This window comes from Methylacidimicrobium sp. B4 (assembly GCF_017310545.1).
Lineage (GTDB): Bacteria > Verrucomicrobiota > Verrucomicrobiia > Methylacidiphilales > Methylacidiphilaceae > Methylacidimicrobium.
Window position 1 is genome coordinate 450,173 of sequence record NZ_CP066203.1, and the last position, 108,496, is coordinate 558,668.

Consider the following 108,496-nt stretch of genomic DNA (forward strand, 5'->3'; position numbering starts at 1 on the left):
TCGTAGATCGACATCACGGCACCATCGGGCAGGTGACGGGTGACTCCGCCTTCCACCCCCGGCACGAGCTGGTTGCGTAACCGGACGTTCGCGAAGGTGCCGCGTACCATTACCCGATCGTTGCCGCGGCGGCTGCCGTAGCTATTGAACTCTTCACGGCCCACCCCCAGTTCCTTCAAATATCGGCCCGCCGGTCCGTCCGCCTTGATCGCCCCCGCGGGCGAGATGTGATCGGTCGTCACCGAGTCCCCCAGGACGCAGAGGGCGCGTGCGCTCACGCAAGGTCGGCGAGCGGGTGCCTCCAAGGAAAACCCTTCCAGAAACGGCGGCTCTTGAATGTAGGTGTTGTTCGCATCCCAGGCATAGATTGCGCCGCCCGGAGCCTCGATCTCCTGCCATTGAGGATTGAGCTCGGCGAAATTGCGGTAGAGCCGGCCAAATGCGTCCGGATCATTCGCCAAATCGAGCAGATCGCTCACCTCCTCTCCGCTCGGCCAGATGTCGCGCAGGAATACCGGCCGACCGTTCTCGTCTCGGCCCAGGGGATCTGATTCCGGATCCCAGTCAACGCGCCCCGCCAGAGCAAAGGCGACGACCAGCGGCGGAGACATGAGGAAATTGGCTCGGACCGCCGCATGGATCCGCGCCTCGAAATTGCGATTTCCGGAGAGCACCGCCGCAACAATCAAGCGGTGCGAGCCGATCGCCTCCTCAAGCGGCGCGGACAAAGGTCCGCTGTTGCCGATGCAGGTCGTGCAGCCATAGCCGACCACTTGGAAACCGAGTCGATCCAAGGAATCCTGTAGCCCGGCGCGCGCCAGATAGTCCGAGACGACGCGGGAGCCGGGCGCCAAGGAAGTCTTCACGTGCGGAGGCACCGTCAATCCGCGCTCGACGGCCTTCTTCGCCAGAAGGCCGGCGGCGAGCATGACACTTGGATTGGAGGTATTCGTGCAGCTGGTGATGGCCGCGATGACGACGCTCCCGTGTCCGATCTCTTCCGGGAAACCATTGGATACTACTTCGATGGGATCGGGCGTGGGGCGAAGATCCCGCAGCTCACTTTCGCTCGGAGAGCCCGGTTCCGGGCCGTTGGGATCGGGCGGACGGGCCCTTCCGGCAGCCTGTGGCTGGACGTGGGTTCGAGCCGCGAGATCCTCCGGGCTTTTCCCATACCCCCCCCGATCCACAGGAAGGGTGAGCCACTGCTGAAAGGCTCCCTTCAGAGACTTGAGCCCGATGCGATCCTGCGGACGGCGCGGGCCGGCGACGGCCGGCTCCACCTCCTCAAGCGGCAGCTCCACGATCTCGGTGTAGTCGACCTCGCCCACTTCCTGGGGTATTTGGAGCATCCCTTGGCTCAAGTAGTATCGTTCCACCAGCTCGAGCAGATCCCGCGGACGGCCGCTCCGCCGCAAATAGGCGAGCGATTCCCGGTCGAACGGAAAATACCCCATCGTGGCTCCGTACTCCGGCGCCATGTTGCTGAGGGTAGCTCGATCCGGCACGCGGAGCGACGAGGCGCCCGGACCAAAGAACTCCACGATCTTATTGACCACCCCGACCTGGCGGAGCTTCTCGGTGATCCGCAGCACAAGGTCGGTTGCCGTGACTCCGGGAGCCAAGGCACCGGTGAGGTGGACACCGACCACATCGGGCGTGAGCAGATAGTAGGGTTCCCCCAGCATCGCCGCCTCGGCCTCGATCCCGCCGACACCCCATCCGACCACGCCCAGCCCGTTGATCATGGTCGTGTGCGAATCGGTTCCCAAGACGGTATCGGGGTAGAGCACCCTTCCCTCCCTTCCCTCCTGAACGAAGACCCCCTTGGCGAGATATTCCAGGTTCACCTGATGACAGATCCCGATCCCGGGCGGGACGATCCGCAGCTTCCGGAAAGCCCCTTCCCCCCACTTCAAGAAGGCATACCGGTCCCGGTTCCGCGCAAACTCCCATCCCAGGTTTTTCGCCAGCGCGTCCGACCTTCCGAAGAGATCGACCTGAACGGAGTGATCGATGACCAGGTCGACCGGGATCTCCGGCTCCACCCCGCTCACGACTCGGCCGATCCGGGCCAGCGCACTGCGCATCGCCGCCAGATCGACGAGAAGAGGCACACCTGTGAAGTCCTGCAGGAGAATGCGAGCCACGCGAAGAGGAATTTCCCGCCGCGCCGGATTCTTCGCCTCCCAGCGAGCCAGCGCCTCCACGTCCCTTTCGTCGACCCCCGCCGTTCCACAAAAGCGCGCAAGCGACTCGAGAAAAATCCGCAAGCTGATCGGAAGCCGGCGAACCGGCCCCAAGCCGGCTTCCTCCAAAGCGGGAAGCGAAAAGAAGAAAAACTCTCCCGCTCCCGGAACTGCTAAGCTTCGTCTCCACTCTGCGTTTACTAACTTTGCCTTCATCGCGGACTTGGCATTCTCAAAAAAAAGAGTAGGCTCCAAAAAAATCGATGGCAACCGGATTCCTTTGGTTGGGAATAGAGAAGCCGATTGGCACACTTCCCGCTTCCCTACCGAGGGGAAAGCCGATTCGCAAAGAAACAGGAAGGAGGTATGGGATGCGTTTAACCCAAGATCCGTTCGATTCTTGCCTGAAGTCGAAGACCCTGTTCCGTCTGCCTGGTCACAAGCAGGAAAAGATCCTTGCTCGTCGCTACGAGCGTCGAAAGGCCCGGCAGCACCTCCATCGCCGTGGATACCCGGAGGAAAGCTAAGCCGCTCTCTTCCGCTCTCGTCCAGTGATGCCTGCCAGCGCTTCGGGCCGACCGGATGCAGAGAAGCTTGAGCGGCGCCTCTGGGAAGCGCCGCTCAAGCTCTCCTAACTCCTCGCCCGAGCGCTACGGTTTAGTACCGCTGGCCGGGAGGCTTCTGGGCGGCGTAGGGGCGGGTGGTGTAGCGGATCTGTCGATCCGCGGCCTCCATCCGGTCGAGGAAAAAGCCGGGCTCCTCCTTCGGCCGCTGCACCAGAAAGGAGAGCATCGTGCTCTGATACCCCTGCTGCCGGTTGTAGCCGCTAAGCCGGATGTAGTCCTGAGGACGCGCCTTCCGGCACTCCGCCAGCTCGTGCATCACCCCCGCCGGATCCTTCAGGTCGAACATCGGCAGCCCCCACATCTCCCAGTAGACATTCCGCGGATGCGGATCATCGGTAAACTCGATGCTCACCGCCCATCCGTTGCGCAAGCAGTACTCCACCTGCGCCCGAATCTCCTCCTCGGTCAAATCCGGCAGATACGAAAACGTCCCTTGCGTCAGTCTCATTCGCTTGCCTCCTTCCTTAGACGAGCTCCGGAGTCGCCACCGCATCCGGCACGTCGGTCGACTCAAACTCAAAGCTCACATCCTTCCAAATCTCCAGGGCCTTCCGAAGCGAAGGCGAATGCCGCGCAGCCTTCTCCAGGATCTCCGGCCCTTCGTGCAGGTAGTCCCGCCCTTCGTTGCGCGCCTGAATCATCGCCTCCAGCGCCACCCGGTTCGCCGTCGCCCCAGCCGCAATCCCGTCCGGATGCCCGATGGTCCCCCCGCCAAACTGCAAGATGCAATCCTCCCCCAAGTAGTGGAGCAACAGATGCATCTGCCCCGCGTGGATCCCGCCCGAGGCCACCGGCATCACCGCCGCCATCGACGCCCAGTCCTGCTCGAAGTAGAGCCCCAAGGAGGGCTCCGCCTCGGTCCGGTTGCACCGCAAGGTCCGGTAGTAGCCCTGCACCGAGTGGACATCCCCCTCGAGCTTCCCCACCACCGTCCCCGCATGAATGTGGTCCACCCCCGCCAGCCGCATCCACTTGGCAATCACCCGGAAGTTGACCCCGTGGCTCTTCTGCCTCGTGTAGGTGCTATGACCCGCCCGATGCAAATGAAGAAGCAACCCATGGCGCCGAGCCCACTTCGCCATCGACTGAATCGCCGTAAAGCCCGCCGTCAGGTCGACCATCACCACGACACTCCCCAGCTCCTTCGCAAAGTCGGCCCGCTCGTACATCTCCTCCATCGTCGCCGCCGTCACGTTGAGATAATGCCCCTTGACCTCCCCCGTGTCCGCCTGCGCCCGGTTGACCGCCTCCATCGCAAAAAGCCACCGGTCCCGCCACCGCATGAAGGGCTGGCTGTTGATGTTCTCGTCGTCCTTCGTAAAGTCCAACCCCCCACGCAACGCCTCGTAGACCACCCGCCCGTAGTTCCGAGCCGAAAGCCCCAGCTTCGGCTTCACCGTCGCCCCAAGCAGCGGACGCCCATACTTGTTCAGATACTCCCGCTCCATCATGATCCCATGCGCCGGCCCCTGAAAGGTCTTGGTGTAGTGCGGCGGAATCCGCATATCCTCCAACCGCACCGACTTGAGCGCCTTGAACCCAAAGACGTTCCCAATGATCGAAGAGGAGAGGTTCGCAATCGAACCCTCCTCAAATAGATCCAGGTCATAGGCGATATAGGCGATGTACTGGTCGCTCCCCGGCACCGGATCGACCCGATAACACTTCCCCTGATAGTGCTCGTAGGCCGTCAACCGGTCGGTCCATACCACCGTCCAGGTCGCCGTCGAGCTCTCCCCGGCCACCGCCGCCCCCGCCTCCACCGGATCCATCCCCGGCTGCGGCACCAGCCGAAACGCCGCAATGATGTCGGTCTCCTTCGGCTTGTAGCCCGCGTTGTAGTACCCCATCTCCGCATACGGACTCACCCCGGCCGACCACCGGCTCTTCTTCTGCCCCTGCCCATCGTGCCTCACCATCGCCATCGCTCTTTCTCCTTTCTCGCTTCCCGGCTCGAGGCCTCCTCCCGCCCCCACCGGCTCCTTCGCTTATACCCCGCCACCATGAATAATACTATTTGATTGTTTTTATTTAGCTCATAAGTTGAATAAATGGATGTAACCCTGCAGCAACTGCGCGTCTTTGAGGCAATCGCTCATCACCGGAGCTTTACCAAGGCGGCAGAGGCCGTTCACTTGACGCAGCCAGCCGTATCGATCGCGATCAAGCGCTTCGAGGAGGCGGTCGGCCTCCCGCTCTTCGAGCGCATCGGCAAAAAGATCTATCTCACTCGCGCAGGGGAGACCCTGGCGGAGCAGATTCGCGCCATTCGCCGCGAGGTCGATGCTCTGGGAAACCTCGTGCATTCGCTCCAAGGGGGAGTCCAGGGCGCGCTGCACATCGCGGGAGTCACGACCTGCAAATATTTCATGCCCCATCTGCTGGGAGCCTTCGTCCGCTCCTATCCCGGAGTCCGTCCGAGCCTGACGGTCACCAACCGGGCGCGAGTGCTCCAACGGCTTGCGGAAAACCAGGACGACCTGGTCGTAATGGGTCAGGTACCCGAAGGTCTCCCGGTGGAGACCTTTCCCTTTTTGGACAACTCGCTGGTCGTCGTGGGCTGGGCGGGTCACCCACTCGCCGGGAGGCGGAGCATCCCGCTGCGGGAGCTGCTCCAGGAGCGGTTCTTGAGTCGCGAGCCCGGCTCCGGAACGCGCGCGGCCGTCGATCAGGCCTTTCGACACGAAAGGATGGCCGTCGAGCCCTACATGGAGCTCGGGAGCAGCGAGGCCATCAAGCAGGCCGTGATCGCTGGCCTGGGCATTTCGGTGCTTTCCGCGCGCAATATCCGTCCCGAGGTGGAGCAGGGACGTCTTTGCATCCTCGATGTTGCCGGCTTTCCTCTGCAGCGGCACTGGTATGCCGTTCATCCCAGGGGGAAGCATCTCTCCCGTGCCGCGGAAACCTTCCTCGCCTTTCTCCGCACGGAAGGCGCCGCCATCCTGGAAGACGAGCCAGACGGAGCCGCTTTGACTCCGGCTAAGGGGCAACCGGAGAGGCGTCCGAATGGACGGAGCGATCCCGACGATAATCGAGGGCGGGAGCCAGCCGCCAATACCGCTGGATCTCGCAGAGCAGATAGAAGAGCTTCACCCGGAGCCAGAGAGACAGGTTGAGGTCGTTATTTCCGGCCAGAAGATGAATGACGGCCTTCTTCATGGATCGGGGCGGACGCGGCGTCATGAAGACCTCGAAGGCGCGATCGTCGTAGAACATCCGGATCATCTCCTCGAATCGGCGCGCGAGCGCATGGATCCGCCGGGTATATTCGCGTTGCTGCCGAGAGGAGAATCCAGCCGATCCGTCCGGTTGACCCAGGATCCTCTCGGCCGCCGCTACCCCGCCCTCCAAGGCGACCGTCACACCCGAGGAAAAGACCGGATCCAGGAACCCGGCCGCATCCCCCGCGACCAGCCACCGGGCACCCGCCAGATGCTCCAAGCGATAGGTATAGTCCGCCGTGGTTCGGAAGGGAGAGATCGCTTCCGCCTTTTCCATCCGTGACCGCAACTCTCTGCTCTCCTGCACCGACGCCTCGAAGAGCTCCCGAGGACCGTTCTTCCCACCCTGAAAGGCCGCAAGCGGTCGCACCATGCCCACCGATGTCTTTTCCTCATCGAGGGGAATCAGCCAGAACCAGCCACCAGCGAGGCGGACCACCGTGATATTTCCCGCAGCCTTGCCCGGGCTGCGCCGTACATTCCGGAAATGGGCGTAGACCGCCATCTTCTTTGGGATACCCAGGTCGGTTCTGGGCAGGCGCAGGACCTTGCTCAAGAAGGGTTCCCGTCCCGTCGCATCGATGAGCCATCGCCCTTGGGCCCGTTCGGCCTTCCCGCCAAGCTCATACTCCACCTCGACCCCATCCGGCCCCTCCCGGAAGCTCCGCGCCGAGGCTCCGACCCGAATCGTCGCTCCCGACTCCCTGGCATGATCGAGGAGAAGCGCGTCAAACTTTGCCCGCTCTACCTGAAAGGTCTTGTCGTAGGGCTCGGCCAGGCTCTCTCCGAACCAGAAGCGCCGAAAGGCGCTCCCGTCGCTCAAGACAAACTCGGCTCCGGGCTTGATCATGAAACCCGCCTTTTGCACCTTTTCCCAGACCCCGATCTTCACGAGCTCCCGATTGCAAAAGGGCAAGAGCGATTCCCCGATATGAAAACGAGGAAAGGTCTCTTTCTCGAGCAGCAGGACCCGCTTTCCGCTCCGGGCCAGGAGGCTTGCAGCGGCGCATCCCGCCGGACCGCTTCCCACGATAATGACGGAGTCCTTCATCTCTCCTCACCGACCTGCTGTTCCCGGAGCCAGCTTCGCAGCGTCGTCAAGTTCTCCAACACCTTGCGCGCCATGTCCGGGTCTTGCAGCGTGACGCCATATCTCCGCTCGAGCTCCGCGGTCAACTGTAGGGCATCGATCGAATCGAGCCCGATGCCGTTCGGACCGAAAAAAGGAGTCTCCTCTCCGATACGTTCGACCGGGATACGAAGCAGGCAACATTCCACCAAAAGAGCGCGTAGATCGTCGTAGGTTACAGATTGGGCGGCCATCCAGAGGTAAGGTCTGGTGTATATAGAAAAAACGCCGTGGCGAAGTCGACTCGAAACTTTTCCTCCCACCCGCTCTTTCTCCCGGAAGAACCCACGGTCTCCTTTTCCCGGATCGTCCCTTCGCTCCTCCTCGAGTATGATGCACAGCATGGCCTCGCAGCAGGGAGCAAGACCCATGGTCACGGTAACCGGAATCGGGATGGTCACGGCCCTCGGCGGGGATGTCGTCTCTTCCTGGGCCCAGATGCTCGAAGGGAAGGACGGCGCCCGACCGGTCGATCTCTTTTCCACCGAGGGGTGCCGCTGCCGCTCGGCCGCCCAGGCGGCTCTACCACCGCTTCCCTTGCTCTCTCCCGGAGAGCTCCGCAGGCTCCCTCGCGCCTCGCGGCTAGCGATTCCCGCCGCGCGGGAAGCCCTCGCCCAGGCAGGGCTCCTGGCCGCCGGAGGGCAGGCGAGGCTTCCGCAGATCCCTCTCTGCCTTGCGACCACCGAAGGAGGGATGGAGCTCGGAGAACGATTCCTCGAGGAACTTCTCGCGGGCCGGAAAGGGCATCTCCAATGGGTGGGCCGCTACCAGCCCCAGCAGCAGGCCATCGATCTTCAGCGAGCCTTCGGCCTGCGCGGCCGCGTGCTCGTGATCGCCAACTCCTGCTCCAGCGGGGCCGATGCCATCGGTTCTGCGGCCCAGATGATCTGGTCCGGGGAAGCCGACTGCGTCCTGACAGGAGGGTTTGAGGCTCTTGCGGAAACGGTCTTCGTCGGATTCGACTCGCTGCGGATCCTCACGACCGATCGCTGCGCCCCATTCGACCAAGGGCGAACCGGGCTCCTCCTCGGGGAAGGAGCCGCCTTCCTCGTGCTCGAGAGCCTGGAACACGCATCGGGCCGCCAGGCACGGCCGCTCTGCCAGATCACCGGATATGGCCAAGCGACCGACCGCCATCATCTCACCCAGCCCGCACCCGACGGGAGCGCGCTCTGCCGAGCCATCGAGTCGGCTCTCGCTCAGGCCGAGGTGGCGCCCGAAGCGATCGGCTACCTGAACGCGCACGGAACCGGCACTTCCTTGAATGACGAATCGGAGGCCAACGCCTATTCCCGGTTCTTCGGGATCGGCTGGCGAACTCCGCGGATGAGCAGCGTCAAGGCGATGATCGGCCACACGCTGGGCGCCGCCGGAGCGATCGAAGCGGTCTTTTCCATCCTCGCCCTGCAGACGGGCCGGCTTCCTCCCCAGTGGAACTCCGTCGCTCCCCTTCCTGAGGTCGAGGAAGCGCTGGTCCGTCCTGGGGAACCCCTCCAGACACTCAACCACGTGATGAGCGCAAACGTCGGGTTCGGCGGCTCCAACGCAGCTTTGGTCTTTTCCCGACATGATTGATCGCCTCCTTCTCCATGCGAGCGCGGTCGGCGTCGTTTCTCCCGCCGGCTTCGGGGCCGAAAGCCTTACCCAGCCGACCCCGCCCGAGGAGCGTGCGATGCAACTCGCTTCTTCCCCGTCGCGGAGCTTCCCCTTCTTCGCGGTCGATCGATCCCATCCCCGGTGGCGCGCATGGGCCGAAGAGCCGCGGCTTCGCCGCTCGGGCGGCCTAGCGCAATTCCTTCTCGAGGCGATCCGGCAGGCGCTGGCGGGAATCGATGAGCCATCCCGCAGACGCATGGGCCTCATTGCGGCCTTCAATAACGGGAGCATCGCCCATATCGCGCGCTTCTTTGCTGGCTATCGAACCCAGGGTCGTCGATTCGCCAGCCCCCTCCTCTTTCCCGAAACCGTTTACAACGCGGCAACCAGCCACGCGGCGGCCGTACTCGGGCTCGGCGGTCCCAGCTGCTCGATCGTCGGCGATGAATCCGCCTGGGTCGAAGGCCTCCGCATGGCTAGGGTCTGGATCGAGCTCGGACACGCAGCCACGGTTCTTCTCGCCGCATCCGAAGAGGTCACTCCCGTGACCCTCGACGCCTTCCGGTGCGCCGGCTGGCTTCGGCGCTCTCGTCCCTTTCGACCCGCCGAGGGTGCCGTCGCGGTCCTTCTGACCGCCCATCCGGAAAGCGCGCTCTTTGCTCTCGAAGCGGCACCGGAGAGCCTCCCGTATACGAGCCGAAAGGAGCTGCTTCCGGTTGCCGCCCGACTCGCCCGAAAGATGCCGTCCCATCTTCCGGTCTACTCGACGGCCCAAGGCTCTTGGCTCGGGGCGCTCGAAAAAGCCCTGCTCGGTTCCCGCCCCGTAGCGGAATCCTACCCATACCTCGGAGAAGCCTTCCCGGTTTCCGCCGGATGGCAGACGATCCGCGCCGCTACCCTCCTCTCCGAAGCGCGCCCGGAAATCCTGGTTCCGGTTTGGGGTAGCAGCCACCAGCTTTCGTGGCTCCACCTCCGCTTCGTCCGGCACGGCGCGCTCCCGATCCCGCGGCCGCGTCGACCCGAAGCATGATCACGGCCGAAAGTGCTCTTCTTCACGACGCCATCGCTCTGCCGCACTCCGAAGAGCGGAGCGAGGAAGAGACGGTGATCCAGCTTTCCCGGCTCGGCTCACAGCCCGCCTCCTCGATCGCTCGCAAGACCCGCTCCTCCGTCATGATCCAGCGGCCCGGGCGATAGAGAGGGTAATCGTCCCTCCATTCGCTCGGAGTCAGATTGATGGTCGCCAAGTTCGCTCCCGCCCGGAGCGCCCGCACATACCCGGCCGCGTGGCAGAGGTTCAAGGCGCTCACAGCCGGGATCACCCAGTGGGGCGAGGAGAGCCGGAGGACGGCGACCGCGTTGAGCGTCCGATCCAGATCCGCGGCCGGCATCCCGAAGAGAGGGGTCCCTTCTCCGGGGATAAACGGGCTCACGCTGCAACCGGCGAGCGGCAGGGAGCAGAGCAGGTCGAGCGTCTCTGCCGCTCGATCGTGGGTCTCCATCGGCAGTCCTTGGATCCAGCCCGAAGAGACGCTCCAACCCGTTCGCGCAAGATACCGGATCGCCTCGAGCCGCTGCTCGAGCGTGCCCGGGCACTGCAGCAGCCGATAGTGCGCGGCATCCCCCGTTTCGAGCTTCAGGATATAACCCCGCGCCCCCGCCTGCTTGAGCTCGTCGTAGCGGCGAAGATCGAAGGTGCCGAGGCAAACGCTGATGCCCAGACGGCCCTCCTTCGCCAGCTCTTCGATCACAGGCAGCACGACCTCCCGCAGGACGACGGGATCCTCTCCGGCCTGAAAATTGAGATCGGTGACCGACGCCGGCAGACCCTCCCCAATCACCCGCCGAACGGCGTCTCGCGCCAGGCGGAATCGGCGAAGAGCCCCATTGTCCCGACGCATTCCACAATAGGCGCAATTCTGCCGGCAGAAGTTGCCGACCTCGATCACCCCACGAACAAACACCCGTCTCCCGAAGACCGCCTTGCGAGTCGATTCCGCCCGATCCCAGAGCGCTCGTTGCGCGTCCGATCGCGCCTCCAGCGCGACTCCTCTCCAACCCGGCTCTCCCGTTTTCATGCCACGCAGGATCAGACGCCGCTTGCTATCGTCCGCGACCCCTTAATACACACACAGGAGTTACAAACTTTTTCTTGATCCAAGGAATTGGCACCATCAGGCTTCTGCCATGCGATCCAGAGTTGCCGTGGCTTCCCGCTCGCTCGTTCTGATCGGAGCGATCGGCGCAGGCTGGCTCGCAACAGCGGAACTCCTTCCGTCTCGTGTCCTGGCCAGCAGCGCCTCCTCCACCGACCCCTCCCCCGAATGGACTACCACGCATTCCGACGAGCCAAGCGCCACTCCTACGCCAAAAGCGCCAGCCAAGCCCCCGCAGAAGAATGGAACCGCCACCAGCCCCCAGACAAGCCGGAAACGTCCGGCCGCGCAAGCCAAGGGGAGCGGCTCCGCAGCGACCCAACCCTCCCGTAAAAGCGACCAAGCAGAGAAAGTCGCCAAGCCTGAGCCGATCGGAATTCAACTCGAGAAGCTCTTCCGCGGGATTGGTGCCGACCTCGAGGAGTTCTTCGTAGGCACGCGCACCGTCGACAAGGATGACTGAGCCTTCCTGGCTGCCGATTTTCTCGCCGCGAGAAAAAGCCGGAACTTTTCGGCTCCACGGTTCTGATTCGATTGGCAAGCCGCAGGCGATCCGCTTTTGCCGAAGGAAGCAGACCTGCTAACGCTTAGCACCGCTCCATTCTTGAGCGGGGCGCTCGCCGCCAAAGCCAAAGTCAGCGGAGCCGCGAAGCAAGCTTCCGTCACGAGTGGCTCACAATCAAAAAAGCCGAACAAGCCTAGATCGTTCAGGAGCACGGGGGGCAAAGAACTTCCTCGGGGTCGAAGCAGACCTGGAAGCGTTCTTCACGGGACAGCGGAGCGCAGACAAGCCGGATTCTCCACGAGGTGATCCCGTCCTCATCAGAAGATCGGCAGCGCCCCGCTCGGACAGGGGAGTGTCAAAAGAGCGATGTCGTCCGCGCGGGCATGGCCGAGCGCGGATTCGGCTTGACCGATGCCACCCGACTCCCGCGCTGAACCGGCCGGCTTTGGCTCACCGTCCGGACGGGCGTCGCTCGCGGCGCACTCTGGGCCGGCGGCACCGAATAGGCTACCGGAGCAGGAGAAGCTCGACCAACAAATCGATAGTGCTGGATTCGAGCATACTCCTTGGGCCAGACATTCCAGAGCGAACCGGGTTGACGGAAGTCGGAGTACCAGTTTCCCCGATAGAACACCTCGATATGGCCGCAGTGGCTCCTCTTTCTCGGAAGAAGGATTCGCACGTCGTAGTTCCTCGGTTGGACCCTGGCCGAGCTCTTCACATAGCAGCCGGTCTTCAACAGCGGCTCCCCATATTCCTTGGCGTAGTCCCGCCGCTCCAGCTTCTTGCCGGTCAGCTCCTCCACTGCCACGCGCACCGCCCGCGCGCACATCCCGTGGGAGTGTTTCTGCTTCGGCAGGGCTCGCTCGAACGCCTTGGGATTGGGAGTCGCCGGGACAGTGGAAACGGCCCCACCGCGCTGGCCATAGCCCGCTGCAGCCGCCGAAAAGACGATTACGCCACTGAGGAAAATCTTGGAAAAACCCATTGGGTACAGGCTTATGCCGAAAAGCAGGCTTCTGAGCAAGATTTTTCTCTTTCCTTCGCAGTTAGGCCGCAGATGGCTCTGTTCCTCCAATCGATTGGTCTCGCCCCCATAGGCTGCGAATGCTAAGGAAGCTTGTGTCCGCGGTCCCGCAGTTTTCAGGATCGAGACGCGACGAAGCGGAATCAGGTGAACCGGCAGCCCCACGCTCGATCGGGAGGGAGAGCCTCCTCCCATTCCTCGCGCTTCCTGGGAAGCGGGGCTCCTGCGGTCCGGATCCCGTTCCCGGACGCAACGGCCTTGTGGAGAGCATGGAAACGCACCGCATCTCGATTTGCGGATGAGCCGGCCCTCCTCCCCTTGGAGTCTGAAGCGTGGATCTCCTTTCGCGAGATTCACTCGGCGGCGCAACGCCTTGCGCGAGACTATCTATCTGGCCTCCGAAACTCCTGGATCGCCTTCTCCTTGCCCGCCGGCCCGGAATGGATCGAGACCTTTCTCGCTTGCCAGGCGGCGGGTGCGGCGGCGATGCCACTCGACGCCGGGATCCCCTCGGAGCAACTTCCCTCGGCGGCTTGTCGGCTGGGTGCCTCGTTCCTTTGGGCCTCGAACGGCTTGCAGCGGCTCGTTCCCCGCTGTCGACGTCGCGGGACCCGCCAGACGGCACTCGTCAAGATCACTTCCGGAAGCCGGGGAGAAGCCGCTTCCCTTCCCTTCTCCGCCGAAGCCATGATCGAGGATGGGCGAAATACCTCCGCCGCCATGGGCACGAGCGAAACGGACCGCGCCCTGGCTCTCCTCCCCTTTGGCCACTCTTATGCGCTTGGGAGCTTGGTCCTGCCCTTCCTGCTTCGGGGCATGCGCCTCGTCTCGGCCAAGGAGTTTCTGGTGAGCCAGATCCCAGCCTGGATCCGCAAGCACGAAATCACCTTCTTCCCCTCGGTCCCCGACATCTGGCGCGCCTTGGGGCAGCTCCCGGGCCCGGTCTCCCTTCCCTCCCTCCGGATCGCCGTTTCCGCCGGTGCGGTCCTGCCGGCCGAAACGGCGCGGCGCATCCAGGAACGCTTTTCCGTAAAGATCCACAGCCTTTACGGCTCCTCCGAAACCGGGACCATCAGCTACGACAGGCCGGGAGACGCCACCCTCGAGGGTCGCTCCGTCGGAACGGCTCTTCCGCGCGTCTGGGTGACGATCACGCGCGCTCGACGAGTCTCCGTTTCCAGCCGGGCCCTTTACGGCCGGCGCCAGCGCGTCACCCTCCCCGATCTCGCGCAATGGACCGAGATCGGGGAGATTCGCTTGCTCGGTCGAGCTGATCGGATCGTGACGATGGGCGGCCGCAACATCCATCCGGCAGAGGTCGAGGCCCTTTTGCGCCAACTCCCCTCGGTAACCGACGCCCATGTCCGCGCCGTGCGCAGCCGATCCCGGAACTACCTGGTTGCCGCCGTGGAAAGCTCGAAGAGCTCAAGCGAGCTCCTGCGGCTGCTTGCGGCTGTCGCCCCGGAATGGAAGATCCCGCGCCTCCTCCTCTGCTTTCCCGAGCTTCCGCGCAATGCGCGAGGAAAAGTGGAGGAACAATCGCTCCAGGCGCTCTTCCGGGATGCCTATCGACCGTTCGCGTCAGCCAAGGCGAGCAAGATTCGACCTCCGGCAACCGGCTCGTCCGATTCCCGGATCGAGACGGAGAACTCCGCCAGCCGGCCGTAAAGGCGTTCCCGCTTGACCTCGACGATGAGCGTCTGGCCGGGCAGGGCGGCCCGCTTGAATTGGAATCCAAGGATCTGCGCGAGCAGGAGAGGTTGCGGCTCTCTTAGGCCGAGAAGCTCCGACCAGAGGCAGCCTGCGGCCTGCGCCCCGCATTCGACCAGAAGGACTCCGGGAAAGAGCGCCCTGCCGGGAAAATGATCGGCAAAGACCGGCAGGGACGGGTCGAGCACTGTCTTCGCACGGGCGCACGCTCCCTCCCGATCGATCTCGACCTCGTGGATCCAGGTAAATCCGGGGCCATGCGGCAGCTCCGGCGCGCTCATGAGGGGTCGTCGAGAGATGAGGTGGGCGAGCCGCTTCGTCCTGCGATCGGCCCGCGGGCCTTCGGGAGGAGCATCCCGCTCGCCGAACGAAGAACCAAGACCGTGAAGCGCTCCCCGTGGAGAGTAACGCCGACGTCATCGCCGCGAATCCAGCTGGCGGGAAGATGCCTGGGTGCCAGCACCGCAATCGCATCTCCTCCCCGCCGGTGCGCTTCCTGGGCAAGGCGATAGAATGGATGATGAGAAAGCCCTACCGTCTCGAAGGAACGAAGCACTCCCAGGACGCGATAGGGCCTTCGCGGCATGCGGGACCAGACCGGCACATCCTTTCCTCCGATCTGGTAGACGGCCAGAATCCGGGCCCCCGCCTCCGGGGCAGGAGGTTCTCCCCGCCAAGGGACGTAGGAGATATCTCGAGCATGGAGAGCGGCGGCGGAAAGGAGCAGGCAACCTGCCAGGAGATATCCGGCGCCAAGCGACTTTCCAAGGGTCCTCATCGATGCATGCTCCGTCTTTGTTCCTTCCGGGCTCGCTCGGGTCTCCCGGGCCTCAAGCCCGCACCCGTTTGTGTCTGTTCAGTGGGCAAGCAACTCACATGCCGGGAAATGCCAATCACTTCTTACTTGTCAATGGGCGGCAGCAAGGTAGCCTGAAGTAGATCGTAACGCCACAACTAATTCGAGGAGAATCCCTATGAAGACTCGCCCGTTCTGGTCCGCCTGGTCGCTTCTCTTTTGCGTCGGCTGCCTTCTGACCGCGCCACGAAGCTTCGCTTCCTGGAATCTGCAGGAGACCGTCGGGGAGGCGGCCGCCGTCATTCATCAATTCAAGCAGGAAGGGAAGATCCCGAAGTCGGTGTTCGAAAAGGCCAAGGGAGTCGCTTTTCTGCGGATGACCAAGGGCGGGCTCGTCATCAGTGGAGAGTATGGTCATGGGCTTGTCGTCCAGCGCTTGGCCAACGGCGGTTGGTCCGGACCCTCGGCGATCTCGAGCAGTGCGGTGGGGATCGGCGCCCAGATTGGCGGTAGCGAAACCAACTACGTCTTCATCCTGAATAGCGATCATGCTGTCCGCCGCTTTGCCCACGGCGGCAAGGTGCACATGACTGGGGAGATGAGCGGCGTCGCGGGCCCCGAGAGCGAGCATGACGTCTTCCTGAAGCCCAAGAGGGCGGTCTATGTCTACCGTTCCACCGAAGGACTCTTCGGAGGCATCGCCTTCACTGGATCCGATCTGCGAGAGGCGCCCGATACCAACGAGCGGTATTACCATCGCGCGGTTACGGCAAGCGAGATCCTCTCGGGACAGGTGGCGCCACCCCATCGGGCCCAAACCCTGATCGACGCGCTCAACGCCCCCTATCCCAGATAGCCAATCCCATGGCCCAATCGCGCCGGCTTCCTCTAGGCTGCGGGGTGCGTTGCGGGCGGATGGGATGGGAGCATTCTTGCTGGCTTACGTCTTCTCCAGCGAGGCGATGGCCATCGCGGCCATCCCTTCGCCCCGTCCAGGAAACCCCATTCCCTCGTTGGTCGTCGCTTTGATTCCGATTCGCGCGGGCTCGATGCGCAGGGCCGCTCCGACCGCCGCGCGCATCGCCTCCCGATAGGGACCAATCTTTGGCGCCTCGGCGATCAGCGACGCATCGAGGTTCTCGATCCTCCATCCCTTTTTCTGGAGGAGCTCCCGAATCCGCTCCAGGAAAATCAGGCTCGAAGCTCCCTTCCATTGCGGATCCGAGTTGGGAAAGAGATGCCCGATATCGCACTCCCCCGCCGCTCCGAGGATCGCGTCCGCGATGGCATGGAGCAGCACATCTCCATCCGAGTGACCAAGCAGCCCCTTCTCCGAAGGAATCTCCACCCCGCCCAAAACGAGCTTCCTTCCCGCTACCAATCGGTGAGCGTCATAACCGATCCCGACTCGTCCCATCCCATTCCTTCCGGTTCGCTCCAGTCCTACCCCTTGCGTTCCCTCCCCGACGATTCTGTCGGGGAGCACGCTCTTTACCGAAGCCTCGGTCCGGTCTATATCGAGAGTCGATGCTTCCGACAAGCTTGGCCGTGGTGGGGACGGGTCTTTTGGGTCAGGGCGTCGCGCGGCGCTTCCTCGCCCGCGGGCTTCCCGTGGCGGTCTACAACCGGACGCGAGCCAAGGCCGAGGACCTCGCTGCGGCCGGAGCTCGGCTCTATGCCACCCCGGAAGGCGTGGTCGAAGGCTCGGATCTCCTCTTTCTCTGCCTCTCGGACGCATCGGCCATCCGGCGGACGGCTTTTTCCGAATCCTCTCGCCCGCACCTGCCGGGGAGAACCCTCTGCCAAATGGGAACCATCGGCCCGGACGAGAGCCGGGAGCTGGCCGCGCTCGCCGCCGGCCTCGGGGCCCGCTATCTCGAAGCCCCGGTCCTCGGAAACGGTAAGGACGCGGAGGAAGGGCGAGCACAAGTGATGATCGGAGCCGGCCCCGAAGACTGGGAACGGTGGCGGGATCTCCTCGGCCTCTTGGGACGCTGCTTCTGGATCGGGCCCGTCGGCAAGGCAGCGGCGCTCAAGCTCGCCTTGAACCAGCTCATCGCTGCGGAAACGACCGCTTTCGCCCTCAGCCTGGGATTCATCCGCCGTTCCGGTGTCCCGGTCGAGCCCTTCCTCGAGATCCTCCGCCAGAGCTCCCTCTACTGCCCGACCTTCGACAAGAAGCTCGCCCGGATGCGGGAGCGGAACTTTGCCTCGCCCAACTTCTCCGTCCGCCTGCTCCTCAAGGATATCGACCTCTTCCTCGCCGAAGCCACTCGTCTCGGGTTACGACCCGACGCCCTGGAAGGAGCGCGGACGATCGTCCGGGATGCGATGGAATCGGGCCGGGCCGCCCTGGACTATTCGGCACTCATCGACGTGGTCGATCCTCAGCCGAAGAGTGAGCTTGCCAAGGACACGCGGCCGATTTAGTTGTCTTGCGGAAAAGTTCTGGCGGCCCCATCATCTAGCTGGTTAGGATACGGCCCTCTCAAGGCCGGTGCACGGGTTCGAATCCCGTTGGGGCTACCATCTTCGGGCTCATGGGCACGCCGCCGAAACACGCAGACGAATCCCGCCCTCGGCTACGAGCAGAACTGGAGATCCGGACCGCGCACCGGGACGAGCTTGTCAACGTCACCGCCCGCATCCAGGAGACCGCTCGCCGCTGTGGCTGGAACGACGGCATCCTCACCGCCTTCGTTCCCCATACGACGGCGGGAATCACGATCCAGGAGGGAGCCGATCCCGATGTCGTCCACGACATCCTGGGCTGGCTCGACCGGACAGTACCCTGGCAACATTCCGCCTACCGGCATGGCGAAGGGAATACGGCGTCCCACATCAAGGCCTCCCTCGTCGGCTCCTCGATCTGCTGCTTGCTCGAAGAGGGCAGCCTGCGCCTCGGAACCTGGCAGGCGGTCTTCTTCTGCGAGTTCGACGGGCCCCGGACCCGCACCCTCTGGCTCTCCTTTGCCCCATCCTCCCCGCCCGAAACCTAGCCGCCTCTCCCTCCCTCTCCCCAAGGACGACAGGCTCTTCTTCCTCAAGGCGGGGCGAGCGGGAAGAGAAGCGAAAGGTGGCTTCCTTTCCCGGGCGCCGAATCGACCTCCACCTTTCCCCGGTGATCCTCCATGATCTTCCGCACGATCGCCATCCCGATTCCGGTGCCCTGCGCCTTGCGGGTGAGGAAGGGGACGAAGAGGTTTTCCACCTCCTCCTGGGTCATTCCGGGCCCGCTGTCCCGGACGCCGAGGGCGAGATAGGCGATCCCGTCTCGCTCCACCACAGAGGTGTTCAGGCCTAAGACCCCGCCTCTGGGCATCGCCTCCGCCGCGTTCAAGATCAGATTGAGCAGTGCTTGCTCGATCTGCCCGCGGTCTCCTTGCAGCGGAGGGATCTCCGCCGGAATCTCCTTTTCCACCTGAATCCCTTGCGCGGAAAGCTTGTGGCGGACCAAGAGGAGGATCTCGTCGAGCATCCGTTCGACCGAAATCGGCTCCACCAGGGGCTGAGCCGAACGCCCCAGGGTGAGGACCTGCTCGGTGATCCGATTCATCTGACACAGCTTCGCCGCGATCACGGCTACGTCCTTTTGCACCCCCGGATCGTCGGGGAAACGGTCCGCCAGCGTATAGAAAAGCATCTGAATGACCGTGAGGGGATTCCGAATCTCATGGGCAACCTCCGTAGCGAGCAGCCCCAAGGCGGAAAGCCGTTCCGACTGCCGCAGCCCTTCCTCGATCTTCATCACCTGCTGGAGGAGCCGCGCCTTTTGAATGGCGACCGTCGAAAGATCCGCCAGGGTCTGCAGCAGCTCGATCTCGCTATTGGCGAAGCGGTGGCGTTGCGCCATGCAGACGCAGAGCACCCCCACGCGTTCCACGAACGAGAGAGGCACGGCCAGGACCGAACGGAGCTCCTGCCCCCCGATCTGGAGCTCTGGACAATGCACATAGGGCTCTTCCGCCAGGTCCAAGACCAAAAGCGGCTTCCCCTTTTTCACCACGACGGAGAAGACCGATTCGTCCACCGGGATCGCAAACTCCCGCGGGAGGCCAGGGTCATCGCTGAACGCAGCCCGCAGGAGCAGGTGCGTCTTGTCTTCGGTGAGCAGAAAGAGAAAGGAGCGGGCTCCACCCATCAAGCGGGCCGCATTGCGCACGACTCCGTCGAAGAGCGGATTCAAGTCGGGCTGCGAAACGAGCGTCTGCGCGATCTCCACCAGGGTTCCCAGCTGCCGCGCCTTCTGGCGAAATCCTTCGATCTCCCATCCGATCGCCAGCCACTGGGCCGCCTGCGCCGCCAACTGGGAGAGAGCCTGCTCGTGGGTCCGGGTGAAATGGCCCACCCGATGGCTATCGACATTGAGCACTCCGATCACCGTCGACCCCACCTCGACGGGGACGGCGAGCTCGGCGCGGATCCGGGGATCGATCGGCACGTAGCGCCACTCCCGCCGGACGTCGGAGATCCGCATCGGCCTGCCGGTGGTCGCCACCCACCCAGTCACGCCCTCGTCGGCCCGGAGCTTGGTGCGGACGGCTCCCTTCCGAAGGCCGACCGAAGCCTCGATGTCGAGAAATCCCGTGCTCGGGTTGAGCAGGACAAAAGAGCCGCTGTCCGCTTCCGTCCGGGTCAAGGCGAGACGGAGGAAGTGACGGATGACTCCTCGAGGATTGAGAAGGGTTTGGATTTCCTCGGGTCGAGCCCGTTCGATGATCGACCTTGCCTCGCGCATGTTACACGCCCATGGCTTTGCGGAGCCGTCGGGTGAGCTTTTCGATCTCTTTCTCTTCCTTGATCTTGCCCCCACCGATCTTCCCCAGATAGAAGGTGTCGAGAGCGGCCCCCTTCTCCGTGGCAATCCGGGCGGAAGCCACGTCGATTCCGCCGGCCGCCAAGGCAGAGGCAATCCGGTAGAGAAGTCCGGGCCGGTCCGGCGTCTCGAGATCAAGAATGGTAAAGAGCTTGCTGCTCGTCGTGTCAAAATGGATCCGCGTCGGGAACTCCGCCTGCCGGATCCACTCGGGCAGGCGGTCGAGCTGTTTCTCGACCAGGGGAGCAAAGTCGAACTCCTCGACCGAAAAGGCCTGCTCCAGAAGCCGGGAAAAGGGGGCGAGGTACCGGTCCGCGTCGGCAACCGAGCCTTCGGGCAGGCAGACCCAGAAGGTGTCGATCGCAATGCCGTCGCCTCGCGAGTAGACGTCGGCGCTCAAGATCGAGATGCCCAGTGCGGCGAAGCTCCCACAGATTCGCGCAAAGACCCGGGCGCGATCCCAGGTCACCACGACCACTTCGGAATAGCCCTGGGCGGATGCATCCGCCCAGTCGACCACCGGGCAGAGCGTCGGTTCCACCGCGACGACCTGCTGGTAGAGGAACCGGTGGACCACCACCAGATGCCGTCGAATCCTCTCCTCTGGGCAGCGATGAAAATAGCCTGCCGGCAGGTTCTCAAAGTGGGCGTGGATCTCCTCGGCGGAAACCTCCGAGGAGAGCCGCTCTTTCATCCGCTCCGCAACCTCTGCCTTGGATCGTTTCGGCTCTCCCTCCCGCGAGGAAGAGCGGCCGAAATGGCTGCTGGCGGCGTGGTAGAGACGCCAAAGAAGGAGATCCTTCCAGCTCGACCAGGAATCGGTCCCTGCGGTTCCCTCCCCGTCGACGAAAGTGAGCACCATGAGGAGATCGAGGCGTTCCTGGGTCTGCACGAGCTGGCAGAACTCCTCGATCGTCTCTTCCTCCTCGAGATCTCGCCGGAGCGCCGTCTCCCACATGAGAAGATGGTTGCTGACCAGAAACACGGCCGTCGACAGCTCCCGTGGGGGAAGCCGGAGCCGCTTGGCGACTCGCATCGTATGGGTCGCACTTTCTTCGGCGTGGTGCCTCCGGTTCATCGCCCGCCCGGTGTCATGGAGGAGGATCGCCAGCGAAAGAAGATAGGGGCGCTCTACATTCTCGAGAAGCGGGCGGTAGGCGGAAAACGGCGGATCCGGATCGACCCAGATCCGGTCGAGCATCTCCAGGCAGCGCAGGGTGTGTTCGTCCGCCGTGTAGCGATGGTAAAACTCATGCTGCACCAGGCACGTCAAGGGAGCAAACTCTGGAACGAGTCGACCGAGCAGTCCCAGTTCGTGCATCTGTCGCAGAACTCGGCCCACCCGTCCCTTGCTCGAAAGGAGCGAGAGCAGCATCTCCCGCACTTCTTTCCTCTGCAGGAGCGGTCCCCGCAGCAGCGGTAACGTCCGGGTGATCTCGATCGCCAGGCCCGGCCCGATCCCGACGTCGTGCATCGCGCAGACCGCGAAGGCCCGAACAATCTCCAGGGGATTCTCGCGAAGCCGGCGACGGGAGGGGGATTCGAGATTGCCATCGACCAAGGGAAATTCCTCGATCGATCCGCGATCGGGCTCCGTCAGGGCTGGGCGGGGGCGCCTGGACTTTGCGAGGCTGTCGAAAACCAGGTTGGCCAGCTGGTAGATGACGTGCGCGCGCCGGTAGTAGTCGCGCATGCACTCCTCGATCCGCCGCAACAGGTTCGGCCCCGGATAGCGGAGGCTGCCCGCAACCTTCGCCTGCAGCCCGAGCGTCAAGAGATCGCTCGCCCGTTTTTCGAGGTAGTGCATCTCCGCTCGCACGCGGAGCAGAAAATCGTAGGCCTCGTCGAGGCGCTTCCCTTCCTTCGCCTCCAGGCGCCCGCTTTTGACCAAATGATCGGTCGTGCCGATCCCCTCCTGCACGCGAAGGACCCAAAAGAGGTTCTGGTAGTCGCGCAAGCTGCCGCAGCCATTCTTGACGTGGGGCTCTTGCACGAGCACGGTACCCCCATACTTGGCATGGCGCGTCCTCTGATCCCCCATCCGCCATGCGACGTACTCCTCCTCTCTTCCTCGGAGACATCCCTGCTCGAAGAGCGCTTGAAATTCCTTCCAGAGAGATGACGGGCCGGCGATGAGCCGGGCCTCCAAAAGTGCGGTCTTGGTCAGCAGGTCTTGATTGGCGTAGTCCACGGTCTCTTCGATCTGCCGCGTCGAGTGACCGACCTGGAGGCCGATGTCCCAGAGCGTGTAGAGCACCTCCTGCACGATCTCCGCGATACGCTCTTCCTCCTCCCGCGAGCAGGGTCCGGAGAGGAAGAGGATGTCGACATCGCTGTAGGGACAGAGCTCTCCCCTTCCGAATCCGCCAACGGCGGCGAGCAAGAGAGGAGGCACGTCCTCGGCCGCACGAAAGATCCGTTCCACGGTTGACCCCCAGAGATGTCGCAGCAAGGCCGTCAGCAGCGCCGCCTGGCGCCGGGCCCTGGTCCTCCCTCCTTCTCCGAGCGAGTGCTCCACGCGCAAGGCGTGAAGCTCCTTCTGGAGGAATTTCCGGTAGAAGGCGGCTCGATCCGCGATCCTCTTCTCCCCCGACGCAAGCTCTCTCTCCGCCTCGCGGAGCGCCTTCTCGAGCGGCCTCAGGAACGGTGCGGTCGGATCCGGCAGAATTTCCTTGTCAGGATTTCCCATGACCATGCAAAGACTCCCTATGGCGAGCTTGGGCGTAAATATCGATCACGTAGCGACCTTGCGACAAGCCCGGTATCGGGCAGATCCCTTTTCGGTGCTGGCGGAGCCCGACCCGCTGGAAGCCGCCCGGCTCGCCGAGGATGCGGGAGCGGCCGTCATCACCGCCCATCTTCGCGAGGACAAGCGCCACATCCAGCCCGAGGACATCCTTCGCATTCGCCGCGTCATCCGGCGCCTCAACCTGGAAATGGCATTTCTCCCGGAGATGATCGCCTTTGCCTGCGAGCTCCGCCCGGATGAGGTCTGCCTCGTACCCGAGCGCCGTGAGGAAGTGACAACCGAAGGGGGCTTGAATCTCCTCGGCGGCGAGGAACGCTTCGGCCCCGGCATCGCCCGTCTCCGCTCTGCCGGAATTCTTGTCACCGCGTTCATCGACCCCGTCGAGGGGCAGGTCCGGGCGGCACAGGCGGGGGGAGCCGACTGCGTCGAGCTCCATACCGGCGGCTACGCCAACGCGATCCGGCCGGAAGCGCAGGAACACGAGCTTTCCAAGCAAGCGGCCGCAGCCGAGCTGGCCCGTTCGCTCGGGCTGGAGGTTCATGCTGGTCATGGCCTCACCTACCGCAACGTTCGCCGCTATGTCGCGCGGATCCCGCATGTACGCACCCTTAACATTGGCCATTCCATCGTCTCTCGTGCCCTTTGGGTCGGGTGGGAAAGAGCGATCCGGGAGATGGTCGCTCTGGCCGCAGGGGAATGATCCGCGCCGCTACCGTGCCAGCCGTGCCGGATTGGGATAGACACAAGGGCAACAACCCATCACCTGGCAAAACGCCTTGCTGAAATGGCTCAGGCTCGAATAGCCGACGGCCATGCCCGCCTCGGTGACATTATGGTCCCCCGCCCGGAGGAGCTCGGCGGCCTTTTCCACGCGTAGACGGCGGAGATAGGCAGGGAGGGTTTCCCCCACTTGATCCGAAAAGATCCGGCTCAGGTAAAACGGGCTGCAGCCCACCTCCCGAGCGAGGGTCTTCAAGCAGAGCGGCTCCGCCAGGTGCGCCCGAAGATATTCCTGCGCTCGCTCGGTCCATCGTCGCGCGTTCCAGTGGCGACGCTGCTCCGCCTTCTTTTCGCCATCCTCGAAGAGAATCGCCCCCGCCAGCTCGAGCGCCCGGCCCCAAAACCAGAGAGAGAGCGCCCGCCCGGGTACGTCGGGAGCCACCCAGTGGACCCAGGAGTGGCCCCAGTACTCTGGGAGCGGACGTGTCCCGCCGATCAGGGGAAGCTGGCTCCGCCCGGCCAGCCACTTCCCCACCTCGGCCCGCAGATTGTCCTCCAGGCCTTCGATCTCCTTCGCAAGGCGGGGACGCGACCATTCAAAGGTCAAGAATCGGTTCGCCTCGCCGCTCGAGCGGGTCGCCTCCAATCCGTCTCGATACTGAGCGTAATAGCCGAAGAACCCCGGATGGAAAACCAGGCTCCGATTCCGGGAACGTACCAACCCATGTCCAGCAAAATTAACACAAATTTCCAGGCTGTCCGGGTGGAAGCTCTTCGCCCAGTTCACCGACTCCTTGGAGGAAAACTCGAGGGCTTCGACGCTCCAGCCGAGGCCGAAGATATCCCCTTCGAGCTGTTTCCACCCACCGACCGCCTCCCAGACACGGGCTTCCATCGGCTTCTTTGGGATGGCAGACATTCCGGGAAAGCTGCCACCGACCCGACCCGGGAGCAACCCGATTTTCGATCTAGTCGAGCAGCGCGAGGCGATACCCGACGCCCGACTCGGTCAGGAGAAGGAGCGGGCGAGCGGGATCGGCCTCGATCTTGTCGCGCAGGCGGCCAATGTAGACCCGCAGGTAGTGGATCTGCTCGACCGCCTTGGGACCCCAGACCTCTTGAAGAATCTGGCGGTGGGTGAGCACCTTGCCCGCATGACGGACGAAAAGGCGGAGGAGAGCATACTCCGTTGCGGTCAGATGGAGCTCCTCCCCTTTTGCCCAGACGCGGCGGGCGCTCAGGTCGATCTCCAGGCCGCCACTCGAAAAATGGGGGCTCTCGGCGGGGCGGAGCGCCCGGCGCAGCATGACCCGGATCCGGGCGAGCAGCTCCTCGACCCCGAACGGCTTGGTCAGATAGTCGTCCGCGCCCGCATCGAGGGCGCTCACCTTTTCCCTCTCCTGCCCGAGAGCGGAGAGCACCAGGATCGGGACCTCGCTCCACTCCCGGATGCGCCGGATCACTTCCACGCCGCTGCAATCGGGCAGCAGAAGATCGAGCACGACCGCTTCCGGTCGGCTTTGCGCGACCGCCAAAACGCCCTCCTGGCCGCTCGCCGCCTCCACGGCCTCGTAGCCGTGGCTTTCCAGCGCCAGACGGAGCAGGCGCCGGATTTGCGGTTCGTCGTCGATCACGACGAGCCGGGGCGGATGCTCCGGTGAGGTTGCCATTACCGTGGCCATCATGCCCTGAGAGAGACGGCGGCTTCTGGAACCCTTTCCAAGGGAAGAGAAAGGGAAAAGACCGCCCCCCCTCCCGGCCGATTCGCCGCTTCGATCTTGCCCCCATGCGCCTCGACCACTCCTTTTACGATCGAGAGCCCGAGCCCGGTTCCTCCCGGAGGAGCCCCGCTCCCGCGATAGAACTTGTCAAAGAGGTGGCCTCCGCCATCCGGTCCCAGCCCCGGCCCCCGATCGGCAACCCGAACCACCATCCACTCCCGATCCGCGTCCGTCTCGACCGTCAGCTCGACGGGAGTGCCAGCGGGGGTGTGCATGGCGGCATTGAGCAGAAGATTGGTAAGCGCCTGCTGCACCAGGGGGAAGTCGATGCGCACCAGGGGGAGCTCGCTCGGGACGTTGAGCTGGAGCTCACGCCCTTTCAAATCCTTCTCGGTGTCGCGGAGAGCGGCGTCCACCAGATCTTTCACATCACACCACTCCCTTTTCAGCTTGAAATGGCCAGAGCTGAGCCGAGCCATATCGAGCAGATTTTCGACGAGCCGGTTCATCCGGTTCGAGGCGGAAGCGATCTCCTCCAGGTAGATTGCCTCGGTTCCCAGCTTTTTCCGTGACTCTTCTGGAAGGCTCGAGACGGCTGCCGTAATCACGGCCAGAGGGGTGCGCATCTCGTGGGAGATCGAATTGAGCAAGGTCTGACTCAGGCGCTCGGACTCGGCGGCCAGCCGGGAGTGCTCGGCCACCTCGCAGAGATTCTGTCGATCGACCACGAGCGCAATCTGATTGGCGCAGGCCTGCAGGAGTGTCTTTTGATCGAAGGTCAGGGTGCTTTCCTCCAGAAGCCGCACCCCGAGCACTCCGACCGCCTTTCCCGAGCTGACGAGCGGCACGTAATGCCCCTGGGAAAGGGGAAGATTGTCGGTGAAACGCCCCGAGGGCCGCACGTTCTCGAACGCCCACGCGGCGACGGCCACCTCGCGCTCGCTCACTCGAAAGGTGCTTGCCCAGTGCGGCACCGAGTAGAGGATCTTCTCCATCGGATTGGCCAAAAAGAAGGCGACCTCCGCGTGAAAGGTCCTTCCGATGTGTTGCACGACGCGCGAGACGATGTCGTCCATGGTCGTGGCGGAAGAGAGCTCTTGAGTCAGGAGGTAGAGTGCCGTCACCCTCTGCTCGCGCCTCCGCTCTGCCTTCTCCTGCGCGCGATTCCGGGCGATGAACTGCCCCAAGACCAGGGCGACCACGAGATAGGTGCTCACCATGATCCCGTTCTCGAGCTCGAATACGCCCAGGGTGAAGCGCGGAGAGAGAAAGAAGAAATCCCAGAGCACCGCGCTCAGGAAGGCGGCAAAGAGAACCGGTCCCCTTCCGACGAAGAGGGCCAGAAAGACGATCGCAAGCAAGTAGATCAGGCCGATCGACCGGCTGCCCAGCCAGTGATGGAGGGCGAGATTGAGTAAGCTCAAGCCCGCGACGACAGCGGCCGCGATCCCATAGGAAGAACCCGGAGATTCCACCCCGTGCCACTGGCGCGGGGCGCGTGCCGGTTTCGCCTCTTCGTCCACTCGCACGATATGCAGATCGATCTCCCCGCTCTCTCGAGCCAGACGGTGGAGCAGCGACCGGCTCCGGAACCAGTCGAGAAATCCGCTGCCTCCCGGCTTGCCGAAGACGATCTGGGTCACATTGTGCTGCCGGGCGACGCGAACGAGCCCTCGCACGAGGTCGTCGTCGGTCGCCGTGGCGACCTCTCCTCCCAGCCGGCGAACCAGTTCGAGGTGATTGCCCAGGCGGGCTTCCTCCGCAGCGGAGAGAGGACGCGTCGGCTCGATGTAGGCGGCGACCCAGGGGCTGCCCAAGCTATCGGCCAATCGACGGGTCCACCGGATGAGCGGCTCCGAGAAGGGGCTCGCGCTCACCGCGACCATCAGCCGATGACCGGTCTTCCATGGTCCCAGGATGTGCATGAGCTGCATGTACTCGTGCACGTCCTTGCCCGCCTTTTCCGCCGCCAGCCGCAGGACGATCTCCCGCAGGGCCCGCAGGTTCCCCTCCCGGAAAAAGTGGAGTGCTGCGGCCCGGGCCCGGTCGGGAATGTAGACCTTCCCCTCGGAGAGCCGCTTGAGCAGATCCTCAGCCGAGAGATCGATCACCTCGATCTCGGCCAAATCGACGAACTGATCCGGGACGGTCTCCTGGACGGGCGCTCCGGTGATCTGCTGGACGGTGTCCGTTCGGCTCTCAATGTGCTGTACGTTGAGGGTCGTGAAGACGTCGATGCCCGCCTCGAGCAGCTCTTCCACATCCTGATAGCGCTTCGGATGTCGGCTGCCCGGGGCGTTGCTGTGCGCCAGCTCATCGACGACAGCCAGATGCGGCCGCCGTTCCAGCAAGGCGTCGAGATCCATCTCCTCGAGCCGGAGCCCTCGGTACTCCACCACGCGCCGGGGAATCTTCGGCAGCCCTTCGACAAGGGCCTCCGTCTCCTTCCGCCCGTGGGTCTCGACGTATCCGATCACGACGTCCCGGCCGTTGCTCTGCTCCACCCGAGCGGCCTGGAGCATGGCGAAGGTCTTCCCAACCCCCGGACACATGCCCAGAAAGATCTTGAGATTTCCTCGGCGCTTCTCCGCCTCCTCCTTCGCAACGACAGCCAGCAGCGAATCAGGATTCGGACGCTCATCTGACTGCGCGGGCATGCTCTTTCCCAAAGCCTACCATCCTCCCTCCCCCGCTTCGAGAAAAACGAGGAGGTGGCACTCCGGGGAGGCATTCACGAGCTCGGGATCCAGGGAGCGCAGAAAAGAAAATTGTCGTGCACGGCTTCTCCCTTTATGCTAAGCGCTCCATTTTCAACCGAATCGGAGGTTCAGGCATGGCGCGTACAGTATCGCTCAAGGCTCAACAGCGCTCGGCTGTCGGAAGGCACCGGGTGCGACGGCTGCGGGCGGAAGGAAAGATCCCGGCGGTCCTCTACGGGAGAAAAGGCCACGTGGCGCTGGAAATCAGCGCCCTGGAGCTCGTCGAGGCCTTTCACGGGAGGGGGACGGAAAAGGTCCTGATCGACCTGCAAGTCGAGGGAGGCGAAGGTTCGCAGCAGAAGCTCGCGTTCTTGCAAGCCATTCAGGAGCATCCGCTGACCGACCGGATCCTCCATGTCGATCTTCACGAGCTCTCCGCCGAGGAGAAGATCCACACCGAGGTCGAAGTGCACCCGGTCGGGGATCCGGTCGGCGTCCGGACGGGCGGAGGGCTGCTGCAGGCGCCGATCCGCCATTTGCGCATCAGCTGCCTGCCCCACGATCTTCCCGAGTCGATCTCGGTCGACGTCGAAGCGCTCGGCGTGGGTGAGACGATCCATGTGGGAGACGTCGCTCCTCCGGCCGGAGTCGAATTCCTCAACCCGAAGGAACAGGTCCTCTTCACGGTCACCGCTCCGCAAGCCGAAGAGGCTCCGACAGTGCAGGAAGCAAAGGAGCCCGAGCTGGTGCGGGAGCGGAAGGAAGCCGAGGAAGAGAAGGAAGGATCCTAGGCGCTGTCCCGCCCCGCGGGAGAGGAGCCGAGCGGGCCCCGAGCCCGAGCCGTTGCGCCCTCGTCCTTGCCGCGAGCCGAACCGAGAACACGAGACGGTGTTTTCTCTGATTTTCGGATTGGGCAACCCTGGACCGGAGTATGTCGGCACACGGCACAACGTCGGCCTCATGGTGCTCGAGGCGATCGCCCGACGCTGGAAGCTTTCCTGGCGTCCCGAACGCTGGGGACCGGCCTTCGTCGCCCATGGCAAGCGGGAGCTTTTGATCTCTCCCCTCCGGTATATGAACGAAAGTGGGGTAGTCGTGCGTAACTTCCTACAAAGGCTAGGGAAGAAGCCCGAGGAGATCTTCGTGGTCGTTGACGACATCACCCTCCCGCTCGGCAAGCTACGCCTGCGCCCCGGCGGCTCATCCGGCGGGCATCGTGGCCTGCTCTCGGTGGCGTCTTCCCTCGGGACAGAGGGCTTCGGGAGGCTACGTTGCGGCATCGGCCCCCTGCCCCCCGGCATCGACCTGGCGGATTTTGTGCTCGCCCGCTTCCGGGACGAGGAGCTCTCCGGGCTCGAAGCGATGGTCGAGCAGGCCGTTGATGCATTTGAGTGTTGTCAGGAGTACGGCATTGAGGTAGCGATGAGCCGGTTCAACGCGTAACCCACCACAACGTCTTCGAAGAAAGGCGATCGGAACGATCATGAAAGCGATTTACGACGGATTGTATATCTTGAATGTGCAAGGGAAGGACGAAAACGTGAAGGAAGCGATCGAAGCCCTCGAATCAACGCTTCGTTCCGAGGAAGGCGAGCTGCTTGGCTGCCAGAAGATGGACCGGCGGCGCTTCGAGCGCGTCGCCCAGCGGATCGAGTCCGGCTATTACGTCAACCTGATCTTCTCGCTCGAGCCGAGCCGCATCGACGCCCTTGCCGAGGCACAAAAGAGTCACCCCTTCCTGCTTCGTCAATTCTACCTTCGGAGGAAGCAGGCTCCCGAGACAGCCGCTTCGGCGGCCTAGAGAGAGGACCTCCCATGGCCGACCTCAATCGCGTCTTTCTGATCGGGAATCTGACCCGGGATCCAGAGGTGCGCTACACCCCCAAGGGTACCGCCGTCGGAGATCTATCCCTGGCGGTCAACACAGCGATTCGTGGCCAGGATGGACAGGTAAAGGAGGAGACCTGCTTCGTCGACGTCGTCGCCTGGGGACGCCAGGCGGAGACGGCCAAGGAGTACCTGCAGCGTGGCTCGCCAGTCTTCGTCGAGGGCCGGCTCCAGTTCGACCAGTGGGAAACCAAGGAAGGGGAGAAGCGAAACCGCATCCGGGTCCGCGCCGAGCGGGTTCAATTTCTCGGACGCGGCAAGTCCACCGGGAACCACCCTTCCGGAGAAGAGCCGGGACGTCCCCGCGAGGCGGGAGAAGCAGCCCGGCCATCCGAAGAGAGCGCTGGCGAACCGGACGACGTCCCTTTTTGAGCCTGGGCGGCACGCGTTCCAATTTCAGAAACCAACCAAGGGAGAAAGAGCAATGCTGGTAGAAGTGCTTCTGCACACGAGAATCAACGGCCTGGGAGCGGAAGGCGACCTGGTCAAGGTCAAAAGCGGTTATGCGCGCAATTTTTTGCTGCCCAAGCATATGGCAACCATCGCGACCATGGCGACCAAGCACCACATTGAGCTCTTGCGCAAGCGGCGGGCCGAGAGAGAAGCGGCCGAGTTCCAGGCGGCTCAGGAGCTGGCATCCCGCCTGCAAAAGCTCAAGCTGCTCTTTACCCTGGCCTCAGGCACGGAGGAGCAAGAGAAGGTCTTCGGTGCGGTCACCGCTCAGAATGTCGCCGATCGCCTAAAGGAAGAGGGGATCGAAATTGACCGGAAAAAGATCCGCATGGAGCGCCCGCTGAAGGAGTTGCGGGTCTACAACCTTTCGGTCGATCTCCATCCGGATGTCACCGCGCAGCTCCATGTGGAGCTAGTGCCTCCGACGGACAAAGCCAAGGGAAAGGAGACGAAGACCAAGGCCGAGACGCGCAAGAAGCCGGCGACGAAGAAGACCAAGTCTTCGCCCGCTTCGGAGGAGGAAGAGCGCGCTTCCTCCGCCTCTGAGTAAGAGGCGCGTCCTGGGCACGAGGGGACCGGGAGGAGAGTTCGTCCGACCAAGCCACACCCGCGCGTGAAGCGAGCAATCCGGTTCCCGCCCTGGTGGCCGCTCGGTCGGTCCTCCTTCCTGACGTCCTTCCTCCTGACCCTCGCCTTCTGGCTGGGGGGACAGGAAGCCCATCCCCAAACCAGCGCATCGGAGGGCGGCGAGGCAAGCCCTTCGACCTCTCAAGACGGTCCGGCGATGGGGAGCCAGCCGCTCCTTCCTCTGGAAACCGCTCCCAAGGGATCTCCGGCTCTCCTTGACCAGCCACCGGCACCCGCCGCTGCCGTGCCGAGCCAGACGCAGCCAGCGGCCCCCGCGCCCGCAGAAACGCAGCCGGTGGAACCCGTCGTGCCCACCGCTCCCCGGCTCGCTCCGCCTCCTCTTCCCTCCGAAGAACCCTCCCCACCGGTTGCCCAGCCGGTCGCACCCTCCGAAGAGCAGCCACCGGCACCCGCTGCTCCTGCGCCAAGGCAGCGGACGAAGAAGGTCATCGCCCCGCCGAGCGCATCCGGAGCGCAGGCATCCGGGCCGCCCGTGAAGGAGATCGAGGTCGTCTACGTGGGGCCGAAGTCGGTCAACCGGAGCATGATCCTCTCCAACATGCATACCACGGTCGGCCAGCCGTATGTCGCCACCACGGTCGAGGAAGATGTGCGCAACCTCTACGCCACCGGCCTCTTCACCAACTTGCGGATCACGAGCGAGCCCTTGGGAGACGGGGTCAAGGTCCTCGTGGTTGTCCAGCCCAAGCCGCTCATCAAGGAGATCGTGATCAAGGGTTCTGCCGGAATCAAGACCGAGACGATCCGGCACCAGATGAAAGCCAAGGTCGGCGACCCCTTGAGTGAGTTCCAGATTTCGGCCGACGCGGAAAAGATCAAGGAATACTACCAGAACCACGGCTACGGCGATGCGCAGGTCAACTACAAGATCGACGTGAACGAGGAGTTCGGGCGTGCCGTGGTCACCATGCTGATCGCGGAAGGGGAGAAGCGCTTCATCACCCTGATGAACTTCGTCGGCAACAATAGCTTTCCCGCGAAGGAGCTGCAGAAGCAGTTCAAGACCAAGAAAAAGAACTTGCTCTCCTTCTTCAACAAGTCGGGTCTCCTCAAGGAGGAGCAGTTCCAGGAGGATCTGCGGAAGCTCAAGGAGTTCTACCAGAACCACGGCTACATCGACATGAGCATCCGCGACGTCAAGATCGAGCATCCCACCAAGGACCAGACGACCATCACGATCGCGATCCACGAAGGGGTCCAATATCACGTGGGCACGATCCAGCTTTCGGGCAACCAGATCTATTCCAACGGCGACATCCTCTCGTCGATCAAGATGGCCGAAGGCTCGATCTTTTCCCCGAAGGGACTCGACGACGACATCAAGGACCTGCGCGACTATTATGGCCAGCGGGGCTACATCGACGCCGAGATCCGGCCCGAGCGGCTGCCCAACGTGGAAAGCGGCAAGATCGACCTGCTCTTCAAGATCGCCGAGGGGAGCCAGGCCTATGTAGACAAGATCGTCATCCAGGGCAATACGGTCACCAAGGACAAGGTGATCCGGCGCGAGCTCGCCGTCCAGCCAGGGGACGTCTACAACAGCGTCCAGGTCGATGCGAGCCGCAAGCGGCTCGAAAACCTGGGCTATTTCGAGAAGGTCGAGATCAACCCTCAGGACACCAACGTTCCCAACCGGAAGAACATGGTGATCACCCTCCAGGAAAAGCATACCGGCAACCTGAGCTTCGGGCTTGGCTACAGCACGATCGAAAGCCTCATGGGATTCGTCGAGCTCAACCAGGGCAACTTCGACATCGCCAATCCGCCTTCCTTCACTGGAGCAGGGCAGAAGTTCCGCGTCCGCGCCCAGCTGGGCATCTTCATGGAGACCTTCCTCATGTCGTTTACCGAGCCCTGGTTCATGGACAAGCCGATCGCCGTCGGCGGCGACCTTTTCTTCAACCAGTACAGCTACATGCAGTTCTACCAGGGCTTCAACATGACCAACATGGGCTTCGACCTGCGCGCGGCCAAGCGGCTCAACCAATGGGTCACCCTCTCGACCCGCTACGATCTGACCGACTACACCCTCTGGGGCATGCTGCCGCAGATTGCGCAGGTTCCCGTCTATGCGCAAAACAATGGTTCGCGCAGCCAGAGCGACGTCTCGATCGACTTGATCTATGATAGCCGGGACAGCGTGACCATTACCCGCCACGGCACGATGATCGACTTCAACGTCCTGGGCGCCGGAGGGCCGCTCCTTGGGCAAACCGACATCTACAAGGCGCAGATCAACATCTCCCACTACGAGAGCCTCCCCTTCGACGTCATCTTCTGGTCCCACCTCAACGCGGGAATGGTGCAGCAGTACGGCAGCAGCACCTTCGTCCCACTCTACGACAGCTACTTCCTGGGCGGCCCCCGGAGCCTCCGGGGCTTCGACTATGCGCTCGTCGGCCCGAACTATCTCCCGTACGACTTCCCGATCGGCGGCCAGACGATGGCCTTCACCAACCTCGAGCTTACGATTCCCCTGGTCGACCGCGTGCGCCTGGCGACCTTTACCGACATCGGCTTCAACGCGGGTTCGCTGATCGGCCCCAACCCGACACCGAACGTCCCCGGCATCATCGCCGGGGAAGGAATCAACGTCGTCGCTGATGCAGGCTTGGGTCTCCGCCTCTACCTGCCGATCGGTCCCCTGCGCCTCGACTACGCGATTCCCTACATTTACACATCCTGGCTCAACCAGACCGGACGATTTTACTTTGACGTCGGTTACTCGTTTTAACTACTTTGCAGGACGCAACATGAAACCAGGATTGCTCTTCTTATCGGCTCTGCTTCTTTCCGCATCGCTTGCCGGTGCGCAACAACTCAAGATTGCTACCTTCGACTTCCAAAAAGCCTTTAGCGAATACTACAAGACGAAGGACGCGGAGGCGGAGCTCCAAGCCCGCGTAGCCACGTTCAAGAAGGAAGACCAAGAGCGGACCAACGACTACCGGAAGATTGCCGAAGAGGCCCAGAAGCTCCAGGACGGCGCCCAGGACAAGACCCTTTCCGAGGCGGCACGCCAGGAGAGGCTGAAGGCCTTCCAGGCCAAGGTGCAGGAGGTGCAAAACCTGCAGCGGGCGATTCAGGAGTTTCGCACCACCCGCGGCCGCGAGCTCGAAGAGCGTTCGCAGCGCATCCGGCAGGGGCTCATCGACGAAATTACCAAGATCGTCGTCGATGTCGGAGCCAAGGACAAGTATACCCTGGTGATCGACAAGACCGGCCGGAGCCTCAATGGCACTCCGGTACTCCTCTATTCCCAGGATCTTCCTGACATCACCGAGGAGGTCGTTCGGGCGATCAACGCGACCAAGGGGGCGGCCCCCAAGGCGGCCTCCGCCCATCCATGACCGAGGCTCGGAGTGGCATCTTTCCTGCTGGGAGAATTGGCCGACCTGGTTGACGGCGAAGTCCACGGGGAAAGAAAGACGGCCATCCGGGGAGTCGCCTCCCTGGAGTCGGCGGAAGAGGGCGAGATCTCCTTCTACGCAAACCCCAGGTACGAGAAGGCGGCACGCCAGACCAAGGCATCGGCGCTCCTGGTGAAGCGGGATCTTTCCGGAGACTTCCCGTGCGCCTTGGTTCGCGTCGAGTCACCCTCCCTGGCCTTTTCCAAGGTGGTCGCGCTCTTCGCTCCCCCTCCGATTCCGTATCCGCCGGGCGTCCATCCGACGGCGGTGGTCGCACCTGAAGCCTGGCTCGGGCCGGGGGTCCACGTCGGCCCCCAAGCCGTCCTCGAAGCCGGTGTGCATGCGGGTGCGGGCACCATCATCGGCGCCGGTTGCTTTATCGGTGCCGAGACCGTCCTGGGAGAGCAGTGCTTCCTCCACCCCCGCGTCGTCGTCCGCGAGCGGTGCAGGATTGGCAAGCGCGTGATCCTCCATTGTGGTGCCGTGATCGGCTCCGACGGCTTTGGCTACGAATTTTCCGGCGGCCGCCATCGGAAGATTCCGCAGATCGGAACGGTTCAGCTCGACGACGACGTCGAGGTCGGGGCGAATGCCACGATTGACCGGGGACGCTTCGGCAAGACCTGGATCCAGGAAGGCTGCAAGATCGACAATCTCGTCCAGGTCGCCCATAACGTCGTCCTGGGACCTCACTGCCTGATTGTTGCCCAGACGGGCATTTCCGGCAGCACGACCCTCGGATCGCGCGTCACGCTCGCCGGCCAAGTCGGCCTCGCGGGCCATCTCCATATCGGCGACGGTGCGGTCATCACCGCCCAATCGGGCATCACCAAGGACGTGCCCCCCGGAGCGGTTCTCTCGGGCCGCCATGGGCGGCCTGCGAACGACGCCCTCCGGCTGGAAGCCCTCTATCTCCGACTCCCCGAAATCTGGCATCGGCTCCGGGAGCTGGAAAAGCGGATCGGGACAGGAGCCGACGGCTTCGAACCTCTCTCCCATTCAGGCCGCCCATGAATGCGCTGCGGATCGGCCTGGTCGGACTGGGGACAGTCGGAACCAGCGTCTGGAAAAATCTTCGCTCTCAGGAAGAGCTCCTCTTCCGGCGCTGCGGGAAAGCGCTCCGCATCGAAAAGGTAGCGGAGAAGGACCGCGAACGGGCTCGAACAGCCGGCGTTCCCGATTCCCAGTGGACCAGCGACTGGCGGGATCTGGCGCTCGACCCTTCCTTGGACGTCGTGGTCGAGCTCATCGGGGGGACCGGGATCGCCGCCGAAGTCATCCGGGAAAGCCTCTCCCACGGAAAGGATGTGGTCACCGCAAACAAGGCACTCCTGGCGGAACGGGGAAAGGAGCTCACCACCCTCGCCGCCGAACGGGGCAGGCGCCTTCTCTTCGAGGCGAGCGTCGCTGGCGGCATCCCTCTGCTCTTGGCACTGAGGGAGGGATTGATCGCCAATGAGATCCTTTCCCTTCACGGCATCATCAACGGGACCTGCAATTACCTCCTTTCCGCCATGGCCTCCCGCGGTCTTCCGTACCGGGAAGCGCTTCGGGAGGCGAAGGAGCTCGGCTACGCGGAAGCCGACGAGAGCCTCGACGTCGCCGGTCATGACACCGCCCACAAAGCGGTCCTGCTCTCGGCTCTTGCCTACGGCTTCTGGCCGCGGCTCGAAGAGGTTCATACCGAAGGGATCCAGCACATCGACCCGCTCGACCTCCATTTTGCTCAGGAGCTCGGATACAGCCTGAAGCTCCTTGCGATCCTCCGCAGTCACGCGACGAGCGGCGAGATCGAGGTGCGCGTTCATCCGACCCTCCTCCGAAAAGGCCACCTCCTGAGCTCGGTGAGCGGCGTCTTCAACGCGGTTGCCGTCTGGGGAGACGTGGTCGGCGAAACCCTCTTCTACGGCCGCGGAGCGGGCGGGGACCCCACGTCGAGCGCTGTCCTGAGTGATCTTGCATCCCTCGCCTCGGGGGAGGCCACCGTCCGGGAGGTTGCCGCTTCCTCGGTCTGGCAGGCTGCACTCTCGCTGCGACCGATGGCGCGGATCTTTTCCCGTTACTACGTTCGCTTTCTTGTGGAAGATCGGCCTGGCGTCCTGGCTGAGATCGCTCGCGTCTTCGCCGCGGAGAAGATCAGCATCTCCTCGGTCATCCAGCCCGAAGGGCATCGAGGAGAAACCGTCCCGCTCATCGTCCTGCTCCATCGCTCCCGGGAAGCCGACGTGCAGCGGGCCTGCCGGATCATCGAAACCCTTCCCACCGTGAAAGAGCCGGCGATTCTCCTGCGCGTGGAAGATCTCGACCCGGAAGAGGAACAAGCCTCATGAGGCCATGGGCGGGTGTGATCGCAGCGTATCGGGATCGCCTTGCGCTCCCGGAGGGAACCCCCGATTGTACCCTCCTGGAGGGCAATACCCCGCTCGTCCCTTCCGTGGCGCTGCAGAGGAGCCTGCCGGGAAACCTCGCCATCTTCTTCAAGTACGAAGGCCTCAACCCGACCGGCTCGTTCAAGGACCGCGGCATGGTCGTGGCGTTCGCCCGGGCCCTGGCGCGGAAGGCTCGCGTCTGCCTCTGTGCCAGCACCGGCAACACGGCGGCGTCGGCGGCCGCCTATGCGGCCCGCTCCGGTCTCCGCTGCATCGTCCTCCTTCCCGAGGGGAGCATCGCCCGTGGGAAGCTCGCACAGGCCGCGATGCACGGAGCCACGATCGTTTCGATTTCCGGCCCCTTCGACAATGCGATGCGGATGGCGCAGGAGCTCGTGCGGCAGCGGCCTGAGATCGAGCTCGTCAACTCAGTCAACCCCTTCCGGATCGAAGGCCAGAAGACGGCCGCCTTCGAAATCTCCGACACCCTGGGTGACGCTCCCGACTTCCACTTCCTGCCCGTCGGCAACGCGGGCAACATCACGGCCTACTGGAAGGGCTACCGGGAGTACGCGGATGCGGGGAGAATTGCACGGTTGCCGCGGATGGTCGGCTTTCAGGCGGCGGGAGCGGCTCCGATCGTGGAGGGACGAGTCATCCCCGATCCGCAGACCGTCGCTTCGGCGATCCGCATTGGCAACCCTGCGAGCTGGAAGGGAGCCCTCGCCGCGGCAAGCGACTCGGGCGGATGGTTCGGCTCGGTCACCGACGACGAGATCCTCGATGCCTATCAATTCCTCGCCCGGGAGGAGGGCCTCTTCGTCGAACCCGCTTCCGCGGCGGGAGTGGCGGGACTTCGCAAGGTGGCCGCGCAGGGGCGCATCCCCCCCGGGAGCCACATCGTCATCACCTTGACCGGCCACGGACTCAAGGATCCGGACATGGCCGCGCGTGTCGCCGCTCCCAAGCCGATCTCGATCGGACCGACGCTCGCCGAGCTTGTGCACGCGATCGAGGGATGAGGCATTCTCGTCTCATTCCCTTCTTTGACAAGGGGTGGGACGAGCGAGTAGAGTAGCCCACTCGACCATGACCCTCACCGAACAACTTCTCGCCCGAGCCAGCGGAAAAAGGACGGTTTCTCCTGGAGACAACATCTGGGTGAGCGTCGACCTGCTCCTTACCCATGACATCTGTGGCCCGGGAACCATCGGCGTCTTTCGGCGGGAATTCGGCAAATCGGCTCGGGTCTGGGACCCGCGCAAGGTCGTCATCATCCCCGATCATTACATCTTCACTTCCGATTCCCAGTCGAACCGCAACGTCGACCTCCTGCGCGAATTCGCCCGCGAGCAGCAGCTGCCCTACTTCTACGACGTGATCGATGACGCGACCGGGCACTGGCAGTTCGACCCCTCTCGAGGCCCTCTGGCCCGCCAGTACGGCGATCGCTACGGAGGCGTCTGCCATGCCGCCGCTCCCGAGCGCGGCCACGTCCGGCCGGGGGAGATCTTCCTGGGCACCGACAGCCACACCTGCACCGCCGGGGCCTTCAACCTTTTTGCCACCGGCATCGGGAACACTGATGCCGGCTTCGTCCTGGGTACGGGGAAACTGCTCCTCAAGGTCCCCCCCACCCTGCGCTTCCGCCTGGAAGGCGCGCTTCCCAAGGGAGTCATGGCGAAGGACGTGATTCTTGAGATCATCGGGCGGATGGGATTCGATGGGGCGACTTACTGCGCCATGGAGTTCGACGGCCCCGGGGTCGCCAGCCTTTCGATCGAGGACCGGATGACCATCGCGAACATGGCGATCGAGGCGGGGGGCAAGAACGGCATCTTTCCCGCCGACGAGAAGACCCTCGATTTCGTGCGGCAAAGCTGCACACGCAACGGCACCTATCCGACATTCGCACCGGTGGAACCCGATCCGGGAGCACGTGTTCTCTCCGAGCAGACCATCGATCTTTCTACCCTTGAGCCGACCGTCGCCCAACCGCCCAACCCCGGCAACCGGGAGCTCGCGGAGCGTCTCTCCTCGGTGCGGATCGACCGCGCCTACCTCGGCTCCTGCACGGGCGGAAAGCTCTCCGACTTTCTCGCCTTTGCACAGATCCTCGAGGGCAGGCAGGTGGCGGTGGAGACCTTCGCCGTCCCCGCCACGCCGAATGTCGCGGCCGCGCTCCACCAGCAACAGATCGGTGGGAAGAGCGTCTGGGAGATCCTGAGCTCCGCCGGCGTCCGCCTCACCGAGAACGCCTCGTGCGCCGCCTGCCTGGGCGGACCCATGGACACCTTCGGGCGGCTCGACCGGCCGATGGTCTGCATTTCGGCGACCAACCGGAACTTTCCGGGACGGATGGGCCACAAGGAATCCAAGGTCTACCTGGCTTCCCCCTACACCGTCGCCGCCTCCGCGCTGACCGGACGAATCACCGATCCACGGGAATACCTGCCTTCGTGAACCTTTCCTTCGCTCGCTTTCTACCGCGCGCTTTCGCCTTTTTCGCCTTTGGTAGCTTGGCCTGCGCCCTCCTCCTGAGCCTTTCGGGATGCGCAACGGTCATCGGGGGCTACGACCTCGTCACCCGGAACGACGCCCCGCTCTATTACCAGGGCCCAGGTCAGGAAGTGCCCGACACCTACCTCGATAAGGGAACCCGGGTAAAGATCCTTCAATCGGCGGGCGCCTATGCTCGCGTCGAAACGACCCGGGGAGTCCGCGGCTTTATCCGTCTCTCCGACCTGGAAAAGGGGCCGGAGCAAGCCGGAACGGGGGCCTACGGCGGTGCCTCGATGGGCAGCGGCGGAATGTATTGACGAGCTCCGACCCCTCTCAAAATCTCCTTGCCATGGGTCGATCGCCGCAGTTCTCTCGTTTGTTCCCCTGAGGACAGGTGCCAGAGCGGTTGATTGGGCACGCCTGGAAAGCGTGTGGCCGTCAAAAACGGCCCGAGGGTTCGAATCCCTCCCTGTCCGCCACTTCAGTCCCTGAGTGGGCACTACGTTTACCCCGCTTTTCGCCACGAGCGTCGGGAGCAGCGCCTGCACGGTGTCGAAGGTCTCGCGGTCGATGATCGGCGGGCCCGGAACCGTGACGATCTCGCTGACCGGCTTCAACTTTTTGGCCTTGGATCGCTTGTTGAACTCGTGCTCGCCCATATAGGTGCGGCGCGTCAGGATGCGGTGAACCTGACCGGGTGTGCGACAAGCCCCGTCCTTCCGGGCGGGGAAGGATAGCGCGGTCGTCCTTGGCTTTGGCTGGGTGTCTGTTGCTGGATGGACTCGTCACTGGACATTCCACGGAGACCAGGGAACGTTTGCATCCATCATGATACACCCGTATGATTGAGCGCATGCGGCGGCTGCAAGCCTTCAGGTTTCAACTGCGGCCAGACGGCCAGCAAGAGCGGCAAATGCGCCGCTTCGCTGGCTCGTGTCGGGTTGTGTTCAACGAGGCGTTGAACTTGCAGATGGCGCGTTACGATGCCGGAGAGAAGAGGCTCGGTTACGCCGGGCTGTGCAAGGAGCTTACGAAATGGCGTAACGGCGATCCCATGCCTTCCGGGCGTGTCGCGCCTTGGCTGGCCGATGCGCCCGTTCATCCCTTGCCACAGGCGCTCAAGGACTTGGAGCGGGCCTACAGTAACTTTTTTGCCAAGCGGGCCGACTTCCCGCGCTTCAAGAGGAAGGGCCAGTCGGATCGCTTCCGTTACCCCGACCCGAAGCAGATCAAGCTCGACCAGGCGAATGGCCGCCTGTTCCTGCCCAAGCTCGGCTGGCTGCGCTATCGCCTCAGCCGGGACGTGTTGGGAGAAGTGAGGAGCGTCACCGTCAGCCAGTCCTGCGGCAAGTGGCACGCGAGCATCCTGGCCGAGCGCGAAGTCGAGCAACCCATCCCGAAGGGCGGCGCGGTCGGCATCGACATGGGCGTGGCGCGGTTCGCCACGCTTTCGGATGGCACGTTCTATGCGCCGCTCAACAGCTTCAAGCGGCATGAAACCGCCCTGCGCAAGGCGCAGCAGGCCATGAGCCGCAAGGTCAAGTTCAGCAACAACTGGAAGAAGGCCAAGGCCCGAATCCAGAAGATTCATTCCCGCATCGGCAATGCCCGCCGCGACTCCCTGCACAAAGTCACGACCACGATCAGCAAAAACCACGCGATGGCGTGCATTGAGGAGTTGCAGGTGCGGAACATGTCCCAGTCGGCTTCGGGCACGGCGGATGCACCGGGAAGAAACGTTCGGGCCAAGTCTGGACTGAACAAGTCCATCCTCGACCAAGGCTGGTTCGAGTTCCGGCGGCAGCTGGAGTACAAGATGGAGTGGAGAGGCGGCCGCCTTCTGGTCGTGCCGCCGCGGAACACGAGCCGGGCTTGTCCGTGTTGCGGCCATGGGTCGGCGGACAACCGTCGGACGCAAGCCCGGTTCGAGTGCGTGGAGTGCGGTTTTGAGGAAAACGCCGATTTGGTCGGCGCGATCCATGTTTTAAGGGCGGGACACGCCCGGATCGCCTGTGAAGTGAGCGGCATCGAGCCGCCAGCAGCAGGAACCCACCGAAGCGGCTCATTCCGGTTTAAGCCCGGATTGAGCGCCGTAGGAATCTCCGGAATTTAGGCCGGGGAGGATGTCAACGATGCCCCAGCGCCCGCCGTCACGGGTGAAGATGCGGCGGCTGTTGAGGTAGCCGACGATGTTCTTCACGCCCATCTGGCCAAGCGCGTCATCGCCTTCCAGCGCGAGGCGATCGATCAGCCGCACGGTGCCGCCGTGCAACAGGTCGATCTCCAGCTTCTTCTTGGTCTTGGCCCCGCGCTGCTCGGCCGCGACGGCGCGATAGCCGATGGGGGGAAGCGAGCCGTTCCGGAAGCCTTGCCGGGCGTTTTCCTTCAAGGCCCGCATGACGTGCTTGGCGTTCTCCTTCGACTGATATTCATCGAAGAGCGCCATGATCTGCCGCATCATGACGTGCATGGGGTCGTCGCCCATCTCCTGAGTAATGGAGACGAGCTTGACGCCAATCTTCGCCAGCTTGCGGACGTAGAACTCCAGTTCGAAATGGTCGCGAAAAAAGTGTGAGAAGCTGTGGACCACCACCACGTCGAACGGCGCGGGCTTGGATGTGCCCGCCTCGATCATGCGTTGGAACTCGGGTCTGCGGTCGTTCGTGGCCGATGCGCCCGGCTCCACATAGGTCTCAACGCGTTGATAGCCGCGCGAGGCGCAATAGGCTTCGCCCGGGCGCTTCTGGTCGGGGATCGACACGTCATGCTCGGCCTGCCGCGCCGTCGAGACGCGCAGATAGAGGGCGGCGCGTAGCGGCACGGTCATGGGCGATCTCTCCTTCTCGAATCATGGCCCCGGCCCGCACCATCGGGCCGCATGGTCCCGCTCAGGCAGCCTTCTTCACGGGGCGCGCGCGCTCGACCCTTGCGCGCTCCTTGGGTGTGTTCATCACCTCCCAAAGATCGTTGCGTCGCTGCACGTTGAGCCAGAAGTCGGGGCTATTGCCGAACACACGGGCCAGGATCAGCGCCGTCGCGGCCGTCACGTTCCTGCGGTTGCTGCACAATTCGTTGACGTGTTTGCGCTGGACGCCCATCGCCTCGGCGAGCGCTCCCTGCGTCAGCCCCATCGGCTCCATGAACTCTTCAGTCAGTATCTCGCCGACGCTCGCCGGCTTGCGCTTGGTGGTCAGCATGATTTGCCTCGCTCTCATCGGTAGCTGTGATCGTCCAGATAGATGCCGTCGGCCTCGCCGCGTTCACCATCCGAGCGAAAGACCAGCCGGTATTGCTTGCTGACGCGGATCGAGTGGAGGCCTGCCAGATTGCCTTTCAGCTTCTCGAAATGGTTGCTGGGCGGCACACGCAAGTCGTGATCGGTCGTGGCGTCGTCGATCATCTGGAGCTTGCGGAACAACCTGGCTTCCAGGTCGGATGGGATGTTGCGGGATTGGGCGTCGTCCACGAAGAAGGCCCGCAACCATTCATCCCGAAAGCCAACGATCAACCCGCCTCTCTACTTATGAGTATATGTACCGCACTATAACTCATATTGCAATCCCGGGGCGGTTCACCGTGATCGATCTTGCCTCTTCGCTGTTTCCAGTGGGCACGGCCGAAAGATCCGCGCCGCAACGTTCCGGCCTTGAGGAACGCGGCAATTCTCAGGTGGCGGAAGCTCCGACAGCCTCTGGCCATCCTTTGGGCAAGCTGGATCCGCCGGTGGGTCGCTTCGCGGGTTCCGTTGGTGATCTGATTCGGAAGAAGGGAGAGGATTCCTCGAGGTCTTCCTGCATCGTTTTAGGGAATCTTGGAAGGGAGCAAGCCGCCTGAGGTGGACCCACCGGAGCCACCAGCGAAGCTCGTGGGGATCCTCGTGACCTCGCTCCCCGCTTCTTGCCGGTAGCCCTTTTCCCCGTAATGCCCCACGACGCGCCAGAGCCGGGGATCCTGCTCCTCGAGCCTCTCGGCCATTGCGGAAACCGATATCTCCCGGGAAAGCATCCCAATGACCGCCTCCCTCGGGAGGGTAACCCCCCCCGCTCTCGCGCCAGGGAAGCTCCACCGGCCGAACCCCGTGCCCCAAACAGGCTTCTTGCCATCCCCCAACCTCGATTCTGTCCCATCGAATGGGCCGTCCTGCACGATGACCACAGGGAGCGGCTTGCCCGCATCATCCTTGTCGCCGGAAACGGTACAGACCTCTCCCCGCCTCATTCATCGTCCTCGTCAGACGCTGCGTCGATGAACGCCTGGTCCTCGGCCGCATGGGCGCCCGCCGCCACGGCAGGCGACTGCCGGTGCGCCTCCACCCGGAAGGACGATGCCCGCACGTCCGGCACCCAAACCTGGATCGGCCGCCGTCCCTGAGCGCGCAGCCGGTTGCGATGCTCACGAAGCTTCACCCGGGGGGGCTTCTCCCCTCTCTCCTGCTTCATGACCGGATCCTCCCAATGGCGCTCCCGCAACCTATCGCATCCGAGTCGAGCGTTGACGTTGCGTTGCCGGCCAAAGGCACCAAAAAGCCCAAACTCCTCTCTGGCATTCGAAGCGCGCACGGGGTAAACTTTTTTGCTGTATGGAAAATGCGGGTCCGCGGGGAGACGGCATGGTTCGGTACTACTGGCGGCGGAGAATCACGGCCGACCTGATCGATGCCTTCGGTGCCTACTTCGTGGCCCTCGTGCTCTTTCAGCTCGAAGGCTTCGCTGCGACCTTCTACCTCTCCCACCATCATGAGGCGATCGCTACCTTCCGGGCGATCGGCATGCCGGCGGCCTTTATCCTCGGCCCCTGGGCCTATTTCGCTCTCTTGGAGCGGAGCTCGCATGGCGCCACGCAGGGAAAGACCTGGCTCAACCTTCGCGTCTATACCGCCGAGGGAGAACCGGTGACCTTGGTGCGTGCCACCCTCCGCCACCTCTGCCGGATCGCAGGGGCAATCCTGACGCTCTGGCCGCTCTTTCTTTCGGGAGCCAAGCTTCCGTCGCTCCTTCACTGGGGTCTTTTGCTGCTGAGCATCCCGTCAGCCCTTTGGATCTACTACCGGTTCGTCGATCGCCTCTCCGGGACTCACGTCGTCCCTAGCGAATACCCTCCCCCACCGTCGCAAGGGTAATCGGGGAAGGGGAAAGGAGATCGGAAAGCCGCGTGGCCGGTCGCGGTTCTGCTTATCCCGGCTTCACGACGACAAGGATCGCAATCGCGAGCACCGACAGGGCAATCAGCCCGGGCAACCAGCGCACGAACCCGGCAATCCGCGCCTCGGGATGGGACGACGCGCGGCGAAGCATCCCGGCCTGCATCCCATGCAGGCCCGAGAGGACAATCACGAAGACGAGCTTGGCCGAAAGCCACCCCGTCCGAAAGCTTCCGCTGAGGACGCCCAGCACGATCCCGAGCACCCAGGTCAGGATCAGTGCGGGCAGGACCACCCGACCGTCCCACGAGCGGATCGAGGCGACCAGCGCGCGGGAAGAGGAATCCAGGCCCGTCCGTGCTGCGGCAGCGAGCACGATCGACTGCGTGAAGAGGCCGCCGACCCAGACGAGGACCGACGCAACGTGCAGGGCCTTGAGCCAGAGGTAGGTCAACGGCCCTCCCCCCTCGGTTCGCTGACGGTCACGACCAGCTCCTTCTGCTTGAGCAGAGGAGCGTTGAGAAAGACGCCGAAGGGGATGAAGGCCCCGATGAAGATGCGCACAAGCTCACCGCGAGACCAGCCTCCAGCGGAAGCAGCCGCAATCAGGCTCCAGAGAAAGAAGAGGAAAAAGAGGCCATGAACCGAGCCGACAACCCGGACGGCCATTGGATGGCCGAAAAGGTGCTTGGCGGGAACGGCCACGAAGAGGAGCAAAAGCAAGGTGAAGCCCTCGAGCAGCGAGGCGAGGCGCAGCCTCCGGATGAGCGTGCGATCAGGCATGGCAACTCCTTCCCAAGCGTGTTCCCTTCTTTCCGGGTGCGGTTGATCAGTCAGCCCGCAAGCCCGCCGCGCACTAGATAAACCACGATCCCGGGCGACCGCCAGCCAAATAGTCTTCCCAGCCATTTGCTCCGGAGCTCACCCCTCCTCCTCGAACTCCCCGGGCTTGGCAATCTCGCGCTCGCCCTCCTTTCCCCCGGGGCCGACCCGCGGGAAGAGCCGGCTCGCCCCGATCACCGGGATCAGGGTGCTCAGGAGAATGGAGATCGTCACCTCCGAGTAGAGCCTCCTCCCCAAGATGCCGTTTGCCACGCCGTAGTGAGCGGCGATAAGGCCAAAGGTGAGCCCGCCGCTGGTCAGCAAGGAGCCGAAACAAGCCTCCTGCCGCGAGAACCGGAATGCCAGGAGCGTTGGCCAGACCGCGGTCATCTTGCTCAGGATTTTCACGCCGAAGAGCAGGCCGATGGGGAGCGCGCCGTAGAGAAGCGCATGGAGCGAAATGTGGAAGCCCGCCTTCATGAAAAAAAAAGGCGTGAGCAGCCCATACGCAAGCGAGCGCATCCGATAGACCAGTTGCCGATCGATGGCAAAGGATTTCGCGACGAGGACGCCGGCGATGTAGGCGGGCAGCACGGGCTCGGTCTGCGCGACCGAAGCGAGCGCTCCGAGAAGGGCGAGCATAAAGAAGAGGAACTTGATTTCCGGTTCGCTGACCGGACTTTGCCGCAGCCAGCGGAGCAGGGGTCCGAGCGAAAGCGGCAGCGCCAGAAGCAGGAGAAGAGCGACGAGGAGCAGAAGCAGCGAATGGGTCGACCAGTGCGTGAAGAAGAGGCCCAGGGCCAAGACCGAAGCAAAGTCGGTTACGAAGCAGCTCGTCAGGAGCAGCTGACCGAAGCGGCTCGACTCCATCCCCTTTTCGACCACGGTCGTATAGACGATCGCGACCGATGTGGTCGCCAGGGCGATCCCGGCGATGATCGACTGCGCGGAGCTCCAGCCGAGAACGGAGTGCGCCAGCAGATAGATGAGGCCGAAGGGCAAGAGAAAGGAGAGGAAGCCGATGATGAGGCTGGAGGCCGCGTGGTGCCGGAACGAGCGGGGGTCGATCTCCGTCCCGGCAAGAAAGGCGAGCGTCACGCTTCCCATCCTCGCCAGAAAGACCATCCACTCGGTCGGTTGCTCCATTCCGAGGAAATGGCTCAGCCCGATTCCGACCAGAACCTCCATCAACGCAACCGAGACCCGAAGCTGGAGCGCGAGTACGGCTGCAAGAAAGGCCGCTCCCATCCAGATCGCAAGGAAGACCCAGGGGTTGTCGAGTGGCATGCGGTCCTTTGCTGACCTTGCGGGAACCTTCGAATCGAAGAGGAGGTCGGCTTGCGGGTAGTGCTCAGGTTACGCAAATGTTTTATGAAGACATAGAGAAATCGCCTTTTTGAGGAGGCAGAAGCGGGCGAGCGGGCTCGATCGACCTTTTGGTCTTTTCCCGAGCCGCCGAATCCGATAGAAGAGTTCGACTCATCGCGACGATGCGTATTTTTGGGCGTGGTTGGCTCGTTTTCGGTCTTGCCCTGTCGCTGCCGGCTCTCGCGCTCTTCCTCCCCGGTCCTTCCGCCTGGGCTCGGAAGACCCACTCGCGTTCCCGGAGCGCCGCCGCCCACCATCGGCTCCATCCGTCCGCTGCTCCCGAGCGGATCGTCAAGGTCTCTCTGGAAAATCGGGTCGTCTACGTGATGGAAGGCAACCGTCCGCTCCTGGTCGCCCCGACCTGCTCGGGCAAGCCCGGATATGCCACGCCCACGGGCCAATTTCGTGTCAGGGGCAAGGCCACGCGGCGCCGCTCGGGCAAGTATGGATTCTGGGTCAAGGAGAACCAGGCGGTCGAAGGGACAAAAGCCGGGGGACCTCCCGACAAGAACCCCGGGTGGAAGTATGTCGGCTACCCGATGCCCTTCTGGGTGGGGTTCCTGCCCGGCTACGGCTTTCACGAAGGATTCCTCTGGTCCTCTCCCGGAACACACGGCTGCCTCCACCTGACCGGCAGAGACGCCGAGCGCTTCTACGAGTTGATCGGCAGGGGGACGCGCATTTGCATTGCAAAGAGCCAGCCGGAGGATCAGACCCTCGGGAAAGGGCTTCGCCATCCCCAGGATGAAAAGGCGGCCGACCCTCCTTCGTCTTTCTTCCTCTCGGACAAGAGCTTCACCACTCCTTGGGAAGATCTCCTCAAGCCGGCCAACGGACTCGGAGCAGAGGAGCCGGACGCTACGACTCGTAAGGGGCAAGGACCGGATAAGAACCCAGGGACCGGCACCGGCTCGCCCGCCCCTCGGCCTTCCTGAGCGCCCTCTCCATCGGACCTTCTTGGTCGCTGCCCTCCAAGCTGGCGAAGAAGACGTAGGTGTTCGGCTGCCCCGGCACGGGTCGGGAAACGATCCGCTTCAGGTTGATCCCTTCGGCGCGAAACGCTTCCAGGAACGAACAGAGGCTTCCCGGCTCCTGTGGCAGGGAGAAAACGAGGCTCGTCTCTCGGCCCCCGGGAGCGGGCTTGCTCCTGCCCAAGAGGACAAACTGGGTCAGATTGACGATCCCTTCTTCCACCGGGTAGTGGAGCACGGCAAGCCCGGCTGCCGCTGCCGCCTCGCGCGTGGCCAGCGCGGCAGCTCCGGGCGTCTTCGCCGAAAGGCGGGCGGCCTCGGAGGTGCTTCCGGCAACCCGCAGCTCGGCCCGAGGAAACCGGCGTTCGATCCAATGTCGGCAATGACCCAGGGGCGCCCAGTGCGAATAGACGATGCGGGGCTGCTCCCCGGAACGTCCGATCAGGGCCAGCCGGACGTGGAGAGAGAGCTCTTCCTGAATGAAGAGCGGCTGGGCTTCGTCCAGAAGGAGATCGACTGTCTCCAGGATCATCCCGCCCGAGGAGTTTTCGATCGGGACGAGGCCCAGATGATCTTCCTCCGCCTGCGCGAAGGCGACCACCTCGGCGATCGAGACGCAGGGCAGAAGCGGGCCATCCGGGAACCTCTTCCGAGCGACCAGATGGGAAAAGGTATGCTCGGGACCGAGATAGGCGATCGTGGGCAATGGTCGATTCTCCTTTCCCGCAGGGGGGTATAGCCCTCTATCCTTGGGAAGAATTCCTGGCGGCGCAAGATCGTTTGCTTGTCCATCCGATCTGCCTGCTCGGGCAAGGCGGGAGACGACGTTTGACAGAAGAGGAACGATAGGGTACCCGTTGCGTGCGTGCCTCTCGCCCCTGAACGACTAGATCTGCTTCTGACCCGTTTCCGCAGCTTGCGGGCCCTGGTGATTGGAGACCTCATGCTCGATGAGTTCCTTTGGGGGCGCGTCCGCCGGCTCTCTCCGGAGGCCCCGGTCCCTGTGGTCGAGGTGCAGCGCTCCTCGCGCTTTCCGGGGGGTGCGGCCAACGTCGCCCGAAACCTCCTGGAATTTACCCCCAAGGTCACCCTGTGCGGGATCGTCGGGGACGATCTCCCGGGGGAGGAGCTGATCGGATCCTTGAAGCGGACGGGTTGCGACGTCGGCGGGATCTGGCGCATTCCCGGCCGGCCGACGACCGTCAAGACCCGGGTCTTTGGAAGGCAGCAGCAGATCGTCCGGGTCGATCGCGAAACCCGCGACGCCTTGCCCTTTCCGGCCCGGGGAGAGCTGCTCGATTTCCTTCGGCAGGCGATCCCCGCATGCGACTTGATCCTGGTCGAAGACTACGCGAAGGGGCTGCTCGATCAGGAGGTCGTCGACCTCATCCTGGAAGAGGGAGTTCGGTCTGGAAAGCTCACGGCGGCGGATCCGCATACCCACAACCGCCTTTCCTGGAAGGGGGTGAGCGTGCTCAAGCCGAACCGTTCGGAAGCACTCGCGCTGAGCAGCACCGAAGATCCCGACGAGAACCTCGCCTCGGTCGAGAAGGCTGCCCGGCTGCTGCAAGAGCGCTGGGGATGCCTCCACCTGCTCGTCACGCTCGGGGAGGAAGGCATGCTCCTGCTCGACGAGCAGAGCCGCAGCCAGCGGATCCCCACTGCGGCGCGCGAGGTCTTCGATGTCTCCGGGGCCGGAGACACCTCCCTCTGCCTTTTCTCGCTGGCGCTCGCCGCTGGCTCGGAGGCGCTCGAGGCCGCCAAGCTGGCGAATCTCGGGGCGGGCATCGTGGTCGGGAAGCTCGGGACCGCAACGGTCTCTCCAGAAGAGCTGCGAGCACACCTCGCGAAGCTCCCATGAGAAGGAGGGCGGTCTTTTTCGATCGGGACGACACCCTGATCGAAAACATCCCCTACCTGGGGGACCCGGAGAAGGTCGTCCTCGCCGAGGGAGCAAGGGAGAGCCTCGCCCGCCTCAAGGCTGCCGGCTTCCTGCTCTTTCTGGTGAGCAATCAGTCAGGGGTCGGCCGTGGCTGGATCCGCCGGGAAGAGGTCGAAGCGGTGAACCGGGCGATCCAGAGTCGGCTGGAGGTGCCGTTTTTCTCGAAGATCTATCTCTCCTTCGCCTCTCCCGACAACGACCCCCTGGGGGATCGGAAGCCCTCCCCGCTCTTCCTTTGGCGTGCGGCGCACGAGTTCGACATCGAGCTGGGCCGGTCCTATTTCGTCGGTGACCGGATCGCCGACGTCCTCTGCGGGCGCAACGCGGGCTGCCGCACCATCCTGCTGGCGGCCAAGGAGCCGAAGAGAGAGGCCGCGCGCGCGCGGGACTGGGCACGAAACCTCGCCGACCGGGTCGTCCCTTCCCTGTCGGAGGCAGCCGATTGGATTTTGGCCTCGCCGCCTCCGGCATAGGGCTGGCCCAGAAGGATTCCCATGGGCGAAGAGGCGGTTCTGGTCATCCCCGCGCGCTGGGCTTCGAGCCGCTTTCCGGGCAAGCCGCTGGCTCTGGTGGCCGGAAAGCCGCTGCTCCAGTGGGTCTGGGAGGCGGCCGTCGGCTGCCGCAGGGTGCGCGAGGTGGTGGTGGCGACCGACGACCACCGGATCCTCGAGGCGGCCCGCGGATTCGGGGCCCGGGTCGAGATGACCCGCTCCGACCACAGGTCCGGCACCGATCGGATGGCGGAGGTCGCTGGGCGGCTTCCCGCGGATCGCTACGTCAATCTTCAGGGAGATGAGCCGGCCATCGACCCCGGAGAAATCGACCGGCTGATTGCGGAAATGGGCTCGGCTCCCATCGCCACCTTTCGACGGAAGCTGACACCGGAGGAAGCGGAAAACCCGAATGTGACAAAAGTGGTTTGCGACCGGCGGGGTTACGCGCTTTACTTCTCCCGAGCGGCCATTCCCTTTGTCCGCAGCGGGGGGCGGGGTGCTCCCCGATGGGCGCACGTGGGAATTTATGCGTTCCAGGCGGAAGCTCTCCGGCGCTTCGTCGGTTTCCCGCCGGGCGAGCTGGAGCAGGCAGAGAGACTCGAGCAGCTGCGCGCTTTGGAAAACGGCATGCCGGTGATCACCGTACCCACCGCCATGCGCTCGTTCGGTGTCGACGTTCCGGAGGACATCGGGCGCATCGAGCGGCTCTTGCAAAAAAACTGAACCAAAGATGAAATACGTGTTTGTCACGGGTGGGGTAGTGAGCTCCCTCGGGAAAGGCTTGACCGCCGCTGCCTTGGGCACGATCCTCGAACATCGGGGACTCAAGATTTCCCTGCAGAAGCTCGACCCCTACCTCAACGTCGATCCCGGCACGATGAACCCCTACCAGCATGGAGAGGTTTACGTGCTCGAGGACGGAGCCGAAACCGATCTCGACCTCGGCCACTACGAGCGGTTCACCTCGGTCAAGCTCACCCGGAAGAACAATGCGACCACCGGTCAGATCTACGAATCGGTCATCCACAAGGAAAGGCGCGGCGACTATCTTGGGAAGACCGTCCAGGTCATCCCCCATGTCACCGACGAAATCAAGGAGCGGATCCGGGCGGCAGCGACCACGGGTGACTACGATTTGCTCATCACCGAAATTGGTGGAACGACCGGAGACATCGAAGGCCTTCCTTTCCTGGAGGCCGTCCGCCAGCTGGCCCTCGAGGTCGGCCCTGGCAATGCTCTCTTCCTCCACGTCACCCTGGTTCCCTACCTGCGCGCGGCCGGGGAGCTCAAGAGCAAGCCGACCCAGCAGAGTGTCGCCAAGCTCCGGGAGATCGGCATCCAACCCAACATCCTCGTCTGCCGCACCGAGCGTTCGCTCACCCCCGACGTGCGGAGCAAGCTGGCACTCTACTGCAGCGTCCCGCTCGAAGCGGTCGTCGAGGAGATCGACTTGGAACACTCGATCTACGAGCTCCCTCTCCTTCTCCAAAAGGAACGCCTCGACGAGCTGGTCGTCCGATCGCTCCGCCTGGCGCTGCCACCCGCGGACCTGCGGGAATGGGAAAAGTTCCTCCAGCAGATCCTCGCTCCCAAGTACCGGGTCCGGATCGCCATGGTCGGCAAGTACATCGAGCATCACGATGCCTACAAGAGCGTCTCCGAGGCCCTGGTCCATGCGGGGGCCTCCCTCCAGGCCAGCGTCGACCTGCTCCCCGTCGATGCGGAAGAGGTGGAGCGGCGAGGACCGGAGGAGCTGCTCGGCAAGGCACAGGGAATCATCGTGCCGGGAGGCTTCGGCCACCGGGGCGTTCAGGGCAAGATCGAGGCCGCTCGCTTTGCCCGGGAACGAAAGATCCCCTATCTGGGCCTCTGCCTGGGCATGCAGATCGCAGCCGTCGAGTTTGCCCGGAACGTGCTCGGCCTGCCGGAAGCCCATAGCACCGAGTTCCGACCGACGACACCCGATCCGGTCATCTGCCTGCTCGAAGAACAGCGCCATGCAGCGCAAAAGGGGGGTTCGATGCGGCTAGGCGCTTCCCTCTGCCAGCTCGTTCCTGGAACCAAGAGCCAGGCCGCCTATCAGACCCTTTCGATTCGGGAGCGCCACCGCCACCGCTACGAGTTCAACAACGCCTATCGCGAAGCCTTCGAACGTTCGGGCTTCGCCATCGCGGGAACCACCGAGGATACGATGCTCGTCGAGCTTTTGGAGCTCACCGACCACCCCTGGTTCATCGGTTGCCAGTTCCATCCGGAGTTTCATTCGCGCCCCAACTCCCCCCATCCTCTCTTTGCGGGCTTTCTGCGGGAAGCGCTCCACGTCTCGGCCGGATAGTCTCATGTTCACGGAGAGCCGATCCTTTTTCCTGGTTGCCGGGCCTTGCGTCCTCGAGTCCGAGACCCTGGCCTTCCGGATTGCCGCGAGCCTGCAGGAAGCCACCTCTCGACTCGGGATCCCGTTCTGCTTCAAGGCATCCTTCGACAAGGCCAACCGGTCTTCCATCGACTCCTACCGCGGCCCGGGATTGGCAGCGGGCCTGGAGGTGCTGGGACGAATCCGGGAAAAGCTGGGCGTTCCCGTCACCACAGACGTCCACGAGAGCGCTCAGGCAGCACCCGTCGCGTCGGTCGTCGATCTGCTGCAGATCCCGGCGTTTCTCTCCCGGCAGACCGACCTCCTCTTGGCCGCCGCCCAGACCGGGAAGCCCATCAACGTAAAGAAGGGACAATTTCTCGCCGCCTCGGACATGGATCGCATCGCGGAAAAGCTCCGCTCGGCCGGCTGCCCCAGCTTCTTTTTTACCGAAAGAGGCACCTCGTTCGGCTATCATGACCTCGTCGTCGACATGCGCAACCTGGTCCAGATGCGGAGCCGCGGACATCGCGTCATCTTCGACGCCACCCACTCGGTCCAGCGGCCGAGCGCACTCGGCTCCTCGTCCGGAGGCGATCGAGATCTCGCCTACCCCCTGGCCCGAGCCGCCGTGGCGGTAGGAATCGACGGACTCTTCCTGGAAACGCATCCGACACCCGAGCAATCCCCCTCGGACGGGGCGACCATGATCCCCCTGAGGCAGATCCCCTCGGTTCTCGAAAGGCTCTTGAAGATTCATGAAGCGGCCAAAGACGGCGATCCCGCGTAGGAATGGCCACACCCTGCCCGCGCGATGGACGATCCGCTCCGGGAGGGCTCTCCTTCTCCTCGCCTTCTGCGCGACGACGGCCCTCGTTTTCTCCGAACGATTGGAGGCCGATTCCGCTTCCATCCCGCTCGGATCGGTGGTCAAGGAGTTCCGTCTCCCCCAACGGAACTCCCAGGGAGAGCTTGACGGCGTCATTACCGGGCGCGAAGCGCGGGCGATCAGCGTCAATCGCACGGAAATCATCGACATGAAGATCGATCTCTACGACCAAGGCAAGGTGGGCACCACGATTCTCTCCCCCCGCTGCGACCTCTGGAAGCTTGAGAATCGGCTGAGCACACAATCCGGGGCGGTCATCGAGCGGCCCGATCTGAGGCTCACGAGCCAGATCATGGACTGGGAGGTCGGAGAGCATCGAGGCGTCTTCCGGCAAAATGTCCGTGTGGTCCTCTTCCATCTCCCGCTGGCCAAGCCCACCAAGCAAGAGAGCAGCGGAAGCAGCGCCCCCGCCTTGCGGCAGGGCGGAGCCCCTGCCCTGAAACCGTTGGAATCCTCCCCATGAAGTCCCTCCTGCCGCTCGTCGCCTGCCTGGTCCTCATCGCCACATCCGCCGCCGAGCTTCGCGCACAATTCCCCGAGGCGAAGCCCCCAGAGCTGCAGACGCACCCGGACGCGACGGTCGTCACCTCCAACACTTTCCGGCTGGACATGAACATCCATCAAGGCTTCTTTAACGGAAATGTCATCATGATCACCAACAACATGCGGCTGAGGTCCAACGAAATGACCGTCTTCTTCGATGAGACCGGCAGCCAGGTGAAACGGTTGATCGCCCGGGGCGATGCCCTCCTCGAGCAGCCCAATCGGACGGGTAAGTCGCACCAGATGGAATACATCGTCGCTGAGAACAAGCTCATCATGACCGGCAATCCCGAGGTAATCGACAGCCAGAATCATGTTACGGGAACGGTCATCACCCTCTTTCGGGACACCGATCAGATGCAGGTGGACGGCCATAGCAAGGTCGTCCTCTACCAAGGGGTGAATCAGCCGCAGGCGCCGCAACCCGCATCGAATCGATAACCGAGCGCACGCGCTATGTTTCGTCGACGAGTTCTTATCCTTTCCACGAGCGCCGGCACGGGGCATCTGCGCGCCGCCGAGGCGCTCGGCAAGGTCTTCCGCCATCAACCGGAAACCGACGAGGTCCTGACCGTCGATGCCCTCAAGTTTACCAACAAGATCTTCCGCGACTTCTATTCGAGCCTCTACATCCAGCTCGTGGAGAAGGCGCCCGCCTTCCTCGGCTGGTGGTACAAGATGACCGACGAGCCCTGGAAGACCGACCGGATGCGCCTCATGCTCGATCGGCTCAATACGGGTCCCCTGGTCGAGTTCATTGAAAGCTATGCGCCGGACATTACCGTCTGCACCCACTTCCTTCCCGCGGAGCTGATCTCCCACTTGATCTCCCAGGCTGGCTTGCGCACGCGCCTGTCGATCGTCGTGACCGACTTCCACTTCCATGCCATGTGGCTCTGCCGCCTTTTCCACCGCTATTTCGTGGCCACCGAGGAGACGCGCGTCCATTTGAGCCGCCTGGGCCTGCCGGAAGAGCGGATCACCGTGAGCGGGATCCCGATCGACCCGGTCTTTTCCCAGCCCCTCGGCCGTTCGGAGGCGCGCCGCGCCTTGGGGCTCGCCCCCGACCTCCCGCTTCTCCTGGTCTCCGCCGGAGCCCTTGGCGTCGGACCGGCCGAGGTGGTGGTCGAATCCCTGCGAGGCCTCTCCACACCCGCGCAGATCGTCGTGATCTGCGGCAAGAATCCACCTCTTCACGAACGCCTCGCACAGACGAGAGCCGATAGGGGCAGCTCCCCTCCCTTGAGAGTGCTCGGCTTCACCCACGAGATGCACCGGTGGATGGCCGCCGCCGACCTTTTGATCGGCAAGCCCGGAGGGCTCACCGCCTCCGAATCGATGGCCAGGGGGCTACCGATGGTCGTGGTGGCTCCGATCCCGGGTCAGGAAGAGCTCAACAGCGATTATCTCCTCGAACAGGGGGCGGCCATCAAATGCCACGAGTTCACGACCCTCGCCTACAAGGTCGACTCCCTCCTTTGCGATCCCTCTCGCTTGCAGGCGATGCGGACGGCAGCTCGGAACGCGGCCCGCCCGAATGCGGCGCAGATCATCGTCCGCCGCCTCCTCGAGGATGAAGCCAAGGAGCCAGAACCCGTTTGGATCAGTCGCAAGCAAAAGCAGCAGATTGCCCAGGTAGCCAAGGGAGTCAAGCTCTAGCGAAGAGCCTTGGGCTTCCGGGAATGCCTTCCCGGGCCTCCCTCCCGCCCGCCGCCACACCCTTGCCCCAATTCCTTTGGGGAGTCGCGACCTCCGGCTACCAGCACGAGGGAGGCATCAACGGGCGGGGAGAACCCCTCAACAATTGGGCTTGGGCCGAGCGGGACCGGCTGGTCGAGGCTTCCGGCCGTGCAAGCAACTTCTGGGAGCTCGCCGAAGCCGACGTGGAGCGGGCGGCCCGGCTGGGACTCAACGCCTTTCGCCTCGAGCTCTCCTGGAGCCGGATCCAGCCGGTCCGCGCCCTTCCCGACCCGGATGCGGGCGCTCCGCCGCCCCCCTTCGATTCCGAGGCTCTCGAGCGGTACGCCGCGATCCTGGCCCACTGCCGCCTCCACGGGCTCGAGCCGATCGTCACCCTCCACCATTTCACCCATCCCGCCTGGCTGGGCCTGGACGCCTGGCTGCGCACCGAGACGATCGACCACTACATCGCCTACGTCCGCGAAACCGTCCGAGCCCTCCTCGCGCTGCTTGCGCAAAGGCACGGGGTTCTCCCGCCCCGCGTCTACCTCACGACCAACGAGCCCAACATGCTGGCCGCCTGCCACTACCTCTACGGCTATTTTCCCACGGGCCCGACGCGGGGAATCCATCCGACGGCCAAGGTGCTGATGCATCTGCTGGAGGCCCACATCCGCGCCTACCGCGTCATCCACGACCTCTACCAAGACACCCCGGTCCGCCCGCTGGTCGGATTCAACAACTACGCCAATAACCTCTACTGGCTCGATCAGGCATGGCTCGACCTCCTCCACTGCCGCCACCGCGGGATTCCCAAGCAGAAGATCTTTTCTCACCTCTGGGAAAACGCCCGCCGTCTCGACGAGGAGTTTGGACGCGCCCGCTTCCCCACCCTATCTCTCGGGCGGAGAGTCCTCGGCAGTGCCATCAAGACGGTGCAGCACTTCCTCGCATACGCCTACTCCCTGGGGGATACCTGGGACCGGCTGATCGAAGCCATCTACTCCGCCCCGACCCGGCCTCTGGATTACGTCGCCTTCGACTACTACGACCCCTTCGTCGAGCACGCCTTTCGCTGGCCCCACTGGCGCGACGAGCTCCCGCGCCAGAACAAGGCGTTCCACGAATGGGTCTTGGAAGGCTTCACGAGCAAATGGTGGGACTGGCACATGCTTCCCGAGGGGCTCGCCTTCGTGATCCAACAGCTTCGCCGCTTCGGGCTTCCCTTGCTCATCGCCGAAAACGGGATCGCCTACCGGGGCAACGCCTCTGGCACCCTGGAAGACCGGGCGGATGCGGTTAGGCGGACCGACTACATTCGCGCCCACGTCCAGATGGTGACGCGCCTCTGGGAAGAGGGAGCGCCCCTCTTCGGCTACCTCTACTGGTCCCTCGTCGACAACTACGAGTGGGGCAGCTATGCTCCACGCTTCGGCCTCTACTCGACGGGCGCCCCGGACTCCTGGGAGCGCAAGGAGAGCGGACTCGCCGGGGAAGCTCCCGCGCAGACCTATGCCGAAGAAGTGGCCCGCGCCCGTGAGCGCATGAGCCGAAGAGCCCACGCATGAATCCCGATCTTCAAACCTTTACCGGCGGCCCCCTCCAGACCAATGCCTACCTCTTTCCCGGCGAGGACGGCTGGATCTGCGTCGACGCGCCACAAGGCATCGCTGCCTTTCTGCGCGATAAGAAGCTCCGCGTCGAAACCCTCCTCCTGACCCATGGCCACTTCGACCATGTCTGGGATGCGGCCGAGCTCGTTTCCGAATTCGGAGCCGTCGCCTATGCCCATCCGGCCGACTTCCCCCTCCTCTACCATCCCATCCGGCCGCGAAACTATGGCATCTCGGGAGAGCATGCCCCTCTCCGGCAGGTAACCCCGCTCCCCCTCTCCCCGCATGGCTCCATCCGCTGGGGCTGCAGCGGACGCGAGTTCGTCCTCTTTCACATTCCCGGCCACTGCCCCGGGAGCGTCGCCTACTACGAGCCCCGCGCCTCGCGCACCTTTGGCGGCGACATCCTCTTCGCCGGCGGCGTCGGCCGATGGGATCTGCCCGGCGGCTCCCGCAGAGAGCTGATCGAGGGCATCCGCCGCTACCTCCTCCCCCTCCCCGCGGAAACCATGGTCTATCCCGGCCATGGCCGCCCGACCACCATCGGTGCCGAGCGCGCGACCAATCCCTTCCTGCAAGGAGAAGCAGAGTGAATAGGAGGAGCCGGGCGAGCGACGAAGTCCCCATCCCGGGCGTCTTGAACAACCGCCCTCGCAATCGGATGATGTGGGTGAGGTCGAGAACAAGAGGATGACGCGATGACCCGCGGCCTGTTCACGGAAGAGGAGCGCGAAGCAAAGCGGGACAAGATCGGCGATGCGCGGGGCGGTCCGATGGTCGCCGCCAGCATCGTGCTGGTTCCGAAGCAGCCGTTGATCAAGGATGGGAAGGTCGTCGTTCCGCAGGAGGCCACACCCGCCGGCTGCTCGCTCTCCACGGGGTATCATGCACGATAGGCTTCCATTGTTGACCTTTCCCGATGCGGCAGCCTTCGAGGCCTGGCTGACCGGTCAGTCTGACGATGCGGTCGGGGCTTGGCTCAGGTTCGCCAAGAAAGGCGCGCCGGAACGGACCCTCAGCAAATCCGACGCCATCGATTGCGCCCTTTGCCATGGATGGGTGGATGGCCAGCTCGGTCGAGTTGACACCTACTACTTCAAGGCACGCTTCACGCCGCGACGGCCCAACAGCCCCTGGTCGCAGAGGAACTGCGAACGCGTCGAGCGGCTTCTGGCCGCCGGCCGCATGAAACCCAAAGGCCAAGCGGAGATCCATCGGGCGAAGGCCGATGGGCGATGGGCCGCCGCATACCCGCCCCAATCACGGGCCGCGACGGACGACGATCTGAAGGCCGCCCTCGATGCCGAGCCGCGCGCCCGCGCGTTGTTCGACGCGCTGGACCGAGCCAATCGGTATTCCATACTCTATCGCGTGCATCAAGCGAAGACCTCGGAAAAACGCGCCGCAAAAATTGCTGAACTGGTCGCAAAGCTCGCTCGCGGAGAAACCGTTCCTCCCCGGCGAGGGTCAACCCCATGACCAGCTACGTTGCCTTGCTGCGGGCGGTGAATGTCGGAGGCACGGGCAAGGTGCCGATGACCGAGTTGCGCGCCATCTGCGAGAACTGCGGTTTCCAGGACGTCCGCACCTATATCGCCAGCGGCAATGTGCTCTTCAAGGCCGACCTGGGCGAGACGGTGGTCCAGGCTAAGCTGGAAGCTCAGTTGCGCGGCTATGCCGGCAAGCCCGTGGGGGTCGCTGTCCGAACCGGCCCCGAGATGGCGGCCGTTCTCGCGGCCAATCCGTTCCGTGAGGCCGCGCCTAACCGGGTCGTGGCTATATTCCTGAAGGAACCGCCGCCTGCGGACCTGCTCGACAAGGTGAGAGGTCTTGCCTGCGAGGAAATCGCCATCGGCGTGCGAGAGGTTTACGTTCATTATCCCGGCGGCCAGGCGGACACGAGGCTCAAGATACCCGCCGCAAGTTCCGGGACCGCGCGTAACATGAACACCGTAGCCAAACTTGTCGAACGGATGTCGGCGCCAACATCGGGATGACCACGCTCTCGACCGCATCCATGCGGTCGCTCTCGACCGCCCTGATTTGCAGGACCATGCCCTCTCCTCTGGAACCACCACAAAAGAACGTGACTTTTGGGGAAGCGCGGGCTTCTGTGAATAGGATGAACAAGGGATTCCTCGAAGGAAAAACCGCCCTCGTCTTCGGGGTCGCCAACAAGCGCAGCCTCGCCTGGGCGATCGCGCAAGCCTGGAGCTCCGAGGGAGCCTCGCTCGTCCTCGGCTATCAAGGCGAACGGCTGCGGGAAAATGCCGAAGAGCTCGCCCGGTCTCTGCCCAAGCCGGGGAAGGCGATCGGCTGCGATGTCGGCGAGGATGCAGAGCTCGATACTTTTTTTGCCGAGGTCGCCCGCGAGGCGCCCGTGGTCGACCTGGTCCTCCACAGCGTCGCCTTTGCCCCGAAGGAGGCGCTCGACCACGAGCTTTCCGAGGTCAAGCGGGACGATTTCCTCGTGAGCTTCGACATCAGCGTCTATTCGTTCCTGGCGATCGCCCGGCGCGCCAAGCCGCTGATGACCCGGGGCGGGCTTCTTCTGACCCTCACCTACTACGGCTCGGAAAAGGTGACCCCGCAATACCACATCATGGGAACCGCCAAGGCGGCTTTGGAAGCCTCGGTCCGCTACCTGGCCTTCGAGCTCGGCCCCCGGGGGATCCGGGTCAACGCGCTGAGCCCGGGGCCGGTCAATACCCTCGCCGCCCGCGGCATCCCCGGCTTCGTCCAGATGCTCAAGCATCACCAGGAGAAGGCCCCCTTGCGGAAGCTCGTCGAGCCGGCGGAAGTGGGTGCGGCGGCCGCCTTTCTCGCCAGCGAGGGCGGCTCCGCCATCACGGGGCAGACGATCTATCTCGACGGCGGCTATTCGATCCTGGGTGCATAGCCAGCAGGTAGGCCGCGGAAGATGACCCCCCATCGCATCATTCTTTGGGATATCGACGGCACCCTCCTCCACAGCGGCGGCGCTGGGGAAGCCGCGATCATCCGCACAGTCCGGGCCCTCTACGGAAAGGAGCTCGCCCTGCCGGAGATCGACTACAGGGGACGGACCGACTTGCTGATCGTCCGGCAGATCTTTACGCGGTTCGGGATCTCCTGGTCCGAAGAGAGCGTCGCCCGGTTCCGCAACACCTATCTCGACTATCTGAGAGAGGAGATCTCGCACGCCTCCGGCCATCTCTTTCCCGGGGTGGAGCGGATGCTCTCGTCGATCGCGGAGATTGCCGGATGGCAGCAGGGGCTGCTGACGGGAAACTTCGAGCGCGGAGCCAGGATCAAGCTCGATCACTTCGGGCTGGGGCGCTTCTTTGGCTTCGGCGCCTTCGGCGACCGGTGGGAGTGCCGGAATGAAGTAGCGCGCGCAGCCTTCGACCTTGTCCGGGAGCGTTGGGGGGAGAGCCTCTCGGCCCAACAGATCTTCCTGATCGGCGACACTCCGCACGACGTGCTGTGCGCCCAGGCGATCGGCGCCTGTTCCATCGCTGTGGCCACCGGGGGCTATTCCCTCTCCGAGCTCGCCGGCTACCGCCCTACCCTGCTCTTGCCAGACCTGGAGCAGTTCGGACCAGTTCTCTCCCTCGTGAAAGGCCACGGCTGAACGGATCCCGCATCGGGGCGCAACGGACGCAGCGGAGGAGCCGCAGAAGAGAAAGTGGTGAGAGGAACAGATGGAGCCGCTCTTTGACGTCGCCGTAATCGGCGGGGGGAGTGCTGGGTTTGCCGCGGCGAGGACGGCGGCGGCCTTCGGAGCGCGCACGGCGCTCATCGATGGTTCGGAGCGGCTGGGCGGGCTTTGCATCCTGGCGGGCTGCATGCCGACCAAGGCTCTGCTGGAAGCCAGCCGACGCTGGCACGCCATCGGGGAGGCCGGGCTATTCGGCCTGGAGGCGCAGCCCATCCGAGCCGACTTTCCTGCGATCCTGGCCCGGACCCAGCGGCTCGTCTCGGAGTTTGCGGCCGACCGGCAGAAGGAGCTCACCGAAGGAAAGTTCCAGCTCATCCGCGCTCACGCCTCCTTCCTCAACCCCCATCAGGTCGAGCTCACCTACCACGATGGGCAAAAGAGCATTCTGCGCGCCAAGGCCTTCGTGGTTGCGACGGGATCGCGGATCAGCCATCCTCCCCTGCCCGAGCTCCGGGAGATCGGCTTCTGGGACAGCAACACCGTCCTCGAACAAAAAGAGCTCCCGGAAAGCCTGATCGTCCTGGGCGGAGGGCCGGTTGCGGTTGAGTATGCGCAGTTTTTTGCGAGGCTCGGCGTCGGCGTCCGTCTCGTGCAACGGGGAGCCCACCTGCTGAAACGGTTTGACTCCGATCTCGCCCTCGTCCTGGAGGAGTCGTTTCGGGAAGAGGGGATCGAGCTCTGGACCAGCTCCTCGCTCATTTCCGCAGACTGGTGCGGAGAGCAGAAGCGGCTCCGCCTCGTCCAGCGGGGAGCCATCCAGGACCTGGTGGCCCGCGAGATCTTCCTGGCCACAGGACGCACGCCGGCCCTGGAAAGGCTGCACCTTCCCGCCGCGGGGATCGAGTCCCACCCGAGGGCTCCCGCGGTCGATTCCGAGATGCGGACGCGCGCACCCCACATCTTTGCGGCAGGAGACGTCGTCGGCATCGAGGAGGTCGTCCACATCGCCGTCCTCCAAGGAGAGGCGGCCGGGGAGAATGCCGCCCGAGAGGCGACGGGGGCCGGCGGACCCTTCCGCAGCCTCGACTATCGGCTCACGATGGAAATCGTCTTCACCGAGCCCCAGGTGGCCCGGCTCGGCCTGACCGAGGCGGGGGCGCACCTGGCCGGACGGCCGGTGCTCGTCGCCCGCTATCCCTTCGCCGACCACGGCAAATCCCTTCTCATGGGAGCCACCAAGGGCTTCGTCAAGCTGCTCGCCGACCCGGCGAGCGGGGAGCTCCTGGGTGCCGGCATCGCGGGTCCGGAAGCCTCCGAGCTCATCCACGAGCTCCTCGCCCTCCTCTCGGTCCGCGCCACGGCGGGCGATCTGGCCCGGCTGCCCCACTACCATCCGACCCTTTCTGAAATCCTGACCTATCCGGCGGAAGAGATCGACCGGCAGGTCGCTTGTTCCCAGCGGCCCGGCTCTTCCCCGCTGCCCCCAAAGCCACCCGACCCATGACCCGCTGCCGCACCCCCCTTCACCTCTTCAACACCCTTTCCCGTAGCCGGGAAGAGTTCCATCCGATCGCCCCTCCCAAGGTCCGGCTGTATGCCTGCGGCCCGACCGTCTATGGGCGCGCCCACATCGGGAACTTCCGGACCTTTCTCTTCGTCGACCTCCTCCGTCGAGTGCTCCGCCTCTTTGGCTTCGAACCGGAATCGGTGATGAACTATACCGACGTCGACGACAAGACGATCGCCGCGGCAGAGGCGGCTTCCCTGCCGCTCCGCGAGCTGACAGGGCGCTATATCGAGCTCTTCGAGGAGGATCTCCAGACCCTTCACATCCCGCTCCCCGACCGGCGGCCAAAGGCCACCGACCATATCGGGCTGATGATCGCGCTCATCGAGGAGCTGCTCCGGAAGGGGCATGCCTACGTCGGCGAGGACGGCTCGGTCTACTTCCGGATCGGCTCCTTCCCCGACTACGGAAAGCTCGCCCATCTGGATCGGGGGGGGCTCCAGCCGGGAGCGCGCATCGCCCAGGATGAATATCTCAAGGAGAGCGTCGGGGACTTTGCGCTCTGGAAAGCCTGGAAACCCGAGGACGGTGAGGTCGGCTGGGCCTCCCCCTGGGGGAAGGGACGTCCCGGCTGGCATATCGAGTGCTCCGCGATGAGCATGCACTATCTCGGAGAGGAGTTCGACATCCACTGCGGAGGCACCGATCTCATCTTTCCACACCATGAGAACGAGATCGCCCAGAGCCGCTGTGCGACCGGAAAGGGCTTTGCCCACGTCTGGCTCCACTGCAGCCATGTGCTCGTGGACGGCGAGAAGATGTCGAAATCCCTGGGCAACGTCTATTCGGTCGCCGACATCCTCGCCCAAGGCTACACCGGCCGACATCTCCGCTTCCTCCTGCTCACGGCCGCCCACTATCGCCAGACGCTGAACTTTACGTGGGAGGGGCTTGCGGCGGCCAAGGCCGCCGTCGGACGGATCGACGACTGGCTCGCGCGCTGGCATTCGCTTCCCCCCGAGCGGTTTGCCGCCGCCTCCTCGGAAGGGGAAGAGTTCCTGGCCCGATTCTGCGCCTCCCTGGCCGATGATCTCAACCTCTCGGATGCGCTCGGCCACTTCTTCGAATTCCTCCGCGCCACCAACCGCTCGATCGATCTGGGCGCTCCGCTACCGGACCTGCCGGAGATCTGGCGCGCCCTCGACTCGGTTCTCGGCCTTGGCGAACCGGATGACACCGTTCCGCCGCATCTGCAGGAGCTCCTCTCCCGCCGAGCGGCCGCGCGGCAGCGGCGGGACTGGAAGGAGAGCGACTCCCTGCGCGTGGCGATCGAGCGGCAAGGGTGGAGCGTTCGGGATACCGCCCAGGGTCAGGAGCTGCGGAGGAGATGATGCGATCCCATCCGCTGCGACTCATCACCTTCGAGGGATCGGAAGGAGCCGGAAAGTCGACCCAGATCGGTCGGCTCGCAGCCCGGCTGCACGCCTTGGGACAACCGGTCCTGACGGTCCGGGAGCCGGGCGGCACCCCCCTGGGGGAACGGCTCCGCCTGCTGCTCAAGGAGTCCTCTCCGGATCTTTCCGTCTGCCCGGAATCCGAGCTCCTCCTCTTCCTGGCCGCACGGGCCCAGCTCGTCCGCGAAACGATCGAGCCCGCCCTGCGCAAAGGTTCCTGGGTTCTCGCCGACCGCTTCAGCGACTCGACCCTCGCCTATCAGGGCCGAGGCCGGGGGTTTCCTGAGCCGCTCCTCCGCTCCCTCAACGAGCTCGCCTGCGCGGGCCTCACCCCGGCGGTCACCTTCGTCCTCGACATCTCCTCATCCGAAGGGCGGGCACGCATCGCCCGCCGCCGCGGAGAGAGCACCAAAGCCGATCGGATCGAGGCCGAGCCGCCTGAATTCTTCGAGCGGGTCCGAGCCGCCTACCTTGACCTGGCCCGGGCCGAGCCCGATCGGGTCGTGCTCATCGACGCAGAGCGGCCCGAGGAGGAGGTTGCCGCCCAGATTTGGGAGATCGTGCGCCGTGTCCTTGGACTCTGAAACCATTCTTCTCCGCCTGCGGCAGGCGCTGGCCGACGACCGGCTCGCCCATGCCTATCTCCTGCTGGGCCCCAGCTCCTCTCTGCTCGAGGCGCTCGCGTTCCGGATCGCAGCCCTTCTGCTCGGGCCCCGTCCCGAAAACCATCCCGACTTCCACCTCGCCCGACCCGAGTCCCGGCTGCGCCGCATCCCGGTCGAACGGATGCGCGCACTCATGGCGATGCTCGCCCTCAAGCCCTACGAGAGCCGCTTTCGCGTAGCGCTGATCTGCGATGCCGAGCGGATGTGCCTCGGAGGCGGCGAAGCGGCGAACTCTTTCCTGAAAACGCTGGAAGAGCCGCCCCAGGATGTGGTGATCTTGCTCACCAGCACCCAGCCCCAGATGCTGCTTCCCACGATCTCCTCCCGGTGCATCCCGCTCGCCGTTCGGGCCGATCCGGCTGCCGCGATGCCGGATGATCCTCGGGAAGCCCGATTCCTCGCCGACTGGTTCGCACCGGGACCGGGCTTCCTTCTGCGGGCTTTTCGACGCGCCGCTCTTCTGGAAAGCACCTTCCTTGAGATCCGCAAGGAGATCGAATCGGAAATGGGCGAAGGGGAAGAGAGCGAACCCGAGGAGGTTCGCGCCGCCCTCGTCGAGTCGGCGGCCGATCTCCAGCGGGAACGGCTTCTGGCGAAGCTCGAGGAAGCCTATGCGAAAGAGGCCAGCGCGGAGCGAGAGGGGCCTCCCGGACGGGAGATCCGCATCCTCGAGGAGCTGTTGCGAGATCTCCGCGGCGGGCTCGATCCCGCGCTCGCGTACGCCCGAGCTTGCCTCGAGATCGAGGAGTCGACCAAGATGAGCGGGTTCGACGCCGAGGAATCTTCATGGAAACCAAAGAAATTGCCGAGTTGATCGAGTTGATGGCCAAGGGAAACCTTTCGGAGATCGAGGTGGAGCGCGAGGGGTTCCGCCTGCGGCTCCGGAAGGAACCCCCTCCGGCTGCGGCTCACCCCCACATGGTCTACGCCTCTCCCACCTCGATCGTGGCCCCCGAGAAGCTCAAGGAGCTGGCCGGTCCCTCGGCCGAATCTTCCCGGGAGATCCGCTCGCCGATGGTCGGAGTCTTCTACCGCTCCCCCTCGCCTGATTCGGCGCCCTACGTCGAAGTCGGCCAGGAGGTCAATGAAAACACGGTCGTCTGCATCATCGAGGCGATGAAGGTCATGAACGAGATCAAGGCCGAAGCGCGCGGCATCATCACCGAGGTCCTCGCCGAGAACGGGAAGGCCGTCGACTTCGACCGCCCCCTCTTCCGGATCCGCCCTCTCCCCTGACTCTGGCCCGACCCCGCCGCTTGCCTTTCGTTGCGCGCTGAGCGAGTCTTGTTCGTGCTCGAGGGAGACGGGATGCGCAAAAGGGAGGATACGGGGGAATCCCTCGCCCCCCGGTCCGTGTCCGAACCACGAAAACCATTCTCTCCAGGACCTGCGCCCGGCAGGCGAAAGCTTCTGCTCGCCGGAGTCGCGATCCTCGGACTGCTGGCCGTCCTTCTCTCCGGGCTCAAATGGTATGTCGACTCCCTCGCCCGGGTGGCGGTCACCGTTCCGCCCCACAGCTTCCTGAGCATTGACCCTGGCCTGGCCGGCATCCCCTACGAGGACTGGACGACGACGAGCGAAGACGGCATCAAGCTTGCCGCCTGGTTCATCCCCTCCGACCGGAGCTCCTCCAAGCCTCCGCTCATCGTGGTCCACGGCCTCGGCGCAAGCAAGGAGTTCCAGATCAACTATATCGTCTTAGGCCACAAGCTCGGTTTCCCCGTGTTGGCCATCGACCTCCGGGGCCACGGGAAGAGCGGGAGGACCATCACCACCCTCGGGTGGAAGGAGCCCCTCGATCTCAAGGCTTGGACGGACCAGTTGGAACACAAGGGGCTCTCGCACCCGCTGGTGTGGGGAACCTCGCTTGGTGCCGTGACGGCCTTGCGTTTTGTTTCCGAGGATCCACGGGCCGGCGGGGTGATCGCGGACGCCCCCTTCGACAACCTCCGCAACTCGATGGCCGTCCATGCCCGGCTCTTCTTCGGCCTCCCCGCCTTCCCCTTCGTCGACCTCGTCTCCTGGGAGCTCGAGCGCCACTACTCCCTCGACCCAGGCAAGGTCGATTGCGTCGAAGCGGCGCAGAACATCCATGTGCCGATCCTCGTCATCGCAGCCGAGGAAGATCGGAGGATGCCGATCCCCGTCGTGCAAAAAATCTACGATGCCGCCTCCGAGCCGAAGAAGTGGTGGGTGATTCCCCACGCTTCCCACGAGGAGCGGACCTTTGCCCCCGACTTCCGCCACGTCGTGGGGGACTTCCTCGACTTCGCGGCCGCCTATCCGGCCGCGAAGCGTTAGACCGGATGGCGGTCGAACCACGCGAGCCCTTCGTGGCGGGCGAGGCACTCCTTGCTGGAAGCGATCCGGGTCGCGGGATCGCACCAGTTCCAGCAGACTCCGATCCTTGCCCGCCATGGCAACCTTCCCCTATCCTTCGCTGCGGAGCCGCCATGAACCGCCGCCAGTTCCTGCGCCTCGCCACGGCCGCTGCGCTGCCCGCACTCTCGCTCCGAGGCCGGCTCTTCGCCGCGAGCGCCGACTCGCCACGCCTCTTGTTCGTCTTCCTGCGCGGCGGCTACGATTGCAACCACCTGCTCGTACCCTATGCGAGCGACTTCTACTACGAGGCACGCCCGACCCTCGCTCTCCCCCGCCCGGGAGCGGGCGATCCGAATGCCACCATTCCGCTCGACGCCGATTGGGGACTCAATCCGGCGCTGCGCGATTCGCTCTTTTCGCTGTGGGAGAGCAAGCAGGTCGCCTTCATCCCCTTCGCTGGCACGGACGACCTCTCCCGCAGCCACTTCGAGACACAGGACCGGATCGAGTGCGGGGAGGCGGGCGAGTCAAGCGGTGATTACCGCTCCGGCTTCCTCGCCCGCCTGTCGAACGTCCTGACCGGCGTCTCCCCCATCGCGTTCACCGACAACCTGCCCTTAAGCTTCCGCGGGAGCGTGCAAGACGTGCCGAACCTTTCGCTCAAGGGAGATCCCAAGGCGCGCTTCGACGAGCGCCAGTCGTCCATCCTATCTGACATGTACCAGGACACTCCCTTGGCCGCAGCCGCCCGGGAAGGCCTGGCTTTGCGCCGTTCCGCATCCGCAGATTGGCAACGCCTCGACGAGGAGATGGCCCAGGCCGGCCGCGATGCCCCCAACACGCACCATTTTGCGACCGAGGGACGACGCATCGCCGCGTTGATGCGCGACCGCTACCGCCTGGGCTTCGTTGACGTCAGCGGCTGGGACACCCACGTCAATCAGGGTGGTGCCAGCGGGCCACTCTCCACCAACCTGCGCAACTTGGGCGAGGGGCTGACCGCCTTCGCCCGTGAGCTCGGCGAAGGCTGGCGCGACACCGTCGTCGTGGTCGTCTCGGAGTTCGGCCGGACCTTCCGCGAGAATGGCGACAAGGGCACCGATCACGGGCATGGAACGGTGCACTGGGTGCTTGGCGGGCGAGTCTGCGGCGGGCGCATCGCCGGGGAGCAGGTGGCCGTGAATGAAGCCTCTCTCTTCCAGAATCGCGACTACCCTGTCCTCAACCACTATCGCAACGTCTACGCCGGCCTATTCGGGCGACTCTGGGGATTACGGTCGAGCCAGGTCCAGACCGTCTTCCCACGTTCCCGGCCGATCGACCTGGGGCTAGTCTGAGCCCATGCGGAGTCCCATCCGTCTCCTCCCCGCCTTCGCTCTGGCCCTCTTGCTCCCCTCTCGCACCTTCGCGGACGGCGGCCTGCTCGCACCCGGTGACCTTGCCTGGTTGCGTCGGGACGGCTTCGGCCTTGACACCGTTGCCATCGACTCCTGCCGCGGCATGGGACGCCGACGGATGCTTGAGCTCCAGCTGCAGGACCGCATGCCGGGATCGCTGCCCCAGGCCGTCGCCGACCAGCTCGCCAGCAACCCGGCGCTGACCACCCGTGCGAGCGAGGCATTGGCCCAGTGGCATCAAGCGCAGGAACGCATTCGATCGATGCCCGAGGGGGAAGCCAGGAGTGCCGCGCGCAACGAGCTCCAGCGGCAAGGCAACCAATGGGTGCAGCAGGCGCGCGCCGCCGAGCTGCTTCAGGCCATCTACGGACCCAACCAGCTCAAGGAGCAGATGGTCTGGTTCTGGCTCAACCACTTCAGCGTATACGCGCCGAAGGGACGGATTCGATGGGAAGTTGGCGACTACGCGGAGCACGTGATCCGTCCGCGCGCCCTGGGCAAGTTTCGGGAGCTTGTCCTGGCCACGCTCAAAAGCCCGGCCATGCTCGAGTACCTCGACAACGTTCAGAACGCCAAGGGTCACGTGAACGAGAACTACGCCCGGGAGCTGGTCGAGCTACACACCCTCGGCGTGGATGGCGGCTATACCCAGCAGGATGTGCAGCAGCTGGCGTTGATCCTGACCGGTGTCGGCATCGCGCCGCTTGACGGCCTTCCACGCCCCATAGCCCCCGCCCTCGCTCCGCGACTCGTGCGCGAGGGCCTCTTCGAGTTCAACCCCAGCCGCCACGACTTCAGCGACAAGGTGCTCCTTGGCCACCCCATCCGGGGCAGAGGCTTCTCCGAGGTAGAGGAGGCCGTGGACTGGATCGTGCAGCAGCCCGCCTGTGGGCGCTTCCTCTCGCGCAAGCTGGCCGAGTACTTCGTCGGCGACCAGCCTCCGGCCGCCTTGGTGGAACGGATGGCGCTCGCCTTTCGCAAGAGAGAGGGCGACATCGCCGAAGTGCTGCGCACCCTCTTCGACTCGAGCGAGCTCGTCGCCGCCGCCGGAGGCAAGTTCAAGGATCCCTTTCAGCTCATCGTTTCGGCGATGCGCTTGGCCTACGATGGCCGCCCCATCTACAACCCACGGCCGCTGATCCACTGGCTCGAGATGCTCGGCGAGCCGCTCTTCGGCCGCATTACCCCCGACGGCTGGCCGCTCGACGGGGCGAGGTGGTCGAGCTCTGGCCAGCTCGAGGCCCGCTTCGCGGTCGCCCGAGCCATCGGGAACGGCAATCCGCAGCTCTTCCTCCCGGAAGGCTCGACGCAGCGGATGCCAGGGTTTCCGTTGCTCACCTCCCCTCTCTATTACGCGGCCTTCGAGCCGTACCTGTCCGCGGCCACCCGCAACGGCCTGGCCCAGGCACAGTCGCAAGGCGAATGGAATGGCCTGCTGCTCGCTTCGCCCGATTTCGCGTACCGCTAGCCTCATCCGCTCGATTCCCAAGCATGCTCCTCGCCTGCAGCCGCGGGATCGGCCTTCACAGGCCAAGAGGAGCTCGTGCCCCAGCGGGCGGTCGTTGGCACGCGAGAAGCCGAGGGAGTCGAACCGCAGGTCCGTGGCAGCTTCCTTGCCCGGGCACAACCGATTCCTTGGCGGTTGCCTTTTTCCTTATTTCCACAATATTGGAAGCATGAAGCCAGATGAGACCGTCCGAGATGCCGTGCGCCAAGTCTACGCGCAGGTGGCGGAGGGCGCCCGAGGGTGTTGCGGGAAACCGGCGGTTGAACCCACGGCAGCCCAGGCTTTGGGCTATTCCCCCGAAGAGCTCGCGTCCGTTCCGAGAGATGCCGAAATGGGCCTGGGCTGCGGGAATCCCCAGGCCATCGCGGCGCTCCAGGCGGGAGAGACCGTGCTCGATCTCGGGAGCGGTGGCGGCTTCGACTGCTTTCTGGCAGCCCGCCAAGTAGGCAGAAGCGGCAAGGTGATCGGGGTCGACATGACTCCCGAGATGGTGGCCCGGGCGCGCGCCAATGCCCTCCGTGGCGATTACCCGAACGTCGAATTCCGGCTCGGAGAGATCGAGCGCCTGCCGGTCGCGGACAGCTCGGTGGATGTGATCCTTTCCAACTGCGTCATCAATCTTTCCCCCGAGAAAGAGAAGGTCTTCGCCGAGGCCTTCCGGGTCTTGAAGCCAGGCGGCCGGCTGGCGATTTCGGACGTGGTCGCGATCGCTCCGATCTCCAAAGCGATGAAGAAGGATGCAGCGCTCCACGCCTGCTGTATCGCCGGGGCCGCCTCCGTCGCTGAGATCGAGGAGGCCCTCGCCGCTGCGGGCTTCGAAGAGATTTGCGTGGAGCCCAAGCCGGAGAGCCGGGAGTTCATCCGCCACTGGGCTTCCGGGTTCCACGTCGAGGACTATGTGGTGTCGGCCACCATCGAAGCGCTGAAGCCAGCATCGATGCACGAAGTCCTTCTCCCGTAAGCGGCCGCTGCCATGCCGCAGGCGACCCGAGCCGCAGCAAAGCAGAGCGTAACATCCAAGAGCGAGCCCCTTGCCGCCCCCCGGAACCCGCACACGGCCGCCCGGTTGTCGCGCTGCATGCCGTGGAAAGTGCCAAGATCGCGCTACACAACGCGATGTTGTCGGCTGGTGTATCCAACGTCGAGCTCGCGCGGCAGCTTGGTACCGACGAGAAGTCGATCCGCCGTCTCCGTGATCTATTCCACCGAAGCCATCTTGGACAAGTCGAGGCGGCCTTGGCGACGTTGGGGCAGCGCCTCTCCATCGCTGTGTGTCACGCTGCGTAAGCGTGGATCCGTCCCAGAGGTAACTTTATAGATCATGCCTCTTCGCTGTTTCAAGTGGGTAGAGCGGGAAGATCGAGCCGCGACTTTCCGGCTTTGAGGAACGCGGCAATTCTCAGGGAACGGAAGCTCCGAAAAGCCCCTGGTCATCCTTTTGGCGAGCTGGCTCGGCGCGCGGATCGCTTCGTGGATTCCGTTGGTGATCGGGCTCCGGAGCAAGGCGATGATTCCCCCCCGGGTGCTCATCGATTGTTTGGGGCAGTCCCGGAAGGAGGCAAGCCGACTGCGACGAGCCCACCGGAGCCACCCACGGAGCTCTTGAGGAGCTTGCGGCGAGAGGATCTCTGGGAGAGCCTTCTGCAACCCAATGGGCAACCCACTGGCTCTTCCCAACCGAGGAGAGGCGGCGCCAAGCGAGCTACGCAGGCCCTTCTGCTCCTCGCTCCGCGTCCATTCGCTGCCTCAGAGCGCCCAGAGGCTTCCTTTCGGCAGCAACCCCGGACGCGAAAACTCCTTGCGCACCTGGTCGACCGCCTCTCCCGCCATCGGCATGAGAGGGAAGGGATCGAGAATCCTCTCCGCCTTCCGAAAAACTTCCCGGCTCCAGAAAGGGAAGAGGGGGTCATGTCCATGCAGATCGCTTCGATCTACCCTGGATCGGTGCCATGCTCCTTCTCCCCCCTGGCGAAGGTCTCGAGAGCCTCCTTTCCCCTCGGCCAGGAAGAGCAGCTTCCGGCTCTCCGCATCTCCTCCCTCCTCCTCAATCGCAGAGATCGATGCGGCACTCTTTCCCTTCCCATGAACACCCCCTGTTCTCGCCCGGGGGTCAATGCCTCGTGTCGTCGGGGAGTCATTTCCGGCTGTCGTCTGACAGAAGCGAATCGATAAGCCCAATTTGCAGACAAAGTTCCCTATCGAGGAGAAATCCGGATAGCGGTAAGATTCCGGGTGGAGCGAAGAAGAGTTGCGGAAGGCCGGAGGACGACAGGATACGGCAAAAAAGCGCATGAAATTCGTCTCTTTCTTGGCCCGGAGAGAGTGGGCCCCCGTCTGGTCCGTTCTTGTCATTCTCTGGCTAGCCCCCGCGCTTCACGCGAACTGTACACAGGATGTTCAAGTAGTCTCCTCACGGAACTACTACACGCTCTTTCTCTCTTCGGGACGGACTGGGCTTCGGGAAGCGCTGCTGCGGGAGATTTCCCTCGACCGGTTCCGCAACTTTGGCTCAACTTGCGTAACTCCCGTCCATTGGAGGGAGCTCCCGGATCACCCCTATCTCGAATTGAGAACTTTGATTGATGGGAGACTGCTTCCGGTACGAAAAAGGAGCAATGGGTTTTGGACGCGCCTCACCTTTCCGGCTGGCCAGGAGATCGAACTCTGTAGGGACACCCTTCAGCAAGCTCTTGCGCGTAATTCCCAAGAAAAGATCGATTTCTTTGAAAATCTCATCGGGAGCGGCGGTTATCGGACTCCGATTGAGGACTACTGGGTCATTGTCGACCTTGGGAAGATCTACACTTCCTTCCTCCAGGTTGCCGCCATTGGCCAAGGCACGCCATCTTCGCCCACCTTCCAGGAATTCCTCAGCGGCCAGATAATCCAGATATTTCCGGGCGGATACCAGATCCAGGGAAATACAATCTGGTGGCACTGGCAGAAAATCTATGCTCCCAATTGGAGCACAAAGATCCACGTCGAATGGAAAGCTTGGTATCGGTAGGATATCAGCCTGCGGAAAAAGGGTTCGAACAGTTGAATGAATAGTTGCTAGTTCTTGCGCTTTCATGTATATTTTAAGCATGTTACGCAAGATGGTCAGCATCCATGAAGCCGCCGAGTTCCTGGGCGTCGCGGCGCAAACGCTGCGACGCTGGGAGCGCGAAGGCAAGCTCATCCCAGACGAACGCACGCCGGGTGGACGGCGGCGCTATGACTTGGCGCGGCTTCGTCCTGAACAGTTCCATGCACCCGATGTAGCACGCCGCACGGTTGCCTACGCCCGCGTCTGCAGCCACGACCAGAAGGACGATCTGGAACGGCAGAAGCAGGTGCTCGAACTTTACTGCGCCCGGCAGGGCTGGACGTTCGAGGTCATCGCCGACCTGGGTTCGGGCATGAACTATCACAAGAAGGGCCTCAAGCGGCTGCTGGACGATGTGGTGGAAGGCCGCATCGGGCGGCTAGTCATCACGCACAAGGATCGGCTACTGCGCTTCGGCGCGGAACTGGTGTTCGCCATCTGCGAGGCCAAGGGCGTCGAGGTCGTCATCCTCAACCAAGGGGAAGACACGACGTTCGAGGAAGACCTGGCGAAAGATGTGTTGGAGATCATCACGGTGTTCAGCGCCCGGCTGTACGGCAGCCGTTCGCGCAAGAATCAGAAGCTGCTCGACGGGGTGAAAGGCGCCGTGGAGGCGTCGCAATGCTGATCGCGCACCGCATCGCCCTCGATCCGAACAACGTGCAGGCGACGTATCTGGCCCGTGCGGCGGGCACGGCTCGGTTCGCCTACAACTGGGCGCTGGCCGAGTGGAAGCGCCAGTACGAGGCGTGGAAGGCCGACAACAGCCTGTCCAAGCCATCCCAGGCGGCGCTGCGCCGTCAGTTGAACGCGGTCAAGCGCGAGCAGTTCCCGTGGATGCTCGAAGTCACGAAGAAGGCGCCGCAGATGGCGATCATCCAGCTTGGCCAAGCGTTCCAGAACTTCTTCGCGGGTCGCGCCCGGTATCCACAATTTCGCAAAAAGGGCCGCGACGACCGTTTCACGCTCACCAACGACCAGTTCAGTCTCGACGGCTGCCGCATGCGCATCCCCAACCTTGGCTGGGTGCGCATGCGCGAGTCGTTGCGTTTTCCTGGGAAGGTGATGTCGGCTACGGTCTCCCGTGTGGCCGACCGCTGGTTCGTCCGCATCGTTGTCGAGATGCCGGAGGGTTTGCGTCCGCCAGAAGCCGAAAGCCAAGGCGTGGTTGGCGTGGATCTGGGCGTCTGGGCGCTGGCGACGCTCTCGACAGGGGAGAAGGTGCCTGGCCCCGAGCCGCCCAAGGCGCGGCTGGGCCGCTTGCGCAGGCTCTCGCGGAGCCTGAGCCGCAAGAGGAAGGGGTCGGCCAACCGGCGCAAGGCCAAGGAGAAGCTGGCGAGGCTGCACGCCCGAATCACCAATGGCCGCCTGGACGCCCTGCACAAGCAGTCGGCTGGCCTCAGGCGCCGGTTTTCGCTCATCGGCGTCGAGGGCCTGAACGTGCGCGGCATGATGGGCAACCGGCGTCTGGCCCGGTCGATCGGCGACATGGGCTTCTTCGAGTTCCGGCGGCCGCTGGAGTACAAGGCCGCTATGCGGGGCGGAGAGGTGGTGGTCGCCGATCGGTTCTTCTCCAGCAGCAAGACCTGCTCCCACTGCGGCCATTGGCTGGAGAGCTTGCCGCTCTCGGTGCGTCAGTGGACCTGTCCGGCCTGCGGCGCGGAGCATGACCGGGACGTGAACGCCGCGATGAATCTCAAGAATGTGGCCGTGAGTTCCACGGTGTCAGCCTGTGGAGAGGAGGGCTCTGGCTCGGCATGCAAGCGCCGGGTGAAACCAGCCTCGGCGAAGCAGGAAGTCGGCTTTGTTCCTGTTTAGGCGGGAATGAGCAAGTCTGACGGAACGGCTTCCGGGAGAGCTAGAGGAAGAAGTGCGGGATACAATCGCATGAAACCGATCCCTTCATGGTCGCAGCAGGGATGGGCCCTGCTCTGATCCACTCTTCTCATCCTCTGGACAGCTTCCCCGCGCCCCGCGCAGAGTGTACATCAGAGGCGATTCGACCTGTCGCCATGCGACGGTGCTACAGGCTCTTTCTCTCTCCAGGGCAAAAAGGACCGCGGGGAGCGCTGCTGCGGGAGATTTCCCTCGACCGGTTCCGCAACTTCAGATCCGCCGGCATGGCCTCCCTCTATAGAGAGGAGGCTCCCGAGCTCCCCTTTCTCGAATTCCGCGGCTCGATCGAGAGCGATGCCGAGTTCGCGCCATTGGCAAGACCGCCTTTGGATCAGGGAGTAAAGAACGCCGGGACTATCGGCTTGACGCAGACCGCCACCATCCCTAGATCCTGATCATGATCGGCACCGCCCTCACGTTCCGCGCCTTCCCCGATCTCTTCCCGGACGAGGACGCCGCGCGGGCGTGGTTTGAGCGCGCCCGCTGGCCGGACGGCCCGATCTGCCCGGTGTGCGGATGCGTCAACCACGCTTCCTGGCTGCGGACGATCCGCCGCTGGCAATGCACCACCTGCCACCGACAGTTCTCGGTCACCGCTGGCACGCCGATGCACCGCACCCACCTCCCGATGCTCACCCGGGGCGGCGTTGGGCGCACGCTGCCTTACCGCTTTCTCACGGGAACCGCCTGATGGCCCGCACCAAGCCCGAGCATCCGCCCGTCCATCGGACCGACCTGCTGCCGTCGAACCTGACGGCCAGCAAAGAGGCGGCCGTGCGCGCGCTGCTCAGAGCCTACCGCCGGGGTGCGGTGCTGCTGGGCCGGGAAGAGTGGCGGCTCTTCTTCGAGACGGGCCGCTTGGAGAAGAACCACGACGTGGACAAGGTCACCTTCGCTGCCGTCATCGGCGCGGCCAACCGCGTCCAGATGGCCCGCTGGCAGGTCGTCGGGCAGCTCCAGGGCTGGATCGGCAACCGGGCCAATGAGTTTCGAGACCTGGTCAACCACAGCACGCTGCCACCCGCCACCAAGCAGATGCTCCACGCCATCAACGGCCTGGGCGCGTGGTTCTGGCGCGGCGAGGTGGCGAGGAGAGAGACGGGCGAGGTGATTCCGGTCTCCGTGCGACGGCTGGCGCGCGCCATGATGCGCCACTGCATGGCGCGGCATCGCCGCCCGGACCTCTCGCGCATCTCCATGCGCCTCGACCACCGCGCGGGGAGCATCGCCCGCCCCATCCAGGCGACGCAGCGCGGCAGGGTCGGCTGGTGGGTGAGCCTCTCCACGCTCGAGAAGGGGCGCAAGATCGCCATCCCGCTGCTCACCTACGACTACCATGCCAAGCGCCCTGGCCGCGTGACCAACGGCATCCAGGTGAACGAGCGCGAGGGTCGCCTGAGCTTCGGCGTGGTGACCGACATGGGCGAGGTCTGCGCCAAAAGCCGCGCCGCCTACGACGGCCACGGCGCGCTGGCGCTTGATTTTGGGCTGTCCACGCTCTTGGCCACATCCGATGGCCGGCTGCTCGGCCAGGGCTGGCTCAAGCGGCTCAAGCGGTACGACGCGCTGCTTGCCGTGATCGCGGCCAGCCAGCAGCGTGCCGGACGCAGGCCGCGGGAGAGCCAGCGGTATCGGGCGCTGGTGGAGGACGTGCGCGGCTTCCTTCGCACCGAGGTTGGCCGCGTGCTCAACCGCCTTGTCGAGCAGGGCAAGCCCAAGGAGTTGGTGCTGGAGCGGCTCGACTTCCGCCACCCCGACCTCTCAAGGCGGCTCAACGCGATCCTGCGCAACTGCGGACGCTCGATCGTCCAGGAGAAGTTGCGCGACCTGGAGGAGCGCTTCGGAATCCCCTCCGCCGAGGTCAACGCCGCATACACCTCTCAGGCATGTTCCGGTTGCGGCTATGTGGACAAGCGGAACCGCCGCGACCAGAAGACCTTCGTCTGCCGTTGGTGCGGTCACCACATGCACGCCGACCTCAATGCGGCGGCCAACATCGAAGCGCGCCGTGCGCGCCCCAATGGTTGGCTCTTCCAGGGGAAGGCTGCGGTCCTTGCCGAGCTCGTGCGCGAGTTCGGGGAGCGACCTGTCCGGGCGCTGGGCCTGGGCAGAACCGGGAGCCGGGGTGCCCCCGCCGACCCACGATCCACCAATCCCTACTTCGGTGGAGTGCCGTTGCCCGTGGTGAGGTCATCCGAACGCCGCGAGGCGTCCATGAAATCGCCCGATCCTCCAGCCCTTGTGGCTGCCTGAGTCAACGCGATAGTACCCAAGAACGCAGCACTCCTTGCGCGCCGATGGCGAGGAAGGCCCAACAGAGAGTAAGGGTCCCGCCGCGAGCCCTGCCTTCCCCAAGGTCTCGCCCCCAATCTCCCCGGCCAGGCCAAATCCCAAGCGGCTACGCCAGAGCGGTTGAGGCAACGGCGGGCGCTCGGGGCCCTCTTCAGCGGTCCTGGCGCCGGAACGCCTGGGTGGCCCGCGCCAGCGACAGCAAGAACAAGCCCGTCAGCACGATGGCCGCGATGCGCCAATGGTCGCTCAGGAAGGCCCCCACCGTCGTGCCGGCGAGCACAATCGCAAGGATGCCCAGATGGCAGGGGCAGGTCAGCGCGGCAAGCAAACCCCATGCATAGCCCCGCCAATGGGGCGTCTTTTTGGGTTCGATGCCTTGAGGACTCTCCCTGATTCCCTTCTGTCCCTCGCCACAGTCTTGCACTCGCAATCACCGCCTTCTTGATGGCTCACCGGCTCCTTGATCGAGTCGGGCACCAGAAAACCGCCACTGGCCGGAACGCTGCGATCCGCTGCCCGAGCTTGCCCGATACCGGAAAGGCGCTCAGCGCGATCCTCCTTCTCCATCGCTACCCAGCGCAGCAGGACAGCTGCCTCACGTCCTTGTGGAAGGTCTGTGCGGCGAGCTTGATGCCTTCGACCATCGTCAGATAGGGGAACAACTCGTTCGCCAGCTCCTCCACCGTCATCCGGGCCCGGATGCCGAGCGCCGCCGCCTGGATCACCTCGCCCGCTTCCGAGGCGACCGCCTGCACACCGATCAACCGATGGCTACCTTCCTCGACGACGAGCTTGATGAAGCCGTGCGGGTCGAAGTTGACGAGCGCGCGCGGCACGTTGTCGAGCGTGAGCAGCCGGCTGTCGGTCTCGATCCCCTCATGGTGCGCCTCCTCTTCGCTCAAGCCGACCATGGCGACCTGCGGGTCGGTGAACACCACCCTTGGTACTACGGTCAGGTCGAGCGTCGCTTGGCCACCGGTCATGTTGATCGCCGCGCGGGTACCAGCCGCCGCCGCCACATAGACGAACTGAGGCTTATCGGTGCAGTCGCCGGCAGCGTAGATGTCCGGGGCGCTCGTCCGCATGCCGGCATCAATCTCGATGGCCCCCTGCTCGTTGACCGCGACACCCGCCGCCTCGAGGCCAAGGCTGCGCGTATTGGGCGTGCGGCCTGTGGCGACCAAGAGCCGGTCGACGCGCAGCTCACCCTGCGGGATCCTCAGCACGAATTCCGGGTCCCGGTACGCTACCTCGCTCGCCTGCGTGTGCTCCCACACCTCGATGCCCTCGCTGCGGAACGCCGCGGTGAGAGCCTCGCCAATGGCCGGGTCTTCGCGGAAGAGCAGAGTGCTGCGCGCCAAGATCGTGACCCGGCTGCCCAGCCGGGCGAAGGCTTGCGCCAGCTCGACCGCCACCACCGACGAGCCGATCACCGCCAGCCGCTCCGGGATCGCCTCCGTGATCAATGCCTCGGTCGAAGTCCAGTAGGGCGTCTCGCGGAGGCCGGGAATGGGCGGCACGGCGGGGCTCGCACCGGTGGCGATCAGGCAGCGGTCGAAGGCGACCACCGACTCCCCACCACCCTTCCGCTGCACCGTGAGGGAGCGCGCGTCCTGGAAGCGGGCTTCACCATGGAGCACGGTGATGGATGGATGAGCATCGAGGACGCTTTCGTATTTGGCATGGCGCAGCTCATCGACACGCGCTTGCTGCTGGGCGAGCAGGCGTTCCCACAGGATGGTCGGCGATACCGGCGGCAGGCCGGCATCGAAGGGACTTTCCCGGCGCAGGTGAGCGATGTGGGCCGCGCGAATCAGGATCTTGGAGGGGACGCAGCCGACATTGACGCAGGTGCCGCCGATCGTGCCGCGCTCCACGAGGGTGACCCGCGCGCCTCGCTCGACCGCCTTCAGCGCCGCCGCCATCGCCGCCCCACCGCTACCGAGGATGGCGATCTGAAGCGCACCATCGCGGGATGCCGCCTGACCATGGTCAACAACCCCTTCCTGGAGCCGATCGAGCCCTCCACCCTTTGTCGGCGGAGGGGCGGACTCCGCTAGCGCTGCACCGTAGCCAAGCCTGGTAACGGCATCAACCAGGGCTTCGGATGCCATCTCCGTCCCCACGGCCACCCGCGCGCGCCCCTGCCCAAAAGAGACCTCGGCCGATTGGACACCGGGCACCCGCTCCAGCGCCGCCTTGATGTGGATGGCGCAAGACTCACAGGTCATGCCGGTGATGGTTAACTCTCTCGGATCGTCTCTTTTCATCGTTTCCTCTTTCATCGTTCCCCCTGAGCCACTCATCGCGGGACAAGGACCCGCCCACCGTTCCAGCCCTCTTACGCGACGTGCGCAATCGCTTCTGCAGCCTTCCCGCCGGGCTCACGGCTTGACGCTCGAGGGATAGCCCGCATCCTTGGTCGCCTTGGTGAGCTTCTCCACGCTGGTCTTGGTGTCATCGAAGGTGACGACCACTTCCCGCTTCTTGGGCTCCACGTCGATCCGGCTCACCCCCTCGACCTTGGAGAGCGCCTTCTTGACCGTGATCGGGCAGGCCGCACAGGTCATGCCGGGCACGAAGAGCGTCACGGTTTGGGTTGCGGCCCAAACGGGGGCAACGACGGCACTCAGGGCGATAGCAATCAGTAGTTTCTTCATGGCAAGCTCCCGATCAGTAGAAGAGTGGCAACAGGTAGGGAAAAACGAGCGCGACCACGATCAGCGCGGCCACGACCCAGAAGATCCACTTGTAGGCGGTCCGAACGCGAGGAACCGCGCAGACCTCGCCCTCCTTGCAGGCGCTCGTCCGCCGGAAGATGCTTCGCCAAGCGAAGAAGAGCGAGACCAGCGCCGCGAAGATGAAGATTGGCCGGTAGGGCTCAAGCACGGTCAAATTGCCGATCCAGGCGCCGCTCAGGCCCAGGGCCACCAAGAGCAAGGGCCCCAAGCAGCAGCTCAAGGCGAGGATGGCGGCCAGCCCGCCAGCCAGCAGGGCACCGACCCTGTTTTTCGATTCTACCTTTTGGGATTCCGACATGCGCTTCTCCAATCGAGGCTTCGCTTTCTATGATCAACTTACCTCCGTAGCTAAGTACGGAGTCAAAGCAAAGTCAGAATGCCTCCAGGAGCCCCACCAGCCCCATTTCGCTCAGCCGATCAGTCAGTGCGCTCGCAAGCCGCTTCTCTCTCCGTAAGGGCTTGCTGCAGAAGCGGGAGCTGCCTGTTGCGAGCATTGGCCGGTATAGCAGGGCGCAGTGGACGGGGAGGAGAGCCGTGCTACGATCCATGGCCCAAGCCCGCATCCTAAAAGACAGAAGACGATCAGCCCGGCGACGGCAAGCGGGTTCAATTTGTTTTCCGATTCGAGCTTGTGCGATTCCGACATGCGCTTCTTCCTTTCGAGGTTTCGCTTGAATATGGTCAGCTTACCTCTGTAGTTAAGTACGGAGTCAAAGCGAAATGAAAAAGAGCCGAGAGAGCCTCACCATCGGCGCTTTCGCCAAGGCCGCCGGAGTCGGCGTCGAGACGATCCGCTTCTACCAGCGGAAGGGATTGCTGCCTGAGCCCGATCGGCCGTATGGGAGCATTCGCCGATATGGCGCAGCGGATGTGGCACGGGTCAAATTCATCAAGTCGGCCCAGCGGCTCGGCTTCCGCCTCCATGAGATCGGGGAGCTCCTCAAGCTGGAGGATGGCAGGCACTGCCACGAGACGGCCCGATTTGCCGCGCGACGGCTGGCGGATGTGCGCGCCCGGCTCGCGGATCTCACGCGGATGGAGGCGGTGCTCTCGAAATTGGTCGACGAGTGCAAGACACAGCAGGGCAATGTCTTCTGCCCCCTGATCGCCGCCCTGCATTCCTCTTGAGCGGAGAGTCGAGCGGAGCAGACGATCCTTTTCGCCTGCTGAGCCAAGCTCGACTCAGTTCTCGTGGAGTGGCGAGACGATGGCGCATGGTAAGGGATCCCGCGCCCGCCCTTGCTCCTCGCCACGGTCCCTTCCCTTGCTTGCGAAAGGGGACGCGCGCTTCGGCAGGCGCCCACGCTTCCCAGGCTACTTCGGAAGGAAGATCACCTCGACCGCCTCTCCGACCTCGACGCAGTCCGATTCCGCAGGCAGGAGAGCCAGGAGATCCGCAGAAGCGGAGGGAAAGAACCCTGCCGCATCCGCAAGGCTGACCGGGGTGAACGCGGGCTCGCCTCTCGGCCCCGAGACGAGGTGACCCGCCCAATACTCCGTCCGGCCTGCACGCTTGCGGATCCGGACAAGCGACGGAAGCCGCGCTCTGGCCCCAGAGGGTATCTCCCCCATCCGGGAGCGGATCAGCGGACCGACCAGGTCGTAGAAGAGCACGAAGACCGCCGCGGGTGTTCCGGGCAGGCCGAAGAGCGGCTTTCCGCGCCACCGGCCAAAGAGAAAGGGTCGCCCGGGCTTGACCGCGACCTGTCGGAGGACGACCGCGTCCCGCTGCGTCAGGAGCTTGCCTACATAATCACCCTCGCCTACGGAGACGCCGCCCGTCGTCACCAGCAGATCGACCCGCTCCGCGAGACAGTCGAGCCTCTCCTCCAGGAGCTTCGGGTCGTCATCCGCGATTCCGCCCTCGGTCAGCTCGACCCCGAGCTCGCCCAGCGCTGCCGAAAGAAAGACCCGGTTGCTGTCGTAGATCTCCCCGGCGTTGAGCGGCTCTCCCAGGGGCCGCAGCTCCTTGCCCGTGCAGAGAAGCCCGACCCGGAGCCTCGGACGCACGAAGACCGTCTCCGATCCAATCGCGGCCAGCAGCGCGAGAGCGCGGGGGCCAATCCTTGTTCCCGCGGAAAGAAGCTTCTGGCCCCGGACCAGGTTCTCGCCGCGGGCACGAACGTTCTCCCCGGCTGGCAAGCCGCCGGGCAAGAGCACCTTCTCGCCCCGGAGGAGAGCCTCCTCTTGCGCAATGACAAGGTCGGTCCCCTCCGGAAGAAGGGCCCCGGTAAAGATGCGCACGCAGCTCGCCTCGGGCAGGGAGCCCGAAAAGGGCGCTCCCGCGGCGGCGGTGCCAGCGATCCAAAATTCTCCTCCCCTCTCCCCCAGTTGCGAGGCTCGGACGGCATAGCCATCCATCGCAGAGGTTGATGCGGCAGGGAGATCGATTGGAGAAACGAGCTCCCGCGCCAGAACACGCCCTACGCTTCGCGACAGGGCAACCTCCTCTTCCGTCCGAGACGGAGCCATCTCCTCCCCGAGCCGTCGCCGGGCCTCCTCGAGCGAAAGCCGCTCCTTCGCCCGAGGCGGCGATTGACCGCGCACGCGGGAAGCCGCAAGGCCGGAGGTCTCGAGGATCAGGCCCGCGACCCCTGCGGCATCGTTCCGGTTGAAAAAGCGGACGCCCGAGGGAAGCGAGAGAGCGCCTTCGGAAGCCACAGCCAGAAGAGCCGGATCATCCTGGCAGAAGAGGGGTCCCAGCCCCGGTGCCACCAGCTCGATCTTCGGCACCCCCTCCGCCCGAAACCCTTCGACCAGGAGCAGGTCGATCGGGCTTGGCCCAAGAAGGGCGATCGCTTCCGCAAGCTCGGGCTCCTCCGGAGGGGTCATCTCCTCGACCCACGCGCGCCGGGTCGGAGAGACGAGAAGGACCGGATTGGCACCGGCCTCCCGCAGCCGCATGCTGTCCTTCCCGGGATAATCGATCTCGAAGCCTTTGTGGGCATGCTTGATCGCGGCGACCCGGAGCCCCTTGGAGGCGAGGATGCGCACGACCGAGCAGAGAAGGGTCGTCTTCCCGGCTCCGCTCCGTCCCACGAAGGCGATCACAGGGAGGAGGCTCCGCCCGCTCACCGTCCCTTCCGCTCCTCTGCGGCTCTCTGGCGAATCCGCTCCCAATCCTCCGGGCTGTTCACGTTCCAAAAATCGGCGGGCCGCTCGGAAAAATCAATCGCGGTGGCTCCGATCGACTGCAAAAACTCTTCGGCCCTCCTCCCTCCCCGATCGAGAAAGCCTCGCAGCAATCCTTCGCTCTCCCGCTCATAGAGCGCACAAAGGAACTGTCCCCGCACCCCGTCATGCGCATAGGCGCTCCCCGTTGTCCCGGCCATCACCCCGCGAAAGAGCCGCTCGCCGAGATCTCGCGGCAGGAAGGGGGAGTCTCCCGGAGCGGTCAAGAGGAAGGACAAGCTCGGAGGCAGAGCGGCCCAGGCCGCTTCCACCCCAGCCAAGGGCCCCCAAAAGCCGGGACGGAGATCAGGCAGCACCGGAAGCCCAAAGGCGGCGTATCGCTCCCTCTCCCGATTGGCGCTGATGGCGAGCCAGCTCACCTGCCGCCGCAGCCGCTCGGCCGCATGGGCACAAAGTGGTTTCCCGTCCAAGGGGAGCAGCCCCTTCTCCACACCCCGCATGCGCAATCCCCGGCCGCCGCAAAGGAGGACGCCACCCATCCGGGCCGCAATCAAAGAAACTCTTCCCTCGGCAGCCGAAAGCGAGCTATCGCCACTCACACCTCGAGCCACATCGCCCGGCCGGCGGCGTCCGCTCGTTCCCCCTACGCGCCTGCGACCGGTTTCTGAAGGAGAGCCAGGGCGGCTCGCACCGGTTCCGACAGCTCCCTGCCGTCCTCCTCGGCATAGGCCAGGAGCTTTTCCCGCATCGAGGGAGTCCAGAATCTCTTGAGATGGTCCGCGATTCCCGCCTCCGCTTCTTCCCGGGAAGGATAGCTGTCAAAGAAGTCGCCGATCTGGTTCGCCATCTGCACCAAGTCTTCGATCATGCGTCCCCTTCGGCTATTCGCCGGCGGCGGGCACGACCTCCCGCCGCTTGGCCGGTTTGCCGTTCTCCCGCTCTTCCGCTCGCAGCGGCTCGAACACGCGGGTCACCTGGACGGCCGTAACCTTGTATTCCGGGCAGTTGGTCGCCCAGTCGGAGTTCTCGGTCGTCAGCACGTTCGTCCGGTTTTCCGGAAAGTGAAAGGTGGCGTAGACCGTTCCGGGCGCTACCCGTTCGCTCACCAAGCAGCGCATGACCGCACTCCCCTTCCGGCTCCGCAGCTCGGTCTTGTCTCCGTCCCGGATGCCGCGCTCCTCCGCGTCGCTCGGATGGATCTCGAGCAGATCCTCCTTGCTCCAGATCGTATTTGCAGTCCGGCGGGTCTGCGTGCCCACATTGTAGTGGAAGAGGATCCGACCCGTAGTCAGCAGTAGCGGAAACCGCTCCGATACCTTCTCCCGGGTCGGCACGTACCCTGTGAGCGCAAAGAATCCCTTGCCGCGGACGAATTCCCCGCGGTGCATGACCGGGGTCCCTTCCGGAGCCTTCTCGTTGCACGGCCATTGGATCGAGCCGAGCCGCGCAAGCTTCTCGAAGCTCACCCCGTGGAAGGTCGGAGTCAATCGGGCGACCTCGTCCATGATCTCGGAGGCATGGTGATAGTGCATCGGATACCCCATCGCCTGAGCGATTTCCTGCACCACCTCCCACTCCTGCTTTCCGCAGAGGGGGGGCATGACCTGGCGGACCAATTGGATTCGGCGCTCCGCATTGGTGAAGGTCCCGTCCTTTTCAAGGAAGGAGCAGCCCGGAAGGAAGACATGGGCATAGTGCGAGCTCTCGTTGAGGAAGATGTCATGGAGCACGACAAGCTCCATGTTCCGCAGCCCCGCGATGACGTGGGAGGCATCGGGATCGGATTGCACCAGATCCTCTCCGTGCATGTAGAGCCCCTTGAACTCTCCGATCGTTGCGGCCGAAAGCATGTTGGTGATCCGGAACCCGGGCTCGGGATCGATCTCAACGCCCCAGGCCTCCTCGAAGCTTCTCCGGGCCATCTCATCGGAGATATGCCGGTAGCCCGCCAGCTCGTGCGGGAAGGAGCCCATGTCGCAGGCGCCCTGCACATTGTTCTGCCCGCGCAGCGGGTTGACGCCCGCCCCATCCAGGCCGACGTTGCCGGTCACCATCGCCAGGTTGGCCAAGCACATCACTCCGGTCGAGCCTTGCGAATGCTCTGTCACCCCGAGGCCGTAGTAGATCGCTGCGGGATGGGTCGTTGCGTAGAGGCGGGCCGCCGCACGAATCGCGTCGGCCGGAACCCCCGTGACCGGCGCCATCGCCTCGGGCGAGTTTTCAGGGCGCAGGATCATCTCGCGCCACTTCGCGTAGGTTGTCAGGTCGCACCGGGCCTCGATATATTCGCGGTTCTCGAGCTTTTCCTCAAGGATCGCGTGGGCGATCGCGTTGAGCAGGGCGACGTTGGTGCCCGGCCGCAGCGGCAAATGAATGTCGGCCTCGATGTGCGGGGTGCGCACGAGATCGGTCCGGCGCGGATCGGCGACGATCAGCTTCGCCCCCGCGCGCAGCCGCTGCTTCATCCGCGAGCCGAATACCGGGTGTCCATCGGTTGGGTTCGCGCCGACGACAAAGATCAGGTTGGCCTGATCGACCGAATCGAACGGGTTGGTGCCGGCCGATTCCCCGAACGCCTTCCGCAGCCCATACCCAGTCGGAGAGTGGCAGACCCGGGCGCAGGTATCGATGTTGTTGTTGCGGAAGACCGCGCGCACCAGCTTCTGGACGATGTAGTCCTCCTCGTTGGTGCAGCGGGAGGAGCTCACCGCCCCGATCGAATTCCGACCATGTTTCTCCCGAATGCGGAGAAACTCGGAGGCCACATGCTCGATCGCCTCGGTCCAGCTCACTTCCTGCCAGGGATCCTCGATCCGCTTGCGGATCATGGGCTTGGTGGCCCGATCCCGCGAGGAGGCATACGACCAGGCGAAACGTCCCTTCACGCAGGAGTGGCCATGGTTCGAGAGGCTCTCCTTGTTGGGCGTCATCCGCACGACGGTCGTCCCCTTGGTCTCCGCGTGGAAGGAGCAGCCGACCCCGCAGTAGGCGCAGGTCGTATCGGTCGACTCACTCGGCAAGCCGAGATCGATCACCGCCTTCTCCATCAGCGCGGAAGTCGGGCAGGCATAGACGCAGGCGCCGCAGGAGACGCACTCCGAGCTCAAGAACTCGCCCGTGGGTCCCGGCTGGATCAGCGAATCGAAGCCTCGGCCCTCGACGGTCAGGGCGAAGGTCCCTTGAATCTCATCACAGGCCCGCACGCATCGGGAGCAGACGATGCACTTGGCGGGATCGAAGGTGAAATAGGGATTGCTCTTGTCCTTTGCGGCCTGCAGGTGGTTCTTCCCGGCATATCCGTAGCGCACCTCGCGCAGGCCCACATCGCCCGCCATGTCCTGGAGCTCGCAATCTCCGTCCGCGGGGCAGGTGAGGCAGTCGAGGGGATGATCGGAGATGTAGAGCTCCATCACCCCGCGCCGGAGTCCCGCCAGCCGCTCGGAGAAGGTCTTGACCTTCATTCCCGGGTCGACGGTGGTCGTGCAGGAGGCGGGAAAGCCCCTCTTCCCCTCGATTTCAACCAGGCAGAGCCGGCAGGAGCCAAAGGGTTCGAGGCTGTCGGTGGCACAAAGCTTGGGCACCCCCACTCCGGCGAGGGCCGCGGCACGCAAGACCGAGGTCCCCTCGGGGACGGAGACCTCTTTTCCGTCGATCCAAACCGTGATTTGCCGGGCCCCGTTTTTCATCGGGTGTTCCTGGGGATGACCGTGCCCGCATTCGCAGCCACGGCTCGGCGTTCCGAAATCTGCATGCCTCTCCGTCAACATATCGCTGTCCTCCGCTTGTCGGGCTCTCTCCCTCTTGTACACCCTCTGTACACCTTCTACACCTTTTGGAGCAACGGTTCCACTTCCTCTTTCGAATACCCGAAGTCCTCCGGGAAAAACCGCAGCCCGCTCAACACGGGAAAGGGGGTCATGCCGCCCAGCCCACAGAGTGAGGCGTTGACCATGACGTCGCAAAGATCGACCAGAAGCTCCGCGGCTCCCGGCCCCTTCTTTCCCGAAAGGATCTGGTCGAGCAGCTCCATGCCTCGGGTCGAGCCGATCCGGCAGGGAGTGCATTTCCCACACGACTCCCCCGCGCAGTACTCCATCGCGTACCGGGCCATCCGACCCAGGTTGACCGTGTCGTCGAAGGCGACGATCCCTCCATGGCCGACGATCCCCCGGACCTTGGTCAGCTCCTCGTAATCAAGGGTCACCGAGAAGAGCGAGGGCGGCAGGAAGGGTCCCAGCGGGCCGCCGATCTGAATCGTCTTGAGCGGGCGCCCGCTCGCCGTCCCCCCGCCATACTCGAAGAGCAGCTCTTCCAACGTAATCCCGAAAGGAACCTCGACGAGCCCTGGCCGCTTGAGGTTCCCGGAAAGCTGCACCGGGAGGGTACCCTTCGATCGTCCCACCCCAAGCTGCGCGTAGGCCTCCGCGCCATCGGCCAGGATGACCGGAACCGAGGCGAGCGTGATCACGTTATTGACCACGGTGGGTTTTTGCCAGAGGCCGCGTATGGCGGGCAGCGGCGGCCGCGGACGAACCATCCCCCGCTTTCCCTCGAGGCTTTCCAGCAGGGCGGTTTCCTCGCCGCAGACATAGGCGCCCGCCCCAATGTAGAGATTCAGCGCAAAGGATTTGCCACTTCCCAGGATGTCGTTCCCGAGCATGCCCGCGGCCCTCGCCTTCTCCAGCGCTTCCTCGAAGACCCGGCGAGCGAGCGGATATTCCGAGCGGAGATAGACGTAGCCCTCGGTGGCGCCGACGGCCAATCCCGCGATGATCATTCCCTCGATCAAAAGAAAGGGATCCCCCTCGATGACCATCCGGTCGGAGAAGGTGCCGGAGTCCCCCTCGTCGGCGTTGCAGACGACATACTTCCGGTCAGCCTCCGCCTGCAGGGTCGTCTTCCACTTGATTCCGGTGGGAAAGCCCGCTCCCCCGCGCCCGCGCAAGCCCGACTTGGTCACCTCCTCGACGATCTGCTGGGGAGAGAGAGTGAGCGCCCGGGTCAGCCCGGCGAGTCCGCCTTGTTGGCGATAGGCATCGAGCGAAAGAGGGTCGGTTCTTCCCATCCGGCGAAAGACGACCCGCTTCTGCCGGCGCAGATAGGGGATCTCTTCGGGGTCGCCCAGGCGTGCGGGATGCTCCTTTCCTTCGAGGAATCCTGCGGCGAAGAGGCCCTCGACCTCCTCTTCGGTGACCGGGCCGTAGCCGATCCTCTCTCCGTTCCGTTCCACCTCCACTAGCGGCTCCAGCCAGTAAAGTCCGCGCGATCCGTTCCGGACCAGATCGAGAGAGAGGCCCCGTCGCGCCGCCTCGCGCTCGATTGCGCGGGCGACCTCATCCGCGCCCATGGCGCACGCCGAATAATCCCGAGGAACGTAGACCTTCATTCGAGCGCCCCCATCCCGCGGAGAATCCGTTCCACCCGCTCGGCACTCATCCGGCCATAGAGCTTGCCATCAATCGCAATCGAGGGACCGCAGGCGCAATTGCCGAAGCAGTAGGTCGGCAGGAGCGTCACCTCGTCATCGGGGGTCGTCTCTCCGAAATCGATCCCCAGTCGCTCCCGGATGCGCTCGATGACGGTTGCCGATCCGTTGGCCTGACAGGCCTCGGCCCGGCAGACCGAAACGACATGCCGTCCCGCCGGCTCATGCCGAAAATCGTGGTAGAAGGTCAACACGCCGTAGACATCCGCCTGGGAAAGGTTGAACGCGCGCGCCACCTCCGGAAGGCACTCCTTGGGAACATAACCATACCGGTCCTGAATCGCATGAAAGGCGGGAATCAACCCGTTTGCCTGACGAGCAAACGTCTGCAGGATGCCCTCGAGCTCGTCCTTCCTTTCCCTCTTACCGTTTTCCATTCCGTCTCCCAGTGATCGGGGAATCCCCGAGCCCGCTTAAGGGCAAGCTCCAATCATCTCCATTACTACTATCATCCGGCGGGCCGCCGACAATGCAGAATTTGCGGTTTGGCAACTTTCTGGCTTGCTTGGGGAGCCGCGGCCCCGAAAAAAAAAGTCCTTGAGCCACGATCATGGGATCAGTAGCTTGCCTTGTGTTGCCGGGGGGTGCGTTTGAGAAAGTGCCTTCCCAACGAGGAGCGATAAATATCATGAAGTGGGTAAAACCGGAGTTTGAGGACATCAGCCTCTGCATGGAGGTTACCGCCTACGTCAACGTAGCGGGCAAATAACCCCTCGAACCTTTCAGGAACGGGGTGAGCCGGAGCGGCCCGCCCCGTTCCCTCCACTCGCTCTTTCCCAATTTTTGGCCGTCGATCGGGATTCCAGTCGCATGCGCCTGCTCGTCCTTGGTTCCGGAGCGGGGGGTGGGGTGCCGCAGTGGAACTGCCGGTGTCCGCAGTGCAGCCGGGCCCGGGAAGAGCGCGGCCTTCCTGGGTCGCAAAAGGTTTTCCGCCGGACCCAGGCTTCGATCGCGGTCGCGGAGGCCGGGGAGCGCTGGATCCTGGTCAATGCCTCTCCCGACCTCTGTTCCCAGTTTGCGCAAGCGAAGGAGCTCGCCCCTCCGGAAGGGTCGCTCCGGGGCTCGCCGCTGGCAGCCGTGGCGCTGACTGACGGGCAGCTCGACCACACGACGGGGCTCCTCTTCCTCCGGGAGGGAACGGAGATCCGCCTCGCCTGCACGGATCCTGTCTGGAAGAGCCTCAACTCCACCTTCCCGGTCGTCTCGGTCCTCCGCCATTTCCTTCCCGTCGAGCGGAGCTCCTACCCCGCCGAGTTTGGCGGCGTCCGGATCGAAGCTCTTCCCCTCTCCGGGGGACCGGCCCCCTACGAGGCACCGTCGGAAGAGAGGGGGCACGTCGTGGCACTCCGCCTCGTCGGGCAGAAGAGCGGGAGGCGGCTCGTCTATGCTCCCGGCCTTCCGGAAATTTCCGAGGCCTTCGTCGCCTTCGTCTCGGGGTGCGACGCGCTTTTCGTCGACGGGACTTTCTGGTCGGAGGAGGAGCTCACCCCGATGAGCGCAGAGCGCCAAAGGTCGATCCGGCAAAGCCACCTGCCCGTTTCCGGCTCCGAAGGCACCCTCGCCTGGCTTGCCCATCTGCCGGTACCGGAGAAGTTCTATATCCATGTCAACAACACCAACCCGATCCTCGATCCCGAGGCTCCCCAGGCAAAACAGGTAAGAGAAGCGGGGGTGCGAATTGCCTATGACGGGATGCTCCTCTCCCTCTATCCTTCCCATTCATGAGCCTGCCCTTCTATTTCCAGCTGGAAGCCGTACCCCCACTCTCCCCTAGCGATTTCGAGAAGCGGCTCCGGGCGATCGGAGAGAGCAGCTACCACGACAAGCACCCCTTCCATGTCCTGATGAACGAGGGGAAGTGCGACCCGGAGCAGATCCGAGGCTGGGTTGCCAACCGCTTCTATTACCAGGTCCAGATTCCGATCAAGGATGCGGCGATCCTCTCGATCTGCCCCGACCGGGAGCTGCGCCGGGAATGGATCTGCCGCATCCATGACCACGACGGGATCGGGGATGACCCCGGCGGGATCGAACGGTGGCTATTGCTCGGAGAGGCGGTCGGCCTCTCGCGGGCGGAGCTCCTGGAGCAGAAGCGTCTCCTTCCCGGGGTACGCTTCGCCGTCGACGCCTACGTCAACTTCTGTCGCAGCCACACCTGGATCGAGGCGATGGCCTCTTCCCTCACCGAGCTCTTTGCCCCGTCGATCCACCAGACCCGGATTGATGCCTTTCCGAAGTTCTACCCGTGGATCCGGGAGGAAGGGCTGCGTTACTTCCGGAAACGACTCACCCAGGCCCCGAAGGACGTAAGCTTCACCCTTCGGCTGGTCATCGACCGCTGCAAGACCCGGCCGGCGCAGGAAGCGGCCTTGGCTGCCCTCCGCTTCAAGTGCGAGCTGCTCTGGTCGATGCTCGACACCCTGTACATGGCCTATGTCCTCCGCATCCAGATGCCCCCCCCGGATGGACGCTGATCTCCGAGCGCCCCGCATCGCCTCCAAAGCCTCCCTGCGTTGGGACGCCGTTCGGCAAAAGCCGATCCTCCTCTATCCGGAAGGAGTGCTTATCCTCAACCCGTCGGCGGAGGCGATCCTTTCCCTCTGTGACGGCCGGCGGCCGGTATCGGAGATTGTCTCGGAGCTGGCGAGCCGCTACGGGGCGGATCCGGTTGCCCTCGAAACCGACGTGTGGAACTTTCTACAGGAACTGCTCGAGCGAGGGCTGCTGCTCTTCCTGGAGCCAAAGGAGGAATAGATGCCACCGACCCGCACGGCTTCGACCCGAGAGGAAACGGCTGCCGGAAAGAAGCCCGGGGCTTTGGACCTGGGCTTTCCTTTCTCCCTCCTCTGCGAGGTCACCTTTCGCTGTCCACTGCAATGTCCCTACTGCAGCAATCCGCTCGGCTTCGCCCACGCCTTGCACGACGAGCTCGGCACGGCGGAGTGGATCCGCGTGCTCAAAGAGGCCGCGGACCTCGGCGTGCTTCAGGCCCACTTCTCTGGTGGAGAGCCGCTCCTGCGCAAGGATCTGCCCGAGCTGATCGCCGCCGCTGATCGGTTCGGGCTCTATACGAACCTCAGCACGGGCGGCACCCTCCTCACTTCCGAACTCGCCCGCAGGTTCAAGGAAGCGGGGCTGGGGGGCTTTCAGCTGAGCATCCAGGACAGTCGCCCTGAGAGCGCCGAATGGATCGCGGGGATGCGGGGCAGCTTTGCCAAAAAGGGGGACGCCGCCCGGGTGGCGCGCGATGCCGGCTTGGCGCTGGGGATCAACGTAGTCCTCCACCGGCAGAACCTCGACCGCATCGAAGAGATCATCGCGCTGGCCGAATCCTGGGGCGCCGAACGGCTCGAGCTCGCCAACAGCCAATACAACGGCTGGGCGCTGCACAACCGGCGATGGCTCCTCCCGACACGTGCCCAAGTCGAACGCGCTTCCCAGGTCGCCTCGCTCGCCCAAGAACGGCTGCGCGGCAAGATGGAGATCCTCTTCGTCATTCCCGACTACTACGCCACCTATCCCAAGGCCTGCCTCCACGGCTGGGGACGGGCCTTCCTGACGGTCTCCGCGGACGGCCTGACCCTTCCCTGCCAGGCGGCCCGGGAGATTACCAGCCTTTCGTTCCCGAACGTCCGGGAAGAGAGCCTGCGGGAGATCTGGTTCCATTCCGCGGCCTTCCGCCGCTTTCGCGGGACGGGTTGGCTGCCCGAGCCTTGTCAGAGCTGCCCGCGAAAGGAGATCGACTTCGGTGGATGCCGCTGCCAGGCCTTCCTGCTGACGGGGGATGCTGGCGCCACTGACCCGGCATGCCTCCTCTCCCCCCACCACCACAAGATTGAAGAGGCGCTTGCGGAGGCAGAGACCAGAGAAACGGTCTCTTGGAGCTACCGCAATCCAACCGAATCGAGGCGGCTCTCCGGCGTCCCTGGCCACCCCTGCCCCTCGCCTCGGACGGAGCCGGAACGAACCCCTTAGCGGCTGTCGCTCCGCAGGACGAAGCCGTAGCCGCGCATCGTGTGGAGCAGCTTGACTGGACGACCGCGGTCGATCTTCTTGCGCAGGCTGGCCATGTGGACCCGCACCACGTTGCTGATCGTCCTGGCCCGCTCGGGCTGGCGCCAGACCTCCTGGGCCAGAGCCTCGAAGCTCACCGCCTTCCCTTGGTTTCGAAGCAGATACTCGAGGATCCCGAACTCCCGGGGAGTCAGGGAGATCTCCTGCCCCGCACGAAAGACCCTTCGGCCCGAGAGATCGATTTCCAGATCCTCCACCGCCCGGACCCAGGAGGTGGAGCCCGACCTTCGCCGCAGCAGCGCCTTGAGATGCGCGGAAAGCTCCGCCGGCGAGCAGGGCTTCTGTACGACATCGTCGACCCCCTTTTCGTAGGCCCGGATCCGCATCTGGGAATCCGCATCCTCGGCCAAGAGCAGAATCGGTGTCGACACATTGCGCCTGCGGAGCACCTCGATCACGTCGAGAACCGGCCGGCCCGGAATCTCCGAATCGAGCAGCGCGACCGCGAACTCGCCGAAATTGAGCTCGAGAAACGCTTCGTCGGAGGTCCTGGCCCGGCTCCAGCCGAGCCCCTTGCTCTGCAACTCCGCCTCCATGGTCGCCGCAAGCTTCTCGTCGGGCTCGCCCAGAAGAACCCGCACGTTCTCCTCGTCCGGAGTCCTACGCCGGTCTCCCCTCATGAGCCCCGTCCCCCTTTCAGAGACGCGCCGCGCGATGCCAACGACTTCCATTGCAGAGGCAAACCGATACCCTACTCTTTCCCGGGCGATTCCTTGGGACCGCTTTCGGAAGCTGCCGTCTTCTGCTGCTTTGCCTCCGACTTGCCGGCCTCTTTCTTGGCCAGCTCGTCCCGCGTATAGGCGTGGCCGGCAGGACCCACCGTGAGCCTCGGCCCGTTGGTCGACTCGAGCACTCGGGCCCGACTCGGGGCCGCGACAAGCCCGACAAAGCAAAACACGCCAAAGACAAGAAGCCACCCGCGCTGCAATCGCTTATCCCCAAGCTTCATAGCCATCCCTCCCGTTTCTTTATCTTAACGTTAATGTACAAGTGCCCTTGCCCGACGAATCGGTCAAGTTTTTCTTGCAAAGCGAGCCCCGTGCCAACTTTTGCACCATTTTCGCCGCGCCGCCAGCCCGGCGGACGTCCGGGTGAGCCGGCCACGGGCTTCTCAGAAGACGGATCGAGATCGCGGAAGCGATCGACAGGAATCGACCGCGCCCTCAACCGAACTTGAAGAGGACGCCGAAGCCGCCTCGGGGATATTCCCAGTCGACGTTGCGGAATTCGCTGCAGATGATCCGACAGGTGCCGCATTCGAGACAACCGTCGGTCAGAAGCGTGATCCTGCCTTCGGATCCGAGGGTATAGCAGCCCGCGGGGCAGCAGGCGGCACACGACTTTTCGGAGCAGCGGGACTGGCAGACTTCGGGGTTGCGAATGCGGATATGGGGACGCCCCGCGTCGAGACGATACCGGTTTTGATAGAGCTTCTCTTCCACCTCGTTCATCGGAATGCCCTCCAGAGCTTCACCGCATCAGAAACGAGCCCGCCATAGGAACGGTGCTTCCGAAAGCTTCGGGTCACTTCCTTCTCCTTGGAGCGCTTGTCGACCCCGTCGACGCGAAGAAGGGTCTCCGCCGCTCGATTGACGAGCTCGGGGTAGGTCGTGAGGAAATGGCGGTTCTGATCGAGCACCTCATGGACGTGCTGGTACTTCCGCAGGTCTTTCATCACGAAGCTCGATTCGAGCCGCTGCCGGTAACGGCGCAAATTGCGTTCAGTCAAGGGCTCCCGGGCTTGCCGAAGCTCGATGACGGTCTCCGCGGCCATCCGCCCGGTCTCCATCGCCAAGTTGGAGCCCTCCCGGTGGACCGAGTTGACAAACATGCCGGCGTCTCCCACGATGAGCCATCCATCGCCGGAGAGCTTCGGGATCGCCTTATAACCTCCTTCCGGGATGAGGTGCGCCGTGTATTCCTTCATCTCTCCGTCGCGCAAGAGCGGTCGCAGAGCCGGGTGCTCCTTGAGATGCTCGAGCAGGACGTAGGGCGGGATCTTCTCCCGCCGGAAGTCCGAAAGGAGACAGCCAATCCCGACCGCAAGCGACTCCTTGTTGGTGTAGAGAAAGGCCGTTCCCACCATGCCCCGGGTGATCTTCCCGACCATCTCGATCGCCACCCCCTCGTCCTCCCCGATCCCGAACCGCTCCTCCAGAGCATCCTGGGGATAGAACAAGACCTCCTTCACCCCCAGCGCGACCTCCCCCGCCCCGAGCTCTGGCCGAATCCCGGCTTTCCGGGCCAACAGGGAGTTCACACCGTCAGCCAGGATCACGACATCGGCATACACGTCGCCATCCTCCCGGTCGGTCCGGACCCCCACGACCCGTCTCCCTTCGCGAAGCAGATCGAGGACCGTCGTTTCGCAGAGCAAGAGCACACCCTCTTCCTGAGCCTTCTTGGCAAACCACTTGTCGAACTGCGCCCGAAGGATCGTGTACCGGTCCGGCTGCGCGTCCTTCGTGGCAGGCGAGCGGAAGGTGCTGCCGAGGTAGGAACGATCGTCGAGAATCCAGAGCCGCTGCTCCACCAGATGGCGCTCCAGAGGTGCCTCTTCTCGAAAATTCGGGATCAGCTTCTGGAGTGAATCCGCGTAGAGGATCGCTCCCTGCACATTCTTCGATCCCGGGTACTCCCCGCGCTCGATTTGGAGGACCTTCCATCCTCCCCTGGCCAGGGTGAGAGCCGCGGCGGTCCCCGCAGGTCCCGCTCCGACGACGATCGCATCAAACCGTTCTTTCATAAGGATGCAGACGCTCCGGTCGGAATCGTCGTCCCCGCCGCCGCCTCTCCGCGCAGCGTGCGCGTCAGAAGAGGAAGGAGAGCGATTGCGTCTCCGACGATCCCGTAATGGGCTACTTCGAAAATGGGGGCGTTGGGATCGGTGTTGATCGCTACGATCAGGTCCGAGCTGTCCATGCCGACCCGATGCTGGATCGCTCCGGAAATTCCCGCAGCGATATAGAGCTTGGGTCGGACCGTCTTGCCGGTCTGGCCGATCTGCCTGTGCGGATCGACCCATCCCGCTTGCACGGCCGCCCGGGTGGCTCCCACCTCTCCGCCCAAGGCTCGAGCCAGCTCCTCGAGCAGGGCGAAGTTGCCCGCCTTCTGCAGCCCCTTACCTCCGGCCACGATCACCTCGGCGAGGGCGAGATCGACCTGATCACCTCCGGCGTGAGGAAGATAGTCCACCAACTTGGTCAGGATCTCCTCCTCACAAAGATCGATCTTTTCCTTCCGGATCTCCCCGCTCCTCCGTCCATCCTTCGCCGGCAGAGGAAGCACCCGCGGCCGCACCGTCGCCATCTGCGGCCGATAGTTGAGAGTGAGAATCGTGCAGAGGAGGTTGCCCCCGAAGGTAGGCCGTGTCGCCGCCAGAGCGCGGCTCTCCCGATCGATGGCCAGCTCCGTGCAATCGGCGGTGAGCCCCGTCTCGAGCGCTGTTGCGACGCTGCTCGCCAGATCCCGCCCAAGGGAGGTCGCCCCGAGCAGCAAGATTTCCGGCTTATGGTTTTTGACCAGCTCGCAGAGCACCCGCGTGTAGGGCTCGTTCCTGTACCCCGCAAGCACGGGATGGGCGACCGCAAAGATCTGATCGGCGCCGTAGGCGATCGCATCCCGCGAGTCGGCGTCGAGCGCCTCGGAAGGAGCCCCTGCCACTACCGCCCCCACCCCGGTACCGAGCTGATCGGCTAGCCGCCGGGCCGCGCCCAGAAGCTCCCAGGAGACCGGATGGACTCCCCGGGCATCGCGCTCGACGAAGACCCAGACACCACGATACTGCGCCAGCCGCGGGTCGAGCGTCACCTTCCTCCGGGCGGCTCCCTTCTTCTCCGCGGGCTTGCCCTCGGCTTCGCTCATTCGGAATCTCCCTCCTCGCGCTTCCCTTCGCTCCCGCCGCCAGAACATTTCGCCGCCAGCTCCGGCTGACGGGAGATCACCTTCGCCCAGAGCTCCGCCACCGCCTTCTCGGGCTCCTCGAGATCCCACTCGATGCATTCCGCCCGTTCCGCCCGTCGGGACGGGGCAAAGACCTTTCCGACCACCGTAGGAGATCCCTTGAGCCCGATCTTGCTCACATCCTCGATGCCCGCCGCCTTGCGGTCCCAGACCCGGATCGGTTGTCGGGCCGCCCGGATCATCTCGGGCAGCGATGCGAAACGGCCTTCGTTTGTTCCCTCCAAGACGGTGATCAGGCAGGGCAGCCGGCTGCTCAGCACCTGCACCCCTTTTTCGGTCCAGCGGTGCACAACGATGCTCCGGCTATTCATGTCGAGGACGGGAATCCGGCAGACATAGCTTAGCAGCTGCACGCCCAGCCTCTTCGCAACACCGGGTCCGACTTGGCCGGTATCCCCGTCAATCGTCTGCTTGCCGGTGAAGACCAGATCAACCGCCCGTTCCTGCGAGAGCCGCGCGATCGCTCGGGCCAGCGCAAAGGAGGTGGCCAGCGTATCCGAGCCGGCGAACGCGCGATCGGAGACCAGCACAGCCTCGTCCGCGCCCAACGAGAGGGCTTTGCGCAGCACCGCTTCCGCCTGCGACGGCCCCATGCAGAGGGCGACGATCCAGCCGCCTAGCCGATCCTTGATCTGGAGCGCCTCTTCCAAAGCAAAGAGATCATAGGGATTGAGCACGGCCGGAACCCCCTGGCGCATGATCGTCCCGGTCACCGGATGGACCCGAATCTGAGCGCTGTCCGGCACCTGCTTGACGCAGACCACGATGTTGGGGGCTTTCATGCTCCGTCCCCTCCCGAAGGAAGCTTGCTTCCCGGCGTCACCGGCGTCTCCCTTGGCATTCGCTTCCCGCGCAGCGAAGAGCGTAAATCCTCTACGGCGACCGTCGCAGAGAGGGGCTTCTTTTCCGGCGCCGGACGATGAAAGACCGGGAAGACCTTTTCCTGGAGAGCCGACGAGCGGACGAAGTCCTGGTAGGCTGCTTCGAGAAGGCCCCGGTAGAAGAGACGGAGCTCCTCGTCGGTTCGGGTCTTCGGAGCGTTCGCTGAGAGCAGATACTTCTGAAAGCGCTTGAGAATGTGGAGCCGGTTGACGCGAACGACCTGGGGATCGTAAGGCACCTCGAGATAGTCGAGAAACTCCTCCGCGGCCGAAAGGCGGCTCAAGTCGGCTAGAATGGGATCAATCATCCAGGTCCTCTTAGGGACGAAGCAGCAGGTGGCATGCCAACCTTTCTCTTTTTTCGAGCCTCCCAAGCGAGCGAGGCGTGTCGGATTGGGGCAAGCGGCGCATCGTGTGTCCTTCCGATCAAACGCAACCTATTCTGGTGGCCTTTCCGACAATCCGCTGGCCATTGCCGGGGAGAGCGCGAAGAGCGTCTCGCAGAGCTCGTTTTGGGAGAGCGAGATCCGCTCGATCCGCATCTCCTGCAAGAAGCGCTCCTCGTTGCGGGAGAGCTCTTCCGGGAGGCTCGCCCAATGGCGATCCGAGGAACGCTTGAGGATCTGCCGCGCATAGCTTCGCTCCGTCTGGCTCGAAAAGCGGCATCCAATGAAGAGGAAGCGGCTCCCCCGGCGCCGTTCCTGGACCACTGGCGGGATCGGCGTCTGGATATCGATCTCGGTGAGCACCTCCACCAGATCCGAGTCCGAGATGACGAAATTCGCCGCGGGGCTGACCGACCCGAAAGGCTTGTAGAGCACGGTCCCCCACCCGGCGGCCTCGCTGAGCGGGGCCTCGGTTCCGTCCGGACGATAGGCTCGGGTCCAGCTTCCGGGATGCTCGGCCTGGCTCACCCCTTGGATCTCTCCCCAATCCGACCGGGAGCCCAACGCCGCCCGAAGCGCGCCGTCATACCAGACATCGACGATCAGCGGGAGCTGGGGAAGGCTCGCCAACCGATCGTGGAGAGCGAGCTTCGGGCTTGGAACCGAAAAGGTCTCGAGCAGGAGCTTCCGCAGCGTCTTGCGATGCTTCTGGCTTTCAATGTATTGCGCGGCCGCCGAGAGGATCTTCCTCGCCCGGCTCGGGACGGCCACTCGGCGGGCGAGGCTTTCGGCAAGGCTCTCGCCCTCCGTCGGAAACGGCGCGGCAGAGTCCCCCTCTCGGGGCCAAATTCCCGGCCCCAGGTAGGGGATGAGCTTTCCCGCCTCCAGGCATCCAACCATCTCGTGCAAGACATCACTCATCCCTGAGCTCCCTTCTCCGCCTCCGCCCCTTCTTGGGCCTCCGGCTCTTCCTGTTGCAGCTCCTCGAGCGCGGTCCGGGGGAGACGGAAAATGCCCCGTCCGCCGGCAAACACCTGGAACCGGTCCCCCGCCTTCTTCCACAGCCGTCCGAACCAGGCCTGTGCGGCGACCCCGGACGGTCTCTCCCCGATCTCCTGCACCGCTCCGTCGTTCGCGAAACGGACATGAATGACGACCATCTCCTCGTTCATAGAACCTCCTGTTGTTGCTGCCCTACAAATAGATCGCCGCTCCGGCCCCGACATTGACCGAAGAGTCCTTGAGCGTCTTTACGATGAAGGCGATCTGCTCTTCGGTCAGATGGGCATGAAATGGAAGAACGATGGAACGATCGGCCACCTTCTCCGTGACCGGGAGGCGCCCCTTCCGCCAGCCGTTCTCGATGGCATAACCCTGGAGGTGCATTGGCTGACAATAAGCGGAGGCTTCGATTTCCGCCTGGGCAAGATCTTCGAGGATCGCGTCGCGGCTCGACCGGGTGAATCGCGTCCCCAAATGGACCGGGTAAAGGAACCAGTGAACCTCTCCGGCTTCGGGAGCGATGTAAGGGTCCTTGATCCCTTCGAAGGACTTCATCTGCTGGAAATACCACGCTTCGACGAGCCGCCGGCGCTCCAGGATCCCCCCGATCCGACGGAGCTGGACGAGCCCCAGCGCCGCAGTGAGATTGCTCGGGCCAGCATGGAGAGAGGGCATCATCGTCGCGATCCCGGAAAAGCGCTCTTCGCGGGAGCGGCTCCGGCCATACCGGACACCAGCGGCCAGCTCTTCATCGTCGGTCACGACCATCCCGCCTTCTCCGCAGACGAGCGCTCCGGGCTGCGAAAAGTCGAAGACCGCCAACCGGCCGAACCTGCCCGTCATTCGGTCGCCGTACCGGGAGCCGATCGACTCGGTTGCATCTTCCAGCAGGAGCAGTCCCTGCTCTTCCGCCAGCCGCTCGAGCTCCCGCCAGGACGCGGGATGGCCGAGCGTGTTTCCGGCGAGGATCGCTCGCGCTCCCTCTCGGGCCGCCTCCGCTGCCCGCTCCGGCGCAATAGCTCCCGACCAGTAGTCGATGTCGACGAACCGGGGCTCAGCTCCGCACAAGGCGACCGCCTCTCCAACCTGGTGCCACGAATAGCCCGAAAGGATCACCCGGTCCCCGACGCCGATGCCCAGAGCGCGGAGACCGAGGCAGAGACCGATCGCACCGCTGCCGACCGCCACCGCGTGCTTGCGCCCTACCCAGGCGGCGAATGCGTTCTCCCACTCGTCAACCAATGCTCCTGCGCTGATCTCGGGCGACCGGAGCACCGAATCGACCGCAGCCAGCTCTTCTTCCGAGAGATCGGGATCGGAGAGCGGGATGCGCGGCAGGGGAGCTCTCGGCGATGGTCCTGCCCTCATGTCCCTCCCTCTTCGGACAAGCGGCGCGCCTCGACCGTGATCGGGAGGAGCGTATCGCCCGGCATCTCCGGAAGCTGGAAGCGCCATCCATTGGCGAGCGTCACCGTCCCGCCCCAGAGCCCGGGCTTCTCGGCGGTGATCACCGCTTCTTCCAGATCCTTTTTCGCCACGTAGACCGAAAGCTCACCCTTGACCCCCCTCCGAAGCATGATCTTCATTCCGTCCTCCCTCCTCCGTCTTGCGCCCCACTCGCCGCCAAAGCCTCCTCCACGATGCCCCGAGCCGCGCGCTCCACCTGCTCGATGGTCGTCTCCTCTCCCAGGCTGAAGCGGATCGTGGCCCGCGCCTCCTCCGGCGACAGTCCCATGGCCAGGAGAATCCGCGAGGGCTCTGTCCCCCCGCTCGCACAGGCCGAGCCCAAGGAAGCCTCGACGCCGCGCCGCTCCAGCCGGGCGAGCAGCTCCTCTCCATCGATTCGTCCGAACCGCACGCTCGCCGTGTTGGCCACCCGAGGGCTCCCCCTCCCATGGACCACGGCAAAGGGGAGCGCCGCGAGGATCTCTTCCTCCAGCCGATCGCGATGCCATCCCACCGCTTTGACCCGATCCACCAGCCCATTCGCAGCCAGCCATGCCGCCGCGCCAAACCCAACGATGCCCGCAACGTTCTCCGTTCCACCCCTCCGGCCCCGCTCCTGGTGGCCACAAAGCAGGGGAGGCAACGCAACCCCTTTTCGCAGAAATAGCGCGCCGGTCCCCTTGGGCCCACCCAGCTTGTGGGCGGAAAACGAGAGCAGGTCGAAGGGGAGCTCCCCGGCATCGACCGGAATCTTTCCCACCGCCTGCGCCGCGTCCAGATGGCAGAGGAGACCCCGCTCCTTCGCCAGGACGAGAGCCTTCTGTACCGGGCTGATCACCCCCGTCTCATTGTTGACCCAGACCAGCGACAAAAGAGCTGCTGGCCTGGCGAGTGCCTCCTCGAGGGCACCAAGGTCGACCAATCCTTGCCGATCGACGGGCAGCCGGACGATCTCCACCCCGCGGTCTTCCAGCCGCTCGAAGAGCAGGTCGGTGCTCGGATGCTCCACCGTCGTCGACAAGACACGGAGCCGATCCGGAGCCCGCTCCAGCGCTCCCAGGATCGCCTGGTGGATCGACTCGGTGCAGCCGCTGGTAAAAAGGATTTCCGAGGGCTTGGCGCCGATCAGGGCCGCCACCTCGCTCCGCGCCCGTCCGACGGCTTCCTTGGCGAGCTTTCCGCTCAACCCCGGACTCGAGGGATTCCCGAAGCGCTCCCGAAGGAAGGGGAGCATCGCCGCGAGGGCTTCCGGCCGCAACGGAGCCGTTGCGTTGTAGTCGAGATAGATCCGATCGATTTCACCCATGATTGACCTGGGGCTCGGGCACTGCGACACCCTCTTCCGGCGCGGGTTCCAGCTCCTTGCCCTTCATCCCGACCACGAAGCCCCGCTCGTAGAAGTCGACGCCGTAGATGTAAAAGCGCTGGAGAAAGGTACCAATGCTCGTCACTACTCCCTTCTCTCCCTTCTTGATCAAGACCTCGCCGATCTCCTTCCCGGGGAAGGTCCCATCGTTCCGGATGTGCTTCCTTGAGATCACCTTTTGGCCGTAGGTGAAGGCGGGCGGCCCCTCGAGCTCGACTTCGTCGTCCATGCCCATCAGATCCTCCTTTCCCTCAGTCCTCGTCCTCCATCGGTCCCCTCTCGACGATCCTCCGCAGATCGCCTCCCCGCAGCAGCCCCATGGGATCGAGCTCCTCCAGCTTGCGCAGAGCGGCAAGCCCCTTCTCCCGCTCGCCCAAGCGGCTCTCGAGATAGCCGTAGGCTTTGAGGGCAAAGAGGTAGAGGCGGAAGAGAGGATCGTCACGGGCGCTCTCTTCCCGGCGGGGGGCGCCAACCCTGCTCCACTCCTGGGGAAGGCCCGCCTTCTTCGCCACCGCCTCCAGGCAGGCGAGCGCCCAGTCCCGAGCCTCCATGAGCTTCCCCGAGTAGAAAGCATACCGATAGTTGCCGATCAGGACGGAGATATGTCCCGGCTCCGCCTCGGTCGCTTCGCGCAAGAGAGCTTCGGCTCGAGGTTGCGCCCGGCCCGAGCGGCCGGCCGCGCGGAGGAGCTCCTCGGCGCGGCTCGAAAGCGGCCCCCAATGCTCCTCGGCAAGCGCCCCCAGGCCGGAAAGCGCCTTCGCAAGAGGAGCTTCCGTTCCCATAGCCATCCCCTCCCACTATCCCCCCTGCCCGGGCGAGCCTTCGACGGAGGCGGCCGCCTCCTGCGAGCAGGAGCAGCTTCCCGTCGGCCCGGACAGAACGATCAGCCGCGTCTCCATCGGATTTTCGACGAAATGAAGGATCGCCTCTTGGAGGAGTGGCTGGCTCTCCCTCGGGATGAAGAGCCGGCAGCCTTTCCCTTCCCAAATCGCGTCTCCTTCCTGGGGCCCGCGCTCGACAGTGAATTCGGTCGCGAGCCCCGAGCAGCCGCCGGGGCTGGCGGTCAAGCGCATCCCAGCATCGGGGTCGCCTCCGCTGCCCATCCGGATCATCCGCAGGATGAACGCCTCAGCCTTCGGAGTGAGCGTGATTTTCATCTCTGGTACCGTGGAAGGCTCTTGTCGACGATGCAGGTATGGTCCACCGGGCAGACGGCAACGCATTGCGGCTCGTCGAAAAAGCCAATGCACTCGGTGCATTTCTTGGGATCGATCAGGAATATCCCATCCTTTTCCGATATCGCCTTATTCGGACACTCCGGCTCGCAGGCGGAACAGCCCGTGCACTGCGAAGCCACAATCTTGTATGGCATCGATTCTCTTCCCTTCCTTTCGTTTTCCTCTCCGCTTCAGGCGGCCTGGCCCGCAGGCTCGCCCAACTCGATAAACGCCCCCTGCCGAATCATTGCGTCCCCGCGCTCGACATCGACGAGCTCTCCGTTCTTCAACCGCTGCAGGTAGCTCCGGAAGTAGGAGATCGTGGCGGTTTCGATGTAGCCGTAGGCATACTGGTCGACCGGCTCGATTCCCGCCTTCCGCAGCTCTTCCTTGGGACAGCCCCCGATCTTGGCCACGAAGACCGCGACACAGTCGTTGATCGCACGAATGACCCCTGCGAGGGCGTCCTCTTCCCCGTAGCCGCCCTGGCAGTAGAGATCGACGCGCCGATGGCCCACGAACTTGGAGCCGGCCACGCTCAGCTCGTAGATCTGAAACTCCTTGGCGTGCCCGAAATGTTCGTTCACCTTTCCGCCGCCCTTGGTGGCGACCGCCACCAGGATCTTTCGACCGCTGTTCTCTCCGGCCAGCGTGAGAAGCTCCCGCTCCCGCGCCGCTTTCCTGGCCTCCCGCTCGATCTCCACCGAATCCCGGTAGGCCCGGCGCTTCGCGGCGTCGTACTCGACCTCCATCGACTCGATCCGCTCGGTCGTGAACTCGGCCCCCCGGTCCTCGCCGAGCAAGCCGACCGCGTCGGCACGGCACTGACGGCAGTGGCGCATCATGTTCATCTCCCCCTCGCACTTGTCCTGGAGCGCCTTGAGCTCCTGAGCGGATGGGCCGCGCTGCCCGGAAAGCCCGAAGACCGTGCCATGCTCCGGCGCGGAGATGAGCGGCATGATGTTGTGCAGGAAGGCTCCTCGGCTCTTGACCGCCTTGTTCACCTCGACCAGGTGATCGTCGTTGATCCCGGGGATCATCACCGAATTGACCTTGCAGAGGATTCCTGCTTGGGTGAGCATCTCGAGGCCCTGCAGCTGCCTCTCCGAAAGGAGCTTCGCCGCATCCTTCCCCGTGTAGCGCTTGTGGCGGAAGAAGACCCAGGGGTAGATCCGCGCACCCACCTCGGGATCGATCATGTTGATCGTGATCGTGACATGATCCACCTTGAAGTCCTTGATCCGCTCGACATGGTCCGGCAGCGCAAGCCCATTGGTCGAAAGGCAGAGCTTGATGTCCGGAGCGGCCTTGAAGACCAAGTCGAAGGTCTGGAAGGTCTTGTCCGGATTCGCCAGAGGATCTCCCGGCCCGGCGATTCCGAGGACCGTCATCTGCGGGATCTCGGAAGCCACGGCGAGAACCTTCTTCGCCGCCTGCTCCGGGGTCAGCCGCTCGCTCACTACTCCGGGCCGGCTCTCATTGGCGCAATCGTACTTCCGGTTGCAGTAGTTACACTGAATGTTACAAGCGGGAGCGACCGCCACGTGCATCCGCGCATAGTGGTGATGCGCTTCCTCGCTGTAGCAGGGATGATTCTTGACCTTCTCCCAAATTTCCGAGGGCAGATCCCCCGAGCCAGCACTCGAGCCACAGCTCGACTTACCGCTTCCCCCGCTCGAGCCGCAACCTTTGTGGGGCGCTACGGGGATCGTCAGCCCCTTCAAGTTCGAAAACCGTGCACTGATGCCTTGTCCAGGTTCCTTAAGAGCTTCCATCGCTTCTTCCCTTTCTGGCGGCTTCTTCGTTGTTGCGGCCGTTCCCCGCGCCTTCCATCGCGGAAAACCACGCATTGAGAGCGATCGAGCAAAGAACGTGCCAAGTCGGCGATCGCCTCCCCTCCAAGGAGGCCGGGGCCGCCACGCACTCTGCCTGGCGTCCTGGCCGCCCGCCCTGTCGCAACCGCAACAGGGCGTTGTTTTCTTTTGTCCGCTTCCGCACAGCGGTCGGACCGAGGAACGGGCATGGCTCGGGCGCAACAAGCCGAAAACGATGGGCGTCTGGTGAAAAGAAGGCGAAAGCCGGCGACAACCGGTCGGAGACGCCGGCTTTCGGTATCTAGGTGCTGAAGCTCTGGCCACAGCCGCACGCGCTCTTCGCCTTCGGGTTGTGGAACGCGAAACCCTCGGCGAACGGCTTGCGGATATAGTCCAAGAGAAGACCGTCGAGCAGCGGAAGGCTCTCGGAGGCGACGACGAGGCGAAGGCCCCGGCTTTCGAAGACCCGGTCATCGGGAGAAACCGACTCTGCTTTTTCCAGCAGATAACTCCATCCGGCACACCCGGAGCGGGTAAGCCCGATACGGAAGGTCGCTCCTTCGCGTTTCCCCTGGAGAAAAGAACGGAGGCGGTCGGCCGCCGCGTCCGTGAGCTCAATCGCCATGATCTTGTGCCTCCGTTGGCTTCTCGGATTGGGAGCAGGTCGAAAATGAGGAGCCGCAGCTACAGGTAGAAGCCGCGTTCGGGTTGACCACGACAAAACGTGCGCCGCTCAGATCCTCTTCGTACCGGATCTGGGCTCCCGCCAGGAACGGGAGGCTCCGCGGATCGATCACCACGGTCACTCCCCCCGACTCGACCGAGAAGTCGTCCTCTTCTTCCCTGTCATCGAAGGCGAAATTGTACTGGAAACCCGCGCAGCCTCCCCCCGTGACATAGACGCGCAGCTTGAGATCCGTTCGACCATCTTCCTCGAGGAGGCTCCGGATCTTTTCCACCGCATCCGCCATCAGGGTGACTGCGGGAGCGGGCTCCGGGTCTCTTACGCCCGCGGTGGCCAGCCCCTCTGCTTTCTTCGATACCGTTGTGCTTCCTTCCATAACAGTGGATCGAGCATCTTGCGTGCCAGAAATGCCGTGCTCAGTGTGAAAGGTTGGCAAGGAATCTGCTTCCTCTATCGTGGAGACCGGTCGCAGACCAGAGTCCCAACCACAAAGCGATGCAGCCCTTCAACCTCGAGCTCACGACCATTTACGAGATCAGCAAGCTCCTCAACTCCTCCCTCGACTTGGACTACTCGTTTCGCGGCGTCCTCAAGCTTCTGGCCACCTACCTGGGAATCGAGCGAGGAATGGTCGTCTTGGGTGAAGGCGAGACGTTGCATGCGGTCGCCTGGCTCGGCTTTCCCCAAGAGCAGCTCGGACCCGATCGGATGGCCGGGGCGGGGTCGGTGGTCCGTTATATACAAAAGACCGGTTTCCCGACGGCGGTCCCCGACGAAAGCCAGGAGCCCCTGCTCGCGGGCTATGTCGCCGGCTTCCCCCATCGGAAGGGGCCTCCGATCTCCTTCCTGGGGATCCCCATCCTCCACGATCGGGAGTGCCTCGGGGTGCTGATCCTCGAGCGGCGATCGGCCGGAGCTTCCGCCCGGCTCCGCGAGGATACCCGGCTCCTGCAGCTCGTCGCCAACCTGATGGGCCAAACGATCCGCTTGTGCGACAAGGTCGCCGAGGAGCAGCGCCGTCTCGTCGCGGAACGAGACCGCCTCCGGACCGAGTTGGCGACCAAGCACCGGATCGAGAATGTAATCGGTCAGAGCAAGCGGATGCAGGAGGTGATCGCACTGACCCACCAGGTCGCCCCCAGCCGCTCCACGGTTCTCCTGCGAGGCGAGAGCGGGACGGGAAAAGAAGCGATCGCCCGCGCCATCCACTTCCTGAGCCCCCGAAGGAACGGCCCCTTCATCAAGCTCAACTGCGCCGCCCTGCCCGAATCGCTCCTCGAGTCGGAGCTTTTTGGACATGAGAAAGGGGCGTTCACGGGGGCCCTCCACGAGCGAAAGGGGCGCTTCGAGCTCGCGCACGGCGGCACCCTCTTCCTCGACGAGATCGGGGACATCTCACCCGCAGTGCAGGTCAAGCTCCTGCGCGTCCTCCAGGAACGGGAGTTCGAGCGGCTGGGCGGGAGCCGGACCATTCACATCGACGTCCGGCTGATCACGGCAACCAACCGGAATCTCGAGGAGGCCGTGCTCAAGGGTGAATTCCGATCGGACCTCTACTACCGGATCAACGTGGTCAGCCTCTTCCTGCCCCCGTTGCGCGAGAGAACCGACGACATTCCGCTTCTGGTCGAGCATTTCCTCAACAAGATGGGGGAGGATTTCGGCCGGCGGCTTTCGATTTCAGGCCGGGCCTTGGACGTTCTCGTCCGCTGCCAATGGCCGGGGAACGTCCGGGAGCTCCAAAACTGCCTCGAGCGCGCGGCCAACGCCGCCGCCCGCGGCCTCATCGAGGAGGGCAACATCTCCTGCCGGAGCGGCCAGTGCCTCTCCTCGCTGCTCTGGAAGCGGGAGCTGACTCCGCTCCCCACCCCGATCGTCGCCCAGCCGGCACCGGCCCCGGAAAGCGGCCTGGAAAGGCCGAGCCTGGCACGCTCGCCTTCGGGCGCGCGGGAGCAGCTCCTCGAAGCGATGGAGCGATGCGGCTGGGTTCAAGCCAAGGCGGCCCGGATGCTCCACCTCACCCCGCGCCAGCTGGGTTACGCCCTCCGCAAGTATGAGATTCCGATCAAGAAGTTTTGATCCGGAAATCCCATACGAAACCGCTGACGGCCCCGAGGTTGGGAGGATTGGCCGTCGCCATCGCCTTGGCGCCCCTGCGAGATCAAGCGAGCCGACGCCATCCTCTTTGTCGCCGTCCCTAGAGTCATAGGAGGCTTATCCCCAAGTGACTGGGAAAGCATCCCCTGATTGATCTGGGCCGCGGCTTGGCGCCAGGAGACCGGGATCACGGAGGTCTCGGGTCCGGAGATCCCCGACCCTGCGCTCTCGATCATCTTCTCCGCGGGGGGAAGGTCCTTTTCCTTATCCTGACGGCTGCAACATCCGCCAAAGCTTGGCCTTCGCGTGGCGCCTGGGAGTTGTCAGCGCCACAAGAGGCGGATCAAGATCCTGCCAGACATGTGAGAGCATCTGCCGCGGGAGAAGGAAAGCATGGACGGCTGGATCGACCCGATCCTCAATGGTCACAGGACCGGAAAACCCAAAAAGCCCAGCAGGAATCCAATTCCCGGAAGTCGCCGAGTTCCTGTGTGTTGACGGCTCATCCGACCAAGGCCTGGGCGATGGCGGCTCCGCGCTACAGGCCCTCGATGCCGGGGCCATTCCTGAACTTGGCGAAGATCACGTCCCGCCTTTCCGCTTCCCCGCGTGCCTCATCGGTGATGCTCCTGCCAACCACAAGACCGAACGCTTTCGAGGGCTCCGCCGAAAAAATGCGCCGCCACTGCGCCGGCTTCTGCCGAACTGCGGCCTGCGCGGCCTTGAGGAAGATCTTCGAGCGCTCCTCGGCCCGATCGACATCCTCGACGTTAACCTTTGCCGATACCTCAGCAGCAACGCACACAGGCTCTCCCGTCCCCTTATCCTGACCTACTGCAAGCGCGTCCGCCTCCGCGATGCTGTCATGCTCGTCCTCGGAAATCGCGTTGGCTTTTTGGGCAGCATCAAGCATGCGGCTCACCAGACGGGGCTCGAGCACCTCAACCGGACTGATCCTCCGATGCAGATAGTTGTGCAACTTCGCGAGCACCAGGCTCTCAATCAGCAGGCCCTCGTGATTACGCAGCACATCCAGGATGGATTTCCGAAAGACCTGCGTGGATTCCATGAAGAGCCTGAACGTGGCCTCCGTCTTCTCCTGGGCGGCGGCCAATTGACCCACCCTGGCCTCCGTCTTCTCCTGGGCGGCGGCCAATTGACCCACCCTGGCCTCCGTCTTCTCCTGGGCGGCAGCCAATTGACCCACCCTGGCCTCCGTCTTCTCCTGGGCGGCGGCCAATTGACCCACCCTGGCCTCCGTCTTCTCCTGGGCGGCAGCCAATTGACCCACCCTGGCCTCCGTCTTCTCCTGGGCGGCAGCCAATTGACCCACCCTGGCCTCCGTCTTCTCCTGGGCGGCAGCCAATTGACCCACCCTGGCCTCCGTCTTCTCCTGGGCGGCAGCCAATTGACCCACCCTGGCCTCCGTCTTCTCCTGGGCGGCAGCCAATTGACCCACCCTGGCCTCTGTCTTCTCCTGGGCGGCAGCCAGCCTGCTCTGGCCCTCCCCAAGCTCCCGGACCGCCTCCAAGATGCTTCTTCGGTCTTCCCTCCACTCCTCCTCCGCCCTTTTGAATTCTCCGGGAAGGCGCAGAAGGTCGTCGGTCAGGATCTTTTGACGGATCCTGTCCATCCGCCGCTGGCTAGAGAGAAGCGCGTCAAAGACAGCATCGGCCCAGTCCGGATGATTTTTCA

116 protein-coding genes, 2 tRNA genes and 3 pseudogenes (2 of these 121 cut by a window edge) are annotated in these 108,496 nt (G+C 64.1%); 61 read left to right on the forward strand and 60 right to left on the reverse strand.

Annotated elements, in window-relative coordinates; translation table 11 throughout:
- From MacB4_RS02195 to MacB4_RS02205, 3 genes are all read right to left on the reverse strand, one after another.
- Nucleotides 1-2,405, reverse strand: the 5' portion of a protein-coding gene (locus MacB4_RS02195) for an aconitate hydratase (protein WP_206864251.1). The gene continues 442 nt to the left of window position 1, outside the view; only the first 2,405 of its 2,847 coding nucleotides appear in the window; it begins with the start codon at nucleotides 2,403-2,405; the stop codon falls past the left edge of the window.
- Nucleotides 2,406-2,846: 441 nt separating this feature from the next.
- Nucleotides 2,847-3,263 carry a ribulose bisphosphate carboxylase small subunit gene (locus tag MacB4_RS02200; protein WP_206864252.1) on the reverse strand — a complete coding sequence of 139 codons (417 nt, stop codon included), beginning with the start codon at nucleotides 3,261-3,263 and terminating at the stop codon, nucleotides 2,847-2,849.
- Between the two features lie 16 nt (nucleotides 3,264-3,279).
- A complete protein-coding gene (locus MacB4_RS02205; protein WP_206864903.1) occupies nucleotides 3,280-4,734 on the reverse strand; it encodes a form I ribulose bisphosphate carboxylase large subunit in 1,455 nt (484 codons plus the stop codon).
- A gap of 132 nt (nucleotides 4,735-4,866) precedes the next feature.
- On the opposite strand from MacB4_RS02205, the gene MacB4_RS02210 reads away from it, so the two are divergent.
- Entirely contained in the window at nucleotides 4,867-5,931 is a 1,065-nt protein-coding gene (locus tag MacB4_RS02210) for a LysR family transcriptional regulator (RefSeq protein WP_206864253.1), read from the forward strand.
- Between the two features lie 100 nt (nucleotides 5,932-6,031).
- Here the strand turns inward: MacB4_RS02210 and MacB4_RS11160 are convergent.
- Together MacB4_RS11160 and MacB4_RS02215 are read right to left on the reverse strand one after the other, a co-directional pair.
- A pseudogene (locus MacB4_RS11160) lies at nucleotides 6,032-7,087 on the reverse strand (NAD(P)/FAD-dependent oxidoreductase); the annotation flags it as partial.
- A complete protein-coding gene (locus MacB4_RS02215; RefSeq protein WP_206864254.1) occupies nucleotides 7,084-7,566 on the reverse strand; it encodes an acyl carrier protein in 483 nt (160 codons plus the stop codon). The pseudogene MacB4_RS11160 and the gene MacB4_RS02215, both read right to left, overlap by 4 nt.
- On the opposite strand from MacB4_RS02215, the gene MacB4_RS02220 reads away from it, so the two are divergent.
- A complete protein-coding gene (locus MacB4_RS02220) occupies nucleotides 7,535-8,740 on the forward strand; it encodes a beta-ketoacyl-[acyl-carrier-protein] synthase family protein (RefSeq protein WP_206864255.1) in 1,206 nt (401 codons plus the stop codon). The genes MacB4_RS02215 and MacB4_RS02220 overlap by 32 nt on opposite strands.
- A complete protein-coding gene (locus tag MacB4_RS02225) occupies nucleotides 8,733-9,791 on the forward strand; it encodes a beta-ketoacyl synthase N-terminal-like domain-containing protein (protein ID WP_206864256.1) in 1,059 nt (352 codons plus the stop codon). Before MacB4_RS02220 ends, MacB4_RS02225 begins: the two co-directional genes overlap by 8 nt.
- Before the next feature lie 22 nt (nucleotides 9,792-9,813).
- On the opposite strand, the gene MacB4_RS02230 is transcribed toward MacB4_RS02225, so the two are convergent.
- Complete coding sequence (locus MacB4_RS02230) at nucleotides 9,814-10,839, reverse strand: radical SAM protein (RefSeq protein ID WP_206864257.1); 1,026 nt, start codon at nucleotides 10,837-10,839, stop codon at nucleotides 9,814-9,816.
- Nucleotides 10,840-10,948: 109 nt separating this feature from the next.
- Between MacB4_RS02230 and MacB4_RS02235 the strand changes: the two genes are divergently transcribed.
- Nucleotides 10,949-11,380, forward strand: coding sequence for a hypothetical protein (locus MacB4_RS02235; RefSeq protein WP_206864258.1), 432 nt, complete (start codon nucleotides 10,949-10,951; stop codon nucleotides 11,378-11,380).
- 397 nt (nucleotides 11,381-11,777) lie between these two features.
- Here the strand turns inward: MacB4_RS02235 and MacB4_RS02240 are convergent, their stop codons facing one another.
- Nucleotides 11,778-12,410: a hypothetical protein gene (locus MacB4_RS02240; RefSeq protein WP_206864259.1), complete on the reverse strand. Its 633-nt coding sequence runs from the start codon at nucleotides 12,408-12,410 to the stop codon at nucleotides 11,778-11,780.
- A gap of 186 nt (nucleotides 12,411-12,596) precedes the next feature.
- Here MacB4_RS02240 and MacB4_RS02245 point away from each other — a divergent pair, with 186 nt between their 5' ends.
- Complete coding sequence (locus MacB4_RS02245; RefSeq protein WP_206864260.1) at nucleotides 12,597-14,117, forward strand: class I adenylate-forming enzyme family protein; 1,521 nt, start codon at nucleotides 12,597-12,599, stop codon at nucleotides 14,115-14,117.
- On the opposite strand, the gene MacB4_RS02250 is transcribed toward MacB4_RS02245, so the two are convergent.
- Together MacB4_RS02250 and MacB4_RS02255 are read right to left on the reverse strand one after the other, a co-directional pair.
- Nucleotides 14,015-14,440: a 3-hydroxyacyl-ACP dehydratase FabZ family protein gene (locus MacB4_RS02250; protein WP_206864261.1), complete on the reverse strand. Its 426-nt coding sequence runs from the start codon at nucleotides 14,438-14,440 to the stop codon at nucleotides 14,015-14,017. The two genes, MacB4_RS02245 and MacB4_RS02250, sit on opposite strands and share 103 nt — an antisense overlap.
- Entirely contained in the window at nucleotides 14,437-14,937 is a 501-nt protein-coding gene (locus MacB4_RS02255; RefSeq protein ID WP_206864262.1) for a hypothetical protein, read from the reverse strand. Before MacB4_RS02255 ends, MacB4_RS02250 begins: the two co-directional genes overlap by 4 nt.
- A 196-nt stretch (nucleotides 14,938-15,133) precedes the next feature.
- Between MacB4_RS02255 and MacB4_RS02260 the strand changes: the two genes are divergently transcribed.
- Nucleotides 15,134-15,811: a lipid-binding SYLF domain-containing protein gene (locus tag MacB4_RS02260; protein ID WP_206864263.1), complete on the forward strand. Its 678-nt coding sequence runs from the start codon at nucleotides 15,134-15,136 to the stop codon at nucleotides 15,809-15,811.
- Between the two features lie 84 nt (nucleotides 15,812-15,895).
- On the opposite strand, the gene ispF is transcribed toward MacB4_RS02260, so the two are convergent.
- Nucleotides 15,896-16,372, reverse strand: a complete 477-nt coding sequence (ispF, locus tag MacB4_RS02265; protein WP_206864264.1) for a 2-C-methyl-D-erythritol 2,4-cyclodiphosphate synthase — start codon at nucleotides 16,370-16,372, stop codon at nucleotides 15,896-15,898.
- 110 nt (nucleotides 16,373-16,482) lie between these two features.
- Here ispF and MacB4_RS02270 point away from each other — a divergent pair, with 110 nt between their 5' ends.
- The 3 genes from MacB4_RS02270 (at nucleotide 16,483) to MacB4_RS02280 (ending at nucleotide 17,954) form a co-directional block, all read left to right on the forward strand.
- Nucleotides 16,483-17,385, forward strand: a complete 903-nt coding sequence (locus MacB4_RS02270; RefSeq protein ID WP_206864265.1) for an NAD(P)-dependent oxidoreductase — start codon at nucleotides 16,483-16,485, stop codon at nucleotides 17,383-17,385.
- Nucleotides 17,386-17,408: 23 nt separating this feature from the next.
- Nucleotides 17,409-17,484 (forward strand) — tRNA-Glu (locus tag MacB4_RS02275).
- Between the two features lie 11 nt (nucleotides 17,485-17,495).
- On the forward strand, nucleotides 17,496-17,954 hold the full coding sequence (locus MacB4_RS02280) for a secondary thiamine-phosphate synthase enzyme YjbQ (RefSeq protein WP_206864266.1): 459 nt from the start codon (nucleotides 17,496-17,498) through the stop codon (nucleotides 17,952-17,954).
- Nucleotides 17,955-17,998: 44 nt separating this feature from the next.
- Here the strand turns inward: MacB4_RS02280 and MacB4_RS02285 are convergent, their stop codons facing one another.
- Nucleotides 17,999-19,693 carry a GAF domain-containing protein gene (locus MacB4_RS02285; protein WP_206864267.1) on the reverse strand — a complete coding sequence of 565 codons (1,695 nt, stop codon included), beginning with the start codon at nucleotides 19,691-19,693 and terminating at the stop codon, nucleotides 17,999-18,001.
- 1 nt (nucleotide 19,694) lies between these two features.
- Entirely contained in the window at nucleotides 19,695-22,460 is a 2,766-nt protein-coding gene (gene glnD / locus MacB4_RS02290) for a [protein-PII] uridylyltransferase (RefSeq protein ID WP_206864268.1), read from the reverse strand.
- Nucleotides 22,461-22,479: 19 nt separating this feature from the next.
- Here glnD and MacB4_RS02295 point away from each other — a divergent pair, with 19 nt between their 5' ends.
- Nucleotides 22,480-23,220: a pyridoxine 5'-phosphate synthase gene (locus MacB4_RS02295; RefSeq protein ID WP_206864904.1), complete on the forward strand. Its 741-nt coding sequence runs from the start codon at nucleotides 22,480-22,482 to the stop codon at nucleotides 23,218-23,220.
- Between the two features lie 9 nt (nucleotides 23,221-23,229).
- On the opposite strand, the gene MacB4_RS02300 is transcribed toward MacB4_RS02295, so the two are convergent.
- The 3 genes from MacB4_RS02300 to MacB4_RS02310 form a co-directional block, all read right to left on the reverse strand.
- Complete coding sequence (locus MacB4_RS02300) at nucleotides 23,230-24,135, reverse strand: AraC family transcriptional regulator (protein WP_206864269.1); 906 nt, start codon at nucleotides 24,133-24,135, stop codon at nucleotides 23,230-23,232.
- Between the two features lie 73 nt (nucleotides 24,136-24,208).
- Nucleotides 24,209-24,910: a response regulator gene (locus tag MacB4_RS02305; RefSeq protein ID WP_206864270.1), complete on the reverse strand. Its 702-nt coding sequence runs from the start codon at nucleotides 24,908-24,910 to the stop codon at nucleotides 24,209-24,211.
- Between the two features lie 11 nt (nucleotides 24,911-24,921).
- Nucleotides 24,922-27,618, reverse strand: coding sequence for a sensor histidine kinase KdpD (locus MacB4_RS02310; RefSeq protein ID WP_206864271.1), 2,697 nt, complete (start codon nucleotides 27,616-27,618; stop codon nucleotides 24,922-24,924).
- Between the two features lie 176 nt (nucleotides 27,619-27,794).
- Between MacB4_RS02310 and MacB4_RS11165 the strand changes: the two genes are divergently transcribed.
- The 13 genes from MacB4_RS11165 to MacB4_RS02370 all read left to right on the forward strand — a co-directional run bounded on the left by MacB4_RS11165 (nucleotide 27,795) and on the right by MacB4_RS02370 (nucleotide 39,408).
- Nucleotides 27,795-28,451, forward strand: a complete 657-nt coding sequence (locus tag MacB4_RS11165; protein WP_242529286.1) for a 50S ribosomal protein L25 — start codon at nucleotides 27,795-27,797, stop codon at nucleotides 28,449-28,451.
- 97 nt (nucleotides 28,452-28,548) lie between these two features.
- Nucleotides 28,549-29,103, forward strand: a complete 555-nt coding sequence (pth, locus tag MacB4_RS02315) for an aminoacyl-tRNA hydrolase (protein ID WP_242529287.1) — start codon at nucleotides 28,549-28,551, stop codon at nucleotides 29,101-29,103.
- A gap of 40 nt (nucleotides 29,104-29,143) precedes the next feature.
- A complete protein-coding gene (locus tag MacB4_RS02320) occupies nucleotides 29,144-29,461 on the forward strand; it encodes a 30S ribosomal protein S6 (RefSeq protein ID WP_206864273.1) in 318 nt (105 codons plus the stop codon).
- Between the two features lie 14 nt (nucleotides 29,462-29,475).
- Nucleotides 29,476-29,919 (forward strand): single-stranded DNA-binding protein, encoded by a 444-nt coding sequence (locus MacB4_RS02325; RefSeq protein ID WP_206864274.1) that lies wholly within the window; start codon nucleotides 29,476-29,478, stop codon nucleotides 29,917-29,919.
- A gap of 52 nt (nucleotides 29,920-29,971) precedes the next feature.
- Nucleotides 29,972-30,550, forward strand: a complete 579-nt coding sequence (gene rplI / locus MacB4_RS02330) for a 50S ribosomal protein L9 (protein ID WP_206864275.1) — start codon at nucleotides 29,972-29,974, stop codon at nucleotides 30,548-30,550.
- Nucleotides 30,551-30,613: 63 nt separating this feature from the next.
- On the forward strand, nucleotides 30,614-33,382 hold the full coding sequence (bamA, locus tag MacB4_RS02335; protein ID WP_206864276.1) for an outer membrane protein assembly factor BamA: 2,769 nt from the start codon (nucleotides 30,614-30,616) through the stop codon (nucleotides 33,380-33,382).
- Nucleotides 33,383-33,401: 19 nt separating this feature from the next.
- Complete coding sequence (locus tag MacB4_RS02340) at nucleotides 33,402-33,998, forward strand: OmpH family outer membrane protein (protein WP_242529288.1); 597 nt, start codon at nucleotides 33,402-33,404, stop codon at nucleotides 33,996-33,998.
- 12 nt (nucleotides 33,999-34,010) lie between these two features.
- The gene (lpxD, locus tag MacB4_RS02345) at nucleotides 34,011-35,072 is read left to right on the forward strand and encodes a UDP-3-O-(3-hydroxymyristoyl)glucosamine N-acyltransferase (protein WP_206864277.1); all 1,062 of its coding nucleotides are present in this window, start codon (nucleotides 34,011-34,013) and stop codon (nucleotides 35,070-35,072) included.
- The gene (locus MacB4_RS02350) at nucleotides 35,069-36,388 is read left to right on the forward strand and encodes a homoserine dehydrogenase (RefSeq protein ID WP_206864278.1); all 1,320 of its coding nucleotides are present in this window, start codon (nucleotides 35,069-35,071) and stop codon (nucleotides 36,386-36,388) included. The genes lpxD and MacB4_RS02350 overlap by 4 nt, the downstream gene beginning before the upstream one ends.
- Nucleotides 36,385-37,449 carry a threonine synthase gene (gene thrC, locus MacB4_RS02355; RefSeq protein ID WP_206864279.1) on the forward strand — a complete coding sequence of 355 codons (1,065 nt, stop codon included), beginning with the start codon at nucleotides 36,385-36,387 and terminating at the stop codon, nucleotides 37,447-37,449. The genes MacB4_RS02350 and thrC overlap by 4 nt, the downstream gene beginning before the upstream one ends.
- A 67-nt stretch (nucleotides 37,450-37,516) precedes the next feature.
- Nucleotides 37,517-38,890 (forward strand): aconitase family protein, encoded by a 1,374-nt coding sequence (locus MacB4_RS02360; RefSeq protein ID WP_206864280.1) that lies wholly within the window; start codon nucleotides 37,517-37,519, stop codon nucleotides 38,888-38,890.
- Nucleotides 38,887-39,246, forward strand: coding sequence for a hypothetical protein (locus tag MacB4_RS02365; RefSeq protein ID WP_206864281.1), 360 nt, complete (start codon nucleotides 38,887-38,889; stop codon nucleotides 39,244-39,246). The genes MacB4_RS02360 and MacB4_RS02365 overlap by 4 nt, the downstream gene beginning before the upstream one ends.
- A gap of 71 nt (nucleotides 39,247-39,317) precedes the next feature.
- Nucleotides 39,318-39,408 (forward strand) — tRNA-Ser (locus MacB4_RS02370).
- A 54-nt stretch (nucleotides 39,409-39,462) separates the two neighbouring features.
- Here MacB4_RS02370 and MacB4_RS02375 read toward each other — a convergent pair.
- Nucleotides 39,463-39,639, reverse strand: a pseudogene (locus MacB4_RS02375) (recombinase family protein); the annotation flags it as partial.
- A gap of 143 nt (nucleotides 39,640-39,782) precedes the next feature.
- Between MacB4_RS02375 and MacB4_RS02380 the strand changes: the two are divergent.
- Nucleotides 39,783-41,042, forward strand: a complete 1,260-nt coding sequence (locus MacB4_RS02380; protein WP_206864906.1) for an RNA-guided endonuclease TnpB family protein — start codon at nucleotides 39,783-39,785, stop codon at nucleotides 41,040-41,042.
- 18 nt (nucleotides 41,043-41,060) lie between these two features.
- On the opposite strand, the pseudogene MacB4_RS02385 reads toward MacB4_RS02380, so the two are convergent.
- The 6 genes and pseudogenes from MacB4_RS02385 to MacB4_RS02410 all read right to left on the reverse strand — a co-directional run.
- Nucleotides 41,061-41,756, reverse strand: a pseudogene (locus MacB4_RS02385) (recombinase family protein); the annotation flags it as partial.
- Nucleotides 41,757-41,817: 61 nt separating this feature from the next.
- Nucleotides 41,818-42,126, reverse strand: a complete 309-nt coding sequence (locus tag MacB4_RS02390) for a HigA family addiction module antitoxin (protein WP_024807448.1) — start codon at nucleotides 42,124-42,126, stop codon at nucleotides 41,818-41,820.
- A 14-nt stretch (nucleotides 42,127-42,140) separates the two neighbouring features.
- A complete protein-coding gene (locus MacB4_RS02395) occupies nucleotides 42,141-42,437 on the reverse strand; it encodes a type II toxin-antitoxin system RelE/ParE family toxin (RefSeq protein ID WP_206864282.1) in 297 nt (98 codons plus the stop codon).
- A complete protein-coding gene (locus tag MacB4_RS11355; protein ID WP_206864907.1) occupies nucleotides 42,434-42,706 on the reverse strand; it encodes a transposase in 273 nt (90 codons plus the stop codon). The genes MacB4_RS02395 and MacB4_RS11355 overlap by 4 nt, the downstream gene beginning before the upstream one ends.
- A gap of 24 nt (nucleotides 42,707-42,730) precedes the next feature.
- Nucleotides 42,731-43,147, reverse strand: a complete 417-nt coding sequence (locus MacB4_RS11360; RefSeq protein ID WP_206864283.1) for a hypothetical protein — start codon at nucleotides 43,145-43,147, stop codon at nucleotides 42,731-42,733.
- Nucleotides 43,144-43,368, reverse strand: a complete 225-nt coding sequence (locus MacB4_RS02410; protein ID WP_206864284.1) for an antitoxin MazE family protein — start codon at nucleotides 43,366-43,368, stop codon at nucleotides 43,144-43,146. Before MacB4_RS02410 ends, MacB4_RS11360 begins: the two co-directional genes overlap by 4 nt.
- Nucleotides 43,369-43,538: 170 nt before the next feature.
- Here MacB4_RS02410 and MacB4_RS02415 point away from each other — a divergent pair, with 170 nt between their 5' ends.
- A complete protein-coding gene (locus MacB4_RS02415; RefSeq protein ID WP_206864285.1) occupies nucleotides 43,539-44,048 on the forward strand; it encodes an RDD family protein in 510 nt (169 codons plus the stop codon).
- Nucleotides 44,049-44,100: 52 nt separating this feature from the next.
- Here the strand turns inward: MacB4_RS02415 and MacB4_RS02420 are convergent, their stop codons facing one another.
- The 3 genes from MacB4_RS02420 to MacB4_RS02430 all read right to left on the reverse strand — a co-directional run bounded on the left by MacB4_RS02420 (nucleotide 44,101) and on the right by MacB4_RS02430 (nucleotide 46,178).
- The gene (locus tag MacB4_RS02420; protein ID WP_206864286.1) at nucleotides 44,101-44,523 is read right to left on the reverse strand and encodes a CopD family protein; all 423 of its coding nucleotides are present in this window, start codon (nucleotides 44,521-44,523) and stop codon (nucleotides 44,101-44,103) included.
- Nucleotides 44,520-44,852 (reverse strand): DUF3817 domain-containing protein, encoded by a 333-nt coding sequence (locus MacB4_RS02425; protein WP_206864287.1) that lies wholly within the window; start codon nucleotides 44,850-44,852, stop codon nucleotides 44,520-44,522. The genes MacB4_RS02420 and MacB4_RS02425 overlap by 4 nt, the downstream gene beginning before the upstream one ends.
- 138 nt (nucleotides 44,853-44,990) lie before the next feature.
- On the reverse strand, nucleotides 44,991-46,178 hold the full coding sequence (locus MacB4_RS02430) for a cation:proton antiporter (RefSeq protein WP_206864288.1): 1,188 nt from the start codon (nucleotides 46,176-46,178) through the stop codon (nucleotides 44,991-44,993).
- 203 nt (nucleotides 46,179-46,381) lie between these two features.
- Between MacB4_RS02430 and MacB4_RS02435 the strand changes: the two genes are divergently transcribed.
- Entirely contained in the window at nucleotides 46,382-47,194 is an 813-nt protein-coding gene (locus tag MacB4_RS02435) for a L,D-transpeptidase (RefSeq protein WP_206864289.1), read from the forward strand.
- Here the strand turns inward: MacB4_RS02435 and MacB4_RS02440 are convergent.
- Nucleotides 47,118-47,936 (reverse strand): prephenate dehydratase domain-containing protein, encoded by an 819-nt coding sequence (locus MacB4_RS02440; RefSeq protein WP_242529289.1) that lies wholly within the window; start codon nucleotides 47,934-47,936, stop codon nucleotides 47,118-47,120. The genes MacB4_RS02435 and MacB4_RS02440 overlap by 77 nt on opposite strands.
- Nucleotides 47,937-48,095: 159 nt before the next feature.
- On the opposite strand from MacB4_RS02440, the gene MacB4_RS02445 reads away from it, so the two are divergent.
- The 24 genes from MacB4_RS02445 to MacB4_RS02560 all read left to right on the forward strand — a co-directional run bounded on the left by MacB4_RS02445 (nucleotide 48,096) and on the right by MacB4_RS02560 (nucleotide 70,197).
- Nucleotides 48,096-49,091, forward strand: a complete 996-nt coding sequence (locus MacB4_RS02445) for a bifunctional heptose 7-phosphate kinase/heptose 1-phosphate adenyltransferase (RefSeq protein WP_206864290.1) — start codon at nucleotides 48,096-48,098, stop codon at nucleotides 49,089-49,091.
- Complete coding sequence (locus MacB4_RS02450) at nucleotides 49,088-49,645, forward strand: HAD-IIIA family hydrolase (protein WP_206864291.1); 558 nt, start codon at nucleotides 49,088-49,090, stop codon at nucleotides 49,643-49,645. The genes MacB4_RS02445 and MacB4_RS02450 overlap by 4 nt, the downstream gene beginning before the upstream one ends.
- A 21-nt stretch (nucleotides 49,646-49,666) precedes the next feature.
- Nucleotides 49,667-50,389, forward strand: coding sequence for a 3-deoxy-manno-octulosonate cytidylyltransferase (gene kdsB, locus MacB4_RS02455; RefSeq protein ID WP_206864292.1), 723 nt, complete (start codon nucleotides 49,667-49,669; stop codon nucleotides 50,387-50,389).
- A 7-nt stretch (nucleotides 50,390-50,396) separates the two neighbouring features.
- The gene (locus tag MacB4_RS02460; RefSeq protein WP_206864293.1) at nucleotides 50,397-52,001 is read left to right on the forward strand and encodes a CTP synthase; all 1,605 of its coding nucleotides are present in this window, start codon (nucleotides 50,397-50,399) and stop codon (nucleotides 51,999-52,001) included.
- A gap of 4 nt (nucleotides 52,002-52,005) precedes the next feature.
- Nucleotides 52,006-52,809 (forward strand): 3-deoxy-8-phosphooctulonate synthase, encoded by an 804-nt coding sequence (gene kdsA, locus MacB4_RS02465; protein ID WP_206864294.1) that lies wholly within the window; start codon nucleotides 52,006-52,008, stop codon nucleotides 52,807-52,809.
- A complete protein-coding gene (locus tag MacB4_RS02470) occupies nucleotides 52,778-53,371 on the forward strand; it encodes a hypothetical protein (RefSeq protein WP_206864295.1) in 594 nt (197 codons plus the stop codon). The genes kdsA and MacB4_RS02470 overlap by 32 nt, the downstream gene beginning before the upstream one ends.
- Entirely contained in the window at nucleotides 53,368-53,892 is a 525-nt protein-coding gene (locus MacB4_RS02475; protein WP_206864296.1) for an LptA/OstA family protein, read from the forward strand. The genes MacB4_RS02470 and MacB4_RS02475 overlap by 4 nt, the downstream gene beginning before the upstream one ends.
- Nucleotides 53,893-53,907: 15 nt before the next feature.
- Nucleotides 53,908-55,110, forward strand: a complete 1,203-nt coding sequence (locus MacB4_RS02480; protein WP_206864297.1) for a glycosyltransferase — start codon at nucleotides 53,908-53,910, stop codon at nucleotides 55,108-55,110.
- A 23-nt stretch (nucleotides 55,111-55,133) separates the two neighbouring features.
- Nucleotides 55,134-56,699, forward strand: a complete 1,566-nt coding sequence (locus MacB4_RS02485) for a family 1 glycosylhydrolase (RefSeq protein ID WP_206864298.1) — start codon at nucleotides 55,134-55,136, stop codon at nucleotides 56,697-56,699.
- Nucleotides 56,696-57,337 (forward strand): MBL fold metallo-hydrolase, encoded by a 642-nt coding sequence (locus MacB4_RS02490; RefSeq protein WP_206864299.1) that lies wholly within the window; start codon nucleotides 56,696-56,698, stop codon nucleotides 57,335-57,337. Before MacB4_RS02485 ends, MacB4_RS02490 begins: the two co-directional genes overlap by 4 nt.
- A 105-nt stretch (nucleotides 57,338-57,442) precedes the next feature.
- Complete coding sequence (locus MacB4_RS02495) at nucleotides 57,443-57,640, forward strand: hypothetical protein (protein WP_206864300.1); 198 nt, start codon at nucleotides 57,443-57,445, stop codon at nucleotides 57,638-57,640.
- Nucleotides 57,630-58,223: a YdeI family protein gene (locus tag MacB4_RS02500; RefSeq protein ID WP_206864301.1), complete on the forward strand. Its 594-nt coding sequence runs from the start codon at nucleotides 57,630-57,632 to the stop codon at nucleotides 58,221-58,223. Before MacB4_RS02495 ends, MacB4_RS02500 begins: the two co-directional genes overlap by 11 nt.
- Nucleotides 58,220-58,741, forward strand: a complete 522-nt coding sequence (locus tag MacB4_RS02505; RefSeq protein ID WP_206864302.1) for a DUF1697 domain-containing protein — start codon at nucleotides 58,220-58,222, stop codon at nucleotides 58,739-58,741. The genes MacB4_RS02500 and MacB4_RS02505 overlap by 4 nt, the downstream gene beginning before the upstream one ends.
- Nucleotides 58,742-58,866: 125 nt before the next feature.
- Complete coding sequence (locus MacB4_RS02510; protein WP_206864303.1) at nucleotides 58,867-59,643, forward strand: enoyl-ACP reductase; 777 nt, start codon at nucleotides 58,867-58,869, stop codon at nucleotides 59,641-59,643.
- 21 nt (nucleotides 59,644-59,664) lie between these two features.
- Nucleotides 59,665-60,357, forward strand: a complete 693-nt coding sequence (locus tag MacB4_RS02515) for an HAD family hydrolase (RefSeq protein WP_206864304.1) — start codon at nucleotides 59,665-59,667, stop codon at nucleotides 60,355-60,357.
- A gap of 70 nt (nucleotides 60,358-60,427) precedes the next feature.
- Nucleotides 60,428-61,888: an NAD(P)/FAD-dependent oxidoreductase gene (locus tag MacB4_RS02520; RefSeq protein WP_206864305.1), complete on the forward strand. Its 1,461-nt coding sequence runs from the start codon at nucleotides 60,428-60,430 to the stop codon at nucleotides 61,886-61,888.
- Nucleotides 61,885-63,282, forward strand: coding sequence for a cysteine--tRNA ligase (cysS, locus tag MacB4_RS02525; protein WP_206864306.1), 1,398 nt, complete (start codon nucleotides 61,885-61,887; stop codon nucleotides 63,280-63,282). Before MacB4_RS02520 ends, cysS begins: the two co-directional genes overlap by 4 nt.
- Nucleotides 63,279-63,929: a dTMP kinase gene (gene tmk, locus MacB4_RS02530; protein WP_370569388.1), complete on the forward strand. Its 651-nt coding sequence runs from the start codon at nucleotides 63,279-63,281 to the stop codon at nucleotides 63,927-63,929. Before cysS ends, tmk begins: the two co-directional genes overlap by 4 nt.
- Nucleotides 63,913-64,824 (forward strand): hypothetical protein, encoded by a 912-nt coding sequence (locus tag MacB4_RS02535; RefSeq protein ID WP_206864307.1) that lies wholly within the window; start codon nucleotides 63,913-63,915, stop codon nucleotides 64,822-64,824. Before tmk ends, MacB4_RS02535 begins: the two co-directional genes overlap by 17 nt.
- On the forward strand, nucleotides 64,797-65,246 hold the full coding sequence (gene accB, locus MacB4_RS02540) for an acetyl-CoA carboxylase biotin carboxyl carrier protein (RefSeq protein ID WP_206864308.1): 450 nt from the start codon (nucleotides 64,797-64,799) through the stop codon (nucleotides 65,244-65,246). Before MacB4_RS02535 ends, accB begins: the two co-directional genes overlap by 28 nt.
- Before the next feature lie 117 nt (nucleotides 65,247-65,363).
- On the forward strand, nucleotides 65,364-66,311 hold the full coding sequence (locus MacB4_RS02545) for an alpha/beta hydrolase (RefSeq protein ID WP_242529290.1): 948 nt from the start codon (nucleotides 65,364-65,366) through the stop codon (nucleotides 66,309-66,311).
- A 152-nt stretch (nucleotides 66,312-66,463) separates the two neighbouring features.
- Nucleotides 66,464-67,669, forward strand: coding sequence for a DUF1501 domain-containing protein (locus MacB4_RS02550; protein ID WP_206864310.1), 1,206 nt, complete (start codon nucleotides 66,464-66,466; stop codon nucleotides 67,667-67,669).
- 4 nt (nucleotides 67,670-67,673) lie between these two features.
- The gene (locus MacB4_RS02555; protein ID WP_206864311.1) at nucleotides 67,674-69,197 is read left to right on the forward strand and encodes a DUF1800 domain-containing protein; all 1,524 of its coding nucleotides are present in this window, start codon (nucleotides 67,674-67,676) and stop codon (nucleotides 69,195-69,197) included.
- Between the two features lie 208 nt (nucleotides 69,198-69,405).
- A complete protein-coding gene (locus tag MacB4_RS02560; RefSeq protein WP_206864312.1) occupies nucleotides 69,406-70,197 on the forward strand; it encodes an arsenite methyltransferase in 792 nt (263 codons plus the stop codon).
- 236 nt (nucleotides 70,198-70,433) lie between these two features.
- Here the strand turns inward: MacB4_RS02560 and MacB4_RS02565 are convergent, their stop codons facing one another.
- The 3 genes from MacB4_RS02565 to MacB4_RS02575 all read right to left on the reverse strand — a co-directional run bounded on the left by MacB4_RS02565 (nucleotide 70,434) and on the right by MacB4_RS02575 (nucleotide 72,345).
- A complete protein-coding gene (locus MacB4_RS02565) occupies nucleotides 70,434-70,913 on the reverse strand; it encodes a transposase (protein WP_242529291.1) in 480 nt (159 codons plus the stop codon).
- Nucleotides 70,914-70,982: 69 nt separating this feature from the next.
- Nucleotides 70,983-71,588 (reverse strand): hypothetical protein, encoded by a 606-nt coding sequence (locus MacB4_RS02570; protein ID WP_206864313.1) that lies wholly within the window; start codon nucleotides 71,586-71,588, stop codon nucleotides 70,983-70,985.
- A 157-nt stretch (nucleotides 71,589-71,745) separates the two neighbouring features.
- Nucleotides 71,746-72,345: a hypothetical protein gene (locus tag MacB4_RS02575; RefSeq protein ID WP_206864314.1), complete on the reverse strand. Its 600-nt coding sequence runs from the start codon at nucleotides 72,343-72,345 to the stop codon at nucleotides 71,746-71,748.
- Here MacB4_RS02575 and MacB4_RS02580 point away from each other — a divergent pair.
- From MacB4_RS02580 to MacB4_RS02595, 4 genes are all read left to right on the forward strand, one after another.
- A complete protein-coding gene (locus tag MacB4_RS02580) occupies nucleotides 72,323-72,952 on the forward strand; it encodes an IS607 family transposase (RefSeq protein ID WP_206864315.1) in 630 nt (209 codons plus the stop codon). The two genes, MacB4_RS02575 and MacB4_RS02580, sit on opposite strands and share 23 nt — an antisense overlap.
- The gene (locus MacB4_RS02585) at nucleotides 72,946-74,142 is read left to right on the forward strand and encodes an RNA-guided endonuclease TnpB family protein (RefSeq protein ID WP_206864316.1); all 1,197 of its coding nucleotides are present in this window, start codon (nucleotides 72,946-72,948) and stop codon (nucleotides 74,140-74,142) included. Before MacB4_RS02580 ends, MacB4_RS02585 begins: the two co-directional genes overlap by 7 nt.
- Nucleotides 74,143-74,617: 475 nt before the next feature.
- Complete coding sequence (locus tag MacB4_RS02590) at nucleotides 74,618-74,911, forward strand: transposase (RefSeq protein ID WP_206864317.1); 294 nt, start codon at nucleotides 74,618-74,620, stop codon at nucleotides 74,909-74,911.
- The gene (locus MacB4_RS02595) at nucleotides 74,911-76,473 is read left to right on the forward strand and encodes a zinc ribbon domain-containing protein (RefSeq protein ID WP_206864318.1); all 1,563 of its coding nucleotides are present in this window, start codon (nucleotides 74,911-74,913) and stop codon (nucleotides 76,471-76,473) included. The genes MacB4_RS02590 and MacB4_RS02595 overlap by 1 nt, the downstream gene beginning before the upstream one ends.
- A 190-nt stretch (nucleotides 76,474-76,663) precedes the next feature.
- Here the strand turns inward: MacB4_RS02595 and merE are convergent, their stop codons facing one another.
- From merE to MacB4_RS02620, 5 genes are all read right to left on the reverse strand, one after another.
- Entirely contained in the window at nucleotides 76,664-76,885 is a 222-nt protein-coding gene (gene merE / locus MacB4_RS02600; protein ID WP_206864911.1) for a broad-spectrum mercury transporter MerE, read from the reverse strand.
- Nucleotides 76,886-77,081: 196 nt separating this feature from the next.
- Nucleotides 77,082-78,797 (reverse strand): mercury(II) reductase, encoded by a 1,716-nt coding sequence (gene merA, locus MacB4_RS02605; RefSeq protein WP_370569390.1) that lies wholly within the window; start codon nucleotides 78,795-78,797, stop codon nucleotides 77,082-77,084.
- Nucleotides 78,798-78,896: 99 nt separating this feature from the next.
- Nucleotides 78,897-79,172: a mercury resistance system periplasmic binding protein MerP gene (gene merP / locus MacB4_RS02610; RefSeq protein WP_206864319.1), complete on the reverse strand. Its 276-nt coding sequence runs from the start codon at nucleotides 79,170-79,172 to the stop codon at nucleotides 78,897-78,899.
- A gap of 13 nt (nucleotides 79,173-79,185) precedes the next feature.
- Nucleotides 79,186-79,551: a mercuric ion transporter MerT gene (merT, locus tag MacB4_RS02615; RefSeq protein WP_206864320.1), complete on the reverse strand. Its 366-nt coding sequence runs from the start codon at nucleotides 79,549-79,551 to the stop codon at nucleotides 79,186-79,188.
- A 73-nt stretch (nucleotides 79,552-79,624) separates the two neighbouring features.
- Nucleotides 79,625-79,801, reverse strand: coding sequence for a hypothetical protein (locus tag MacB4_RS02620; RefSeq protein ID WP_206864321.1), 177 nt, complete (start codon nucleotides 79,799-79,801; stop codon nucleotides 79,625-79,627).
- 172 nt (nucleotides 79,802-79,973) lie between these two features.
- Here MacB4_RS02620 and merR point away from each other — a divergent pair, with 172 nt between their 5' ends.
- Nucleotides 79,974-80,381 (forward strand): Hg(II)-responsive transcriptional regulator, encoded by a 408-nt coding sequence (gene merR / locus MacB4_RS02625; protein WP_206864322.1) that lies wholly within the window; start codon nucleotides 79,974-79,976, stop codon nucleotides 80,379-80,381.
- 186 nt (nucleotides 80,382-80,567) lie between these two features.
- On the opposite strand, the gene glp is transcribed toward merR, so the two are convergent.
- From glp to MacB4_RS02655, 6 genes are all read right to left on the reverse strand, one after another.
- Nucleotides 80,568-82,328, reverse strand: a complete 1,761-nt coding sequence (gene glp / locus MacB4_RS02630) for a gephyrin-like molybdotransferase Glp (RefSeq protein ID WP_206864323.1) — start codon at nucleotides 82,326-82,328, stop codon at nucleotides 80,568-80,570.
- The gene (gene mobA, locus MacB4_RS02635; RefSeq protein WP_206864324.1) at nucleotides 82,325-82,924 is read right to left on the reverse strand and encodes a molybdenum cofactor guanylyltransferase MobA; all 600 of its coding nucleotides are present in this window, start codon (nucleotides 82,922-82,924) and stop codon (nucleotides 82,325-82,327) included. The genes glp and mobA overlap by 4 nt, the downstream gene beginning before the upstream one ends.
- A gap of 104 nt (nucleotides 82,925-83,028) precedes the next feature.
- Nucleotides 83,029-83,253 carry a formate dehydrogenase subunit delta gene (locus tag MacB4_RS02640; protein WP_206864325.1) on the reverse strand — a complete coding sequence of 75 codons (225 nt, stop codon included), beginning with the start codon at nucleotides 83,251-83,253 and terminating at the stop codon, nucleotides 83,029-83,031.
- A gap of 13 nt (nucleotides 83,254-83,266) precedes the next feature.
- Nucleotides 83,267-86,152: a formate dehydrogenase subunit alpha gene (gene fdhF / locus MacB4_RS02645; RefSeq protein WP_206864326.1), complete on the reverse strand. Its 2,886-nt coding sequence runs from the start codon at nucleotides 86,150-86,152 to the stop codon at nucleotides 83,267-83,269.
- 56 nt (nucleotides 86,153-86,208) lie between these two features.
- On the reverse strand, nucleotides 86,209-87,771 hold the full coding sequence (locus tag MacB4_RS02650; protein ID WP_206864327.1) for an NADH-quinone oxidoreductase subunit NuoF: 1,563 nt from the start codon (nucleotides 87,769-87,771) through the stop codon (nucleotides 86,209-86,211).
- Nucleotides 87,768-88,247, reverse strand: a complete 480-nt coding sequence (locus tag MacB4_RS02655; RefSeq protein WP_206864328.1) for a formate dehydrogenase subunit gamma — start codon at nucleotides 88,245-88,247, stop codon at nucleotides 87,768-87,770. Before MacB4_RS02655 ends, MacB4_RS02650 begins: the two co-directional genes overlap by 4 nt.
- A gap of 173 nt (nucleotides 88,248-88,420) precedes the next feature.
- Between MacB4_RS02655 and pqqA the strand changes: the two genes are divergently transcribed.
- The 5 genes from pqqA to pqqE all read left to right on the forward strand — a co-directional run bounded on the left by pqqA (nucleotide 88,421) and on the right by pqqE (nucleotide 91,845).
- Nucleotides 88,421-88,579, forward strand: a complete 159-nt coding sequence (pqqA, locus tag MacB4_RS02660; protein ID WP_206864329.1) for a pyrroloquinoline quinone precursor peptide PqqA — start codon at nucleotides 88,421-88,423, stop codon at nucleotides 88,577-88,579.
- 101 nt (nucleotides 88,580-88,680) lie between these two features.
- On the forward strand, nucleotides 88,681-89,595 hold the full coding sequence (locus tag MacB4_RS02665; protein WP_206864330.1) for a pyrroloquinoline quinone biosynthesis protein PqqB: 915 nt from the start codon (nucleotides 88,681-88,683) through the stop codon (nucleotides 89,593-89,595).
- On the forward strand, nucleotides 89,592-90,344 hold the full coding sequence (gene pqqC, locus MacB4_RS02670; protein WP_206864331.1) for a pyrroloquinoline-quinone synthase PqqC: 753 nt from the start codon (nucleotides 89,592-89,594) through the stop codon (nucleotides 90,342-90,344). Before MacB4_RS02665 ends, pqqC begins: the two co-directional genes overlap by 4 nt.
- Nucleotides 90,334-90,624 (forward strand): pyrroloquinoline quinone biosynthesis peptide chaperone PqqD, encoded by a 291-nt coding sequence (pqqD, locus tag MacB4_RS02675; RefSeq protein ID WP_206864332.1) that lies wholly within the window; start codon nucleotides 90,334-90,336, stop codon nucleotides 90,622-90,624. The genes pqqC and pqqD overlap by 11 nt, the downstream gene beginning before the upstream one ends.
- On the forward strand, nucleotides 90,625-91,845 hold the full coding sequence (gene pqqE, locus MacB4_RS02680) for a pyrroloquinoline quinone biosynthesis protein PqqE (protein ID WP_206864333.1): 1,221 nt from the start codon (nucleotides 90,625-90,627) through the stop codon (nucleotides 91,843-91,845).
- On the opposite strand, the gene MacB4_RS02685 is transcribed toward pqqE, so the two are convergent.
- From MacB4_RS02685 to erpA, 19 genes are all read right to left on the reverse strand, one after another.
- The gene (locus MacB4_RS02685; protein WP_206864334.1) at nucleotides 91,842-92,615 is read right to left on the reverse strand and encodes a response regulator transcription factor; all 774 of its coding nucleotides are present in this window, start codon (nucleotides 92,613-92,615) and stop codon (nucleotides 91,842-91,844) included. The two genes, pqqE and MacB4_RS02685, sit on opposite strands and share 4 nt — an antisense overlap.
- 20 nt (nucleotides 92,616-92,635) lie before the next feature.
- The gene (locus tag MacB4_RS02690) at nucleotides 92,636-92,899 is read right to left on the reverse strand and encodes a hypothetical protein (RefSeq protein WP_206864335.1); all 264 of its coding nucleotides are present in this window, start codon (nucleotides 92,897-92,899) and stop codon (nucleotides 92,636-92,638) included.
- Nucleotides 92,900-93,107: 208 nt separating this feature from the next.
- Nucleotides 93,108-93,395 (reverse strand): ferredoxin family protein, encoded by a 288-nt coding sequence (locus tag MacB4_RS02695; protein WP_206864336.1) that lies wholly within the window; start codon nucleotides 93,393-93,395, stop codon nucleotides 93,108-93,110.
- Nucleotides 93,392-94,690, reverse strand: coding sequence for an FAD-dependent oxidoreductase (locus tag MacB4_RS02700; RefSeq protein ID WP_206864337.1), 1,299 nt, complete (start codon nucleotides 94,688-94,690; stop codon nucleotides 93,392-93,394). The genes MacB4_RS02695 and MacB4_RS02700 overlap by 4 nt, the downstream gene beginning before the upstream one ends.
- On the reverse strand, nucleotides 94,687-95,808 hold the full coding sequence (locus MacB4_RS02705) for an electron transfer flavoprotein subunit alpha/FixB family protein (protein WP_206864338.1): 1,122 nt from the start codon (nucleotides 95,806-95,808) through the stop codon (nucleotides 94,687-94,689). The genes MacB4_RS02700 and MacB4_RS02705 overlap by 4 nt, the downstream gene beginning before the upstream one ends.
- Nucleotides 95,805-96,689, reverse strand: coding sequence for an electron transfer flavoprotein subunit beta/FixA family protein (locus MacB4_RS02710; protein ID WP_206864339.1), 885 nt, complete (start codon nucleotides 96,687-96,689; stop codon nucleotides 95,805-95,807). The genes MacB4_RS02705 and MacB4_RS02710 overlap by 4 nt, the downstream gene beginning before the upstream one ends.
- Nucleotides 96,686-97,096 carry a nitrogenase-stabilizing/protective protein NifW gene (gene nifW / locus MacB4_RS02715; protein WP_206864340.1) on the reverse strand — a complete coding sequence of 137 codons (411 nt, stop codon included), beginning with the start codon at nucleotides 97,094-97,096 and terminating at the stop codon, nucleotides 96,686-96,688. The genes MacB4_RS02710 and nifW overlap by 4 nt, the downstream gene beginning before the upstream one ends.
- Before the next feature lie 129 nt (nucleotides 97,097-97,225).
- Nucleotides 97,226-98,095: an SIR2 family protein gene (locus tag MacB4_RS02720; protein WP_206864341.1), complete on the reverse strand. Its 870-nt coding sequence runs from the start codon at nucleotides 98,093-98,095 to the stop codon at nucleotides 97,226-97,228.
- Nucleotides 98,092-98,346, reverse strand: coding sequence for a hypothetical protein (locus tag MacB4_RS02725; RefSeq protein ID WP_206864342.1), 255 nt, complete (start codon nucleotides 98,344-98,346; stop codon nucleotides 98,092-98,094). The genes MacB4_RS02720 and MacB4_RS02725 overlap by 4 nt, the downstream gene beginning before the upstream one ends.
- Before the next feature lie 22 nt (nucleotides 98,347-98,368).
- A complete protein-coding gene (locus MacB4_RS02730; protein ID WP_206864343.1) occupies nucleotides 98,369-99,544 on the reverse strand; it encodes a DegT/DnrJ/EryC1/StrS aminotransferase family protein in 1,176 nt (391 codons plus the stop codon).
- On the reverse strand, nucleotides 99,541-99,762 hold the full coding sequence (nifT, locus tag MacB4_RS02735) for a putative nitrogen fixation protein NifT (protein ID WP_206864344.1): 222 nt from the start codon (nucleotides 99,760-99,762) through the stop codon (nucleotides 99,541-99,543). The genes MacB4_RS02730 and nifT overlap by 4 nt, the downstream gene beginning before the upstream one ends.
- A complete protein-coding gene (locus tag MacB4_RS02740) occupies nucleotides 99,759-100,928 on the reverse strand; it encodes a cysteine desulfurase family protein (protein WP_206864345.1) in 1,170 nt (389 codons plus the stop codon). The genes nifT and MacB4_RS02740 overlap by 4 nt, the downstream gene beginning before the upstream one ends.
- Nucleotides 100,921-101,223, reverse strand: a complete 303-nt coding sequence (locus MacB4_RS02745; protein WP_206864346.1) for a nitrogen fixation protein NifZ — start codon at nucleotides 101,221-101,223, stop codon at nucleotides 100,921-100,923. Before MacB4_RS02745 ends, MacB4_RS02740 begins: the two co-directional genes overlap by 8 nt.
- Nucleotides 101,224-101,239: 16 nt before the next feature.
- Nucleotides 101,240-101,776: a hypothetical protein gene (locus tag MacB4_RS02750; RefSeq protein WP_206864347.1), complete on the reverse strand. Its 537-nt coding sequence runs from the start codon at nucleotides 101,774-101,776 to the stop codon at nucleotides 101,240-101,242.
- A 9-nt stretch (nucleotides 101,777-101,785) separates the two neighbouring features.
- A complete protein-coding gene (locus MacB4_RS02755; RefSeq protein ID WP_206864348.1) occupies nucleotides 101,786-102,145 on the reverse strand; it encodes an iron-sulfur cluster assembly accessory protein in 360 nt (119 codons plus the stop codon).
- Complete coding sequence (locus tag MacB4_RS02760; protein WP_206864349.1) at nucleotides 102,142-102,360, reverse strand: YfhL family 4Fe-4S dicluster ferredoxin; 219 nt, start codon at nucleotides 102,358-102,360, stop codon at nucleotides 102,142-102,144. Before MacB4_RS02760 ends, MacB4_RS02755 begins: the two co-directional genes overlap by 4 nt.
- 36 nt (nucleotides 102,361-102,396) lie before the next feature.
- Complete coding sequence (nifB, locus tag MacB4_RS02765; protein WP_206864350.1) at nucleotides 102,397-103,980, reverse strand: nitrogenase cofactor biosynthesis protein NifB; 1,584 nt, start codon at nucleotides 103,978-103,980, stop codon at nucleotides 102,397-102,399.
- Between the two features lie 340 nt (nucleotides 103,981-104,320).
- A complete protein-coding gene (locus tag MacB4_RS02770; RefSeq protein ID WP_206864351.1) occupies nucleotides 104,321-104,644 on the reverse strand; it encodes an iron-sulfur cluster assembly accessory protein in 324 nt (107 codons plus the stop codon).
- A complete protein-coding gene (erpA, locus tag MacB4_RS02775; RefSeq protein WP_206864352.1) occupies nucleotides 104,634-105,080 on the reverse strand; it encodes an iron-sulfur cluster insertion protein ErpA in 447 nt (148 codons plus the stop codon). The genes MacB4_RS02770 and erpA overlap by 11 nt, the downstream gene beginning before the upstream one ends.
- Before the next feature lie 119 nt (nucleotides 105,081-105,199).
- Between erpA and nifA the strand changes: the two genes are divergently transcribed.
- Nucleotides 105,200-106,783: a nif-specific transcriptional activator NifA gene (nifA, locus tag MacB4_RS02780; RefSeq protein ID WP_206864353.1), complete on the forward strand. Its 1,584-nt coding sequence runs from the start codon at nucleotides 105,200-105,202 to the stop codon at nucleotides 106,781-106,783.
- Nucleotides 106,784-107,339: 556 nt separating this feature from the next.
- Here the strand turns inward: nifA and MacB4_RS02785 are convergent.
- Nucleotides 107,340-108,496: the 3' portion of a hypothetical protein gene (locus MacB4_RS02785; protein WP_206864354.1), read on the reverse strand. The gene runs 43 nt beyond the window's last position; the window shows 1,157 of its 1,200 coding nt (coding positions 44-1,200); its start codon lies off the right edge, out of view — the gene reads right to left on this strand; the stop codon is at nucleotides 107,340-107,342.

Excerpts from the sequence above, each read along its gene's own strand:
- MacB4_RS02740 (WP_206864345.1), bottom strand. The coding sequence starts at position 100,928 with ATGGGTGAAATCGATCGGATCTATCTCGACTACAACGCAACGGCTCCG.
- merP (WP_206864319.1), bottom strand. The coding sequence starts at position 79,172 with ATGAAGAAACTACTGATTGCTATCGCCCTGAGTGCCGTCGTTGCCCCC.
- MacB4_RS02460 (WP_206864293.1), top strand. The coding sequence starts at position 50,397 with ATGAAATACGTGTTTGTCACGGGTGGGGTAGTGAGCTCCCTCGGGAAA.
- MacB4_RS02255 (WP_206864262.1), bottom strand. The coding sequence starts at position 14,937 with ATGAGGACCCTTGGAAAGTCGCTTGGCGCCGGATATCTCCTGGCAGGT.
- MacB4_RS02285 (WP_206864267.1), bottom strand. The coding sequence starts at position 19,693 with ATGCGCGAGGCAAGGTCGATCATCGAACGGGCTCGACCCGAGGAAATC.
- MacB4_RS02745 (WP_206864346.1), bottom strand. The coding sequence starts at position 101,223 with ATGGGCATGGACGACGAAGTCGAGCTCGAGGGGCCGCCCGCCTTCACC.
- ispF (WP_206864264.1), bottom strand. The coding sequence starts at position 16,372 with ATGGGACGAGTCGGGATCGGTTATGACGCTCACCGATTGGTAGCGGGA.
- MacB4_RS02250 (WP_206864261.1), bottom strand. The coding sequence starts at position 14,440 with ATGAGCGCGCCGGAGCTGCCGCATGGCCCCGGATTTACCTGGATCCAC.
- MacB4_RS02520 (WP_206864305.1), top strand. The coding sequence starts at position 60,428 with ATGGAGCCGCTCTTTGACGTCGCCGTAATCGGCGGGGGGAGTGCTGGG.
- MacB4_RS02580 (WP_206864315.1), top strand. The coding sequence starts at position 72,323 with ATGTTACGCAAGATGGTCAGCATCCATGAAGCCGCCGAGTTCCTGGGC.
- MacB4_RS02550 (WP_206864310.1), top strand. The coding sequence starts at position 66,464 with ATGAACCGCCGCCAGTTCCTGCGCCTCGCCACGGCCGCTGCGCTGCCC.
- MacB4_RS02485 (WP_206864298.1), top strand. The coding sequence starts at position 55,134 with ATGCCTTCCCGGGCCTCCCTCCCGCCCGCCGCCACACCCTTGCCCCAA.
- MacB4_RS02750 (WP_206864347.1), bottom strand. The coding sequence starts at position 101,776 with ATGGCTATGGGAACGGAAGCTCCTCTTGCGAAGGCGCTTTCCGGCCTG.
- MacB4_RS02300 (WP_206864269.1), bottom strand. The coding sequence starts at position 24,135 with ATGGAAGCCCGTGTCTGGGAGGCGGTCGGTGGGTGGAAACAGCTCGAA.
- MacB4_RS02425 (WP_206864287.1), bottom strand. The coding sequence starts at position 44,852 with ATGCCTGATCGCACGCTCATCCGGAGGCTGCGCCTCGCCTCGCTGCTC.
- MacB4_RS02575 (WP_206864314.1), bottom strand. The coding sequence starts at position 72,345 with ATGCTGACCATCTTGCGTAACATGCTTAAAATATACATGAAAGCGCAA.
- MacB4_RS02690 (WP_206864335.1), bottom strand. The coding sequence starts at position 92,899 with ATGGCTATGAAGCTTGGGGATAAGCGATTGCAGCGCGGGTGGCTTCTT.
- accB (WP_206864308.1), top strand. The coding sequence starts at position 64,797 with ATGGAAACCAAAGAAATTGCCGAGTTGATCGAGTTGATGGCCAAGGGA.
- pqqC (WP_206864331.1), top strand. The coding sequence starts at position 89,592 with ATGAGCCTGCCCTTCTATTTCCAGCTGGAAGCCGTACCCCCACTCTCC.
- MacB4_RS02730 (WP_206864343.1), bottom strand. The coding sequence starts at position 99,544 with ATGAGGGCAGGACCATCGCCGAGAGCTCCCCTGCCGCGCATCCCGCTC.
- MacB4_RS02685 (WP_206864334.1), bottom strand. The coding sequence starts at position 92,615 with ATGGAAGTCGTTGGCATCGCGCGGCGCGTCTCTGAAAGGGGGACGGGG.
- MacB4_RS02495 (WP_206864300.1), top strand. The coding sequence starts at position 57,443 with ATGACCCGCGGCCTGTTCACGGAAGAGGAGCGCGAAGCAAAGCGGGAC.
- MacB4_RS02510 (WP_206864303.1), top strand. The coding sequence starts at position 58,867 with ATGAACAAGGGATTCCTCGAAGGAAAAACCGCCCTCGTCTTCGGGGTC.
- MacB4_RS02270 (WP_206864265.1), top strand. The coding sequence starts at position 16,483 with ATGCTTCCGACAAGCTTGGCCGTGGTGGGGACGGGTCTTTTGGGTCAG.
- MacB4_RS02695 (WP_206864336.1), bottom strand. The coding sequence starts at position 93,395 with ATGAACGAGGTGGAAGAGAAGCTCTATCAAAACCGGTATCGTCTCGAC.
- rplI (WP_206864275.1), top strand. The coding sequence starts at position 29,972 with ATGCTGGTAGAAGTGCTTCTGCACACGAGAATCAACGGCCTGGGAGCG.
- nifB (WP_206864350.1), bottom strand. The coding sequence starts at position 103,980 with ATGGAAGCTCTTAAGGAACCTGGACAAGGCATCAGTGCACGGTTTTCG.
- MacB4_RS02210 (WP_206864253.1), top strand. The coding sequence starts at position 4,867 with ATGGATGTAACCCTGCAGCAACTGCGCGTCTTTGAGGCAATCGCTCAT.
- MacB4_RS02655 (WP_206864328.1), bottom strand. The coding sequence starts at position 88,247 with ATGGAAAACGGTAAGAGGGAAAGGAAGGACGAGCTCGAGGGCATCCTG.
- MacB4_RS02620 (WP_206864321.1), bottom strand. The coding sequence starts at position 79,801 with ATGGATCGTAGCACGGCTCTCCTCCCCGTCCACTGCGCCCTGCTATAC.
- MacB4_RS02590 (WP_206864317.1), top strand. The coding sequence starts at position 74,618 with ATGATCGGCACCGCCCTCACGTTCCGCGCCTTCCCCGATCTCTTCCCG.
- MacB4_RS02280 (WP_206864266.1), top strand. The coding sequence starts at position 17,496 with ATGGGCACGCCGCCGAAACACGCAGACGAATCCCGCCCTCGGCTACGA.
- kdsB (WP_206864292.1), top strand. The coding sequence starts at position 49,667 with ATGGGCGAAGAGGCGGTTCTGGTCATCCCCGCGCGCTGGGCTTCGAGC.
- MacB4_RS02710 (WP_206864339.1), bottom strand. The coding sequence starts at position 96,689 with ATGAAAGCCCCCAACATCGTGGTCTGCGTCAAGCAGGTGCCGGACAGC.
- MacB4_RS02450 (WP_206864291.1), top strand. The coding sequence starts at position 49,088 with ATGAGAAGGAGGGCGGTCTTTTTCGATCGGGACGACACCCTGATCGAA.
- MacB4_RS02770 (WP_206864351.1), bottom strand. The coding sequence starts at position 104,644 with ATGGCGATTGAGCTCACGGACGCGGCGGCCGACCGCCTCCGTTCTTTT.
- MacB4_RS02560 (WP_206864312.1), top strand. The coding sequence starts at position 69,406 with ATGAAGCCAGATGAGACCGTCCGAGATGCCGTGCGCCAAGTCTACGCG.
- MacB4_RS02235 (WP_206864258.1), top strand. The coding sequence starts at position 10,949 with ATGCGATCCAGAGTTGCCGTGGCTTCCCGCTCGCTCGTTCTGATCGGA.
- MacB4_RS02200 (WP_206864252.1), bottom strand. The coding sequence starts at position 3,263 with ATGAGACTGACGCAAGGGACGTTTTCGTATCTGCCGGATTTGACCGAG.
- MacB4_RS02320 (WP_206864273.1), top strand. The coding sequence starts at position 29,144 with ATGAAAGCGATTTACGACGGATTGTATATCTTGAATGTGCAAGGGAAG.
- pqqA (WP_206864329.1), top strand. The coding sequence starts at position 88,421 with ATGGGATCAGTAGCTTGCCTTGTGTTGCCGGGGGGTGCGTTTGAGAAA.
- MacB4_RS02350 (WP_206864278.1), top strand. The coding sequence starts at position 35,069 with ATGAATGCGCTGCGGATCGGCCTGGTCGGACTGGGGACAGTCGGAACC.
- MacB4_RS02435 (WP_206864289.1), top strand. The coding sequence starts at position 46,382 with ATGCGTATTTTTGGGCGTGGTTGGCTCGTTTTCGGTCTTGCCCTGTCG.
- MacB4_RS02310 (WP_206864271.1), bottom strand. The coding sequence starts at position 27,618 with ATGCCCGCGCAGTCAGATGAGCGTCCGAATCCTGATTCGCTGCTGGCT.
- MacB4_RS02650 (WP_206864327.1), bottom strand. The coding sequence starts at position 87,771 with ATGAAGGTCTACGTTCCTCGGGATTATTCGGCGTGCGCCATGGGCGCG.
- MacB4_RS02475 (WP_206864296.1), top strand. The coding sequence starts at position 53,368 with ATGAAGTCCCTCCTGCCGCTCGTCGCCTGCCTGGTCCTCATCGCCACA.
- MacB4_RS02260 (WP_206864263.1), top strand. The coding sequence starts at position 15,134 with ATGAAGACTCGCCCGTTCTGGTCCGCCTGGTCGCTTCTCTTTTGCGTC.
- MacB4_RS02755 (WP_206864348.1), bottom strand. The coding sequence starts at position 102,145 with ATGAAAATCACGCTCACTCCGAAGGCTGAGGCGTTCATCCTGCGGATG.
- pqqE (WP_206864333.1), top strand. The coding sequence starts at position 90,625 with ATGCCACCGACCCGCACGGCTTCGACCCGAGAGGAAACGGCTGCCGGA.
- MacB4_RS02205 (WP_206864903.1), bottom strand. The coding sequence starts at position 4,734 with ATGGTGAGGCACGATGGGCAGGGGCAGAAGAAGAGCCGGTGGTCGGCC.
- nifW (WP_206864340.1), bottom strand. The coding sequence starts at position 97,096 with ATGATTGATCCCATTCTAGCCGACTTGAGCCGCCTTTCGGCCGCGGAG.
- mobA (WP_206864324.1), bottom strand. The coding sequence starts at position 82,924 with ATGGGTGGCGTCCTCCTTTGCGGCGGCCGGGGATTGCGCATGCGGGGT.
- MacB4_RS02470 (WP_206864295.1), top strand. The coding sequence starts at position 52,778 with ATGAAGCGGCCAAAGACGGCGATCCCGCGTAGGAATGGCCACACCCTG.
- merR (WP_206864322.1), top strand. The coding sequence starts at position 79,974 with ATGAAAAAGAGCCGAGAGAGCCTCACCATCGGCGCTTTCGCCAAGGCC.
- merT (WP_206864320.1), bottom strand. The coding sequence starts at position 79,551 with ATGTCGGAATCCCAAAAGGTAGAATCGAAAAACAGGGTCGGTGCCCTG.
- MacB4_RS02360 (WP_206864280.1), top strand. The coding sequence starts at position 37,517 with ATGACCCTCACCGAACAACTTCTCGCCCGAGCCAGCGGAAAAAGGACG.
- MacB4_RS02295 (WP_206864904.1), top strand. The coding sequence starts at position 22,480 with ATGGCGAGCTTGGGCGTAAATATCGATCACGTAGCGACCTTGCGACAA.
- MacB4_RS02480 (WP_206864297.1), top strand. The coding sequence starts at position 53,908 with ATGTTTCGTCGACGAGTTCTTATCCTTTCCACGAGCGCCGGCACGGGG.
- merA (WP_370569390.1), bottom strand. The coding sequence starts at position 78,797 with ATGAAAGAGGAAACGATGAAAAGAGACGATCCGAGAGAGTTAACCATC.
- MacB4_RS02705 (WP_206864338.1), bottom strand. The coding sequence starts at position 95,808 with ATGAGCGAAGCCGAGGGCAAGCCCGCGGAGAAGAAGGGAGCCGCCCGG.
- MacB4_RS02585 (WP_206864316.1), top strand. The coding sequence starts at position 72,946 with ATGCTGATCGCGCACCGCATCGCCCTCGATCCGAACAACGTGCAGGCG.
- MacB4_RS11360 (WP_206864283.1), bottom strand. The coding sequence starts at position 43,147 with ATGAGGCGGGGAGAGGTCTGTACCGTTTCCGGCGACAAGGATGATGCG.
- MacB4_RS02220 (WP_206864255.1), top strand. The coding sequence starts at position 7,535 with ATGGTCACGGTAACCGGAATCGGGATGGTCACGGCCCTCGGCGGGGAT.
- MacB4_RS02410 (WP_206864284.1), bottom strand. The coding sequence starts at position 43,368 with ATGAAGCAGGAGAGAGGGGAGAAGCCCCCCCGGGTGAAGCTTCGTGAG.
- glnD (WP_206864268.1), bottom strand. The coding sequence starts at position 22,460 with ATGGGAAATCCTGACAAGGAAATTCTGCCGGATCCGACCGCACCGTTC.
- MacB4_RS02570 (WP_206864313.1), bottom strand. The coding sequence starts at position 71,588 with ATGACAAGAACGGACCAGACGGGGGCCCACTCTCTCCGGGCCAAGAAA.
- MacB4_RS02340 (WP_242529288.1), top strand. The coding sequence starts at position 33,402 with ATGAAACCAGGATTGCTCTTCTTATCGGCTCTGCTTCTTTCCGCATCG.
- MacB4_RS02230 (WP_206864257.1), bottom strand. The coding sequence starts at position 10,839 with ATGAAAACGGGAGAGCCGGGTTGGAGAGGAGTCGCGCTGGAGGCGCGA.
- MacB4_RS02505 (WP_206864302.1), top strand. The coding sequence starts at position 58,220 with ATGACCAGCTACGTTGCCTTGCTGCGGGCGGTGAATGTCGGAGGCACG.
- MacB4_RS02325 (WP_206864274.1), top strand. The coding sequence starts at position 29,476 with ATGGCCGACCTCAATCGCGTCTTTCTGATCGGGAATCTGACCCGGGAT.
- nifA (WP_206864353.1), top strand. The coding sequence starts at position 105,200 with ATGCAGCCCTTCAACCTCGAGCTCACGACCATTTACGAGATCAGCAAG.
- MacB4_RS02725 (WP_206864342.1), bottom strand. The coding sequence starts at position 98,346 with ATGAACGAGGAGATGGTCGTCATTCATGTCCGTTTCGCGAACGACGGA.
- MacB4_RS02665 (WP_206864330.1), top strand. The coding sequence starts at position 88,681 with ATGCGCCTGCTCGTCCTTGGTTCCGGAGCGGGGGGTGGGGTGCCGCAG.
- MacB4_RS02430 (WP_206864288.1), bottom strand. The coding sequence starts at position 46,178 with ATGCCACTCGACAACCCCTGGGTCTTCCTTGCGATCTGGATGGGAGCG.
- MacB4_RS02720 (WP_206864341.1), bottom strand. The coding sequence starts at position 98,095 with ATGAGTGATGTCTTGCACGAGATGGTTGGATGCCTGGAGGCGGGAAAG.
- MacB4_RS02415 (WP_206864285.1), top strand. The coding sequence starts at position 43,539 with ATGGTTCGGTACTACTGGCGGCGGAGAATCACGGCCGACCTGATCGAT.
- thrC (WP_206864279.1), top strand. The coding sequence starts at position 36,385 with ATGAGGCCATGGGCGGGTGTGATCGCAGCGTATCGGGATCGCCTTGCG.
- MacB4_RS02700 (WP_206864337.1), bottom strand. The coding sequence starts at position 94,690 with ATGAAAGAACGGTTTGATGCGATCGTCGTCGGAGCGGGACCTGCGGGG.
- MacB4_RS02305 (WP_206864270.1), bottom strand. The coding sequence starts at position 24,910 with ATGGCAACCTCACCGGAGCATCCGCCCCGGCTCGTCGTGATCGACGAC.
- MacB4_RS02760 (WP_206864349.1), bottom strand. The coding sequence starts at position 102,360 with ATGCCATACAAGATTGTGGCTTCGCAGTGCACGGGCTGTTCCGCCTGC.
- MacB4_RS02500 (WP_206864301.1), top strand. The coding sequence starts at position 57,630 with ATGCACGATAGGCTTCCATTGTTGACCTTTCCCGATGCGGCAGCCTTC.
- MacB4_RS11165 (WP_242529286.1), top strand. The coding sequence starts at position 27,795 with ATGGCGCGTACAGTATCGCTCAAGGCTCAACAGCGCTCGGCTGTCGGA.
- MacB4_RS02490 (WP_206864299.1), top strand. The coding sequence starts at position 56,696 with ATGAATCCCGATCTTCAAACCTTTACCGGCGGCCCCCTCCAGACCAAT.
- MacB4_RS02515 (WP_206864304.1), top strand. The coding sequence starts at position 59,665 with ATGACCCCCCATCGCATCATTCTTTGGGATATCGACGGCACCCTCCTC.
- MacB4_RS02595 (WP_206864318.1), top strand. The coding sequence starts at position 74,911 with ATGGCCCGCACCAAGCCCGAGCATCCGCCCGTCCATCGGACCGACCTG.
- fdhF (WP_206864326.1), bottom strand. The coding sequence starts at position 86,152 with ATGTTGACGGAGAGGCATGCAGATTTCGGAACGCCGAGCCGTGGCTGC.
- tmk (WP_370569388.1), top strand. The coding sequence starts at position 63,279 with ATGATGCGATCCCATCCGCTGCGACTCATCACCTTCGAGGGATCGGAA.
- MacB4_RS02640 (WP_206864325.1), bottom strand. The coding sequence starts at position 83,253 with ATGATCGAAGACTTGGTGCAGATGGCGAACCAGATCGGCGACTTCTTT.
- MacB4_RS02555 (WP_206864311.1), top strand. The coding sequence starts at position 67,674 with ATGCGGAGTCCCATCCGTCTCCTCCCCGCCTTCGCTCTGGCCCTCTTG.
- kdsA (WP_206864294.1), top strand. The coding sequence starts at position 52,006 with ATGTTCACGGAGAGCCGATCCTTTTTCCTGGTTGCCGGGCCTTGCGTC.
- MacB4_RS02225 (WP_206864256.1), top strand. The coding sequence starts at position 8,733 with ATGATTGATCGCCTCCTTCTCCATGCGAGCGCGGTCGGCGTCGTTTCT.
- pqqD (WP_206864332.1), top strand. The coding sequence starts at position 90,334 with ATGGACGCTGATCTCCGAGCGCCCCGCATCGCCTCCAAAGCCTCCCTG.
- MacB4_RS02380 (WP_206864906.1), top strand. The coding sequence starts at position 39,783 with ATGCGGCGGCTGCAAGCCTTCAGGTTTCAACTGCGGCCAGACGGCCAG.
- cysS (WP_206864306.1), top strand. The coding sequence starts at position 61,885 with ATGACCCGCTGCCGCACCCCCCTTCACCTCTTCAACACCCTTTCCCGT.
- erpA (WP_206864352.1), bottom strand. The coding sequence starts at position 105,080 with ATGGAAGGAAGCACAACGGTATCGAAGAAAGCAGAGGGGCTGGCCACC.
- MacB4_RS02390 (WP_024807448.1), bottom strand. The coding sequence starts at position 42,126 with ATGCTGACCACCAAGCGCAAGCCGGCGAGCGTCGGCGAGATACTGACT.
- MacB4_RS02240 (WP_206864259.1), bottom strand. The coding sequence starts at position 12,410 with ATGGGTTTTTCCAAGATTTTCCTCAGTGGCGTAATCGTCTTTTCGGCG.
- nifT (WP_206864344.1), bottom strand. The coding sequence starts at position 99,762 with ATGAAGATCATGCTTCGGAGGGGGGTCAAGGGTGAGCTTTCGGTCTAC.